We start from the raw sequence: 93,770 nt of genomic DNA on the forward strand, positions 1-93,770 counted from the left end.
GCGGCCATGGCTGACAGGGTGAGCGCGTCGGCTTCGCCTTCGCGGAGGGATGCAGCTGCCTCGAGAGACTCGGTGGCTTCTGCGGACAAGGTGATCAAGTACTCGGCTGGCAATCGGTGTTGGTGACGGCTCAGTCCGCACAGCGCGGCGATCCTGGCCGGCGAGCGATCCAGTCGGTAGGCAAGACGCAGGAGCAGGCCTGGCAGCGACTCTTCCGGCAGCGGAGCGAGACTTCGTGCCAGTGGACGGGTCGTCAATGGACCGGACCCTGCTGTCGTGCGCCAGTGGGGGTGGTGCAGTTCGGCACTTCGATTCGCAGGTCAGTTCCTTCGTCACAGGCTCGGGCGAGCTGGGCTGCGTAGGATGCCAGCCGCCGACTCAGCGTCGTGTAGGACGGCCTGCGCTGAGTCCTGCTTGCGAATAGCGCTGCCTCTTCGGTCAGTCGGCGGGGAGAGTACGAAGCGGAGCGGCGATGGGTCACCGTCGGGCTGTGAAGGTAGCTGGCCTGGTTGACCATGCACCAAACGACGGCCTCGCCGACTCGGGGGTCCCCCGTTGCCTGGCGCTGCTCAAGACCGGGTATGCCCTCGCACAATGCTTTCCAATCTGCGAGCGAAAGACACCAGTCGGCTGTGGAACGGCGGCGGTGGGCGTAGTTGACTCGGCGGTCCTGTTCATGCAGTTGATGTGCAACCAGGTCGACCGCGTCCTCAAATACAGGCCAGAGGCCAGGAGTTGTCAGCTGCTTACCCAGCACATTCATCGTCCGGCGAGCGCTATTCTGAGGGATCCCCAGAGCCTGCGCGCACGCAGGCCATGTCTGATCACAGACCAACTCGGCGAGCCTCAATGAGGCAGCCCAACGCAGATGGCGCTCCAAGAGCGTGGTCATCTTCGGCAGGCGATGCACGAGAGGCTGGAAGTACGCGTCGAACCATTCCCTTGGGAGGAGAGGAGGGATTTCGGCAGTGCTGAAACGGTAGAAATCCGGGGCGACACGCAATATGGAGCGCTTCTGGAATCCGTAGACGCGCTGTGCGGTGGCGCGCAGCAAGATAGCCGAGACGTTGCTGTCCTTGAAGAGCTTGTCGCCGATGGAGGCCGACCGGCGGTACGCCTCGCGAGCGAGGGGCTCGATACGCTCACGCAGAGGGACAAGAACCCGATCGCCGAGCGCAGTCGCGGCTGCGAGCAGAAGGGCCGAGGTTTCGGCCGTTCCGCGGGGTGCGCTACGCCGGATCTGAAGTCCGCGTTGAGACGGATTGTGCAGATAGGGCGTGGCGTACTCGTCCACGAGGTCCGCCAGCTGGGTCGCAGCGTCCGGATTTGGGCTGCGCCCGCGGTCTTTCACTGGAGGAATGACCCACTGCTTGGCAACCGGATCGAAGCTGCCGCGGCGCAATAGTCCGGAAGTGGGGATACCGACACCCACCAGAATGAGGGTGACGGACATGCTCATCACCTCCAAGAGAAGGTCCAAGACGTCCTGGTCGCTCTCGCGATGCAGTTTGAGTCGCGTGATGTCGTCGATCACGAGTGCCTTGGTGGCGTGCGCGGCGATGGCGGCGTTCACCGTCCGGATCAAGTCTTCCTGGCGCATGTTCTTGTAATCCTCGCCGTAGAAGTCGAGGATGCGCTGGCAGGTGGAGACGGGGGTTGCCTTGACCGGGCAGCGCACATACGCAACAGGAGCGAGGAGATCCCTGGTGCCGGCCATGGCCTCCGGATTCATGTACTCGTTCACCTCCAGCCATTCTTCCTCGAAGGCCGCGATCGCCGCGCAGACCGTTTCGGTCTTTCCCTGGGCGCCACCCCCGTTGACCATGACCCCGGTCCGGATTCCGGCCTTGTGGCTGTAGGCGCCGTCCTCGATCCGTGCTTTCACCAGCCACGCCACGGCATCGCCCATTGGGGTGGACTGCACTGGCAGGCTGCTGTGGGTGGCCAGACGGTGCAGGTCGTGAATTCGCCGTCGGCGGGGCGTCAACTGCAGATATTGCTCCGTGCTCAGTATGGGCGCCGGCACGAAAAGCTCGCGGGTACGGACCCACCGGTGCCAGCCCTACACCCGGGTCCGGTCGATCGGCGGCCCAGGCAGGAACGAAGTGACGGCCCGGGCGGGCGGCTTGGTGGGCTCGCTCACGGCTGGCCTCCAGGCTCAGCGGCGGATTCGTCCTCATCGTCGAGCAGGTCCATCAGGCTGCGCCCCCGCAACCGCTGGCCAAGGGTGGACGTCGCAGCCGGTTCCTCGGAGACTGCCTCCCGTCGGCGTCGGCGCTCGCCGTCGATCGCAGCCCGGCCCTGCTCGGCCCGCTCACGCCATCGCAACGTGACGACATTGTCGACCTCACCGCCTTGGCGTGGCACAAACGGTGCCACCTCGTCGGCGCAGGCAGGGGCAGGGGAGGGCTTCGGTCGGTCGGCTGCCGCCGCTGTGGCCTGGGCCTCTTCGCGGGCGTGCTCGGTTCGCTGGGCCTTGGTCATACGGGTGGGCCATTGGTCCACGGGGACATTGCTCCCGATCAAGTCCAGCAACAGGGGCAGCAGATCTTTGTCGGACTTCGGCTTCAGCCCCTGATTGCGCAGCTCGCGCATTACCTGCCGTACACGGGCGTCACTGAACGCGGGCATTCGGCCCTCGTCCGGAAGGCCCACCCAACGCAACTGATGCCATTCATGAGTGAGCGGATCTTGGAAGAAAACGAAACATGGATCACGTGGATCCCGGTGGAACACGTACTTGTTCTTCGCCGCCCCGCCCCGGCCAGACGGACGGAAACGCCACTCGTTCAGTGCCTCCCCGTCGTACCAGAGAGTTCTGATTTTTACGCCGCGTCGGCCGTGAATCATCACCCGATGAGTAGGAAGCAATTGGTAGTACAACTCTGCCGGCGGGATCTGCAGTGCAAAGCCGCCCTGGGCCATGGACGCGGCGAACAGGGTATTCGGACTGTGATCACCAGCAGGATCCCAACTGGGTGCGTAGGAACCGAACCTGCGGTTCTGCCAGATCCTGACGACCCAGGTGGCAATCAAGTGCTCCATCTCCGCCACGGTGATGCATGCGTCACTTTCCGGATCGATGCCGCGATCTGAGCTGTCGACGCCCTGGTAGCCCGGAAGAACCCGGAACAGCAGGGACTGGATCGCGCCGAAGGCTCGCTCCACCGCCTGCTTGTCGGTCGGCCGCAGCACCCGACTCGGCCGGATCGTCGCGCCGATCACCCGCTGAACCTCGATCAGGTGGTGATTCTTGTACACCGAGCCGTGGTCGGTGGTCACGGTCTCCGGGGCGAAGAACGGTAGCCCAGCGACCTTGCCATCAGTGAATTCCGCGATCACGCTGCCGGGGACCCCGGGATAGGCCCACTCCATCTCCTCGCCCCAGTCCGGGCGCATGGGCAGCGGCATCATGACGTCCCGCAAGATCATGGCGACGTCTACTGAGGTGTCCGAGACCAACGTGAGTCGGAAAGCCACGATCGAATGCGTGTATACGTCCAGAGCCAGCGTCAGATGCACTGACACCGGGTCGCCAAAGACCTGCTCACGGACTTTGACCGGGAGTACCGTCGTGTCGAGCGCCACTACTTGCCCGGGCCGACTGACCACCACGTGCCTACCTGTCGCCACCGCTTGAGCCCGTGCAGCTGAAACGGCATAGCGCTGACGGGCTCCGGTTGATCCGAACCACTCCTTCCACACGACCCGGAGGGTTTCGTAACTGGGTACCGGCTCGTCCTTCCCGAACTCCTCGCGTACGTACTGATGGATCAGCCGTTCACGGTCTTTTGCTGTCAGCTTGGAGCGGTGCAGGGTCTCGTGGCGTACCGCAAAGATCGCCTCACGTACCGCGGCTGAGATCTGACGGCCGGTCGCCTCCCGCAGCCACCGGTCGTCCGCACATCCCACCGGCCCGAAGCGGCGGCGGTCCAGATCCCAGCGGATCAGAGTGCGGTAGCTGACCTTGTCCAAGCAGTGGGCGGCGGCCAGATCCGGGTTGCGTATCGTGTCCTGCCGCAGCTCCCGCACCTTGGCATGACGGCGCTCGGTCAACGTGGTGGAGTTCGGATCGTATTGCGGCTTCGGCTCTCCGGGGAGCGCGTTCAGCGGATCACCGCTGCGAAACCCGGTCTCCACCTCCCGCAAATGGTCCACCCGCAACATCACGAGTGGCCGCTTGCTCGGCGGCAGATCGAGAACGCCCTTTGGCTGCCGCCCGCGGCTGGCGGCCGGCAGGTCCTTCCTCGTTCGTGTCGACGGCCTGATGTTCGGATGGTGCATCAACTGCCGCACCGACGTCTTCCAAGCCTCATGCTCGGGCCGGATCAGCACCACCTTTCCGACTTGGGGTTGAAATGCCTCCACTGTCCACGGCACGCCGTTCACGACGAACTCGTTTCCCGGCGAGAGGTCCCAGGCAACCGCAGCGGTCACTGTCACCAACTCCCACTCGCCAGGCGGCGAGAGAGGGATAGGCGGATCGTGCTCGCGTCGGTCAGAGGGCCAGAAATCCGCAGGCCCAATTGGCGATGCCACAACAGATGGATCGCATGAGCCCGGGCAACGGCTTCCAGGCTGCAGCGCCTTACCAGGGTCCCGAACGGCTGTGGACCGTCTTCTGCCGCCAGAAGCAGCTGCTCCTGTAGCCGCAGTGGGTCGGTCAAGGCCTTCGTCCGGCGGACAGCGTATCGATCAGGCCTACTACATGGTCGTGCCAACCAGCAACCACCGCGTAGTTCCGCCCAGCAACCAGGGCGACCTCGGCCGCAGCGGCGAACTTGACCTCGTCCTCAGGTTCTATCCGTGCTGAAGGCCGCACATCGATGAGCCACGGCGTGTCGTCGGTCAGCAGAAGATAGTCCGGGATGTGCTCGACGCTGCCGTTGACGCTCTGGAAGCGCAGACGGAACGGTTGAGTCAGCGCCTCCACAAGAGATCCTGAGAAGTCAGCTGCCAGAAGGAGGAGTTCCTCCTCGAAACTCTCGAAACCGTGGTGACGGTCGGTACTGACCAGATATCCAAGGCCGGGGCGATGCCACTGATCGGTACGCCAAGTGAAGCGGCGCACAGGAACACTTGAGAGCACGTCGACCTCGCCCAGGTTCCTGACGGTGCAACCGACGAGCGTCCGTCCGAAACGCCACGCCGTAGTCCACCGGGCAGTCCAGTCCGACGGCATGGCCAGTTGACTGACGGCGTCAGCTGAGATGGCATGCATTCGGGCGAGATCGCGCAATGTCGATGTGTCCGACCAGGGGACAGTAGCGCTCGATGCGCCAGCTGGCGAGTGATCGAGCAGCGGGGGCTGGGGAGCCACGTCTCCGCCTTACATGCCAAGAGTGCGATGGAAATTACGAAGATCATCTTAAGGGCCTCTGGATCTTCGTAACGCCGCCTCATCGCACCGGGATACCAGGGGTGCGCCTCCCACGGTCATCATGCAGCACCCTTGCTGGGCGGTCTCAGGGAGATGTCCCGAGGTGCTGAGCCCCCCACTGATCAAGTCCAGCAAAGGCTGACGGTCCAACCAGGGGGCGCGTAGGCCGGAGGTGAGTCGCCATATGGCAGTGATCTGAGCGGGGAAGAGCGGAGGCCTCCGCGACACGCTCACCCGAGCAGCGTCGTCGGCAGATAGAAGACCGCCGCCCCGTTTTCGAGGGAGTGATCCAGCGGCCCTCTGGGAAGGATGCCGACGTGACGTCGTGGTTGGGGATGGGCCATTGGAGGCAACCGGAGGAGGAAGGGGCGTCGTCGGTGCAGGCAGGGAGGCCTTCGAATCTGTACCGATGTGCCAAGAATCCTCGGCAGACAGCTCCCCATACTGCTGAAGGTGGTTGGCAAAAGTGCAGGTCAGCGTAGTGCTCCGGAGACACCTAGCGTCTGTGGTCACACCTGCAAGGGTGACGGAGATCCAGGCAGGTGACCCCGGGCTCTTCGGACCGTCCTCGGTGACCTGGCAGATGCACGGCGACCCGATGATGTGGGTCGCCGGAGTCCGCGCGCTGTACCTTCAGGCGCTGCATCCCCGGGCGGTGCGCGGCGTCATGCAGAACTCCGACTTCCGGCGCGATGCCTGGGGCCGGCTGATGCGCACCGCCAACTTCGTCGGCACCATCACCTACGGCACCACCGAGGCCGCCGAGCGGGCCGGCGCCCGCGTGCGCAAGATCCACACCATGCTGTCGGCGACCGACCCGGACACGGGGGAGCGGTACGGCGTCGACGAACCCGAACTGCTGCTGTGGGTGCACTGCGCCGAGATCGACTCCTATCTGCAGGTCGCGCGCCGCTCCGGATTCCCGCTCACCGACGCGCAGGCCGACCGCTACATCGGCGAACAGCGCGCCAGTGCCCGCCTGGTGGGCCTCGACCCCGACGCCGTACCGGCCGACCAGGAGGAGATGGCCGCCTACTTCGAGAAGGTGCGGCCCGAACTCGCCGTCGGACCCGAGGCACGCGAAGTGGACGACTTCCTGCTCCGCCCGCCGACGCACCCCCTGCTCGTCCCCGCGCGCGAGGTGCTGTGGCGGCGCGTGGCCCGACTGGCGTACGCCGCCCTGCCGCCGTACGCCCACGAGCTGTACGGCCGACCCACCCCGAAACCGGCCACCGTCACCCTGCAACTGCGTGCCACAGGCAACATGCTTCGCTGCATTCCCGCACGTCTGCGCTGGCAACTCCCGCCCAAACACATCCTGCGCGCCATGTCACGGCTCGGCCCCGGCTCCCGCCCGGCACCGTACAAACTCGGACGATAGCTCGCCATACTGGACGAGCCAGGGGTGGCCGGGACGAAAAGTTACGGGGGCGATCGCAGCAGATGGGGGACAGCAGGCTGATCCAGGGCCGGTACCGGCTGCTCGACCTGATCGGGCGGGGCGGCATGGGCGAGGTGTGGCGATCGCGCGACGAGTCGCTCGGTCGGCATGTCGCCGTCAAGTGCCTCAAGCCCCTCGGTCCGCACCACGACCAGTCCTTCACCCGCGTGCTCAGGGAACGCTTCCGCCGCGAGGCCCGCGTGGCCGCCGCCCTCCAGCACCGCGGGATCACCGTCGTGCACGACTTCGGCGAGTCCGACGGCATCCTCTACCTGGTGATGGAACTCCTGGAGGGCCGCAACCTCTCCCAGCTCCTCGAGGACAACAAGCACCACCCGCTGCCGGTCGGCGACGTCGTCGAGATCGCCGACCAGGTCGCCTCCGCCCTCGCCTACACCCACCAGCAGGGCATCGTGCACCGCGACCTGAAGCCCGCCAACATCATGCGGCTGGCCGACGGCACGGTGAAGATCTGCGACTTCGGCATCGCCCGCCTCGGCCACGACATCGGCTTCACCTCGCGCCTCACCGGCACCGGCATCGCCATGGGCACCCCGCACTACATGTCGCCGGAGCAGATCGGCGGCTCGGAGGTCGACCAGCGCAGCGACCTGTACTCGCTGGGCTGCGTCCTGTACGAGATCGCCACCGGGGTCCCGCCGTTCGACCTCGACGACGCCTGGGCGATCCTCGTCGGCCACCGCGACACCCCGCCCCGCCCGCCGCGCAGCCGGCGGGCCGAACTCCCCGAATACCTCGAGAAGATCATCCTGGACCTGCTGGCCAAGCTCCCCGAGCAGCGCCCGCACGACGCCCGCGAGTTGGGCCGCCGTATCACTGCGGGCCGGACGACACCGGTGTACGTACCGACCGTCGTGACCCCGCAGTCGGCTCTGACCCCGCAGCCGGCACTCCGACCGCCGGAGCAGGTGCCCTCCCGCGAGCCCCGTCTGCCCTCCTGGACGCGCGGCATGACCACCGGTCACAAGGCCACCGGCGCCGGTCTCGGCACCACACCACCGGACGCCGGAGCGGGCCTCACCGGCGAATGGATTCCCCGGCCCGCGGGCGGTACGAGCGAGGACCCCGTCCCCGGCCGGTCACCCGCCCCCTCCGCGGAGACCCTCGCCGCCCTCGCCGGACGGCACAACGCCGGGCTCAGCCTGGGACGCCTCGGTCGCTGGGCGGAGGCCGGCGAGGTGCACCGCGCGGTCGCCGCCGAACGCGCCCATCTGCTCGGCCCCGAGCACCCCGACACCCTCGCCAGCCGCTACGAGGTCGCCTTCACCCTCAGCCGCACCGGCCGCGCCGCCGACGCCCTGCAGGAGTACAAGTTCGTGGCCGCGGCGCGAACCCGCGCCCTGGGCGCCGACCACCCCGACACGCTCGCCGCCCGGCAGGAAATGGCGTACGTGCTGGGCCAGTTGGGCCGCCACTTCGACGCCCACCAGGTGTACACCTCCGTGCTCGCCGCCCGGGAGCGCGGCATGGGCCCCGACCACCCCGACACCCTGCGCTGTCGCCACAACCTCGCCTTCAACCTCAGCAGACTCGGCCGCCTGGAGGACTCGTACCGCATGGCCTGCGACGTGGCCGCCGCCCGCGCCCGAGTGCTCGGCCCCGAGCACCCCGACACCCTCGTCACCCGCTACGAGGTCGCCTACGCCCTGGGCCAGCTGGGCCGCTGGCCGGAGGCCCTGCAGACCTACCGCGAGGTTGCCGAGGCCCGCGCCCGGGCCCTCGGCCCCGACCACGCCGACACCCTCGCCGCACGCTACGAGGTCGGCATCAGCCTCGGCCGCCTCGGCCGCAGCGCCGAGGCCCTCACCCTCTACCGCGACCTGATCGAGGACCGCACCCGCGTCCAGGGCCCCACCCACCCCGAGACCCTGCGCGCCCGCCACGGCCTCGGCGTCAACCTCGGCCGTCTGGGCCGCTGGGAGGAGGCCCTCGCCGAGTCCCGCGACGTCTGCGCGATCCGCGAGCGGGTGCTGGGCCCCGAGCACCCCGACACCCTGGTCAGCCGCCGCGAGGTCGCCGTCGGCCTCGGCTGGCTGGGCCGCTGGTCCGACGCCCTGACCGAATACCGCCGCGTGGCCGCCGCCCGCGAACGCGTCCTGGGCCCCGACCACCCCGACACCCTCGCCAGCCGCAACGACGAGGCCCACTGCCTGGAACAGCTGGGCCGCGGAGCCGAGGCCGTGGAGCTGTACCGCCGGGTGGCGGTACTGCGCCAGCAGCGCGCATCGGGCGGGCGCTGAGGCGCGTCGGGATCTCGGGGGCGGTTGCCGACGGGCGCCTGGGCATGCCGTGGGCCTTGGTCGGCGGGGTTGCGGGTCGGTGGGTGTCGAGCGCTGTGGTGAGGGTGCCGTTCGCGGCCATGCCCGGGGCCCCGGGCGCCCCGCATGGTGGCCGGGCAACGGCGGGACAGCTCGGCCGCGGTCGCCGGGGGTCGAGCTGCATCGCTGGGTGGCGTCGGCAGCGCGCATCTCGCGGGCGGCCTTCGTCGGCCGAGTCGCGGGGCGGTGGATGAGCCGTGCACCGTGGTGTGGCTGCCCCCTGCGAACCGGTCCAAGGGCCGGCCACCGCGCGCGCCGGCCGCAACGACGTATCCCCCTTCCTGGGACAGCCCGGCCGCGCCGCCCAGGCCGTCGAGCTGTACCGCCGCGTGGCGGTGCTGTGTCGGCAGTGCGCGTCCGGTGGGTGCTGACCCCGTCGCCGTACACCCCTGGCCGTTGACGATCATCGCGTGTTACCAAGAACCATGGCTGCACACGAGGGACACCGGACATACGACGCCGTGATCGTCGGCGGGGGCCACAACGGCCTGGTCGCCGCCGCCTATCTGGCCCGGGCCGGACGGTCCGTGCTGGTACTGGAGCGGCTGGACCACACCGGAGGCGCCGCGGTCTCCACCCGGCCCTTCGCCGGCGTCGACGCACGGCTGTCGCGCTACTCCTACCTGGTCAGCCTGCTGCCGAAGAAGATCGTGCGCGATCTCGGCCTCGACTTCCGCGTCCGCGCCCGCACCATCTCCTCGTACACCCCCGTGGAACGGGACGGCCGCCCCACCGGACTTCTGGTCGGCGGCGGCGAGAAGCGCACCCGGGAGGCCTTCGCCCGGCTCACCGGCTCCGACCGCGAGTACGAGGCCTGGCAGCGCTTCTACGGCATGACCGGCCGGGTCGCCGAGCGGGTCTTCCCGACCCTCACCGAACCGCTGCCCACCCGCGACGAGCTGCGGCGCCGCATCGACGACGAGGAGGCCTGGCGCACGCTCTTCGAGGAGCCCATCGGCGCCGCGGTCGAGGACCGCTTCAGCGACGACCTCGTGCGGGGAGTCGTCCTCACCGACGCCCTCATCGGCACCTTCGCCGACGCCCACGACCCCTCACTGGCCCAGAACCGCTGCTTCCTGTACCACGTGATCGGCGGCGGCACCGGCGCCTGGGACGTCCCCGTCGGCGGCATGGGCGCCCTGACCGACGCCCTGGCCACCGCGGCCCGGAACGCGGGCGCCGTCATCGCCACCGGACACGAGGCCGTACGCATCGACACCGACGGCCGCACCGCCGAGATCACCTACCGCACGGCCGACGGGGAAGGCGTTGCAGCCGCCCGGCACGTCCTCGTGGGCGCCTCCCCGCAGGCCCTCGCCGAACTCACCGGTGACACGCCCCCGGCCCCCGCCGAGGGCGCCCAGCTCAAGGTGAACATGCTCCTCAAGCGGCTGCCGAGGCTGCGTGACAGCTCCGTCGACCCACGCGAGGCGTTCTCCGGCACCTTCCACATCGCCGAGGGCTACCAGCAACTCGCCGCCGCCCACGCCCAGGCCGCCTCCGGACAGCTCCCCGCCGCGCCGCCCTCGGAGATCTACTGCCACTCCCTCACAGACCCGACGATCCTCGGCCCCGACCTCGTCGACCAGGGCTACCAGACCCTCACCCTCTTCGGCCTGCACACACCCGCCCGGCTCTTCGCCCGCGACAACGACTCCGTACGCGAAGAACTCCTGAAGTCCACCCTCGCCGGGCTCGACGCCCACCTCGCCGAGCCCCTCGCCGACTGCCTGGCCACCGACGCCGAGGGCCGCCCCTGCATCGAGGCGAAGACCCCGCTCGACCTGGAGCGCGACCTGCGCCTGCCCGGCGGCAACATCTTCCACCGCGAACTCGCCTGGCCCTACGCCCAGGACGGCACGGGCCGCTGGGGTGTGGAGACCCGGCACGAGAACGTGCTGCTGTGCGGAGCGGGCGCGGTGCGGGGTGGGGGAGTGAGCGGGGTGCCGGGGCACAACGCCGCCATGGCGGTGTTGGAAGCGACCGGCGAGTGAACGGCTCGGCGCGGGACTTCTACGACTCGCTCGCCGCCGACTACCACCGCATCTTCCCGGACTGGGACGCGAGCATGGCCCGCCAGGCCGCGGCCCTGGACACCCTCGTCGGCCGTGAACTCGGCACCGGGCCGCGCAAGTTGCTCGACTGCGCCTGCGGCATCGGCACCCAGGCGATCGGGCTCGCACGCGCCGGCCACCAGGTCGTCGGCAGCGACCTGAGCCCCGTCGCCGCCGCGCGGGCCGCGGTCGAGGCCGCGGCCCGTGGCGCCGCCCTGCCCACCCTGGCGGCGGACATGCGCCAACTCCCTTTCGCGCCGGGCGTCTTCGACGTGGTCGTGTGCGCCGACAACTCCCTCGCCCACCTGCTGTCGGCGCCGGATGTGGCGGCTGCCCTGCGCGAGATGCGACGAGTGCTGACGGACGACGGCCTGCTCCTGCTCACACTCCGGGACTACGACGACCTCCGCCGAACCCGGCCCGCCTCCACACCGTCCCAGGTCTCGCGCGGCTCGAACGGCCGGTCGATCACTTTCCAGCTGTGGCACTGGCACGACGACGGCGAACATTACGACCAGGAGTACTTCCAACTCGTGCCGGAAAGCGGGGGTTGGGAGGTGCGGGTCCGCCGCATCACCTCCTGGGCTCTCACTCGCAGCGAGGTGACCGAAGCCGCGACAGCGGCCGGCTTCGCCGACGTCACATGGCACATGGCGGACACCAGTGGTTTCTATCAACCCGTCCTGACTGCAAGGTCGTCGGCACCGACGCCCCATTGATCAACATCAGGCGTCGGGGTCGACTTCGGGGTGGGTGAACCGCACGGGCTTGCCCAGCGACCGGGCGTAGGCGATTTCGGCTCGGGTGCTGTCTCCGATGTAGTCGCCGACTACGAGCACCTCATCAGCGAGCCGGATCTTCGCGCGGTGCAGATCGTCGAGTCGAACCTTCAGCGCCTCGGCCTCGACAGGATCGGACCAGAGTTCGTGCGGCGTTCGCGTCGGCGAGTTCCTCCTTGGGGGTGCGGATCTGCTCGTCAGGGGCGGCTGTGAACGCCGATGCCGCCGGAGACGGTGAGATTGTCGCCGGTGATGTAGCCGGCGGCGTCCGAGGCGAGGAAGGCCACGGCTTCGGCGATGTCGGCGGGAGCGCCGACGCGGCCGAGCGGGATGTCCCGGGCCCAGGTGTCGATCATTTCCTGGGAGATGCCCATCCTGCTGAAGGCAGGGGTGTTGATCAGTCCTGGGCTGACGGCGTTGACGCGGATGCGGCGGGGGGCGAGTTCGAGCGCGAGGGACCGTATGAGGGGCAACAGTGCTCCCTTGGCGGCTGTCGTGGCGGCTCCGACCCCCTCGCCGGCGCCCACGGTGATCACGACCGAGGCGCCCTCGCTGAGGAGCGGGAGCGCCTTTTGCAGTGTGAAGAAGGTGCCCTTGACGTTGATGTCGAAGAGCGCGTCGAAGGCGTCTTCGTCGGTTGACTCGATCGGGCCGGGGCGGGAGATGCCCGCGTTGAGGAAGAGCAGGTCAAGGGAGCCCAAGTGCCGGCGTGCCTGGTCCATCGCATGGTCGATGTCAGGCAGGGACCGGGCCTCGGCCCGGACGACCAGGACCTCTTCGGGAAGTTCGGCGGTGGCGACACTGCCGACGCCGGTGACCATGACGCGGTAGCCGCGAGAGTGGAGCAGTTCAGCGGTCGTCTTGCCGATGCCGCTGGTTCCGCCGGTGATCAAGGCTGCAGGTGCAGACATGATGCGTTCCTTCCTTGGCGTGCTCTGGGAGGTAGGGGTGATCGGCGAGTGGTCCGGCCCGTGGAGTGTCGGCCCGTGCCTCGGCGACCATGTTTGGCAGCGTACGCCTACTTGGCAGTGACTGCCAGACCTCGTGTGGGTGTCTGCCTGGCAGTGCTGGGCTAACCTGGTGGGATGAAGCAGGAAGCCAAGGCAACGGCGGGCGCTCCGACCACGCTGTGGGACCGGACACGGCAACTGGCCTCCCAGGAGATCCTTGAGACGTCTCTGCGCCTGTTCACCGAGCAGGGCTACGACGAGACGACCATCGCCCAGATCGCCCGAGAGGCCGGCGTTTCCCAGCGCACCCTCTTTCGCTACTTCGGCACCAAGGAAGACCTGCTCGGCGGCGACCAGAACCGGTTCGGGCAGGTCCTGACGGACACGATCAGCGAACAGCCCGCCGAAGTCGGCATCTGGGAGGCGCTGCGCGCGGGGATCGCCGCGGTGCTGTCACTGCACGACAGCCGCGAACAGGCCCTGAAGCGGTTCCGTCTCCTGCACAACACCGCCTCGCTGCGTGCCGGTTGGCTCGAAAAGCGGCTGCGGTTCCAGGAGGACCTGCTGCCGCTCGTCCAGGCGCGCATGGACGTCGCCGGCGGCAGCGCGGATGTGAGGGCCCGCGCGGTGATCGCGACGGCGTTCGCGTGCCTCGATGCCGCATCGATGACGTGGGTCGCGAACGACGGCAAGGGCGACATCATGGACCTGTACGACAAGTGCCTGGCCGCAGTGCGGGGCTGACCCCCACCACACGCCCTCCGGGAACCTCCATCCGGGGCGAAGGACCGCCCCACGGTGTCAACAAGACGCTCGCGGCTCGGGCACCGGGCGGCCGGTGCGCCGGCTGCGGCTTCCGGGAGACCGGCTCCTCCTGCCGCAGGACCGGTGCCCCAGTGTTGCCCCGGCTCGCAGCCGCGTTGGTGTGCCGCCGCCTCAGTCCTAAGGGACTGTTAGGACTTCGTTCCCGATGTTGAGTGGCCCCGCGCCGGCGTCGACTCTGTGAGCTCCCGGGCCGCAGACAAGGGAGTTCCGATGGCCACACAGAGCATGAGCGAGCGCGCGCGGAAGCCGCGTGGTGACGAACGCAGGGTCGTCAGCAACATCCTGCGCGGATCGATCGGCAACCTGATCGAGTGGTACGACTGGTACGCCTACACCGCGTTCAGCGTCTACTTCGCCGCCGTCTTCTTCCCTTCCGGCGACCAGACCGCCCAACTGCTGAACACCGCCGCGGTGTTCGCCGTCGGCTTTTTGATGCGGCCCATCGGCGGCTGGGTGCTCGGCCGCTACGCCGACCGCCATGGCCGGCGTGCGGCCCTGACCTTGTCGGTGACCCTCATGGCCGCCGGTTCGCTGATCGTCGCACTGACCCCGTCGTACGGCTCGATCGGGGCCCTCGCGCCGGTGCTGCTGGTGACCGCGCGGCTGCTGCAGGGCCTCTCGGTCGGCGGTGAGTACTCGACCTCGGCCACCTATATGTCCGAGGTGGCCTCGCCCGGCCGCCGCGGCTACTACTCCAGCTTCCAGTACGTCACCCTCATCGCCGGCCAGCTGACGGCCCTGGGCCTGCAGATCATCCTGCAGCAGGTGCTCAGCACCGCCCAACTGGAAGCCTGGGGCTGGCGGATCGCGTTCGTCGTCGGCGCCGCGGGAGCGGTCGTCGTGCTCTGGCTGCGGCGCGGCATGGACGAGTCGGAGAGCTTCGAGCGCGCCGCCGCCGGGGGTGAGGAGAAGGAGAGTGGTGGCCCGGCGCGGGGCAGCGTGCGGCTGCTGCTGTCGTACCCGCGCCAGTGCCTGACCGTCGCCGGGCTGACCATGGGCGGCACGCTGTTCTTCTACACGTACACCACGTATCTGCAGAAGTTCATGGTCAACACCAGCGGTATCGCCAAGCCGACGGCGGCCTGGATCAACTTCTTCGCGCTGCTCGTGTTCGTCGTGCTCCAGCCGGCCGTCGGTCTGCTGTCCGACCGGCTGGGGCGCCGCCCGATGCTGATCGCCTTCGGGGTGCTGGGCGCCGCCGTGGTGGTGCCCTCGCTCACCCTCCTTTCCCACACCAGCGATCCCGTGTACGCGTTCGTGCTCATGGTCGTGCCGCTGGCCGTCAGCTCGCTCTACACCTCGATCAGCGCGGTGGTGAAGGCCGAGCTGTTCCCGACCTCGATCCGGGCGCTCGGTGTCGGCCTGCCCTACGCGCTGACCGTGGCCGTGTTCGGCGGGAGCGCCGAGTACGTCGCCCTGTGGTTCAAGAACGCCGGGCACGAGAGCTGGTACTTCTACTACGTCACCGCCTGCGTTCTGATCTCGCTGCTCGTCTACATTCGGATGCGCGAGACGTCGGACGGATCGCCGCTGGACGAGGATGTCTCCCGGTCGTAGGGCCGACGGGACCAAAGGAGGTGAACCGTGCGCGTGCTGCTGGCCGAGGACGACGACGGAGTGGCCGGTGCGCTGACCGAAGTCCTTTACGAGCACGGTCACCTGCCCACCCGGGTGCGGCGCGGCGAGGAGGTCCTGGTCCGGCACCGCCAGGCCGACCTCCTGCTGCTCGACCTCGGTCTGCCCGATCTCGACGGCCTGGAGGTGCTGCGCAAGCTGCGCACCCTGAGCGGCCTTCCGGTCGTGGTCCTCACCGCGCGGGGGGACGAGCGGTCGGTGGTGCGCGGTCTGCGGCTGGGCGCCGACGACTACCTGGTCAAGCCGGTACGGCTGGCCGAACTGCTGGCCCGTATCGAGGCCGTCACCCGCCGCGCCACGACACCGGCCGTTCCGGCGCCGCGCACGGTCCGTGCCGCCGACGTCGAGGTCGACCTGGACGCGCGCCGGGTGACGGTCGGCGGCGCCGAGGTGCGGCTGACCACCAAGGAGTTCGCGGTCCTCGCCGCGCTGGCGGCCCGGCCCGGTACCGCGGTCAGCCGTCAGCAGCTGATGGACGAGGTGTGGGGGGACGCCTACCTCGCCGTGTCCCGCTCGCTCGACGTCCACCTCACCCAGCTGCGGGCCAAACTCGGCCGCCCCGAGGTGCTGACCACCATCCGGGGCTTCGGCTACCGGTTCGGCGGTTGAGCCGGCCGGGCCCTGCCATGCGTACCCGGGTACTGACCGTCGTCCTGGCCTTCGCCGTGCTCGCGGTGGCCGGCTTCGCCCTGCCGCTGCTGGGCGTGACGGCGTCCCAGCGCACCCAGCAGCTCGTCGCGGCGCGCACCGCCGATCTCGACCGCTTCGCCTCGCTGGCCGAACAGGCCGCCGAGGGCGGCGACACCGGCGTGCTGACCGCCGAGGTGACCCGCTACACGCAGCTGTACGGCGAGGCGGTGGTGGTCGTCGACGCCCGCCGCGCCCCGGTGGTGCAGACGGGCGGCATGCGTGCGGCCGACCCCGCCGTCGCCCGCCTGGTCGACGCGGCGCTGCGCAACCAGCGCGTCTCGCCCGGCGGCACGCTGCGCCCCTGGTCCCATGGCGCGCAGATGCTGGCTCGCCCGGTCGGCACGGGCACCCGGGTGTCCGGGGCCGTCGTCCTGCGCGCCTCGGTCCGGGCCGCCGCCGCCGACATCGCCCTGCGCTGGGCGCTGGTCCTCGCGGGCGCGTGCCTGTTCGCCGTGGCCTGCGTGCTGCTCGCCCGCGCCGCCACCCGGTGGGTCGTACGCCCCCTGCACCGCCTCGACCGTGCGGTCGGAGCGCTGGCGGCCGGGCTGCCGGCCGAGCACGCACGGACCGGCGGACCCCCGGAACTGCGCCAACTGGCCACCGGCTTCAACCGCATGGCCGACGCAGTGACCACGGCACTGGAACAGCAGCGCCGCCTGGTGGCCGACACCTCGCACCAGTTGCGCAATCCGCTCGCCGCACTGCGCCTGCGCATCGACTCGCTCCAGCCCCGCCTGCCCGCCTCCGCCACCCGCACCTACAGCGGAGTCACGGCCGAACTCGAACGCATGGAGCAGCTCCTCGACGACCTGCTGGCGCTCGCGAACGCCGAACACCGCGCCGGTGAACTGTCCGTCACGGACGGGCGGGGAACATGCTGCGACGCGACAGCGGTCGCTGCGGCCCAGGCCCGGCTGTGGCAACCGGTGGCCCAACAGGGCGGAGTCAGCCTGGAGTTCGCCCCCGGCCCGACCGTCCTCATGCCCTGCGCGGAGGGCGAACTCGCCCAGGTGGCCGACATCCTCCTCGACAACGCGATCAAGTACGCCGGCGACGGCGCCCGAGTCGAGACGCGCTGCTTCACCCAGGGCGCGGACGCGGTGTTCGAGGTACGCGACGACGGGCCGGGCCTGACCGACGGGGAATTCGTCCGGGCGGGCACCCGCTTCTGGCGCTCGGAGCGCCACCGTGAGGTACGCGGCAGCGGCCTCGGCCTGGCGATCGCCGGGCAACTGGTCCGCGGTCGCGGCGGACGCGTCGAGTTCGCGGCGGCCGAACCGCGCGGCCTGCTGGTCCGGGTCGTGCTCCCCAACGAGCGGAACGGGGCCACGACATGACCGCAGAGCAGGCGAACGGCATACCCGAGGCGCAGGCACACGGCCGCACCGCCCGCCGCACCGCTCTGCGGGCCGCGCTCGGCACGGCATGCACCGGATTGCTGGCAGGCGCCGCGGCAGCCGACGCACGGCACGCCGACCGTGGCGCGGAAGGTGTGGTGCGCATCGCGACCGGCGAGGCGGACGGCTTCTACGCGGCCTTCGGCCGACTGCTCGGCGGGCAGGTCACGGCGGTCTTTCCCCGGCTGTCCTGTCAGGTGATCCAGAGCGAGGGAAGTGTCGCCAACGTACGGCTGCTCGAGGCACGGCGGACCGAGGTGGCGCTGGCCCTGGCCGACATCGCGTGGGCCGCGTACGGCGGCTCCGTACCGTTCGGCCGCCGTGTCCCGCTGCGCGCGATCGGCCGGGTCTACGAGAACTACATCCAGCTCGCCGTGCGCGCCGACGCGAGCGTCCGCAGCGTCGCCGAGCTGGCGGGGCGCACCGTCTCACTGGGCGCGCCCGCATCCGGCGGTGCGGTGCTCGGCGACCGGCTGCTGCGCGCGGCGGGCCTCGTCCCGGGCACCGACGTACAGGTCCGCCACCTGCTGATGCCGCAGGCGGCACGCGCGATGCGGGACGGCGACGTCGACGCCCTGTTGGTCGCAGGTGGCGTCCCCCTGCCCGTGCTGACCCGCCTCGACACGCGCCCCGGCGTCCGCCTCCTGCCGCTGGCCCACCTGCTGTCCCGGCTGCGCACCGGTCCGGGCCGGGCCGGCTCGGGGCTGGAAGCGGTGACGGTGCCGGCGGGGGCGTACCGGGGAACGCCCGAGGTGGCCACCATCGGCGTGGCCAACCTGCTCCTGTGCCGCCCCGACCTGCCCGAGCCCATCGCCGCCGCCCTCACCCACGTACTGGTCCAGCGGGCCACGCGCCTCGTTCCCGCCACGGCGCTCGGCACCCAGTTCCTCGACGTCCGCAGCCTGATCTCCACCGGCGTGGTTCCCCTGCACCCCGGGGCCGTCGCCGCCTATCGGGAACTGCACGGTTAGCGCGTCGCGACGGGCAGCGGGAGTGCCGGCCCCGAGGGGCTGTTGATCATGAGTGTGTGAGTGAGATCTCGTTGTCCGTGAACAGCGGATCTGCCTAGTCTCCGGGGGTCCGTCCCGGGCGGCCTTCGCCGCCGGAACGCCGAGTCCTGCGACACACGTCAGCGGTCCGCCCAGGACAGCTCACCTCGCAGGCGCCGTCGAGGAAGCCCCCACCATGCGCCACTCCCTGTCTCCTGCCCGCCTGGGCACAGCCGGAGCAGCAGCCGCGCTGTTGCTCCTGCCGTTGGCCCCCCAGGCCTTCGCGGCCCCCTCCGTCACTCAGGACAGCGTGACGCCGACCACCATGACCGCGGGTGTCGCCGCGTCGGCCAAGCTGACCGTGCACTCCTCCAGCTGCTTCACGGCCAAGACCCTCGGTGTCGGCGTCCGGGACGCGGCCGGAAAGAACCTGGACTTCCCAGGGAACGCCTCGAATGTCCGGATATGCCCGAGCGGTGTGAAGTTCACCAGCGGCTCGCGCACGCTGCCTGCCGGCACCTACACGATCTTCGGCTTCTGGCAGGAGTCCGGCGGGGCCTGGCACAACCTGCCCTCGCACAAGCTGACCGTCAACAAGGCCTCGACCGCGACATCGTCCGGCAGCGGCTCGCCGGTCTCCGGCCAGTCCGTGGTCTGGTCCGACGACTTCTCGAGCAGCATCGCCTGGGGCTCGAAGTGGGTCGGCGACAACAGTTCGTCCTACGCCTACGGCGACCACAACCCGGACGACAACAAGCTCGACTGGCTGGACCAGAGCAAGGTCACCACCTCCGGCGGCGTCGCGACCTTCACCGCCCAGCCCTCCTCGCACACCCTGGAGAACGGCAAGCAGGCCTGGAACACGGGCCTGCTCACCACCGAGGGCTCCAGCGGCGGCTTCCAGGTGAAGACCGGAGACTACGCCGAGACCCGGGTCAAACTGCCTTCCGGCTCCGGCGCCTGGCCGGCCCTGTGGACCTGGAAGGACGGCAACGGCGAGATCGACTCCTTCGAGTACCATCCGGACAACCCGAACCTGCTGGAGCTGACCAACCACGTCACCTCCGGCTCCGACTACTACACCGACGCCGCGGCGGTCGCGCCCGGCCAGTGGGTCACCATCGGCACCCACTACGGCGCGAGCTCGGTGGACTGGTACGTCAACGGCAAGAAGGTCTACTCCGACGGCCACGGCGTGGGCAGCGACTTCTCCGCGTACCTGATCCTCAACCTGTCGGTGAGCGCCGGCGAGTACCACCCCGCTCCCTCCGGCTCGACGCCGCTGACCATGCAGGCGGACTACGTGAAGGTCTACCGCTGATCAGCAGTCGACGGACAGGGTGAACCCCGTACGGTCGTTGCGCGGATCGCGGTCGTCGACGCTCACCACCTGGAGGTGCCCCCCGGCCTTGGCGCCGGGGGGCACCGCCGCGTCCACCCGCACCGGAACCAGCGCGGTGGCCGTCCTCAGCCGGGCCAGACCCGGCCCGAAGGTGCAGCGCACCAGGCGGCCGCCGGCCTCGGCGCGGCAGCCCTCGGGGAAGTACGGCCCCTCGGCGGTGAAGCCCGACGGCAGCCTCACGACCACGGCGAACGGCGACGCGGTCTGCTCCGGCCCCCTGTTGGCGACGAAGGCGTGCACCACGGTACGGCCGCCGGGCGGCGCGGCCGCCGGGTCGAGCCGGACCACCTCCAGGTCGGAGTCCGAGGGCGCGGCCGTCACACCGGCCACGCACACCACCGCCACACCCACCGCGAGGGCGGTCCTCACCCTTCTGGCCATCCGGCGCCTCCCACGTTCCGTGCGCTGATCAACACTCACGGTAGCGGGGAGGCGGGGGAATCCCGGTGAGCACGCTATGGCGATGCGTGTGGGGCGAGGGGCGCCGTCAGTCGGCCGACTGACCCCATCCCGCCGCGACGATCCGCGCCGAGTCCGCCGGACGTGCCTCGTCGAACAGGACGGCGTCCGGCGTCTCGACGCGGATTCCGTCGACGTATGCACCCCGGCCGACGTAGAGCTTGTCGGTGGTGTACCGCCAGCGCAGGGTCAGCAGCGGGTGCGCCGGGAGGTCGGCTGCCATCCGGTGCCAGACGCGGCCCGACCAGCCGGTGACCGAGCCCGACGGGTGCTCCTGCGGGTTCTCGCCGTGCCGCCGGGTCGTGAAGGTGAGCGGCTGCCAGGTCGTGCCGCCGTCCGTCGTGGCCTCCAGGACGAGGATGTCCGACGCGGGTTCGGTGTCCCACCACAGGGCGGAGGCCAGTCGTGCTGTGCCGTCCGTCGTGTCGAGCGGGGGCAGTGTGAGCGTGGCGGTCGTGGCGTTCGCCATGCCCGAAAACCACGCCTTACGTCCGCGAGCCGGCCGTACGGGTACGGCGCGTGCCAGGTTGTTGCCGGCCGCTAGCCGGGGAGCGGAGCCGGAGCGCCAACTGCGCACCGGGTGGACCGAGTTGCCGAGCACGACGAGGAAGGAGTCGGTGGTCGGGTCGAGCACCAGGGAGGTGCCGGTGAAACCGGTGTGCCCGGCGGTGCGCGGGGTGGCCATGGCGCCCATGTACCAGTGCTGGTAGAGCTCGAACCCGAGGCCGTGCTCGTGGCCGGGAAACGTGGTGTTGAAGTCGGTGAACATCAGCTCCACCGACTTCGGCCGCAGGATGCGCGTCCGGCCGTAGCAGCCGCCGTTGAGCAGCGTCCGTGCGAGCACGGCCAGGTCCCAGGCGCATGAGAACACCCCGGCGTGTCCGGCGACCCCGCCGAGGCTGTAGGCGTTCTCGTCGTGCACCTCGCCCCACACGAGCCCTCGCTCCAGGCCCGACCAGGGCCCGCGTTGGTCCTCCGTGGCGGCGATCTTCGGCTTCCAGGAAGCGGGCGGGTTGTAGCGGGTGCGGTCGAGGCCGAGCGGCCCGGTGATCCCCTCGTGCAGGAGGGAGTCGAGCGTGCCGCCCGTGATCCTTTCCAGGACCAGCTGGAGCGAGATCAGATTCAGGTCGGAGTAGAGGTACTTGGTGCCGGGGGGATTGACCGGGGCTTCGTCGAGGACGAGTTGAAGTCTCGCCTCGTGGGTCGGCGCCTTGTACAGCGGGATCCAGTCACGGAATCCCGAGGTGTGGGTGAGGAGCTGCCGGATCGTGATGTCCTGCTTGCCCGCCGCACCGAACTCCGGGAGGTACGAGGCGACCCTCCCCTCCAGCTCCAGTGCGCCCCGTTCCAGTTGCTGCACCGCCAGCAGCGAGGTGAACAGCTTGGACACCGAGGCCAGGTCGAAGACGGTGTCCTCCGCCATGGGGATCTGCCGGGCAGGCGGGAACTCCACACCGGTGTCGGTCTTCTCGTCGTACGCCGCATAGCGCACCGCCATCCCGAGGGGCCGGTGCAGCGCCACGGTGCCGCCCCGCCCGGCGAGCAGCACGGCGCCCGCGTACCAGGGGTGCTTGGGGGAGGGGCCGAGGAACGCCTCGGCATCCAAGACCAGTTGACGCAGATGGGCGGGGAGCAGGCCGGCGCGTTCCGCGCTGCCGTGGCGCAGGGTGGGGTGGTGCCCGGAGGTCGTGGCCGCCGCGGCCGGTCCCGCGGGGAAGGGGGCGACGGTCAGGGCGCCGCCCAGGGCCAGGGCGGCTCGTCCGATCTGGCGCCGCGTCGGCATCCGGCGGTCGCTCGCATCTCTTTCCGCTGCGTCGTCGGTCACCCGAGAAACCCTCGTGTCGGTTGTGAATCATGTCAACAAGGCCTGCCGGTCAATAAATCTGACGGTGTATCAGAAAAGCTCTTCCGTCGGCCGGAGGACTGCGGCATCCTGCGCCCATGCAGACGGAGCTGAGCAAGAAACTGGGAGTCGAGCACGCCATTTTCGGCTTCACGCCGTTCCCCGCCGTCGCCGCGGCCATCAGCCGGGCCGGCGGGTTCGGAGTGCTCGGCGCGGTCCGCTACACCGCCCCCGACGAGCTCAAGCGCGACCTCGACTGGGTCGAGGCCCACGTCGACGGCAGGCCGTACGGCCTCGATGTCGTCATGCCCGCCAAGAAGGTGGAGGGCGTGACCGAGGCCGACGTCGAGGCGATGATCCCCGAGGGGCACCGGCAGTTCGTCAAGGACACGCTCGCCAAGTACGGCGTCCCGGAACTCGCCGAGGGCGAGGCCTCCGGATGGCGCATCACCGGGTGGATGGAGCAGGTCGCTCGGGGCCAGCTCGACGTCGCCTTCGACTACCCCATCCGGCTGCTCGCCAACGCCCTCGGATCCCCGCCCGCCGACGTGGTCGCCCGCGCCCACGAGCACAACGTGCTCGTCGCGGCCCTCGCGGGCAGTGCCCGGCACGCCGTCAAGCACCAGGAAGCCGGCATCGACATCGTCGTCGCGCAGGGCTACGAGGCCGGCGGGCACACCGGCGAGATCGCCTCCATGGTGCTCACCCCGGAGGTCGTCGACGCCGTCGATCCACTGCCCGTCCTCGCGGCCGGCGGCATCGGCAGCGGACAGCAGGTCGCCGCCGCGCTCGCCCTCGGTGCCCAGGGCGTGTGGCTGGGCTCCCTGTGGCTGACCTGCACCGAGGCCGACCTCTCCTCGCCCGCGGTGACGCGGAAACTGCTCGCCGCAGGCTCCGGCGACACCGTCCGCTCCCGCGCCCTGACCGGGAAACCCGCACGCCAGCTCCGTACCGAATGGACCGACGCGTGGGACGACCCGGCCGGACCCGGCACCCTCCCCATGCCCCTGCAGGGACTGCTGGTCGCCGAGGCCCTCACCCGCATCCAGAAGTACGAGGTCGAACCCCTGCTCGGCACCCCGGTCGGCCAGATCGTCGGCCGTATGAAGAGCGAACGCACCGTCCAGGCCGTCTTCGACGACCTCACCCGCGGCTTCGAGCAGGCCGTGGACCGCATCAACCGCATCGCCGGAAGGAGCGGCAAGTGACGAGTACGCCCCCCGCCGGGTTCTGGGCCCAGGCCGCCGCCGACCCCGACCGCACGGTCCTCGTCGCACCCGACGGCGAGCAGTGGACCGCAGGCCGCCTGCATGCCGCCGCCAACCAGCTGGTGCACGGCCTGCGCGCCGCCGGACTGGAACGCGGCGACGCCTTCGCGGTCGTCCTGCCCAACGGCATCGAGTTCTTCACCGCCTATCTGGCCGCCAGCCAGGCCGGTTTCTATCTCGTCCCGGTCAACCACCACTTCGTCGGCCCGGAGATCGGCTGGATCGTCGCCGACTCCGGCGCCAAGGTGCTCATCTCCCACGAACGGTTCGCCGGCCCCGCCCGCCACGCCGCCGACGAGGCCGGGCTGCCGGCCACCCACCGGTACGCCGTCGGCACAGTCGAGGGCTTCCGCCCGTACGCCGAACTCCTCGACGGACAGCCGGAGGCGGCGCCCTCGGACCGTGAGCTCGGCTGGGTCATGAACTACACGTCGGGCACCACCGGCCGCCCCCGCGGCATCCGCCGCCCGCTGCCCGGCAAGACCCCCGAGGAGGCCTATCTCGGCGGATTCCTCGGCATCTTCGGCATCAAGCCGTACGACGACAACGTCCACCTCGTCTGCTCACCGCTCTACCACACCGCCGTGCTCCAGTTCGCGGGCGCGTCCCTGCACATCGGCCACCGTCTGGTCCTGATGGACAAGTGGACGCCCGAGGAGATGCTGCGGCTGATCGACCGGGAGAAGTGCACCCACACCCACATGGTCCCGACCCAGTTCCACCGCCTGCTCGCGCTCCCGGAGGACGTGCGTCGCTCGTACGACGTGTCGTCCATGCGGCACGCCATCCACGGCGCCGCCCCCTGCCCCGACCATGTGAAGCGGGCGATGATCGACTGGTGGGGCCACAGCGTGGAGGAGTACTACGCGGCCAGCGAGGGCGGCGGTGCCTTCGCCACCGCCGAGGACTGGCTGAAGAAGCCCGGGACCGTCGGCAAGGCCTGGCCCATCAGCGAACTGGCCGTCTTCGACGACGAGGGGAACCGGCTGCCTGCCGGTGAACTCGGCACCGTCTACATGAAGATGAACACCGGCGGCTTCGCCTACCACAAGGACGAGGCCAAGACGAAGAAGAACCGTATCGGCGACTACTTCACCGTCGGCGACCTCGGCTACCTCGACGAGGACGGCTATCTCTTCCTCCGCGACCGCAAGATAGACATGATCATCTCTGGTGGGGTCAACATCTACCCGGCCGAGATCGAGTCGGCTCTGCTCGCCCATCCCGCCGTCGCCGACGCCGCCGTCTTCGGCATCCCGCACGACGACTGGGGCGAGGAGGTCAAGGCGGTCGTCGAACCGGCCCCGGGCCATGAGCCGGGCCCGGCCCTCGCCGCCTCGATCCTCGACCACTGCGCCGAACAACTCGCCGGCTACAAGCGGCCCAAGAGCGTCGACTTCATCACCGAAATGCCCCGCGACCCCAACGGCAAGCTCTACAAGCGACGGCTGCGGGACCCGTACTGGGAGGGGCGCACCCGCCCCGTGTGACCCCGGGAACCGCTGCCGGCGGACGGATCGAACGCGACGGGGTGCCGGAGCGTCACAGGAACGGCACCGCGTCCGTCACCGTCACCGTGAGCCCCGGGGGACCCATGCGCAGGCACACCACACGCGCCGTCAAACTGCTGTCCGCACTGGCCCTGTTGACCGTGGGAAGCGGTGCAGCCGTCGGCTGCGGCAGCGAGAAGGCCGTCGGCCACGGGGGCTCGACGGCCCGGGCGCGTGCGGTCGCCGACGCCTGGCACGGTTCCAAGGCCGCGGAGGAGTGGGCGAAGGGCTACTACCCCGTGGGCGATGCGATCCAGCTGCCCGACGGCGCCTTCCACACCGACGCCGACAAACGCGCGTACACGACCCAGAACTTCGTGCTGCGCACCACCCTCCCCGACACCCCGGAGTCCAACGGCGTGGTGAAGTGGGACGACGGCCGCTCGCTCACTCTGCCGCTGATGGGCGCACGCAGGGCCTACGACAGCCTGGCCCGCGGCTCCAACGACGGTCCGCGCCTCACCGTGACCGGCGCCAGGCTGGGCGAGACGCCCGTGGCCACCAGCCGCGGCCCGGCGACCGTCCCGGCCTGGCTGTTCACGCTCGACGGCTACGACACCCCGCTGAAGCGGGTGGCCATTGGTCCGTCGAAGCCGCCCAAGCCTCCGATCGCACCAGCGGCTGAGTCTCCCAGCGACGAACTGTGGCCACTCCAGCGGCTGGTGGGGGTGGGCGACGACGGCCGGACCCTCACCGTGCTCGCCGCGCACGGAGCCTGCGACGACGGTCCCGCAGTGAACGTCCTGGAGACGCAGGACAGTGTCGTGCTGTCCGCGTCCATCGTCGGGACCAAGGACGGCCCCTGCACAGCCCAGCTGCTGGGCACGGAGAAGACGGTGAAACTGCGTCGGCCTCTGGGCGGGCGGCTCCTCCTGGACGCGTTCACGGGCAGCCCGGTGCCGTCCGGGGCCGTGCGGTGGGGCTGATCCCACGCGGGATGCGCGGCACAGGGCCGCGCGGTCAGCGGTGCGTGCGCCTCCCGGGTGCTTGACCTGCCCCGGCCACGCGCCGAGGATCATCAGTCATGACGCAGGGACATGGCAGCACGGTTGACGGGGTGCTGCGGCGCAGCGCCCGACGCACCCCCGCACGCATCGCGGTGGAGTACGGCGACCGCAGGTGGACGTACGAGGAACTGGACGAGGCGGTCTCCCGCGCGGCGAGCGTCCTGCTCGAGCAGGGACTCGCTCCCGGCGACCGGGTCGGCGCCTACGGCCACAACTCGGACGCCTATCTGATCGGCTTCCTCGCCTGCGCCCGCGCGGGCCTGGTCCATGTGCCCGTCAACCAGAACCTGACCGGCGACGACCTTGCCTACATCGTCGGCCAGTCCGGCAGCGCGCTGGTCCTCACCGACCCCGACCTGACCGGTCGACTCGCCGACGGTGTACGGACGTTGCCCCTGCGGGATGCCGACGACTCACTGCTGGCCCGGCTCGCTTCGGCCTCCGCATACGACGGGCCCGAGCCGCGCACCGAGGACCTGGTGCAGCTGCTGTACACATCGGGTACGACGGCCCTGCCCAAGGGCGCGATGATGACGCACCGCGCCCTGGTGCACGAGTACCTGAGCGCGATCACCGCCCTCGACCTCAGCGCCGGCGACCGCCCCGTGCACTCCCTCCCGCTCTACCACTCCGCGCAGATGCACGTGTTCCTGCTGCCCTACCTCGCGGTCGGCGCCACGAACATCATCCTCGACGCGCCCGACGGGGACCGGCTGTTCGACCTCATCGAATCCGGCCGCGCGGACAGCCTGTTCGCCCCGCCCACGGTATGGATCGGCCTGTCCAACCGCCCCGACTTCACCACCCGCGACCTCGGCGGACTCCGCAAGGCGTACTACGGCGCCTCGATCATGCCGGTGCCCGTCCTGGAACGGCTGCGCCAGCGACTTCCGAAGCTCGCCTTCTACAACTGCTTCGGCCAGAGCGAGATCGGCCCCCTGGCCACCGTCCTGGCACCCGACGAGCACAAGGGCCGCATGGACTCCTGCGGCCGTCCCGTGCTCTTCGTCGACGCCCGCGTGGTCGACGAGGACGGCAAGGACGTCCCCGACGGGACACCCGGCGAAATCGTCTACCGCTCCCCGCAGTTGTGCGAGGGCTACTGGGAAAAGCCCGAGGAGACCGCCGACGCCTTCCGCGACGGCTGGTTCCACTCCGGCGATCTGGCGGTACGGGACGCCCACGGCTACTACACGATCGTCGACCGTGTGAAGGACGTCATCAACTCCGGCGGCGTACTGGTCGCTTCACGCCAGGTCGAGGACGCCCTCTACACCCACGAGTCCGTCGCCGAGGTCGCCGTGATCGGTCTGCCCGACGAACACTGGATCGAGGCGGTCACCGCGGTCGTCGTCCCGCGCGGCGAGGTGACCGAGGACCAACTGATCGCCCACGCCCGCGAGAAGCTGCCCCACTTCAAGGCACCGAAGCGGGTGGAGTTCGTCACGGAACTGCCACGCAACGCCAGTGGAAAGATCCTCAAGCGGGAGCTCAGGGACCGCTTCGCCGGCTAGCGCGACTCAGCGCGAGCGCAGGTCGACGATCCGCCGGATCTTCCCCACCGACCGCTCCAGCGACTCCGGCTCGACGATCTCCACCGCCACCGAGACGCCGATTCCGTCCTTCACGGCCGCCGTGATCGACCGCGCTGCGGCCTCCCGCACCTCGGGTCCGGCGTCGGGCCGGGCCTCCGCCCGCACGGTGAGGGCGTCCAGGCGGCCCTCCCGCGTCAGGCGCAGCTGGAAGTGCGGCGCGACACCGGGTGTGCGCAGCACGATCTCCTCGATCTGCGTCGGGAAGAGATTGACGCCCCGGAGGATCACCATGTCGTCACTGCGTCCGGTGACCTTCTCCATCCGCCGGAACACGCGTGCCGTTCCCGGCAGCAGCCGCGTCAGGTCACGTGTGCGGTACCGCACGACCGGCATCGCCTCCTTGGTCAGCGAGGTGAACACGAGCTCGCCCTCCTCGCCGTCCGGGAGCACCTCACCGGTGATCGGGTCGACGATCTCCGGGTAGAAGTGGTCCTCCCAGATGTGCAGCCCGTCCTTGGTCTCCACGCACTCCTGCGCCACCCCCGGGCCGATCACCTCGGACAGCCCGTATATGTCCACCGCGTCGATCGCGAACCGCTCCTCGATCTCCCGACGCATCTCCTCGGTCCACGGCTCGGCCCCGAAGATCCCCACGCGCAGGGAGGTGCCGCGCGGATCGACGCCCTGGCGCTCGAACTCGTCGAGGAGTGTGAGCATGTACGACGGCGTCACCATGATGATCTGCGGCTGGAGGTCCTGGATCAGCTGCACCTGGCGGGCCGTCATACCGCCGGAGGCGGGGATGACCGTACAGCCGAGCCGCTCCGCCCCGTAATGTGCGCCGAGGCCGCCGGTGAACAGCCCGTAGCCGTACGCCACATGCACCTTGTCGCCGGGCCGGCCACCCGCCGCACGGATCGAGCGGGCCACCATGTCGGCCCACAGGCAGAGGTCGGCGTCCGTGTAGCCGACGACCGTGGGGCGCCCGGTGGTGCCGCTGGAGGCGTGGATCCGGCGGATGCGGTCCTGCGGGACGGCGAACATGCCGTACGGGTAGTTCTCGCGCAGGTCCGCCTTCGTGGTGAACGGGAAGCGGGCCAGGTCGGCCAGGGACCGGCAGTCGTCCGGGCGGACGCCCGCCTTGTCGAAGGACTCCCGGTAGAAGGGCACGTGCTCGTACGCGTGCCGCAGCGAGGCCCGCAGCCGCTCCAGCTGCAGCGCCCGCAGCGCCCCGGCGTCGAGCCGTTCCCCCGCGTCCAGCAGCTCCGTCGCATCCGCCATCGGGACGTCTCCTTCGCCAACCACATCAATACGGGCGACCGATCATTCGGTCGAGCTGTTCGGGATCAGTAATTCAGGCCACGTCGGGGCAGGCAAGAGGGAGGCCCGCATTTTCTGCAGCGCCCCCACAACTGCGTTGCGCCACCGGGCCATGGGACAGCAAGATCGGCGCATGCCGACCTTCACCGCAGCCGACGGGACCAAGCTGGCCTACCACCTCCGGGGCGAGGGAGAGCCACTCGTCGTCCTGCCGGGAGGCCCGATGCAGGCCTCCTCCTACCTCGGAGACCTCGGCGGTCTCGCGGCGCACCGCCGACTGGTCCTGCTCGACCTGCGCGGCACCGGCGATTCCGCGGTGCCGACGGATCCGGCCACCTACCGCTGCGACCGGCTCGTGGACGACGTGGAGGCGCTCCGAGCCCACCTGGGCCTTGAGCAGATGGACCTGCTCGCCCATTCGGCGGGTGGCAGTCTGGCGATGCTGTACGCCGCCCGGCACCCGGAGCGGGTGGCGCGGCTGGTTCTCGTCACCTGCACCCCCTGGGCGCTCGGGAGGCGGCCCAGCGCCGAGGACCGGCTGGCCGCGGCACGGCTGAGGAGCGGTGAGCCGTGGTTCGAGGACCTGTTCCCGGCATTCGAGGCATGGCTTTCGGGGAAGGCCGACTTCGACCCGGCGTTCGCGCCCTTCTTCTACGGCCGCTGGGACGACGCGGCGGCGGAGCACGATGCCCGCGCCGAGTTCAACGACGAAGCCGCCGATGTCTACGGCTCCGACGGCGCCTACGACCCGCCGGCGACCAGCGCCGCACTCGCCCGAGTGGCCGCACCGGTCCTCGTCCTCGCCGGTGGGCTCGACGGCGGCCCGAGCCCCGAGCTGGCGCGCACCGTCGCCGATGTGTTTCCGAACGCAGAATTCACCGTCCAGCCTGGTGCGGGGCACTATCCGTGGGTGGACGACCCCGAGTGGTTCGCACGTCGGGTCGCCGGGTTTCTGGACCGGGACGCGGCCGTTTCGCCTTCGGTGGGGTAGCGGCCCGGCCCCCATGTCGCCCTGCTCGGGTTGCGGGATGCGCCGGCTGCCCTGACATTTGCGGTGGAGTGAAGAGTGCGAGGGGCCCTGTCCTCCCCCGAGAGGACAGGGCCCCGACGCGCGTCCGCTTCGATCAGCGGTGCGAGCTGGGCAGGTGCTCGTAGCAGCCGGAGCGCCAGCCGCCGTCGCCCTGGAGGTTGTCCAGGAGGCTGTCGCCGGTGTTCTTGCCGACGACACCGTCGACGTGCAGGCCGGACTTCTGCTGGAAGAGCCGCACCGCGCTGTAGGTGCCGGAGCCGAAGATCCGGTCCTCGCCGATCGTGTGGTGATGGGTCCGCCTGGCCCAGTCGTTGTAGCCGTGCTGGACGCACAGCACGGGTACGCCCGTGTCGCCACGGCTGATGTTCGGCACGTCGGGCCGCGCGGAGGCGCTGCCGACCGAGCCCAGCACCAGGCCGGCGCCGAGCGCTCCGGTGACGGTCGCGAGTGCGAGGGTCCTGCGCATGGTCATGGCTGGTTCCTTTCCGGTGAGTTGAGGGGCCGTATCGCTTCCGGTGGAATGCGAGGGCACGAAAGGACGCTCCCGGGCCGTGCCCCTCGGTGGCACCAACGACGTTGCCCGGCCGGATCCGGCAGCGGCCAGGGGAAGCGGCAGGACCGGTGGCACGCGGCACGGCCCACGCGCTGACCTGCTGGGACGCCGTGGCCCCTGACAAAACCGTGGGACGGCGGGCGGGGTCGGGATGCGGTCACAGTGGACGGGACCCGCAACACAGCCCCGGAGGAACCGCGTCCTCCCCCACGACGGCGACCGCGCACGCACGCGGGGAAGTGACATGACGCGCTGGAAGGAACTGCCCGCCGGGCTGGACGACACGGAGCGGCAACTCGTCGCACAGCTGCGGCGGTTGAAGGACCGCGCGGGCCTGAGCCTCGCCGCGCTCGCGGCAAGGACGTCGTACAGCTCCTCGTCCTGGGAGCGCTATCTCAACGGGAAGAAGCCGGTGCCGCGCGCGGCGGCCGAGGAACTCGCCGAAGTCTGCGGGGCGCCGGCGGAGCGGCTGCTGGTGCTGCACGAGGTCGCCGAGACGGCACGGGCACAACGGGCGGCGGCAGCCGGCGACGGGGCCCGCCCCCACGCCGTACGCCCCGGTCACGGCGCATCCCTCATGCGCTGCCGGCAGCCGCCGTCGCGGCCGTCCTGGCGCCGTTCGGCGCCGGATTCCTGAGCGGAGCCGCCTGGCACCGGGACGACGGCAGCGGGGCGAAGCAGAACGTCGCTTCCGGCGCCTCCGCCTTGCCCAGTGGTCACACGTACGGCTGCGACCGGGTCCGGCGTGCACACGGTGTCCTCACCGCGGGCTACTCCACCAGCCGTGATGCGCTCCTGGACCGGGGCAGCACCGGCTGGGACGTGGTGGAGGCACAGTGCCTGCTGCGACGGCACGGGTTCGACAGCGGACGGGTCGACGGCGTGTACGGGGAGAAGACCGGGCGGGCCGCGCGTGCCTTCCAGGAACGGCACGGCCTCGCGCCGGACGGCATCGTCGGCCCCGACACCTGGAAGAAACTGCGCACATGAGCCCGGAGACGGCGCAGCTGACCGGGAGCATGCGCGAGGTGCGCGCCGCGGCGGGACTGAGCCTGGCCCAGCTGGCCCGGCGCACGCCCTACAGCAAGTCCTCCTGGGCGCGCTATCTGGCGGGTACGCAGCCGGTGCCCCGCCGTGCGGTGCAGGCCCTGTGCGAGGTGGCGGGCGTACGCCCCGAACGGCTGCTGGCCCTGTGGCAGCTGGCCGACGCCCGCTGGAGCGGGCGGGCCCGGGCGACGCCCGAGCCGCCTTCCGAGCGCCGGAACCTCCGCGGCGCCCCGTACGTGTGGGGCGCGGTGGCCGGGCTGGCGGCGGCCGCGGTGGCAGCCGTCGCCGTGCTGCTGTCCGGGCCGTACGGGTCGTCATCGGCGACCACCGGGACCGCCCCGGCCTCGTTCACGCCCGGGCCCGGCTGCTCGGGCCGTACCTGCGAGGGGAAGAACCCGCTCGACATGGGATGCGGTGGCCCGCGGATGGTCAGGACCCTGGCGGCGCGCACCGCCGACGGACGCAGTGTGCAGCTGCGCGACGGCACGGCCTGCCACGCCGTCTGGGCCCGCGCCGCCCGTCTCCACCTCGGCGACCGGGTCGAACTCACCCTGCCGGGCGCACCCCCCAAGGAGATCCATGTCGACACCGAGAAGGAGCGCAACGCCTATCTGGCGACCCCGATGACGGCTCTGACACCGCCGCACGGTCCGGGCGACGCCCGCGTGTGCCTGATCCCGGCCGACGGCCGGCGCGTCTGTTTCACCGGCAGGTGAGCAGCCCGGCGTCCGGGGTCACGGCTGGCGCGGTCCGGCCGCCGCAGCGCTTCGATGCCGTCGCAGCACGACATGACCGCCGATCAGGCTCAGCGCGAGGACGGTGAGTCCGACACCGCCCGCCACCTCGAAGCCGGCCGGCCCCGTGCCGCCACCGACGCCTGCGTTCACCCCGCGCTGCGGAACCGGCGTGGAGGTCGCCGGCGCCGGGGTGAGCATGGCGGGGGTGACCGTGGCCGAGGCCGAGGGCCTGTGCGGCAGGTCCTCGCAGGCGATGCCGTCGTGGTCCGCGTCCAGGCGGAACGGATCGCTCGGATCGCGGTTGAATTCGGCCTGCGCGTCTTCCTGGGACGCGAAGTCGCGGCAGTCCACGTCGGTCTGTGCGTGTGCCACGACGGCCGTCGGGCCGGTGGTCACGAGGAAAGCCAGTGCTGCTGTGCTCAGCACGCGCGGTGCTATGTGCATGGGGGGTCCCTTTCAGGGCCGGTGATCCGCTCACCGTCACTGCGACCCTAGGGACGGCATCCAGCCCCCGGCGCGCTGTGCTGACCCATCCGAAGGACCCCCCGCCGAACCGAACCGAACCGAACCGTCGTCGGCCGGCCGGCTCAGCCGCTTTGCGGCCCGTATGCCGTCATGAAGCGGTCCCGGAACTTGTTCATGGTCCACTCCGGGGCGTTGTCCGCGGGCTTGATGCCGTCCGTCCAGCCCCAGTTCGAGACGCGGTCGAGGACCTTCGGGTCGCGGGCGACGATGGTGACCGGCACGTCCCGGTTGCTGGTGCCCCCGGTGACCGTGGGGACGGGCTGGTGGTCGCCGAGGAAGACGAGGACGGTCTTGTCGTCGCCATAGCGCTGCATCCACTGGGTCAGGCTGTCCAGGGAGTACTGGATGGCCTTGCGGTACTCGGTGCGCACGCGCTTGGCGCTCTTCCAGACCTCCGTGGGGTTCGTGCCCTCCTTCTTGATCTTGTAGAAGACCTTGCCGTTCCCCAGGTCCTTCCAGTCGATGATGTGGGCGATGGGCGACCAGGGGTTGTGGCTGGAGGCCAGGATGATCTCCGCCATGATCGGGTCGCGGTTCTTCTTGGCGTGCTCCAGCTTCTGGAAGGCCTCCAGGCTGAACTGGTCCGGCACCGGCGTCCAGCTGAAGTACGGGCCCTGGTAGCCGAGGTGCGTGGAGTCGTAGATGTGGTCGAGGCCGAAGTACTTCCCCTCGGGCCAGGCCTTGCGGACGCCCGGGACGATGCCGACCGTGCGCCAGGCGCCGGTCTTCTGGAAGTAGCTGGTGAGGGTGGCGCGGTCGCTGGTGGTCAGGGTCCGGTACCGCTGCTGGTTCTTGATCCACAACCCGGACAGGAACGTCGAGTGGGCGAGCCAGCTGCCGGCGCCCGTCACCGGCGACCTGAGCCAGCCGCTGCGCGCCGCGAAACCGGCCGCCTTGAGCCTCGCGTCACCCGCCTTGAGCGTCGCGTCGACCTCCGGTCCCATCGTCGGATCGTCGATCGCCACCCGGCCGTAGCTCTCGATGAAGGTGAACATGACGTCCTTGCCGCGCAGTCCGGTCAGCAGCTGGTCGGACGGTGTCTTGGCGTAGGCGTCGACGGCCATCTGCTTCTTGAAGACGTCGGCGTCGCCGAGGCCGTCGCGGACGTACTGCACACGGTTGGCGAGGTACTGGGCGTATCCCTTGGTGGCGACGGTGACACCGCCGAACTGCACCCCCAGGGTGAAGCAGATGATCCACACGACGCCGAGGACCAGCGTGGAGCGTACGGCGACGGGGCGGTGCCGGGCCAGCACGTTGGCCAGCCGCACCATCGCGAGCGCGCTCAATGTGAGCACGGCGACGACCAGGACGATCACCCCGACCACCGCGAGCACCTCGCCGGAGCGCCCGAAGGAGTCCTTCACCCAGTCCGCCCCGTCGCTGAGCAGCACCCAGTCGAAGACCAGGTCGAACGGCCGGGCCAGGGTCTGGCGGAAGCCCATGTCGAGGCACTTCAGAACGGCGGAAAGGCCGACGAACGCCCCCAGGACGAGGGCCGTGATCCGTCGTCCCTTCGACGGCAGTACGAGCAGGACGGCCGCGAGGAAGATCGCCTCGACGGGGAGGCGGAGGAAGGACTGGACGGTGATCCAGTCGAGGCGGTTGGGCACGAGGAGCACGACGAACACCAGGGCGGCGGCCAGGACGGTCGTGCCCACGTGGACGGCAACCGCCGTGCGGGGGTAGCGACGGCGCCGGCCGAACCAGCCGGCGGCGCCCGTCGGGCCGGGCTCGTCGGCGGTCGTGGAGGTGTCCGCTTCCTCCTCGGCGGAACCGTCGCTGGTGGAAGCCGTGTCCGGGACGGCGGCCTCGGTCGGCTCCTTCCCGTCCTCCGCGCCGCCCGTCTCCTGCGCTGCGGTGTCCACGGCCGGCTCGTCGGCTTCAGGAGCGGTCGAGGCCTCCTCGGCTCTGGTCCTGTCCGGTGCGTCCGCGTCCGTCTCCGGCAGTTGACGAGGGGGCGTGAGGTGCGACACCCGGGGGTCCTTCCGTGCGAAACCGCTGATGGCACGGCGGACCGGGCCCGTAGGGCCGAGCCGCCGACCTCGCGTACGGCCCTGCGTCACCCTCCGTTCAAACACCCGGGTCAACCGCGCGCAAAGAGTACGCCCGCCGCCCCGCCCGGCCCACAGGGGGCCCCGGCCTTCCGTCTAGCGGTCCGCCGCGACCGCGACCTCCCGGGCCCACCGGTAGTCGGCCTTGCCGCTGGGCGACCGCCGTATCGTCTCGGTGATCACCAGCTGCCGCGGGATCTTGTAGCCGGCGAGATGGGTACGGCAGTAGGACTGCACGTCCTCCAGCGAAGGCCGTGGCGCGCCCTCGCGCAGTTGCACCACCGCCGCCACGTGATTGCCCCACTTCGCGTCCGGCACCCCGGCCACCAGCGCGTCGTACACGTCGGGATGGGACTTCAGGGCCTGTTCGACCTCCTCGGGGTACACCTTCTCGCCCCCGGTGTTGATGCACTGCGAGCCACGTCCCAGGACCGTGACCACGCCCTGCTCGTCCACCGTCCCCATGTCACCGAGCAGCACCCACCGCTCGCCGTCCTTCTCGAAGAAGGTCTCGGCGGTTTTCTTCGGGTCGTTGTAGTAGCCGAGCGGGACGTGGCCGCACTGTGCGACCCGGCCCACCTCGCCCACCGCGACCGGCTCGTGGGTGGCCGGATCGACCACCTGGGTACGGGAGTTGACGCGGATACGGAAGGACTGCCCGGCCCCGGAGTCAGCGGTCGCCGTGCCGTTGAAGCCGGACTCGGAGGAGCCGTAGTTGTTGAGCAGCATCGCGTTCGGCAGCAGCTCCTGGAACTGCCGGCGCACCGTCTCGGAGAGCACCGCGCCGGACGAGGACACGCTGAACACCGACGAGCAGTCCGTGCCCTTCATCGGCCCGGCCAGGGCGTCGATCAGCGGCCGCAGCATCGCGTCGCCGACCAGGGAGATGCTGGTGACCCTCTCCTTCTCGATGGTCCGCAGCACTTCCTCGGGCACGAACTTGCGATGGATCACGACGCGTTGCCCGAAGTTGAAGCCGATCAACGAGGTGAGGGTGGAGGTGCCGTGCATCAGCGGGGGAGTGGGGAAGAAGGTGATCCCAAAGCCGCCGGCCGCGACCCGCTCGGCGAGCTCCTGCGGCTTCCTGACAGGCTCACCGGTGGGCGCGCCCCCGCCCAGACCCGAGAAGAACAGGTCCTCCTGACGCCACATCACACCCTTGGGCATCCCGGTGGTGCCGCCGGTGTAGATGATGAACTGGTCGTCGCCCGAGCGCGCCGGAAAGCCGCGCTCGGGCGACCCGGCCGCCTCGGCCTGGGCGAACGACACGGCGGAGACCCCGTCCTGCGCCCCGCCCACCCGGACCAGATGCCGCAGCTTCGGGCACTGCGGCAGCGCCGCCGCCACCCGCTCGTCGAACTCCGCGTCGAAGACCAGCGCCACCAGATCGGCGTCCCGGTACAGGTACACCAACTCGTCCTCTACGTAACGGTAGTTGACGTTGACCGGGACGATGCGCGCCTTCAGGCAGCCGAAGACCGTCTGCAGATACTCGATGCCGTTGTAGAGGTGCAGCCCGAGGTGTTCGCCGGGGCGGATCCCGGCGTCGATCAGATGGTGGCCGATACGGTTCGCCGCCTCGTCCAGCTCCTCGTACGTCAGGCGCCGCTCCGCGCCCGTGCCCGGGTGGTCGATGTACACCAGGGCCTCGCGCTCCGGCACCACGTCGACGACCGACTCGAACAGGTCGGCAAGGTTGTACTCCACCGCTCCTCCTGACCCCGGCAGCCATGACGACCAACAGTCATGACGAAGAAAGGCGCATCCGTCGGTTCGCCGGTCATCAGAGCAAAGCGGGCGACAACTGTGAAGGGTCCGCGCGAAGAAATCTGACTGCGTGTCAGAAAACCCTTGAAGTGACTCCCCGCCTACTGCAACCTGTTCTCGTTCTTTGAGAGGGGAGATGGGTGATGGGCGGGACCGAACACCTCACCGTGCAGCGCGAAGGCGCCACACTGGTGCTCACGCTCAACAGGCCGGACGCCAAGAACGCGCTCTCGCTGTCCATGCTCGTCGGTCTGTACGACGGCTGGATCGAGGCCGACGAGGACGACGCCGTCCGCTCGATCGTGCTGACCGGTGCGGGCGGCGCGTTCTGCGCCGGCATGGACCTCAAGGCCCTCGCCGGCCAGGGCATGGAGGGCGAGCACCACCGGGACCGCCTCAAGGCCGACCCGGACCTGCACTGGAAGGCGATGCTGCGCCACCACCACCCCCGCAAACCGGTGATCGCCGCCGTCGAGGGCTACTGCGTGGCGGGCGGCACGGAGATCCTCCAGGGCACCGACATCCGCGTCGCGGGCGAGTCTGCGACGTTCGGGCTCTTCGAGGTCAGGCGCGGACTGTTCCCCATCGGCGGCTCGACGGTGCGCCTGCAGCGCCAGATCCCGCGCACCCACGCCCTGGAGATGCTGCTCACCGGGCGCCCCTACACCGCCCGGGAGGCCGCCGGCATCGGCCTGATCGGCCATGTCGTGCCCGACGGCACCGCCCTCGCCAAGGCCCTGGAGATCGCCGAACAGATCAACGCCTGCGGGCCACTCGCCGTGGAGGCCGTCAAGGCGTCCGTCTACGAGACCGCCGAGATGACCGAGACGGACGGGCTCGCCTCCGAACTCAAGCGGGGGTGGCCGGTCTTCGACACGGCCGATGCCAAGGAGGGGGCGCGTGCCTTTGCGGAGAAACGGCCGCCCGTCTACAGGCGCGCGTAGTGCTGCGCCGGCTCAGGCCGGTTTGGAGACTGCGGACCGGATGTGGCTGGTCGCTCCCCCACTCTCGACTTCGCTCGAGCGGGGGGACCCCCATCGCGGCGGAGCCGCACATGTCACAGCCCCGCGCCCCTGAAGGGGCGCGTCCTGACCGTCGTTCTCTCAAGGAGGTAGGCCCGGTGACCGAAGTCCTCAAGGCTCCCCTCGCCGTCGAATTCCCCTTCACCCGATCCCTCGGGCCTGTCCAGAGCGCCTTTCTGACCGGTCTGCGCGAGCGGGTCGTCCTCGGGGTCAGGACCGGTGACGGCCGTGTCCTCGTGCCGCCCGTCGAGTACGACCCCGTCACCGCCGAGGAGATCCGCGACCTGGTCGAGGTCGCCCCCACCGGCACGGTCACCACCTGGGCCTGGAACCACGAACCCCGCCGCGGACAGCCCCTCGACACCCCCTTCGCCTGGGTCCTGGTCCGCCTCGACGGAGCCGACACGGCCCTGCTGCACGCCCTCGACGTCCCCGGACCGGACGCCGTGCGCACCGGCATGCGTGTCCGCGTCCGCTGGGCCGAAGCGCGCGAAGGCGCCATCACCGACATCGCCTGCTTCGAGCCGTACGACGGCGGACCCGCCCCGACCACCGGGCACACCGGCGAGTTCGAGGACGCGATCAGCGGCATCGTCGCCCACGCCCGCCTCGACTACACCTACTCGCCCGGCCGCGCGCAGACCGCCTACATCAACGCCCTCTCCGAGCGGCGGACCGTCGGCGAACGCTGCCCCTCCTGCCGCAAGGTCTACGTGCCGCCCAGGGGCGCCTGCCCCACCTGCGGCGTCGCCACGTCGGAACAGGTCGAGGTGGGGCCGCGCGGCACGGTCACCACCTTCTGCATCGTCAACATCAAGGCGAAGAACCTGGACATCGAAGTCCCGTACGTCTACGCCCACATCGCCCTCGACGGCGCCGGCCTCGCGCTGCACGGCCGGATCGGCGGCATCCCCTACGACCAGGTGCGCATGGGCCTGCGCGTCGAACCGGTGTGGACCGAAGGGGCCCGCTACCCCGACCACTACCGGCCCACCGGCGAGCCCGACGCGGACTACGAGACGTACAAGGAGCTGCTGTGATGCGTGACGTAGCACTGGTGGCCTTCGCCCAGACCGACCACCGCCGCACCAGCGAGGAGCTCTCCGAGGTGGAGATGCTCATGCCGGTGCTGCACGAGGTCCTCGACCAGACAGGTCTGAAGACCGCCGACATCGGCTTCACCTGCTCCGGCTCCAGCGACTACCTGGCCGGGCGCGCGTTCTCCTTCACCCTCGCCCTCGACGGCGTCGGCGCCTGGCCGCCGATCTCCGAGTCGCACGTGGAGATGGACGGCGCCTGGGCCCTGTACGAGGCGTGGACGAAACTCCTCACCGGGGACGCCGACACCGCCCTCGTGTACTCGTACGGCAAGTCCTCACCCGGCTCCGTGCGCGACGTCCTGACCCGGCAGCTCGACCCGTACTACGTGGCCCCCCTGTGGCCCGACTCCGTCGCTCTGGCCGCTCTTCAGGCGCAGGCCTTGATCGACGCCGGCGACACCGACGAACCCGCGCTCGCCGCCGTCGCCGCCCGCAGCCGTGCGGACGCCGCCGCCAACTCCCATGCCCAGCTGCGGGGTTCGGTGCCGCAAGGGGACTACCTCGTACGGCCCCTGCGTACCGGTGACTGCCCGCCCATCGGCGACGGCGCGGCCGCCGTGATCCTCGCGGCGGGGGAGCGGGCCAGGGAACTGTGCGAACGGCCCGCCTGGATCCGCGGTATCGACCACCGCATCGAAGCCCACGGCCTCGGTGTCCGCGACCTGACCGACTCGCCCTCCACCCGGCTGGCCGCCGAGAAGGCCGGCGCCTTCGAACGGCCCGTCGACACCGCCGAGTTGCACGCACCCTTCACCTCGCAGGAGGTCGTGCTGCGCAAGGCACTGCGGCTCGGCGACGACGTGCGGGTCAACCCGTCCGGCGGGGCCCTCGCCGCCAACCCGATCATGGCCGCCGGGCTCATCCGCATCGGTGAGGCCGCCGCCGGCATCCACCGGGGCGAGTCCGACCGGGCGCTCGCCCACGCCACCTCCGGGCCCTGTCTGCAACAGAACCTGGTCGCCGTACTCGAAGGGGATGCGCGATGAGCAAGGAGCCCGTGGCCGTCGTAGGCATCGGCCAGACCAAGCACGTGGCGGCGAGGCGGGACGTGTCGATCGCGGGACTCGTGCGAGAGGCGGCCCGACGTGCCCTCGACGACGCCGAGTTGACCTGGGCCGACATCGACGCCGTCGTCATCGGCAAGGCCCCCGACTTCTTCGAGGGCGTGATGATGCCCGAGCTCTACCTCGCCGACGCGCTCGGCGCGGTGGGCAAACCGATGCTGCGGGTGCACACCGCCGGATCCGTCGGCGGCTCGACTGCGCTCGTCGCCGCCAACCTGGTCGCGGCTCGCGTCCACGGCACCGTGCTGACGCTGGCCTTCGAGAAGCAGTCCGAGTCCAACGCCATGTGGGGCCTGTCCCTGCCGATCCCCTTCCAGCAGCCACTGCTCGCCGGGGCCGGCGGCTTCTTCGCCCCGCATGTGCGCGCGTACATGCGGCGCACCGGAGCGCCCGACACGGTCGGCTCGCTGGTGGCCTACAAGGACCGGCGCAACGCCCTGAAGAACCCCTACGCCCACCTCCACGAGCACGACATCACCCTGGAGAAGGTCCAGGCCTCGCCGATGCTGTGGGACCCGATCCGCTACTCCGAGACCTGCCCGTCCTCCGACGGCGCCTGCGCCATGGTGCTGACGGACCGGGCCGGCGCCGCCCGCGCGCCCCGCCCGCCCGCGTGGATGCTCGGCGGCGCCATGCGCAGCGAGCCCACCCTCTTCGCCGGCAAGGACGCCGTGTCGCCGCAGGCCGGCAAGGACTGCGCCGCCGACGTGTACCGGCAGGCGGGGATCGCCGACCCGCGCCGCGACATCGACGCCGTCGAGATGTACGTGCCGTTCTCCTGGTACGAGCCCATGTGGCTGGAGAACCTCGGCTTCGCCGAGGAGGGCGAGGGCTGGAAGCTCACCGAGGCCGGGGTGACCGAACTGGACGGGGACCTGCCCGTCAACATGTCGGGCGGCGTCCTGTCGACCAACCCCATCGGCGCCTCCGGCATGATCCGCTTTGCCGAGGCGGCGCTCCAGGTACGCGGGCAGGCCGGAGAACACCAGGTGGAAGGGGCCCGTCGGGTCCTCGGACACGCCTACGGGGGCGGATCGCAGTTCTTCTCGATGTGGCTCGTGGGGAGCGAACCCCCGGCGTCGTGAAAGACTCCGGAAAGGTCCCCCTCACGTGGCCTGTTGGCAACAGAAACCGATCGCTAGGCTGGCCGCGGACGACGAATCGGGAGGAGCACGGACGTGGCCGAGAGCACCATCCAGCAGCACCCGCTTGCGGGCTGGGACAAGCCTGAGCTGGACCTCAGCAACGCCGATTGGCACTCGAGCAGCCGTGGCCTGGGGGATGTCCAGATCGCTTTTGTCGAGGGATTCATCGCGATGCGCAACAGCGGCCGCCCGGAAAGCCCTTCCCTGATCTTCACGCCCGCGGAATGGGGCGCGTTCGTGTCGGGGGCGCGGGAAGGAGAGTTCGACCTGACCTGACCCGGCGGCCCCGCGGCTGAGCCGACGGGCCGATCCGGGGGTGTTCCACCCGTCTTTGCGGACACGCGACCTTGAGCGCCCTTCCCGGGCCGAAGCCTGAGCGAGGCTGGCCCCGGGAAGGGAAGGCCGTCTCCCGGAGATGAGGAACCATGAGCAGCACCCTGCCGGTCATCGCGGCGGTCGACGGTTCGGACGACAGCCTGCGCGCCCTGGACTGGGCCCTCGACGACGCCCGCAGACGCGGGGTGCCGCTGCGGGTGGTCCATGTGCGGCAGTACGCCGCCTGGGCCCAGCCCGACATCCTTGCCGCCGGGCCGCCGGAGCCGGGCGACGACCCGGTGCTCGACCAGGTGCGCACATATCTCAAGGGGCGGGCCGACCTGCCGGCCGTGGAGTACCACGGCCTGGAGGGGGCGCCCGGCGCCCTCCTGCCCGAACTGGGCACCGGCGCCCAGCTGTTGGTGCTCGGCTCCCGAGGGCGCGGCGGCTTCGCCAGTCTGCTGCTCGGCTCCAACGGCATGGCCGCCGCCCGGGACGCCGAGTGCCCCGTAGTGGTGGTGCCCCGTCCCGGCCGCGAGGTGCACGGCGACGTACCGGTCGAGCCCGGCCCGCGCGTGGTCGTCGGCCTGCAGGTGGACAGCCCCGACGAGGCGACCCTGGCCTTCGCCTTCACCGAGGCCGGGCTGCGCGGCGCCCGCCTCCATGTGGTCGCCGCCTACATGTGGCCCGTGCAGCCCTGGACCGTCCCCGGCGAACTCGTGCCGCCGCTGGTCGACCAGAACGCCGTCGAGAACGAGACCTGGACCCTCGCCGAGGGCTTCCTCACCCCGCACCGCTCAAGGCACCCCGACGTCCCCGTCGACACCTACGCGATGCCGGGCGACGCGGCCGGTCAGCTGGTCGCTGCCTCCAAGGACGCCGGCCTGGTCGTCGTGGGCCGCCACCGCCGCCGTCTGCTGGCGCCCGCCCGCATGATGGGCTCGGTCACCCAGGCGGTCCTGCTGCACGCGGCGGCCCCGGTGGCGGTGGTGCCGCCGGTCATGGGGGAGGAGTGAGGGCCGGTACCGGGTTGGTACCGCAGTGGCACTTGGCCGCCGGCGGTGCGCGGGTGCGGTGCAGGTAGGTGGGGGCTTGCCGCCCAGTACCCCGCGCCCCTTGAGGCGGCTGCCGTGAGCGTCGGCATGCGGCCGGCTTGCTGCCCGTAGCCGAAGCCGTCACACGCCTCGACGCCGCGGCCGCCCGCACCCCGACCGTCCCGTGCTGCACTGGCCCGCGAGCGCCGGACCCGCCGTCCACAGAAAGGCGGCCCGACGGCGCGCACGAGCTCACCGCGACCCTCGCGCAGGCCGCGATCACCTTCCTCACCCGCCCCGACCGGCAGCGGCTGCGCGCCTGCCCCGCGCCGCGCTGCGTGCGCTACTTCCTCAAGGGGCACCCGCGCCAGGAGTGGTGCGGGCGCTCCTGCGGAACCGTGCACGCGTCGCCCGCCACCACGACCGGCACAAGACCGTCCAAGGAACGCGACGGCTCAGCCGACCTGGATGTGCGTGTTCATCCCGAGCTGCTTGTGGCCAGGGACCGGACAGTACAAATCGTACGAACCCTTCTTGAGGGTGACCGTCACGTTCGCCTCCTGGCCGCCTTGGATGTTCTTTGTCTTGGCGTCCTCCACGCCGGGGCCGTCGATGGACAGAGCATGCGTGATCTTGCCCTTGTTGTCGGCGACGAAGGTGTAGGTGCCCGGTGTGAACGACGACCGGGACAGCTTCAGCCCGTACTCGGTCTCGGTGACCGTCACCCGGGTCCCCGAGGCCTTGCTCGCTCCGGAGGAGGCCGAACCGCCTCCGCCGCCTCCACCGCCCCCGCTGGAGCAGGCGGCCAGAACGAGGACGGCGGCGAAGGCCGACGCCGTGACCCCGAGTGCCGTACCCCTCGTACGGGCTTTGCGTGCCGTGAGTGCCATGTGGCTCATCCCCTTCCGGGTCTGCCCGCCACCTGTCGGGCTTGTCCTCGTCTGCCACGGGGAGACCCTCTATGGGGGATACGGACGGATGTGCCCCGGTGTTCAGGGCAGACTCCACCGCGGGGAAATCAGCTCCGGAAGCGGTTCGGCCAGTAATCCACAGACCGGGTCGCGCGACCCCCGCGAGGCGTACGCTGAGGTGCCTGTAGGTCACGGTGCGCGCTCGCTCCCCGCGCGGGCGCACCACCGTGGCAGGGGGTATGTCATGGGGCAGCGCAGCGTGCGGAGCAGCCGCACCATCTTCGAGCGCGAGAGTGAACTCGCCGCAGTGGACGAGGCGTTGGGAGAGCTCACCGGGCTGCGCAAGGACGGCGCCGAGCCGTCCGACCGCCCCCGCGGCGCACTCCTCGCCTTCGCCGGGCGTGCCGGCATCGGCAAGACCACCCTCCTCGCCGAGGTCCGCCGGCGCGCCGCCGCCCGGGGCTGCACCGTGCTGTCCGCCCGCGGCGGCGACCAGGAACAGCGTGTCGCCTTCCATGTCGCCCGCCAGCTGCTGCAGCCCCAACTGGCGGGGTCCGCGGAGACCGATCTGCGGGCCTCGCTGGGCAGTTGGTACGACATCGTCGGCCCCGCCCTCGGCCTGTGCGCCCCCACCGACGGCGCCCCGCCCGACCAGCAGGGCCTGCGCGACGGCCTCGACTGGGTGCTCACCCATCTCGCCGTGCTGCGCGCCCCGATGGTCCTCGTCCTCGACGACGCCCACTGGGCCGACCCCGAATCCCTGCGCTGGCTCGCCGCGTTCGCACCCCGCGCCGAACAGCTGCCGCTGCTGGTCGTCGTCGCCTACCGGCCCGACGAACTCCCCGACCACGCCGAGTCGTTCAAGGGATTACCAGGGCGCGCGGGCGGCCGCCCCCTCGACCTGGAGCCGCTGAGCGCCGCCGCCGTCGCCCGCCTCGTACGGGAGACGCTCGGCTCGCACGCCGACGACGCGTTCTGCCGTGAGTGCTGGGCCGTCACCGCCGGCAACCCGTTCGAGACGGTGGAGCTCGTCGCCAAGGTGCGCGACCGCGGCCTCGCCCCGACCGAGAACGGCGCCCATCTGCTGCGAGACCTCGCCGCCGCCGTCAAGGGCAGCGGCCTCGTCGCCCGCCTCGAACGCCTGGGCACCTCCACCGTGCGCTTCGCCTGGGCCTGCGCCGTCCTCGGCACCGAGATCCATCCGCTGCTCGCCGCCGCCGTCGCGGGACTCGGCCACGAGGAGGCCGCCGACGCCGCCGACGCCCTGCGCGGCGCCCGCATCCTCACCGGCGCCGAGACCCTGGAGTTCGTCCACCCCCTCATCGCCACCGCCGTCTACCGGGCCATCCCGCCCGGCGTCCGCGTCGCCCTGCACGGCCAGGCCGCCTGGTGCGTGATCAATGAGGGACAGGGACCCTCCGCCGCCGCCCGTCACCTCCTGGAGACCCACCCCGACGGCGACAACTGGGTCGTCCAGCAACTGCGCGCCGCAGCCGAGGAGACCCTCCGCGCAGGCGCCCCCGACGCCGCCCGCAGCTACCTCGCCCGTGCCCTGCGGGAACCCCCGCCCTACGAGGAGCGCGCCGTCGTGCTGTACGAACTGGGCTCGGCCTCCCTGCTCACCGAACCCGCCACCACCGTCAACCACCTGCGCGCCGCCCTCGAGGAACCCATCGCCGACGCCCATCTGCGCCAGCACATCGTCTACCGGCTCTCCCAGGTCCTCGCCCACAGCGACCGCCTCGCCGAAGCCTCCGACACCCTCGCCCGCGAGATCCGCACCACCGACGACGCCCGCGTCAAGCTGCGCATGACCGCCGAACAGTTCATGTGGGACGCCTTCCGCGCCGACGAACCCGACCACCCCTCCCGCTCCCGCCGTCTGACCAGGCTCGCCGACCGCCTCAGCGGCCGCGACCTCACCGAGCGCTACATCATCGGCCTGCGCACCTGGGACGCCGTCCTGCGCGGCGAACCCGCCCACGTCGCCCTCCGCCACGCCGAGCGCGCCCTGGCCGGCGGCCTCGGCTGGGCCGAACCCGACCGCGGTTTCGAGGTGCCCGTCCTGGTCGCGCTCGCCTTCATGTACGCCGACCGGCCCGGGCGGACCGAAGAGCTGTTCGCGACCGGGATCGCCGACTTCGAGCGCCAGGGCTGGCGCGGCGCCCACCTCTCCTTCGCCTACACACTCCTCGCCTACGTCCGCTACCGCCGCGGCCGGCTCTCCGAGGCCCAGGACTTCGTCATGGCGGGCCTGAGGCTCGCCGAGCGGGTCGGCCCCGGCACCCCCGCCCACTGGTACGCCGTGGGCATCCTCATCGAGGTCCTCCTCGCCCGCGGCCGCATCACCGAGGCCGCGCAGGTCGCCGAGGACTACTCCTTCGAGGCCCCCTTCCCGGCCGCCGTCGTCTTCCCCGACGCCCAGACCGTGCACGGCGAACTCCTGCTCGCCCGCGGCCGCACCAAGGAAGCGGCCGAGGAGCTGGCCGCCGCCGGCCGCCGTCTGGAACCGCGCGGCATGCGCAACCCCGCCTGGTGCCCCTGGCAGCTCCACCTCGCCCGTGCCGAGAGCCACGACACGCCCGAAAGGGCCGTCGCCACCTCCCTCGAAGCGCTCGCCCGCGCCCGACAGTTCGGCACCCCGTCCGCCATCGGCCAGGCCCTGCGGACGGCCGCCGAGGTCTCCTCGGGCTCGGCCCGCGTCAAATACCTGGAGGAGTCCGTCGCCCATCTGGAACGCTCCCCGGCGGCCTACGAACTCGCCTGCGCCCTCGTGGCCCTGGGCACCGAACTGCGCCGCACCGGCCGCCCCCGGGACGCCGCCGAACACCTCTACCGAGGCCTCGACGCCGCCATCCAGTGCAGCGCCGACGGCCTCGCCGAAACAGCCCGCGACGAACTGGCCGCAGCGGGCCTGCGCCCCCGCCGCCTCCACGGCACCGAGACGGACACTCTGACCTCCCGGGAGCGGGTCGTCGCGAACCTGGCAGCTCAGGGTTGCACCGAGCCGGAGATCGCACAGGAACTGCACCTGGACGAGCCGACGGTCGTGCGCCTGCTGTCCGCGGTCTACCGAAAGATGGGTACGGAGATCACCGGATTGGCGGGCGCATTGAAGCCGACCTGAAGTCACACCTCCCCGGGGGCGCGGGGCTGTATCGATTTGCGGCTCCGCCGCGTGGGGCGACCAGCCCCCGCGACCCGCAGCCGAACAACGACCTTCCGCCCCGCGACCTCCCGCCCATCGCCGAACGGCACCACGTACCATTGGCGACATGTCGTTCCTCCGCCGCCGCAGCGCCACCCCCGCCGGGCCCGACTTCGACGTACTGGCCATGGACCCGGGCGACTGGCCCGGCAATCTGGGCGCCGGCCTGCTGCCCGCCCCCGACGGCACCTGCCAGGGCGTCTTCCTGCGCTACGACCTGTTCGGCGGCCGCGGCCCCGCGATGATCATCGGCAATCTGCCCGAGGGCTCCCCGGCCCGCGAGACCGCCGAGGACGAGATCCCCTTCGAGGTGGCCCAGCTGCTGATCGCACTGGAGAACGAGGAGGAGGTGAGCGTCGTCGGCGTCGAGGACATGCCGGTCATGCAGGGCGACAACCTCCTGATCGTGCGCCGCCTCAAGCTCTCCGAGAGCCGCATCTCCTGTGTGCAGTTCGACCGCAGTGACAACGTCCTGGTGACCATCGCCGCCTGGGACCGCCCCATCACCGACGACCTGTACGCCCTGCTGAAGCCGCTCCCGGCGGAACTGTTCCAGCAGGGCTGACACCGGCTACCGGCGGGACCGCACCACCTTCACGTCCGCGGCGCGTACGAACGCCACCCGGTGTCCGAACTGGATCTCGTAGTACAGGTCCTTGCCGACCACCACCCGGTGCGAGTCGGTGGTGAAGGTGACCGCGTAGTAGTACTCGCCCGGCACCTTGTCGCCGACCACGTACTTCTGCCCCTTCGGCAGTGTGTACGGCAGCGGCGACACCGCCTGCGCGGGCACCTCGGCCGGGTAGGCCGAGGCCTCCGGGTAGGCCCGCCCGTAGACCGGCACGCTGTCCGGACCCGGCTTCGGGGTGACCACGTAACCCGACGCGTCCACCGCGGTCCGGTGCTTCTTGGGGTTCTTGAACCATGCCTTCTGGCCCAGGTACCAGATCGCCGTCCAGTCCCGGTAGTGGCCCGCCACCGCGAACTGCTGGCCGGTGGACGCCCGGGAGCCCACGTCATTGACGTCGATCGTCGAGTCGGCGTTCTTGTGCAGACCCACGTCCTTGACCAGGGCGGAGTGCTCGTCGTGATCGGAGTACAGCCGCACCTCGCTGGAGCCGTGCGCCGCGCAGGGTTCGTCCTTGGTGACGCAGCCCGTGTACTCAGGCCGGTTGGCCGCGTAGTCGGGCCGGATCGTCACCAGCCCGCCGCTCTTGCCTGCGGTCTTCCGGAAGGGGTGGCCCAGCAGCTCGAAGTAGTGCCGCCAGTCCCAGAACGGGCCGGGGTCGGTGTGCATGCCCGGGATGGTCGACGTCGTGGGGCCCGGCACATTGTCGTGGCCGAGGATGTGCTGCCGGTTCAGCGGGATGCGGTACTTCGCGGCCAGATACCGCACCAGGCGCGCCGAGGCGCGGTACATCGCCTCCGTGTACCAGGCGTCGGGCGCGGCGAGGAAACCCTCGTGCTCCAGGCCTACCGACTTGGCGTTGATGTACCAGTTGCCCGCGTGCCAGGCCACGTCCTTGGCCTTGACGTGCTGGGCGATGAGGCCGTCCGTGGAACGCAGGGTGTAGTTCCACGACACATAGGTGGGGTCCTGGACCAGCTTCAGGACCCCGTCCCAGGTGCCTTCGGTGTCATGGATGACGATGTATCTGATGCTCTGCGAGGCGGGGCGGTCGCCCAGGTCGTGGTTGCCGTAGTCGTTGTCCCCGAACTCCTCGTACGGCGCCGGGATCCACTGGCAGGACACCGACTTCGGGCATTCCGTGCCGCCCGCGGAAAGGGTGCGCAGGCCGGACTTCCGCAGTGGCGCGGTGTCGGGGGCGAGGTCCGGCTGGGCGGTCAGGACGACGTACTGTCCGGCGTCCGTCGTGCGCTGCTCGCCGGTGCGCATCACCTCGTACACGTCGTTGGCGTAGGCCGCCGCCGTCGAGGTGTCGTCCGCGCCCGAGAAACGGGCCACCGCCCCGTACCACTGCGCCGGGTCCGCGCTGAGCGGCTCTCCCAGCTCCTTCTGCTCGGCGGCCAGCAGCGCGGCACCGCCCGCCACATTGGCGGCCGGGTCCGTGCGCAGCCGCTCGGCGCTCAGCCCGGTCAGGCCGGCCGCCTTCGGCAATGTCTTGAGCCGGGGCGGGAGTTCGGAGTTCTCTGGCACCTTGGTGTCCGGGTGCAGGGCGGCGCGGGCCGTGTCCCCGCGCGCGTCCCCCGTGCCGTCGCTGTGGCGCGCGGTGCGGGCGATCGCGGTATGGGCATCGGTGAGGTGCATCGGGCCGTAACCGCCGGACACGCTCGGCGCGCCCCCGTGCGCGTCCCACCGGGACTGCAGATACGACACGCCCAGCAGCACGCTCTGCGGCACGTGGTACTCGGCGGAGGCGGCGGCGAACGCCTGCTGGAGCCGGTCCTCGGCGGGCCGGGCGTCGGACGGGGCCGCGCCGAGCAGCGGCAGCAGCAGGGTCGCGGTGGCGAGGGCGCCGGCGGTTCTGCGGGCGCGTCTGTGGCCGGGCGCGGACGTGAGGTCGGTGGCAGATCCTCTCAATGCAGCCTCCTGGGACGAACGAGCGTGGCGGGGCGTGCAGGGCCGAGCGGTGGGTCAGTGGTACCCGCTGGCCGACGATCCGTCAATCATGCCCAGAGGCAGGAGATTTCCCATGTCAACACGAGGGTGGAGGAGTTTCCCCGCGGCGGTGTGCGGGCCTGCGGGGCGTCAGTGGAGTACACCAATGGCCGCTGGCGAAGACCCTTCGGAAAGGTCTTCCGCACAGGTCCGCACATACGAAGGTCCGCGGTACGCCGTTGTCCTGGGCGCACCGCGGACCTTCGTCCCCGTCAGCGAGTGCCGACCGCCGCGCGTACGGCCCGTCGGGCCAGCTGGCAGTCGTCGTGCAGCCGCCTCAGCAGCAGCCGCTGTTCCTCGCCGGACGGCGCAGCACCCGGGTGGGCCACTCCCGGTGCCGCCGGGGTCGTGTCGTGCATCGAACGCTGCACGGCTGTTTCGTAGGTACGGATCTCGCGCGTCAGTACGAGCATCAGGTTCACCAGGAACGCATCCCGCGAGGCCGGGCCCGCCGACTGCGCGATCTGGCTGATCTGGCGGCGCGCCACCGGCGCGTCGCCGAGCACCGACCACAGCGTGGCCAGGTCGTAGCCCGGCAGGTACCAGCCCGCGTGCTCCCAGTCCACCAGCACTGGACCGGCCGGTGAGAGCAGGATGTTCGAGAGCAGTGCGTCGCCGTGGCAGAACTGGCCCATGCCCTGCCGGCCCGCCGAGTGCGCGATGCCGTGCAGCAGCTTCTGCAGGTCGCCCATGTCGCGGTCGGTGAGCAGCCCCAGCTCGTGGTAGCGGGAGATACGGGCCGCGTAGTCGAGCGGGGCGTCGAAGGTGCCCGCCGGCGGCCGCCAGGCGTTCAGCCGGCAGATCGCGCCGAGGGCCGCCCTGATGTCGGCGCGCGGCGGGGCCTCTGCCGGGTGCCGCTGCAGTGCCGCGACCCGCCCCGGCATCCGCTCGATGACCAGTGTGCAGTTGTCCGGGTCCGCCGCGATCAGTCTCGGCACCCGCACCGGCGGGCGGTGCCGGACGAACGAGCGGTATGCCGCTATTTCATGGCGGATCCGCTCGGCCCAGGCTGGGGAGTGGTCAAGTAAACACTTGGCGACGGCCGTGCTGCGCCCGGTGGTACCGACCAGGAGCACGGACCGGCCGCTGCGGCGCAGCACCTGCACCGGAGCGAACTCGGGACAGATCCGGTGCACCGACGCGATCGCCGTCCGCAACTGGGCGCCCTGGGGGCCGGACAAGTCGAGTCTCCCGCTGAGCGGTTGGGTGCCGAGCCCGGCGGGGCGCCGCGGCCTGCCCGCGCCGAGCACGGGGGCCGCCGGACGCGCGCCGGGATCGAGGTAGGGGCCGCTGCCCGCCGGGCGGGAATGCAGCGACCGGGGCGGGGCGGACACGGAGGACGATGCTGCGTACATGGGCGAAACAGATCCCTTCGTGTGCCTGCGACGACATTGCGCTACCCGGCCCGGCACCTCGGGTGCACCCTGGGGAATGCGTCCCTTGTTTCAAGAGGCGACCGGGTCGGGGTGGCGCTTTCCTACCTGACACCCGATGCCCAGTGGCACACCATCTGGCGAACCCTGGCGAACCCTGGCGAATAGTCGCCCGGCAACTTGCACCGGGCTACTGTCAACTCAGCCGAGAACCTGGGGGCTTGACGTGAGCGGACAACCCAACACCCGCCTGGCGGACCTGTTCGGCCTGGCCGGCTGGTCCAAGGGTGAACTCGCGAGGCTGGTCAACCGGCAGGCGGCGGCCATGGGCCACCCCCAGCTGTCGACCGACACCTCCCGGGTTCGGCGTTGGATCGACATGGGAGAGATCCCGCGCGATCCGGTGCCGCGGGTGCTGGCGGCTCTGTTCACCGAGCGTCTCGGCCGTGTCGTGACCATCGAGGACCTCGGTCTGGTCCGGCACGGGCGTGCGGGGAAACGGCAGGACGCCGGGAGTGTGGAACATCCCGACGGTGTGCCGTGGGCGCCCGAGCGGACCGCGGCGGTCCTCACCGAATTCACGGGAATGGACCTCATGCTCAACCGACGCGGCTTGGTGGGCGCGGGTGTCGCGCTCACCGCAGGATCCGCACTCAGCAGCGCCATGCACGACTGGCTGCACACCGATCCCACCCTCTCCGCCGACGCTCCCGACTTCGACAATCCCCTGCACGCCGACCCCGCCGGGTTCGACCGCTACGAGGCCGCTCCCATCGGGTCGCAGGAGATCGAGGAACTGGAGCGCTCGGTCGAGGTGTTCCGGGCCTGGGACGCCGCCCGCGGCGGCGGGCTGCAGCGCAAGGCAGTCGTGGGCCAGCTCAACGAGGTGGGCGGCATGCTCGCCTACCGTCATCCCGATCATCTCCAGCGACGCCTGTGGGGCGTCGCCGCCAATCTCGCCGTCCTCGCGGGCTGGATGTCGCACGACGTCGGCCTGGAACCCACGGCCCAGAAGTACTTCGTCATCGCCGCGCATGCCGCGAGAGAGGGCGGCGACCGGCCCCGCGCCGGAGAGGCACTGTCCCGTGCGGCGCGCCAGATGGTGCACCTGGGCCGGCCCGACGACGCACTGGACCTGATGAAGCTCGCCCAGTCCGGCTCCGGCGACGAGGTGCTGCCGCGCACCCGGGCGATGCTCTACACCATCGAGGCCTGGGCTCAGGCCTCCATGGGCAAGGGCCAGGCGATGCGCCGCACCCTCGGCCGTGCGGAGGACCTCTTCGTCTCCGACCGGGGCGATGTGCCGCCGCCGAGCTGGATGCAGATGTTCAAGGAGGAGGACCTGTACGGCATGCAGGCCCTGGCCTACCGCACCCTGGCCGAGCACGAACCGGGAGCGGCCGTGCACGCCCAGCACTATGCGGAGAAGGCACTGGCCCTCAGGGTCGACGGACGGCAGCGGTCGAAGATCTTCGACTTCCTGTCCATGGCCTCAGCCTGCTTCATCGCCGACGACCCCGAACAGGCCGACCGCTATGCCCGCCTCGCCCTGATGTCGATGGGATCCAACTCCTCCCACCGCACCTGGGACCGGCTGCGCCAGATGTACCGGCTCACCGCGGAGTACTCCAGCTACCCGAAGATCCACGAGCTGCGGGAGGAGATCAAACTCGCGTTGCCCAGGACGGCGAAGGGCGGCAACAGCGCACGGGCATAGGGGGCCTGTGCAGCTGTCGCTGCTTCATCTCAGCGGGGCACCCGGGCGGTTCACCTCACCTTGGCGGCGAGCAGGCACGCGTCGTTCTCGCGGTCGGCCTCGCCGTATTCCTCCACGACCATCCGTACGCAGTCCTGCGCGGTCTCTGCCTCGGCCAAGCGGGGGGCCAGGTCGAGGAGTTGGTCCGCGGTCACGGTGTCGGTACTCCCGCGCCCGGGCATCAGCCCGTCGGTGTGCAGCAGGAGCAGATCGCCCGGCTCGAGGGTCTCTTCCGCCTGCTGGTAGGAGGCCTTCGAGGTCGCACCGAGCAGGACGCCGTTCGGCGCGTGCAGCCTGCGCCCCGTCCCGTTGCGGAACAGCAGCGGGGCGGGGTGTGCTGCCTGTGCCCAGGTCAGCGTGCGGGTCTCGGGGCGGTAGCGGCAGCAGACGGCGGTGCCGAGGGCGGGTTGCACGGTGGCGTCGAGTAACTGGTTCAGCCAGGCCATCAGTTGCCCGGGTTCGGTGCCGGCCATCGCCATGCCGCGCACGGCGCCCAGCAGCGTCGCCATGCCCGAGGCGACGGCCATGCCGTGTCCGGTGAGGTCGCCGACGCCGAGCAGGGTCTGGCCGTCGGGAAGTTCCAGCGCGTCGTACCAGTCGCCGCCGATCACTGCGCTGGTCGAGGACGGCAGATGGTGTGCCGCCAGGTCCAGTGTCTCGGGCCGTTGCTGCGGGAGCCGCAGGGAGCCACGCCATGGCGGCAGCACGGCTTCCTGCAGCTCGACCGCGAGCCGGTGCTCGGTCTGCGCGCGGTGCTGGTGGCGCTGCAGCGAGTCACGGGTCTCGCTCACCACCTTCTGGCTGCGGCGCAGTTCGCTGACGTCCCGCAGTACGGCCCACATCGAGGCGGTGCTGCCGTCAGTGTCGAGCACGGGCTCGCCCATCATGTGCACCGTGCGCACCTCGTCGTCCGGGCGCACGATGCGGAACTCGCCGTCGATGGGCTTGGCGTCGACGAGGCAGTCCGTGACCATCGCCGTCAGCTTGGCGCGGTCCTCGTCCAGTACCAGGGAGGGCAGTTCGTCGAGGGTGAGTGCGGGGCCGGCGGGGTCGCGGCCCAGGATCTGGTAGAGCTCGCCGGACCAGGTCGCCTCGTCCGTCAGCAGGTTCCACTCGGCGCTGCCGACCCGGCTGAGCAGCGAGTCGCGCGGGGGAGCGGAGGGCACGGCCCGGGCGAGGTGTGCCGCGTCCGTGGCCGGGGGCACGGGCGGCGGGCCGTCCCGGAGCTGCCCCAAGTGGGTGTCGAGGTCGCTGAGTTGGTGCAGTGCCAGATCGCACAGCGCGCGCTGCCACCGCTCCTGCGGGTCCGAACCGTCGCCGCGGGCGTCCCGCCGTACGGCGTCCACGCCGCCCTTGAGTCGCCGCGTCTGCGATATCAGCGCCTCGACCGAGCCGCGTCCTGGCGGCTGGGCGGCTGGGTGATCCGCAGAGAGGTGGGACGGCATGGCGCACTCCGATGCGGGGACGGTACGACCGGGGCAGGCGGCTTGAAGGACCGTTACGACTGTTGCACAGCCCGCGACGCCCTGTAAGGGATTTGGCAACACACGATACGGTGGTGCTTCTGGCATATGCCACAGTCTTCACGGAGCGGTCGTGTGGTGCGAATGGCGTACGTCGCAGGCCGGTCAAGTCGTAGGCAGCGTACGCGATTTGAAGGGTTGTTGTGAATTTCCGATGCGCGTTCAGTCGCGCGTTCGACGCCTCTTTGTTCTAGTCCTCGCCGCGTGATGCAGGTCACACAAAATCGTAAGCGCTTCCGCGTAATGCAACCGGCTCCTGCGGGGTCGTACAAGCACACCGGAAATCCGGCCGACCTCCGACCGCAGTGGAGACGGACCATGGACCTCACCCTCGAGCAGCCCGCCCGCGGCCGTCTGATCACCGCCGACGAGCGGGAGCTCCCGGTTCCCGCCATGCTGCGCTATGCCGCCACGGACCCGCTGGCCGTGCACCTCGACTTCCCGCCCGAGGTCTCCCTGGACGGCACCGGAGTGACCTGGAGCTTCGGCCGCGCCCTGCTGGAAGAGGGACTGCGCCGTCCCGCCGGGCACGGCGACGTGCACATCTGGCCGTGCGGACAGGCCCGTACCGTGATGGAGCTGCACTCTCCCCGCGGCCTGGCCCTGCTCCAGTTCGAGACCGCGGCCCTGCGCCGGTTCCTTTTGCGCACCTATGCCGTGGTGGCGGCCGGGCAGGAGGACATCGGCGCGGCCGTCGAGGAGGGGCTGAGCTCGCTGTTCGGCAATGTCTGAGGGCCGGTGCGCGGAGCGTCAGTGCAGGGCGGCCTCGCCCGCGCGGACGGCACGCAGGGCGCGCTCGACGGTCTGCTCGTTCTCGCCCACCGGGGCCACGTAGTCGAGGACGTCGCGTGCGGCGTCCTCGCCGAGCGTGCGGGTGATGACCCAGGTGGCGAGATACTGCGAGGCCAGACAGCCGCCCGCCGTGGCGATGTTCCCTGCGGCATGGAACGGCGCGTCCAGCACGGTGACGCCGCAGGCTTCGACGAAGGGCCGGCTCGTCCTGTCCGTGCAGGCGGGCATGGAACGAAGCAGCCCGAGCCGGGCGAGCACCAGGGCGCCCGAACACTGCGCACCGATCAACTGCCGTGCGGGGTCGAGCGGCAGCCGGGAGATCAGCCGGTCGTCGGCGACCACGTCCCGCGTCTTCACCCCGCTGCCGATCAGCACGACGTCGGCTTCGGTCACGAACTCCATGGGACGCTGCCCGGTCACCTCGACGCCGTTCATGGAGGCGACCACCGGCTCGGGCGTCGTGATGAAGGCCTCCAGGCCGTCCTTCCGGCACCGGTTGATCAGCGCGGAGGCGATGAAGCTGTCCAGTTCGTTGAATCCGTCAAAGGTGACCACGGCGACCTGCATGAACATCTCCTCGAGGCACGGCACCAGGAGATCGCAGTCTCCCAGTGGTGCCGTGCCCGGGTCGCGGGCCAATCGGCGAGCGGTGGCCCGCCCGGAGGCGGGTGGGGTTCAGTAGCGCAGGATTCCCGCGATCCCATGGGCGTCGCCCAGCATCCCGTCCGGAACGAAGCGGACGTCCGCGCCCGTCTCCAGGCACTGCTCGACGATCTCGTCCACGATGTCCTCGCGGGAGTCGAGGTCGCCGCTCTCGGCCGGGATCAGATGGCCGCCGAGGACGTCGCGCACCGTCACGCGGTAGTTCTCCTCGACCGCGAGCAGCCGTACGCGGCCCTCGCGGGCGCTCTGCCAGACCTCGTCGACACCGGCGGCGAACGCCTTGCGGCCACGGGCCGCTTCGAGCTCCCGGGCCACGGCCTCGGTGCTTTTTCGTGCCTCGGCGGCGACCTGCGGCCGTACCGCCTGCCACACGGCGTCGGGAGTGCCGTGCGCGAGACCACCGTGCGGCACGTGCACCGCCTCCTTGGTGACGCTGCCCACCTCGTCCATGGCGGACAGGGCCGCCTGCTCGCCCGTGACGTACAGCGGCCGCGGCTGCTCGCGCAGGACCATGCCCATCGCGGCGTCGGCCTCCCGCAGGAAGTGGCGGGTGTCCTCGTCGCGGAAGGTGCTCGGCATGTCGCCGATGCGTTCCTGCCGTTCGGCGTCGAAGTTCACCGGGCGCCTGGTCATGGGGAATCCGCCGGTTCGGTCCTCCGTGACGCGGTCGGTGCCGCCGCTCCACAGGGTGACCCGGTCGGAGGAGACCGACAGCACCCAGAACGGCCGTTCGGCTGCTTGGGCGGAGACGAGGTTGCGGGTCAGGAAGGTGTCCGAGAGCACCACACGCTCCGGCACCGAGCGGGCGAGCGACCACACCTGGTGCTCCCCCGGAGCGGCGAAGATCACCAGGCCGTCCTCGGCATGCGTCAGGTCCACCTCCCGAAGGGCCTGGTCGAGCTGACGGACCACGTCGGAGCGCCGTTCGCGGGTCACCGCGGGGTCGGACTCCAACTGCTTCTTGGCCTCGGCCACCACATTGCGCAGCCGGACCGGATCCTGGGCGTTTTCGGGCTCCCGGCGGTGTGTGGGCGTCAGCACCGACACGGCCGGATAGGCGCGCGGGCGCCGGAGCTCGGAGAGGGTTGAGGGACTCAGGTCGTGCTCCATACCAAGCACCATAGGGCCGTTTCCCCCAAAGGGCATTAGGGGCAGCCGTACTGGGCAATCAGGGCAATTCCGGCTCCCGGTCTACCGCTGCTCGCCGTTCGGCTCGATCACCGCGATGTTGCCCTGCGCCACGGCGCACAGGGTCTGCTCCCCGGCGGCGTCGATCGTGATCAGGTCGCAGCGGGTGACGACCCGGGTGCGGCCGGCCCGCACCACCCGGCCGTGCGCGCGCAGGACCTCGCCGGTGGCGGGGCGCAGGTAGTCGATGGTGAACCCGGACGTGATCAGCCCCGCCCCCGCAACTGTGCCCGCGGCGAGCGTCAGCGTGTTGTCGGCCGCGTAGGAGAGCACCCCGCCGTGCACGAAGCCGTACTGCTGGAGCAGCTCCTCGCGGATGTCCAGCTCCAGGGTGGCCTCGCCCTTCCCGAACTCCGTCACCCGGGCGCCCAGGAGCCTGCTGAAGGGCTGCTGGGCGAGGATCTCGCGGGCCAGGTCCAGATCCATCGTCCTGCTCACTCCTTCAGTTCACTTCACTAGTGAAGTGAGGGTGGCGCGGGCCGGTCCCGTCTGTCAAGATCGGCCCATGTCCGAGCCTGATCAGCGTCTTTACTTCCTGCTGCAGCGGGCGGCGCACCAGTTGCGCACGACGGTCGACCGCCGCTGCCTGGCCGCCGCGGGCGTCACCACGGCCCAGCTCGGCGCGCTGTTCGCCGTGCAGGACCGGCCCGGGCTCACCCAGCAGGAGCTGGCCCGCATCCTCGGCCTGCGGGAATCCGCCGTCACCGCCCTCGTCGGACGGCTCACCGCTGCGGGTCTCCTGCTCAAGCAGCAGCATCTGCGTGAACACCGGGCCGTGAGGCTGGAGTTGACCGAGGCGGGCGCCGCCGCCCTGCGCGCCGCACAACCGGAGGTCGACCGCCTGAACGCGCAGCTGCGGGCGCTGCTCGGGGACGACGGGTTCGTACGGACGGCGGGGGCGCTGCAGCAGCTCGCCTCCTGGCAGAGCTGACACCTCAAGTGGCCGGGGTCTCGTCGTCCTCAGGGCCGCACGAGCTGCCGGTCGGCGGCAGGGTGCCGTAGAGCAGGAAGTCGTCGACCTTGCCCTGGACGCACTTGGAGGACGCGTAACCGGTGTGGCCCTCGCCCTTGTTGTCGAGCACCACGGCCGAGGAGCCCAGCCGTTTCGCCGTCTCCACGGTCCAGCGGTACGGCGTCGCCGGATCGCCGCGGGTGCCGACGAGCAGCATCTTCGGGGTGTGGACGTCGCGCACCCGGTCGCGGATGAAGTCGGTGCCCTTGGGGCGGCCGTAGCACATCAGCAGCTCGGTGAGACGGTAGCGGCCGAAGACCGGGGAGGCCTGTTCGTACTCGGCGCGCAACCGGCCGAGGTCCTCGACGATCCGGTCTGCGCCCGGGCGATCGGGATCGTCCGCGCAGTTGATCGCCATCAGCGCCGCCGGAAGGTTGTCGAGCGGGACGTCGTTCTCGTCGACCAGGCCGCCGCCCCCGGCCGGCTGCCGGAAGGGAAGCGCGGCCCCGCCGGACGAGAAACCCATCACCCCGCGCGCGTCGCCGTCCTCGACCAGCTCGGCGATCGCGCGCTCCAGCGACGGCCACAGGTCCTTGCTGTAGAGCGCCTGGCTGATCGCCCCCACCAGGTCCTGCCCCGTGAATTCCTGGCCGAAGTCCGTCGGCACCGGGTCCTTGTCGAGGGAGTCGACGAGATGCACGACCTGCTCACGGGCGTCTCGTGGTTCTTGGCCGAAGGGGCAGGCGATGTCCTTGGTGCACCAGGTGATGAAGTCGTCCAGGGCCGTCTGCTGTCCCTCGGCGCCCGCCACTCCCTGCTCGGACATCGGTTCGGTCAGCGTGTCCACTCCGTCGAGGACCAACCGCCCGACCTTCTTGGGGAACTGGGCCGCGTACACGGCGCCGAGCCGGGTTCCGTAGGAGAAGCCCAGGTAGTTGAGCTTCTTGTCGCCGAGCGCCGCTCGCATCACGTCCAGGTCGCGTGCGGCGTTCACCGTGCCGATGTGGGGGAGTACCGGACCCGAGTGCTTCGCGCACTGGGCGGCCGCCTCCTTCAACTGCCGCAGCACGGCCCGCGGATCGTTGCTCTGCGCGATCCCGCCGGCCGCGGCCGAGGCTTCCTCGGAGCCGTCTCCGCAGCTGACCGGTGAGGACCTGCCGACCCCGCGCGGGTCGAAGGTCACCACGTCGTAGCCGTTGGTGAGCCTCATGAAGTCGTCGCCGCCGGAGGCGAGTTGGCTGACACCCCCGGCGCCGGGGCCGCCGAAGTTCAGCAGTACCGAACCCCGCTTCTTGCCGGTCGCCCGGTAGCGGGCGAGGGCGAGGTCGAGCGTGCCGGCCTTCGGACCTGCGTAGTCGAGGGGGACGGTGACCTTGGCGCACTGAAGGTCCTTGGGCATGTCCTCGCCCTTGCACCCGGACCAGGTGATCTTCTGCCGGTAGAACCGTGACAGGTCGGGCCCGGTGCGGTCCGAGGCGGCCGTGGGCAGCCCTGCGGCGAGCAGGGCCAGGCCTACGGCTCCGGTGACGGCGAAGCGTCGGACAGCGGGCCGCGTTGACAGCTTGGCCAGCATCAATGCCTCCCGGGGCGCCCGCCGGGGACCGGGAGAACGGCGCCCTCGATCACGATAAGCGGATGCCGCAGGGCGCGCCTCCGGGCGAGCGGGACGCTACGGGATGCCTTACCCTGCGCTCCTTCGCCGCGCATTACGTCGGTTTTGCTGTCTGTGCGACATTCACGCCACTCGATGGGGTGAAAGGTGAATAAGCCATAACCTGGACGGTTTCCAGACGTTTTATCCGGTGCGGGCAAGTGCCCGCTTCTCCGGCGCGGGTATGCACCCGTGGCCATGTCTGGAAGGCAGGGAACCTATGAGAAGGGTTACCCGAAACGGTGTGATCGCCGTCGCCGCTGCCTCGGGAGCGATGGCGTTGACGGTTCCGGCGTACGCCACAGCCGCGGCGGACGGTGCGACCGCCGACTCGCCCGGCGTGACCTCGGGCAACACCGCCCAGCTCCCGGTTCACGTCCCGGCGAACGTGTGCGGGAACACCGCGAGCGTGGCGGGAGTCCTGAACCCGGCCGCGGGCAACAGCTGCAGCAACAAGGGTGCGGCCGGCAAACGTGCGGCCGGCGGCAGCGCAGCCCACGGCAGCGGTGAGGATTCGCCGGGCGCGGTATCCGGCGACACTCTCCAGCTCCCGGTCCACCTCCCGGTGAACGCCGACGGGAACACGGCGAACGTGGTCGGCGCCGAGGACGAGGCCGCCGACAACGAGGCCACGAACGATTCCGGCGCCTGCTCGTGCAGCAAGCCGGAGCCGAAGCCGAGTGTCCCGGCAAAGGTGCAGCCGAAGCCCGTGACCGTCCCGGCGAAGGTTCATCCGAAGCCTGCGGCCGTCCCGCCCAAGGCGCATCCGCGCTCGGCGCCCGCCCCGCACGCCGTCCCACGCAAGGCGCCGGCCTCCCTCGCCCACACCGGCACCGACCAGACACTGCCCGCCGCCCTGGCCAGCGCCGCACTGGTGCTGGGCGGAGCCGCCATCCGACGGCGCTTCCGTCCGGGGCCGGGGCGCTGAGCTCGCTCGGCAACGGCTCAAACCCACCGTGACGCGCCCCGCAAGATCCGCAAGGATGCTGCGGGGCGCGGTCGATCACCGCGCCCCCTTGTCCGCCGTACCCCCACGGAATGGAGCGCACGCATGACCTCCGCTGCCCTCGAAGACCTCGTCGTCACCCAGGCCGGGCCCGAGGACTGGCCGGTGATCAGCGGATGGGCCGCGGACGAGGGATGGAACCCGGGAGCGGCCGACGAAGCGGCGTTCTTCGCCCAGGACCCCGACGGCTTCTTCCTCGGCCGGATCGACGGCGAACCGGTGTCGGCGATCTCCGTCGTCAACTACGGCCCCGACTACGCCTTCCTCGGCTGCTACCTCGTCCGGCCCGACCTGCGCGGCCGCGGACACGGCCTCACCACCTGGAAGACCGCGCTGGCCCACGCGGGCAGCCGCACCATCGGTCTCGACGGGGTGGTGGCCCAGCAGGACAACTACCGCCGCTCCGGTTTCGAACTCGCCCACCGCACCATACGGTTCACCGGGACCGCTCCCGCGGCCGAGGCCCCGGCCGGCGTGCACCATGTGCAGGAGAGCGACCTCGCCGACCTCACCGCCTACGACAGCGCCTGCTACCCGGCCGACCGCCCCCGCTTCCTTGCGCACTGGCTGACCGGCACCGGACACCGTGCCCGAGTGCGCCGCACCGGCGACCGCGTCACCGGCTACGGAGTGATCCGCCCCGGCCACGACTCGCTCCGCATCGGCCCGCTCTTCGCCGACACCCCCGAGGACGCGCAGGCCCTGTTCACCGCCCTGACCGCCGAGGCGGCCGGCAGCGAGGTCGCCGTGGACGTGCCCGAGACGAACGCGGCGGGCATCGCCCTGGCCGAACGAGCAGGCTTCACCCCCTCCTTCGAGACGGCCCGCATGTACACCGGCCCGGTCCGCCCCTACGCCCAGGACCGCGTCTTCGGCGTCACGACACTGGAACTCGGCTAGGGCCCGTCCGGCGGACCAGCCCTCAGTCGTGGGGTCTGGCACGCCCTCCGTCCGGGGGCGTTTGCCGACCTGATACGCCGGACCCCCTAACGCGCCACCGCCGTCAGCAGCACCATCCCCGAGTCCCCGTAGTCCGGCAGGGTCGGGTCGGCGTCGATGTGGTGGACGGACAGGTCTCGGGTCATGGGGGTGAACACCCTGGTGACGATGTCCGGGTCCACCGGGCAGCCCGGCCAGCGCGACACCGGCCCGATGCGGTAGGTGGGCATGTTCTCCATGAAGGCGGCCACCAGGTGCCCGCCGGGGACCACGCAGCGGACGAAGGCGCGGCAGAAGTCCGTGAACTCCGCGTAGTCCTCGGTGGCGCCCTCGGCGACGAAGTGCATGGACGCCAGCTCGTACCCGGCGGGCTCCAGCTCCCTGACGTCCGCGTGGACGACGTTGACATGCGCGAGCGCCCCGGCCGGCGTGGCCGGCAGGTCGGGGTTGAGGCGTCGGCACATCGCGTGGAACGGCAGCCAGCTGGCGTCCGGACCGCACTGGATCTGGCGCTCCAGATAGGCGATGTTGCCCGCACCCGCGTCGACGGCCTCGATCCGGCGGCTCGCGGCGGCCGCGAGGATCAGGGGATACAGGTTGGGTCCGGCCCCGAACTCCACCGAGCGCTCGACGGAACCCGGCGCGAAACGGCGGTAGAACGCCGAGTGGTGGGTGATGACCGCCGCGTCGGAGGGGTGCAGGTCGCGGTAGTTCTCCGCGAGGTAGTCCGCGACCGGCCAACGGTCCCAGTCGACGTCGTCGTTGTGCGTCTTCATGGCCGTCTCAGACCTTCGCCCTCAAGGGGAACCGCGCGGCCAGCCGGGTCAGGGTGCCGTTCAGCCGCTCGATGTCCTCGTCCGAGTTCAGTGCCGTGATCTGGATCCTGAAGCCCACCCGGTCCCGCGGCACCAGCGGATAGGCGGCCAGCGTCACATAGATGCCCTCCTCCCACAGGAACGCCCCGACCGCGTCGAGGTCGTCCGCGTTGGCCAGCGGGATCTCGATGATCGGCAGGCCGTCCTTGTTCAGCGTCCTGACGTCCAGTCCGTCGAGGTGATCCAGCACCCGGGTGGTCCTGCGGTACAGCTCGGCGCGCAGGACGTCTCCGCGGCGCTCGTTGACCTCCAGCCCGGCCAGCGCCGTGGCCAGGGAGGCCGTCGGGGAGGGACCCGAGTACAGATAGGGCCCCGCGGCCGTCTTCAGCCGGTTCTTCAGCTCGGTGGGCAGGGCCAGGAAGGCGAGCAGCGACGAGTACGCCTTGGAGAAACCGGCAGCCAGGACGATCCCGTCGTAGGACTCGCCGGTGTGCCGCACCACGCCGTTGCCGCGCGAGCCGTAGGGGCACAGCTCCTGCGGGCCGCGCTCCCCGAGCACCCCGAAGCCGTGTGCGTCGTCCACGTAGAGCAGCGCACCCCTGGCGCGGCAGACCGCGGCCAGCGTGGGCAGATCGGGAACGTTGCCGGTCATGCTGTTGACGCCGTCCAGGCACACCAGCCGCGGCAGGCCCGCGGGCACCGAGGCCAGCAACGTCTCCAGTTCCTCGGGGCGTTGGGCGTGGAAGCGGTGCAGGGTGGCGCCCTGACCGCGGGCCACCACACAGCCGTCGTACACCGTCCTGTGCGCCGTCGCCTCCACGAACACATGGCCGCCCTCGGCCAGCACCGGGATGGCCGAGGCGTGGATCAGGGTCAGCGTGGGCAGCAGCAGCGTGTCCGGGGCGCCCAGCAGGTCCGCAAGCCGTGCCTCGATCTCCGGGTACAGGCGCGGGCTGCCCAGCAGCCGCGACCAGCTGGGGTGGGTGCCCCAGCGTCCCAGGGCGGGCTCCACGGACTTGATGATCTCCGGTTCCCAGTCGAAGCCGAGGTAGTTGCAGGACGCGAAGTCGACCAGCCAGTGGCCACGGCTGCGGATGTGCCGGCCCCGCACCTCGTCCAGCACCGCGTCGCTCATCGGGCTGGTCCGCCGCAGGTGCTCGAGGTCCGCCCACAGTGCCGCCCGCCGCGCCCGGGACGCGGGCCGCGCGGCAGGTACGGCGACCGTCTTGGTGGCGCCGTTGCCGGGCGCGTAGCAGCGTCCCTCGCTCTCCCGCAGCACGCGTTCGCTCTGCTGCACCGTCATCGGCTTGGCGAACAGATAGCCCTGCCCGAACCGGCAGCCCATGCCGGCCAGCAGGTCGCGCTGGGCCGCGTCCTCGATCCCCTCGGCGATCACCTGCAGGCCCAGGGTGTCGGCGATCCGCACGATGCCCTCGACGAGCGCGACCTGCTGCGCGTCGCGCGTGATGTCGTCGATGAACGTCTTGTCGATCTTCAGCGCGTCGATGGGGAAGTCCCGCAGATAGCGCAGCGAGGAGAAGCCCGTCCCGAAGTCGTCGACCGCGATGTGCACGCCCAGTTCCTTAAGGGAGCGCAGCACGGACTGGATCTGGGTGTCGCGGCGCAGCAGCACCGTCTCGGTGAGTTCCAGCTGGAGCGAACCGGGGGCCAGGCCCGGCGTGCGCAGCGCCTGGTCGACCTGGTCCAGGAAGCCCCCGTCGCGGAACTGGCGGGCGGACACGTTCACGCTGATGTACGGCGGGCTGACCGGACCGGGCAACTGCTGCAGCCCCACGATGTCGCTGACCGCGTTCTCCAGGACCCACGCCCCCAGCACCCCGATGTGGCCGGTCTCCTCGGCGAGCGAGATGAACTGCTCGGGTGTGACGGGCCGGTGCGGTGCCTTCGGCCAGCGCACCAGTGCCTCGAAGCCGACGACCTCGCCCGCGGAGATGTCCACGACCGGCTGGTAGCGCAGGGCGAACTCGTGGCCGGCCACCGCCTGGGCGAGCCGGCTCTGCAGGTCGTGCCGCTCGACCATGCGGGTGTGCAGCAGCGGCTGGAAGCGCCGCCACTGCCGCTTGCCGGCCGACTTCGCCGCATACAGTGCGAGGTCGGCGTGGCTGAGCAGCTCCTCGGCGTCCGTGCTGTCGCGGGCCGTGGCCACCCCCACGCTGGCGGACACCGTCACCGACTCCTCCGCGAGGGCGAACGGCCTGGTCAGCGTCTGGATCACCTGGGCCGCCAGCAGCTCCGCGTCCAGCGGTTCACGGGCGTCCTCCATCAGGACGGCGAACTCGTCGCCGCCCAGCCGGGCCGCAGTGTCGGTGCGCCGCAGCGTCTTGGAGAGGCGGTCGCCGACGGCGATCAGCAGGTGGTCGCCCGCCGAGTGCCCGAGCGTGTCGTTGACCTGCTTGAAGTCGTCCAGGTCGATGAAGAGCAGACAGGTCATGGACGACTCGCGGCGGCGGCGCAGCAGGGCGCGTTCGATCCGTTCGAGCAGCAGGGTGCGGTTGGGCAGGCCGGTCAGCGAGTCGTGGAAGGCCCGCTGGGTCAGCTCGTGGGCCAGTCGGCGCTGCTCGGTCACATCGCGCAGGGTGACGACGAGCCCCGCCACGGTCCGCTCGTCGCGGAAGTCGCTGCACCGCACCTCCACCTCGACGCGGCCCGCCCGGTGGCGCACCCACCAGTGGTCGTGGGTGGCCCGCGGCCCGGTTTCCCGCACGGCCGTCAGCTCCCGTGCCGCACGGTGCCGGTCCCGCGGGTCGACCAGGTCGGGCAGCGATGCGCCGACCACGTCGTTGGTGCCGAAGACGGTCGCCGCCGACGGGCTGGCGTACCGGATGGTGTTGTCGTCCTCGACGATGAGGATGACGTCCGAGGTGTTGCGCACCAGCGTGCGGAAGTACGCCTCGCTCTCCCTGCGGACGATCTCCTGGCGCAGGGCGATGCGCTCCATGGCCAGCCCCGCGTGCGAGGCCAGGATCTCCATCGAGCCCCGCGTCTCGGCGAGCGTCTCGGCCGGCCCGGCGACCAGCAGGACGCCCGGGACGTCTCCGTACGGGCGGTCGGGCGGGATCATGAGGCAGACCAGGACGGTTGCCGCCTCGTCCAGTTCGGCGCCGGTGTCCGTGGCCAGGTCGCGGGCGTGCACGATCTGCGCGTGGTGCGGGGCCAGATCGGGCGCGCCTTCGGCGGGCAGCAGCAGGGTCCGGTGGCCGACCATGGTGCCCAGGAGCCGGTCGACGGCTGACTCGCAGGACCGCGCGACCTCCTGCGGCCGGACCGCCGAGACCAGCGAGGCGGCTGCCCTGCGCAGCGCCAGTTCCCGTGTCACCGCCTTGCGGTGGGCCACCACCATCCCCGCCAGCCGCAGGATCACCAGCAGCATCAGCACACCGGAGAACGCGGCGATCACAGCCGCGTCGTGTGCCGAGCGGGTCAGCCCCTCGTACAGCAGGATTCCCGGTGCGATGAGCGTGACCAGGGTCAGCATCACCAGCCGCCGCTGCGGCGGCAGCAGGGACCCCTGCTGGGGCCGGGCGGCGGTCAGCTGCACCATGTCCGGGTGCAGTGCGGCCTGGCCCCACGCGGTGTAGAAGACGATCCAGCCCGAGTCCAGCACCGTGCCCGCCTGCCAGGTGTCGTTGAGCTGCAGCATCCCGTAGGCAATGTCGAAGCCGAGCAGCGTCACCGTCCCGACGACCAGGTACTGCACCGACCGGTTGTGCCGGTCGACCGGATTCGGTGTCAGCAGCCGTGCCAGCAGGGCCAGGACCAGGACGTCGCCGAGGGGGTAGGCGATGCTGATGGCCCGCTGCTCCCAGGTCAGCCCCTGCACCGTGGTGAGCGGCTGCACCAGGTACACCCACACGGGCAGCGCCAGACCCGCGGTGATGATCAGCGCGTCGAGCAGACTCGGCAGGTCGTGCCCCGCCCACCGGTATCGGACCAGACCGGACAGCCCGAGGGCGAAGAGGGGATACGTGCTGAGGTAGGAGGCGTCCGAGGGGGAGGGGAACGGGTTGGAGGCGTGGAAGTACTCCTCCACCACGTTGTAGTAGGTGTCGCCCGCGATGAAGGTGAGCAGTCCGGCGGCGAGCACCCACCAGGGCCAGCGGTGGGCGGGCCGGTTGACCGTGCTGCCGATGAGCACGGCGGCGGTGCCGGACAGGCCGATGACGGCCCACGCGGGCGCGCGCGCGGCGGGCACCGTCAAGTAGACGGCCGTGGTGGCGGCCACCAGCGCTATATGTGCGGCCATCAGCCGCTTTGCCGGCAGCAAGGGCAAGCGCCTCCCCCCGTTGGAGGAGACCGGGCCGTCCACCTGGTCTGGTCGTCCTGGCTTCCTAGATCGTAGGCACTGCGGCCGGACGAGTGCATCTCGGGAGGAACGGGCCACCGCCGCCGGGCGCTTCGGCGTGCCGGCGGCCGAGCGCCCGCACCTCGCCCGCAGGGCCGGGACACGGGCGGTCCGGCATCACGTCCGGCGCGACCCGGTGGAATGCCGAGGGTGTGTGCCGGCGGCGCGGGCCTTCAACTGGGGCGGCCCGGAGTGCGGTTGGCGCGACGACGCCACGGACACGATCCGCCCCGGGGGCGTGCGCCTTGTCGTACGGCCCTCGCTCCGTGATCTTCACGGAGCAGCCGGTGGACGGCCCCGGCCGGCCGGGAAGGCGTGCCGGCGGGCGAGGGCCACGGTGATGAGGGCCGCAGTGATCAGCGGCAGCGCCATCCAGGGCAGCGCCCCCGGGCCCAGCTTCTCCAGGGCCACACCGCCGGTCAGCGAACCGGCGGCGATACCCGCGTTGTACACGGTGGTCTGCAAGGAGGTGGCCACGTCCGCGTGGGCGGGACCCGAGGCGTCGACCAGCGCGGTCTGGATCAGAGTCGGCGCACCGCCGAACGCCACGCCCCACAGGGCGACCGAGGCGAGCAGCAGGGTGGGTGCGCGGGCGTACAGGGCGAGGGCGGGCATGGCGGCCGCGCACAGCGCGAGCGCGCCGAGCAGCGTGGCCCGCAGATGCCGGTCGACGACCACCCCGGTGATCCAGATCCCGGCCGGCGTGGCCGCCCCGAACACCAGCAGCACCACATCCGTACGGCCGAAACCGGCGTGCGCCGCGAACGGGGCGACGTATGTGTACATCACCTGATGCCCGAGGAGCAGCAACAGCGTGACGGACAGGACGGCTGGCAGACCCGGCAGCAGCGCCACCCGGGCGAGCGGCAGGCGCGCATCCGGCGCCTCGCCCGGAAACCCGGGCACCCGCCACCGCACCCAGCCCACCAGCAGCACCGCCAGCCCGGCCAGTACCCCGAAGGCCGTCCGCCAGCCCAGCGTCCCCGCCAGCGCGGTCCCGGCCGGCACTCCCAGCGCCAGGGCCAGTGTGATCCCGCCCAGCACGATGGCGATCGCCCGTCCCCGCCGATCGACCGGCACCATCCGGGCCGCGTACCCGACGAGCATCGCCCACAGCAGTCCACCCATGCATCCGGCGAACACCCGTGCGGCAAAGGTGAGGGCGTACGACGACGACAGCGCGACCACCGCGTTGCTCAGCGCGAACCCCAGCAGCGCGCCGACCAGCACCGGTCGCCGGGGCAGCCCCCGCAGCAGCGCGGTGAGCGGGATCGCCGCCGTGAACGAGGCGACGGCGTACCCGGTGACCAGGAATCCGACGCGCGCCTCGGAGACACCCAGCGCCGGTGCCATCCGGGGCGGCAGACCGGCCGGGAGCAGTTCGGTCAGGACGGCGGTGAAGGCGGCCGTGGACAGGGCGAGCAGCCCCGGCCACGGCAGCGAAACAGGCATGGCGGTGCCCTTGGCCATTGATGTGGTGGACATGCGACCATGCTCGGACCTTCACATCAGTGTGAAGGCAAGGGCGACCCCCGGAGGCGGCCATGAAGATCGGCGAACTCTCCCGCCGCACCGGCGTCCCCACCAGGCTGCTGCGCTACTACGAGGAGCAGCGCCTCCTCAGCCCCGACCGCACCGAGAACGGCTACCGCGACTACGGCGAGTCCGCGGTCCAGGACGTCCAGCAGATCCGCGGGCTGCTGGATTCCGGCCTGACCACGGAGATGATCCGGGCGATCCTGCCCTATCTGTCCGGCCCGGACGAGATCCTGCTGCCCGCCGAGTGCCTGACCCCCGAGACTGCCGCACTGCTCCAAACCCACCTCGACCGCATCCAGGCGCGCATCGACTGCCTGGCCCGCAACCGGGACCGGCTGAGCACGTACCTGGCAGTGGTACGGCCGCAGGGGAGCCCGTAAAACCGTTGCCGCGGCCGCCCCCGGATGCTGGAGTGAGCACATGGATCATGCCGGGGTGCTCGCCCTCTTCGACCGTGACATGCGCGAAGGCGCCCAGCCCGACGGCCCCGCCGCGCGGGTCGAGCGGGTCGGCGGTGTGGTCCGCCACGTCTCCTCGGCCCGTGGCTGGAACGGCGTCGTCTGGTCCGGCCTGGACGAGACGGACGCCGACGCGGCGATCGCCGAGCAGATCGCGTACTTCTCCGGCCTTGGCCACGAGTTCGAGTGGAAGCTGTACGGGCACGACCGGCCGGGGGATCTGGGGCAGCGGCTCAGGGCCGCAGGATTCGAGCCCGAGCCCGAGGAGACGCTGATGATCGCCGAGGTGGCCGACCTGGACCTCGACGCCGGGCCGCCCGAGGGCATCCGTCTGCTGCCGGTCACCGACGCGGCCGGCGTCGACATGGTGGCGGACGTCCACGAGAAGGCCTTCGGCACCGACGGCTCCCGCCTGCGCCATCAACTGCTGGCACAGCTCACCGGGGAGCCGGACACGGTCCTTGCCACCGTCGCCCTCGCCGGCGAGGAGCCGGTGAGTGCGGCTCGGATGGAGTTCGTGCCCGGTACCCGGTTCGCCGGCCTGTGGGGCGGCGGGACCGTAGAGGCCTGGCGCGGCCGCGGCATCTACCGTGCCCTGGTCGCCCACCGGGCCCGCGCCGCCGCGCAGCGCGGCTACCGCTACCTCCAGGTGGACGCCTCCAGCCAGAGCCGTCCCATCCTCGAACGCCTGGGCTTCGAGCCGCTGACCACGACGACGCCCTACATCTACCTGCCGTAGCCGGGGGCGCATCCACCGCGATGTCACATCCGCGGCCGCCCGATCCGTCGCACGGACATGACGACGAACCAGAAGAACCAGAGCATCCTCCTCGCCGGCGCCAGCGGCGTCCTCGGCGGTCACATCACCCGCGCCCTGACCGAGGCCGGCCACAAGGTCACCGGCCTTGGCCGGGGACCGGCGAACGGCGTCCGGGCCGACCTCATGGATCGCGACGCGCTGCTGCGCGCCGTCGACGGACAGCACTTCGACACCGTCATCCACGCCGCGACCGCCCTGCGCAAGGCGCCCATGCGCCATCGCGACATGCATGCCACCGACGCGCTGCGCATCGCCGGCACCGCCCACCTCGTGGAGGCCGCGCAGGCCACCGGTGCCTCCCGCTTCGTGAGCGAGTCGATGGTCTTCGGCTACGGCTACGGGGACTTCGGCGAGCACGTGATCACCGAGGACGACCCCTTCGGCCCGCGCGGCACCACGCCGGAACTGGAACGGCACGTCGAGGGCATGCGCATCAAGGAACAACTCACCTTCGAGGCCGCCGGACTGGCGGGCATCTCGCTGCGCTTCGGCCTTTTCTACGGCCCCGGCGGCACCGACGCCATCCTGCCCATGCTGCGCAAGCGGCAGCTGCCCGCCCCCGCCGACCACGGCCGGGTCCTGCCGTGGATCGAACTCACCGACGCGGCACGCGCGGTGGCCGCCGCCGTCGAACACGGCCGCCCCGGCCAGGCCTACAACATCACGGACCGCACCCCGCTCGGGTTCCGGGCCCATGTCCTGTCCGTGGCGGAGCAGTTCGGCCTGCCCAGGCCGATGACCGTGCCGCTGTGGTTCACCAGGCCGATGTCGTACGCCCATACGATGTTCCTGACCAGCATGCGCGTGTCCGCGGCGAAGGCGGAGCAGGAACTGGGCTGGACGCCCCGCTACCCGTCCAGCCGCGAAGGGCTTGCCGCGCTGGCGGCCCGACGGTGATCCGAACTGGGGCCGTTCGGCCCCTTGGCCAGGGCCGAACGGCCCCGCCTCACGGGCAACTGCGGCTGGAAACCTCTGGAGAGGAAACAGCCGCCCCGGGGGACAGCCTCCCGATGTGCCCGACTCTCCCGCTGAGGGTGCACGGTCGAGGCGGCAGGCCCGCCGATCGCCGAGGGGAGCCGCATCGGCGGGCCTGACTCCGGGCCCTTACGCCTCCCGCGACGCTGCTTGGCCGGGGAGAGTGCGGAACGCACGATCCGGCTGCTCCCCGTAAGCCGGCGGGCAGCACGGCTCGCACCCGGGCGAGGCGCGCGACGCCCTCGCCCGGGCTCGAAACGGCCGGTGTGTCACCGCGGTTGTCGGGTCAGCGGTGCGCCCTCGAGCGGTCCAGCGCGGCGACGCCGAGCGCGGCGAGGCCGATCTGGATGAGCCACTCGATCCAGTCGATGCCCTTGGTGTCGGCCACGTCGAAGGCATTGGCGATCGCCGATCCGATCAGTGCGGCCACGATGCCCACGAGGATCGTCAGCAGGATGCCGATGCGCTGCCGCCCCGGGACGACCAGCCGGCCGAGCACACCGATGACGATGCCGATCACGATGGCACTGATGATGCCTGAGATCTCCATCTCCGCCCCTCTTTGTCAAGGCCCCCGCACTATCCGGATGCCCGCTGTCGCGGGGGACAGTCCGTTCCGCTTCAACCACGGGTCAACGCCGGGTCAATCTCCGTCCGTCGGCCCCGGTGACGCCTGTTCAGCTCCACTCCTGCCATGTACCGTTCAAGCGATTGGCCGCACGCCAGGCGTACGGCCGAATTTCTACGCGCGCAGATGCGCTGTGTCTACGCGCGTAGGTCCGGCCCCGCACCGCCCGCTCCTTCCCCAACCCCACACGGAGGTACGCCGGATGCTCGCACTCACCAGATCGCGCCGAAGACTCACCACTGCCCTGGCCGCGTTCGGCCTGCTCACCGCCGCCGCGGCGGCCCAGGCCACCGTCATCGCCACGCCCGCCCACGCGGCCACCACGCACCGCGTCCTGTTCGACGACGGGCACGCCGAAGAGGCCGGCAACGCCGACTGGATCATCTCCACCAGCAAGCCCGACCCGCTGGGTGAGGACTCGTCCCCGTCCTCGGAGACCGACTGGACGGGCGCACTGTCCTCGTGGGGCGTGGCCCTGCAGAAGACCGGCAGCTACAGCCTCAAGTCCGCCACCAGTGCCCTCACCTACGGCGGCTCGTCCGCCACCGACCTGTCGAACTTCGACACCCTCGTCCTGCCGGAGCCCAACACCCTCTTCACCACCGCCGAGAAGACGGCGATCATGACCTTCGTCAAGAACGGCGGCGGACTGTTCATGATCTCCGATCACACCGGGGCGGACCGCAACAACGACGGTGAGGACGCGGTCGAGATCCTCAACGACCTGATGACCAACAACAGCGTCGACTCGACCGACCCGTTCGGCTTCTCCATCGACTCGCTGAACATCAGCTCCGACCACCCGGCCGCCATCAGCGACAGCAGCGACCCCGTGCTGCACGGCTCCTTCGGCACCGTCACCAAGAGCCTCATCGCCAACGGCACCACCGCCACCCTCAAGCCCTCGGACAACTCCTCCGTCAAGGGCCTGCTGTACCGCACCGGTTATTCCGGCAACACCGGCGCCTTCTTCCTCACCAGCACCTTCGGCAGCGGGCGGGTCGCCTTCTGGGGCGACAGCTCGCCGATCGACGACGGCACCGGCCAGTCGGGCAACACCCTCTACGACGGCTGGAACGACTCCAGCGCCACCAACGCCCCCCTCGCCCTCAACGCCACCGCCTGGCTCGCCGGGGCCGGCAGCAGCGGGGGCGGCGGCGGTGGCTCCGGCACCTGCACCGCCGCCCAGCTCCTCGGCAACAACGGCTTCGAATCGGGCAACACCACCTGGAGCGCCTCCAGCGGCGTCATCACCAACTCCAGCAGCGAGTCGGCCCGTACGGGCTCCTACTACGCCTGGCTGGACGGCTACGGCACCGCCACCACCGACACGCTCTCCCAGTCGGTGACCATCCCGTCCGGCTGCACCACCGCCGCGCTCAGTTTCTATCTGCACGTCGACACGGCGGAGACCAGCACCAGCACGGCGTACGACACGCTCAAGGTCCAGGTGCTCAACAGCTCCGGGACCGTGCTGGGAACCCTGGCGACGTATTCGAACCTCAACGCCGCCAGTGGCTACACCCAGCGCAGCTTCAGCCTGGCGAGCTACGCGGGCCAGACCGTCACCCTCAAGTTCACCGGCACCGAGGGCTCCACGCTGCAGACCTCCTTCGTCATCGACGACACGGCGCTCAACGTCAACTGAAGCCCCTGGGGCCCGGCGTCCGCGCCGGGCCCCGCACGGTCATGCGGCCGGGACCGTCCGCTCCGGGGTGTTCCATCCGGACACCCGCACCCGCGGCGCCGATCCGTGCAGATCCGCCGTGCGGTAGGTGGCGGTCAACGTGACCGTCTCTCCCGGCCACAGGCCCACCTCGTTGTCCGACCACTCGACGGGCAGCACCGGCTTTCCCTGCGCGTCGACGAGATGGACGTCGGTGAACAGGGCCGGCGTCTTCCCGCTGCCGGTGTTGCGCAGGGTCACGGTCGTCGTCGCGGTCGCGCCCGACGTATCCGTCGAGGCCGTCGCCGCCACCGGTATCTGGGGCATGGCACCGAGACCCGTGAGATCGGCGTAGCTCGTCGTCGGCGTGTAGTACCAGTCGGTGCGGGCCCAGTCGAGGGTGTCGGGCCTGGAGGACAGCCAGTACACGTTGCGGCTGATCTCCCTGCCGGAGGAGTCGCTCAGCGTCAGACGCACCAGATAGGTGGTCGCCAACCCGGGCACGGACGCCGGCAGGGTGAGTGCGGTGCTGTGCGCGCCGTCCCCGCCCACCTTCACTCCGGTGACGGTCCTGTCGTACTTCTGCGTCCCGTCGGGGTCGAACAGCGTGGCCCGGACGGTGAGCCCCGAGGCGGCCGAGTGCCGGTTGTCGACGACCACCACCGAGCGATCGTCGTAGGAGTACTGCACGTGCAGCGGCTCGTTCGCCTTCTTGGCGCCGAAGTAGGCGCCGCCCTGGTCGAGGTAACGGTCCATCAGCTGCCAGTGCAGCGAGGTCCAGCCGCTGTTGAACATCCAGTACACGACTCCGGTCGACGGTTTCGACGAGTCGGTGGCATTGCGCCCGTACGCCTCGAACTGGGCGCGGACGTTCTCGTACTGGGCGAGCTGCGCCTTGCGGACGTAGTCGGTCAGGCTTTTCGGGGCGCCGTAGCGGCCGGTGAGGGCGTCGTCGTAGAGCTTGAGGGTGCCGAAGGTCGACGACGGGGAGCGGTGGTACTGCTTGGCGTTCGGGTTCTTCCAGAGGGTGTCGAGTTCGGCCGGGGTCATCATGCGGCGCAGGGTGTCGAGGGTGGGGATGTCGGGGCCCGCGCTGGTCTCGGAGTTGAAGCCGGTGGCGCCGCCCTCGCGTTTGGCGTACCAGTAGTTCGGCGGGATCCAGTCATAGGGGCCCGTCATCTTCAGGCCTGAACTGCCCAGCTGGGGCGAGGACTTGTCGGAGGCGGCGGCGACCACCGGGACCGGCCAGTCGTCGGCCTTCAGGGCGTCGAGGTAGTTCTTCTCGATCGTCGCGTCGGGGGCGAAGTCGCTGCCGACGAGGAAGGAGATCACGCTCGGGTGGTCGCGCAGCCGGGCGGCTTCGGCGGCCATCGACGCCTTGGCGACCGGGTAGTCCGCGGCGGTCCACTTCTCGCCGGACTCGCTGCCGTTGACCTGGCCCTCCCACTTGTCGCAGCACTCCCAGCCGGGCAGCGTGAGGATGCCGTAGCGGTCGGCGAGGTCGAAGAACTCGTCCGGTTCCAGGTGGCCTTCGAGACGGATGGTGTTCAGGCCGAGATCGAGGGCGTACTTCAGCCGGTCCTCGACATACGTACGGTCCCAGCGCAGGAACTCGTCCGGCGACCAGCCGCCGCCCTTGATCAGCAGTCTGCGGCCGTTGACGCGGTACTGGCGGGCGCCGTCGGAGTTCAGCGGTGCCTGCACATCGCGGATGCCGAAGGTCTGCTGCGCGGTGTCGGAGACGGTGCCGGAGACGGACGCGGTGAGCTTCAGGTCGTAGAGGGGCTGTCCGCCCATGCCGGCCGGCCACCACACCTTCGGCGAGGTCAGGTGCAGGCCGGGGACGTCAGAGGGGGTGAAGCTGACGGTCCTCGTCTCGTGCGCGGCCAGCGTGAGGGTCTTCTCGAAGGCCGTCGTGCCGATGCTGCCTAAGACCGTGGTGGTCACCGGTTCGCCGGAGTCGTTGCGGGCCTGCGCCTTCACGGTCAGGTCGGCCGAGGCGAGCGAGGGCACGTCCAGTCTGGTGACCACGTGCGCGTCGCGCAGGGCGACCGGGCCACCGCGGCGGACGAGGACATCGCGGACGATGCCCATGTTCTCGTCGGGCGGCGGCTGGAGCCAGTCGATCCAGCCCATGGTCAGGTTCTTGTCCGGGTCGTTGGGCCGGATGCGGAAGGCGACGGTGTTCGTGCCGGAGCGGACGAGTGACGTGACGTCCAGTTCGTGGTGGGTGTAGGCGCCGGTGACGTCCTGCGCCGTGGCGACCTGGTGGCCGTTGACGTAGACGTCGGCCGCCGAGATCACTCCGCTGAGGTCGAGGGAGGTGCGCCCGGAGGTGTCGGCGACCGTGAAGTCCGAGCGGTACCACCAGGGGACCTGGAAGTCGGCCTTGGGGATCTTCTGCTGGTTGGTCGAGTAGAACGGGTCCGCGTACACGCCGTTCGCGAGCAGGGCTGCGAGGACGGTGGAGCGGGGGCCCGCCGGGTACCAGCCGGTGGCCGGGTAGCCGGGGGAGGAGATGTCGGCCGGCGGGTCGGAGACCTTGGCCGTCGACTGGATCGTGTAGCCCGTCAACGCGGTCGCGCTGCCCGGCGCGGCGGACACGCGGGTGACCCGGTCCGGCGGGGCGGCTTGTCGGGCGTGGGGTCCGGCCCAGGCGCTGGTCGTCAGGGAACCCAACAGACCGAGGACTACGGCGGCCGTGGCGAGACGGTGTCTGTTCACGGAGTGTCCAGCCCCTTCGTAAAGTTAGGAAACTTTACTAACTCGGGTCACGCTAGGGGCGCCGAGCGGACCCTGTCAATGACCGCGGCCCGGGGCCGAGTGGGTCAGGACCCGGCCGACCGGCGCTCGAACACCACGTCCCGAGCCGTCCCGAGCGCCGTGGCCACCGCGCCCAGCAGCACCGCGTCCTCGCCGAGCCGGCTGGGCGCGACCTTGGGCCGCAGCGGGGTGAGCGACCGCAGGTGCTCGCGCACCGGGTACAGCAGCAGGTCCACGCTGTGGCCCACCCCGCCGCCCAGGACCACGAGATCCGGGTCGAGCACGGCCGCGGCCGCCGCCACGGTGTGCGCGATCCGCTCGCCCTCCAGCTGAACCGCCTTGACCGCGGCGTCGTTTCCCTGCCGGGCTGCGTCGAACACCGCCTTCGCGGTGAGCTGTCCGCTCATGCCGAAGCGGCGTGCCGCCTCGACCACGGCCACCCCCGAGACCGCGTCCTCCAGCCGCTCCGGCTTCTGCTGCCCCGGCCAGGGCAGGAACCCGATCTCCCCGGCCAGCCCGTGCGCCCCCGTGAACAGCCGTCCCTCGCTGACCACGCCCATCCCGAGACCGGTGCCGATCAGGATGTACGCGAACAGCCGGCTGCCCGCGCCGACGCCGTAGGTGTACTCGCCGAGCGCCGCCAGATTGGCGTCGTTGTGCACCTCCAGCGGAACGCCCAGCTCCTCGCGCATGCGGTCGAAGAGCCCGGCGCGTCCCCAGCCCGGCAGGTGCATCGCATAGCGCACCCGGCGCTGTCGCTCGTCGTACACGCCCGGCGTGCCCACCACGGCGTGCACCACCTCCTGGGCGGCCACGCCCGAGCCGCCGACCACCTGACGGGCGGTCGCCACCACCAGGTCCGCCATGGCGCCCGAGCTGCGCGCCCGGTTGCGCACGTCGGAGCGCGCGACGACGGTGCCGTCCAGGTCGGCGACGGCGACCCGCAGCCAGCTGCGGCCGACGTCGATGCCGAGGGCGTAACCCGCCGCCGGGTCCGGGGCGTACAGCACGGCGGTGCGGCCGCGCTCCGGTGCGAGGGTGCCGACCTCGTGCACCAGCCCGGCCGCCTCCAGTGCGGCCAGCGCGCTGGAGACGGTTGGCTTGGACAGTCCGGTTTCCCGGGCCAGTTGGGCGCGTGAGGCGGCGCCGCCGCCGCGCAGCCGGTCGAGCAGCAACCGCTCGTTGGTGCTGCGCAGCCGCCGGCGGTTCCAGGGCTGGTCCTGCTGGTCTACGGCGTCACTGGCGGGCATCGCACCATTCTCACGTATGCGCGGGGCCGTCCGATGGAGCCTCTTGACGCATCAAGTAAGGCTCCTTAACTTTATCGGCCAACGGCCTCGCCGGGCGAGCCAGGCCGGCCAAGGTCGGCCAATGCAGCCCAGCGCCCGGTGCTTCAGGAGTCCTCATGTCCGGTAGTCCGCCACCCGCCGGTGGTTTCGTCCGTCGTGTCGGCCTGTTCCAGGCCACCGCCATCAACATGAGTCAGATGTGCGGCATCGGGCCGTTCGTCACGATCCCGCTCATGGTCGCCGCGTTCGGCGGCCCGCAAGCCGTGATCGGCTTCATCGCCGGTGCGCTGCTCGCGCTCGCCGACGGGCTGGTGTGGGCCGAGCTGGGCGCGGCGATGCCCGGCTCCGGCGGGAGCTACGTCTATCTCCGCCAGGCCTTCCAGTACCGCACGGGCCGGCTGATGCCGTTCCTGTTCGTCTGGACGGCGATGCTGTTCATCCCGCTGATCATGTCGACCGGCGTGGTGGGCTTCGTCCAGTACCTCGGGTATCTCGCGCCCCACCTCGGACAGACCTCCGGCGACCTGATCGGCCTCGGCATCATCGCCCTGGTCGTGATTCTGCTGTGGCGCGGCATCGAGCACATCGCCCGGATCACCGCCGTGATGTGGGCCGTCATGATCATCTCGGTGGTGCTGGTCATCCTGGCCGCCGCCACGGACTTCAGCGCGCACCTCGCCTTCACCTACCCGGCGCACGCCTTCGACCTGGGCAGCAACCACTTCTGGCTCGGCTTCGCCGGCGGCCTGACCATCGGCATCTACGACTACCTCGGCTACAACACCACGGCCTACATGGGCGCCGAGATCAAGGACCCCGGCCGCACCCTGCCGCGCTCGATCATCTTCTCCATCCTCGGCATCATGGCGATCTACCTCCTGCTGCAGATCGGCACGCTCGGGGTGATCGACTGGCACCGCATGACCAACCCGGACGACATCGCGTCCACATCGGTGGCCTCGGCGGTCCTGGAGAAGACCTGGGGCAAGGGCGCGGCGGACACGGTCACCGTCCTCATCCTGATCACGGCGTTCGCCTCGGTCTTCACCGGGCTGCTGGGCGGCTCGCGGGTGCCGTACGACGCGGCCCGCGAGCGCGTCTTCTTCCGCCCCTACGCGAAGCTCCACCCCAAACACCGCTTCCCGATGCTGGGCCTGGCGACCATGGGCGTGATCACGGCCGTGGGCTTCCTGATCGGCCGGCACACGGACCTGGCGACCCTGATCCAGCTGCTGACGACGGTGATGGTGATCGTCCAGGCGCTGGCCCAGATCGTCGCACTGACGGTGCTGCGCAGGCGCCAGCCGGCCCTGCCCCGGCCGTACCGCATGTGGCTCTACCCGGTGCCGAGCATCGTCGCGTTCGCCGGCTGGTGTGTGATCTACGGGTACGCGGACAAGAACTCGCCGGGCCGCCATCCCATCGAGTGGTCGCTGGCCTGGCTGGCTCTGGGCTGCGTCGCGTATGTGCTCTGGGCGCGCTTCGAGAAGGTGTGGCCCTTCGGTCCGAAGGAGATCGCGGAGGAGTACCTCGCGGCCTCGGCGGTGGTGGACGCGGAGCCCGCGGGCGCGTAACGAATCCGCGGGCCAGTCGGGGTTGGTCGCGCAGTTCCCCGCGCCCCTTGAGGGGCGCGGGGTCGCGCCAGAAGTTCCGTGGGGCGCGTCATCGGCTCCGTCGTCCTTGACATGCAGGTAATTGCCTGCATAATGTTGAGTGTGCGATCAGGTGAGGACTCCGGGATGGACAAGGTCTTCAAGGCGCTGGCCGACGAGACCCGCAGGCGGCTGCTGGACCGGCTGCACGAGCAGAACGGGCAGACGCTCGGCGAACTGTGCGAGCGCATCGCGATGACCCGTCAGTCGGTGACCCAGCACTTGGGCGTCCTGGAGGACGCCAACCTGGTCGGCACGGTGCGGCGGGGGAGGGAGAAGCTGCACTACCTCAACCCGGTCCCGCTCCACGAGATCCAGGAGCGGTGGATCGACAAGTTCGAGCGCCCGCGCCTGAGCGCGCTGAGCGACGTCAAACGACGAGCCGAGGAAGCCACCATGACCGACAAGCCCAGTTACGTCTACGTCACCTACATCCGCAGCACACCCGAGAAGGTCTGGGAGGCGCTCACCGACGCGGACCTGACCGCCGCCTACTGGGGCCACCGCAACGAATCGGACTGGCGGCGGGGCTCACGCTGGGAGCACGTTCGCACGGACGGCTCCGGCATCGCCGACGCCGTCGGCACCGTCGTGGAGAGCGAACGCCCGACCCGCCTGGTCACCACCTGGGTCGACCCCCAGAACGAGGGGCAGGAGGACACGTACTCCCGGGTGACCTTCGAGATCACGCCGCACGAGGACATCGTCCGACTCACCGTCACCCACGAGGACCTCTGGGACGAGGGCGCGCTGTCCGACGTCTCCCGCGGCTGGCCGGCGGTGCTGTCGAACCTCAAGTCGCTGCTGGAGACCGGCAGTCCGCTGCCGCAGCAGCCGTGGTCCGTGCCCGGCCACTGAGCGAGGCGGGACGCGGGAGGGCCGGTCCGCACCGAGCGCGGACCGGCCGTCATGCCGTCCTTTCCGGTCCTTCCTACGGCCTGGGGGCGCTCCTCGCCGCCGTGCCGGCGCACATCAGCCCCAGGACCACGGCGAGGGCACCGATGATGATGTTGTTGAGGGCGACACCGGTGTCCGGGCTGGTACCGACGACCCAGGGTGCGATGATCATCCAGATGCCCATCGCGCAGAACGCCCAGCTGAGGCCGTACATGCGCTCGGGGGCCCGGGTGAACCCGAGGGCCAGCAGGCCGATCGCGATGCCGACGACGAGATTGTGCGTGACCAGCGGGGGCTGGCTCGTCGTGTAGTGGAGTATCCACGGGGATACGGCGCAGTACAGACCGAGCAGGAACACCGGTCCGTCCAAGAGCGTCACATCGCGACCGCCAAGCATGCGGGCATAGCGTTCCCGCATTTCGGAAACATCAGGGTGGGTGGTGATGTCCCCCCTGCTGGTGGGCGAGACGTTGGCCATGACTCGTCTCCTTTGACTCGCAGGCCTGACCGCGTCTGGTGCGGTATGCGGGTAAGCGCCGCGTAAGGGCCATTCTGCTCTTATTTCATCTTTATGTGTAGTGGTCGGCGGGTTGCTCGAGGCGGACGGGCGCCCGCGGGGCATGCTCCCGGCTCCCGTACATGTCTGCGCAGATCGCGGGCATGCGGACCATAGAGACGTTGTAACCGCATCTCGCAACTGGAGGTGGCTGCCGCTATGGGCGCGAAGGTGTTGGAGCGGTTTCCTGCGGGAGCTCCGCGCGGATCGTGGCCGGCGGAGGAGTACGCGGCGCGCTGCCGCGCCGAGGGCAGGCCCGCGACGGTGATCATGGACCTCAAGTCGGACGCGTTCCTCGTCGTGGTGCCGACCGACGAGGACTGACCCGGCACGCGCTCACGTCAGGGAGCCGCCCAACTCGCGCGCCCTGCGCACGAACACCTCGTAGAGGTCCTGGGCCGCCCGGGGCGCGGAAACGGCGCGGCGGCGCTGCAGCATCAGCAGAACCTCGGTGGAGTCGTCCGAGATCGGACGGTAGGTGATCGAGCCCTGCCGCTCCAGCGGGTCGCCGATCACACTGAAGTCCGGCAGGAGTGTGGCCCCCAGTCCCTCGGCCACCATCAGCTTGCCCATTTCGGCGCCGTCGGTGGAGAAGGAGAAGTCGGGGGAGCGGCCCCGGAGCAGCCGGTGGGCGTAACGGTGCATGACATAGCCGGACCGCATCGCGATCACCCGCTCCGGACCGTTCAGGACATCGTCCACCGTGACGGCGGACAAGGTGGCGAGCGGACTGTCCGGGCGCAGACACAACACCGGGCGCCCGCGCAGCAGTTCGGTGCTCTCGAAGTCGGCGGGCAGATCGTCGCCGTCCAGGTGGTTCACCAAGCCGAGGTCGAAACCGCCCTCCAGCAGAGCCCGGTGGATCTCGGACTGCTGCGCGCCCACCACCTCCACCTGCGTCATCGGATGGGCCGCGCGGAAGGCCTGTACGGCCGGGATGAGCAGGGGGACCGTGGCGGCGTTCACCGTGCCGACGCGGACCATACGGCTGGTCCTGTGCTGTTCTCCCGCCGCGCCGCGCAGCCGGTCCACCGCGTCCAGCACATCGATGATGTGCGGCAGCAGCTCCCGGCCCTCCGCGCTCATCGTCGCCCCGGACCGCTTGCGCTCCAGCAGGTCGACTCCCAGTTCGCGTTCCAGATTGCGCACCGTCTCGCTCAGCGCCGGCTGGGAAAGGCGCAGTTCCTCCGCGGCCCGGCGCAGTGAACCGAGCCGGGTCACGGCCGCGATGTATTCCAGTTGTTCCGTCCGCACGCCCAGCAGAATGCGGCCCGTTCCACCCCGCGTTCAAGGGTTTCCCTGTCACACGTTCGTGAAATTCAATGGTCCGGGATGCGAGACCGGTCGGGTTTGCCTTGACGGTCCGCGGCGCCGACTGCCACGATCGACGACATGAAGATGCGACTGGACCTCACGCGGCGACGCCATGTCGACCTCGCGCGCGTCTCCAGCGCCTCCTGTTGCGCCGCGGCCTGATCAACCCCCTGAATCCGCCGCCCTTTTCCGTCTTCTCCGCCTGAATTCGCCGCGCCCTTGCACGGCTTGAATTCGGCGTGCCCGGAAACATTCCGCAACAGGAGTCACGCATGCCTGCCGCGCCCGTCAAATTCGCCTACTGGGTCCCCAACGTCAGCGGGGGACTCGTCACCAGCAAGATCGAGCAGCGCACCGACTGGGGATACGAGTACAACCGCGAACTCGCCGTCCTCGCCGAGAACAACGGCTTCGACTACGCGCTCAGCCAGGTCCGCTACATGGCCAGCTACGGCGCCGAGTACCAGCACGAGTCGACCAGCTTCAGCCTCGCCCTGCTCCTCGCCACCCAGCGCCTGAAGGTCATCGCCGCCGTCCATCCCGGCCTGTGGCACCCCGGCGTCCTCGCCAAGCTGGGCGCCACCGCCGACCATCTCTCGAACGGCCGCTTCGCCGTCAACGTCGTATCGGGCTGGTTCAAGGGCGAGTTCACCGCCCTCGGCGAGCCGTGGCTGGAGCACGACGAGCGCTACCGCCGCTCCGAGGAGTTCATCCGCGCCCTGCGTCAGATCTGGACCGAGGACCACACCGACCTCTCCGGTGACTTCTACCGGCTGCGCGACTTCTCCCTCAAGCCCAAGCCCCTCAACACCGCCGAGCGGCCGCACCCGGAGATCTTCCAGGGCGGCAACTCCACCGCGGCCCGCGCGATGGCAGGCCGGGTCTCCGACTGGTACTTCTCCAACGGCAAGGACTTCGACGGGGTCACCGAGCAGATCAACGACGTACGCAAGGCGGCTGCCGAAGTCGGCCGCAAGGCACCGAAGTTCGGCCTCAACGGCTTTCTCATCGCCCGTGACACGGAGGCCGAGGCCCGTGACACGCTCCGCGAGATCGTCGCCAAGGCGGACACCGAGGCCGTCGAGGGCTTCGGCGCCGCGGTGAAGCAGGCGGGACAGTCCACCGCCGACAAGAAGGGCATGTGGCAGGACTCCTCCTTCGAGGACCTGGTGCAGTACAACGACGGCTTCCGTACGGGGCTCATCGGCACTCCCGAGCAGATCGCGGAGCGCATTGTCGCCTACAAGCAGCTCGGCGTGGACCTCCTGCTGCTCGGCTTCCTGCACTACCACGAGGAGGTCGAGTACTTCGGGAAGCGTGTGCTGCCGCTCGTGCGTGAACTGGAGGCCCAACTGCCGGACGCGGAGCCCGAGTCCGTCCACGTGCACGCCTGACCGGCCCCCACCGCGAGAAGAGGTCATCAGCATGAGCACTGCCACGCCCACCGACTGGACCACCCTCCCCGCCCCCCGGACCGCGCAGGACTGGATCGCCCGCGCCGCCGAGGTCGCCGCCGTCCTCGCCACCGACGCCGCCGAGCGCGACCGCGCCGGAGCAACCCCGTATGCCGAGGTCCAGCTCCTGAAGGACGCCGGCCTCGTCACCCTGCTCGGCCCCACCGAGCACGGCGGCGCGGGCCAGGACTGGCCCACCGCCTACCGCGTCGTCCGCGAGGTCGCCAAGGCCGACGGTTCCATCGGCCAGCTCCTCGGCTACCACTACCTGTGGTTCTGGGCCGCCCGTCTGGTCGGCACCCGCGCACAGTGGGAGCAGGTGGAGGCCGAGGCCAGCCGCGGCCGCTGGTTCTTCGGGGGAGCCGTCAACCCCCGCGACAAGGACGTCATCGTCACCGAGGACGGCGACGACCTCGTCTTCACCGGCCGCAAGTCCTTCTCCACCGGCAGCAAGGTCTCCGACGTCACCGTCCTCGAAGGCGTCCTGGAAGGCACGGACAACCACGTCTTCGCCATCGTGCCCTCCGACAGCGAGGGCCTGACCTTCCACGACGACTGGGACAACATCGGCCAGCGGCTCACCGAGAGCGGCGGCGTCACCCTCGACGGCGTGCGCACCCCCTGGTCCTCCGCGGCCGGCTACGTCGACAAGCAGTTCCAGCCGCGCACGTACAACACGCTCAACGTCCCCACCATCCAGCTGGTCTTCGTCAACTTCTACCTGGGCATCGCGGGCGGCGCGCTGGAGACGGCGGCCACCTACACCCGCACCAAGTCCCGGTCCTGGCTGCACGGCGGCCACGAGCGCGCGGTCGACGAACCGTACGTCATCGACACCTACGGCGACCTCACCGCGAAGCTGTGGGCCGCCGAGGCCCTCGCCGACACCGTCGCCGCCGAGGGGCAGAAGCTGCACGACGATCCGGACGCCGTCACGGAGCAGACCCGTGGCGACTTCGAGGTGCGGGTGGCCGCCGTCAAGGCACGCGCCACCGACGTCGCGCTGGAGATCTCGAACCGCATCTTCGAGGTCACCGGCGCCCGCTCCACCGCCACCTCCGAAGGCCTCGACCGGTTCTGGCGCAACGTCCGCACCCACACCCTGCACGACCCCGTCGCCTACAAGCGGCGCGAGGTCGGCCGCTGGGTCCTCGAAGGCGAACTGCCCGAACCCACCTGGTACTCCTGACCGCTTCCCCGAGGGCGCCCGCCGTGTGCGGGCGCCCCGCCTCCTCGCCTGAGGACGCCTTCCCAGCGCATCCCGGCGCATCCCCGAAAGAGGACCCATGGCCACCGTCCTGTCCGTCTCCGGCAGCCCCTCCGCCTCCTCCCGCACCAACCGCCTGCTGCGTCACCTGGACAAGAGGCTGATCGCACAGGGCCACGAAGTGATCCCGCTCGACGTGCGCACCATCCCCGCCGAGGCCCTGCTCGGCGCGGACTTCAAGCACCCCGCCATCGTCGCGGCCACCGAACTGTTCGCGCAGGCCGACGGTGTCGTCGTCGGCACCCCCGTCTACAAGGCGTCGTACTCCGGGGTCCTCAAGGCGCTCCTCGACCTGCTCCCGCAGTACGCACTGACCGGCAAGACCGTGCTGCCGCTGGCCACCGGCGGCTCGACCGCCCACGTCCTGGCCATCGACTACGCGCTGCGCCCGGTCCTGTCCTCCATGGGCGCCGGCCACATCGTGCAGGGCTGGTTCACCCTCGACAAGGACATCACCGTGCACGAGGACGGCTCGCTGAGCGTCGCCCCGGCCGCCACCGAGGCCCTCGCCCAGGTCGTCGACCAGTTCTCCACGGCCCTGGGCCGCGTCCCGCTCCTGGCCGCGGCGAGCTGAGCGCCATGTCCGCCCATGTCATCGCCGACGACGCGGAGGCCCTCGCCGTGGCGGCCGCCCTGGCCGAGGAGTTCCGCGCCGGCGCCTCCGCCCGGGACGCCGAACGCCGGCTTCCGCGCGAGGAGCTGGACCGGCTGTCCGCCTCCGGGCTGCTCGCGGTCACCGTCCCCGCCGAGCACGGCGGCGCGGACGTCACCGCAGCGACCCTCGCCGAGATCTTCCGGCTGCTCGCCTCGGCCGACGGCAGCCTCGCCCAGATCCCGCAGAGCCACTTCGCCTATGTCAATGTGATCCGCCGTCAGGGCACCGAGGAGCAGCGGAAGTTCTTCTTCGCCGAGCTCCTCGCCGGCCGCCGCTTCGGCAACGCCCAGTCCGAGGCGGGCACCAGGCACGTCCAGGACATCCGCACCCGGCTGGCACCGCAGCCGGACGGCTCCTACCTCCTCACCGGCGTCAAGCACTACTCCACCGGCGCCCTCTTCGCCGACTGGATCCCGGTGCTGGCCCGGGCCGAGGAGGACAAGCTCCATGTCGCTTACGTCCCGCGCGACGCCTCCGGCGTCACGGTCGTCGACGACTGGGACGGCCTGGGGCAGCGGACGACCGCCAGCGGCACCGTCCGCCTCGAACGCGTCCCGGTGCCGGGGGACCGCGTGCTGCCGCACCACCTCACCTTCGAGGGCCCGCAACTCCACGGCGCAGTCGCCCAGTTGCTGCACGCCGCGATCGACGCGGGCATCGCCGCGGGCGCGCTCGCCGAGGCCGCCGAGTTCGTACGGACGAAGAGCCGGCCGTGGTTCGAGAGCGGGGTCGACACGGCCGCCGAGGACCCGCTGCTGATCCAGCGCTTCGGCGAACTCGCCCTGCAGGTACGGGCGTCCGAGGCGCTCCTGCGTGAGGCCGCCCGCACGGTGGACGCGGCAGGCGCCGATCTCACCGACGACACGGCGGCCGAGGCATCCATCGCGGTCGCCGCGGCCAAGGTGCAGGCCGCGCAGACGGCCGTCGACACGGCGAGCGCACTGTTCGAGGTCTCCGGCACCCGCTCCGCCCTCAACTCCCTCAACCTGCACCGCCACTGGCGCGACGCCCGCACCCACACCCTGCACGACCCCACCCGCTGGAAGATCCAGCACATCGGCCGGTACGTCCTCAACGGCACGCGGCCGCCCCGCCACGGCCTTCTCTAGCGATATCAGCGACACCTCTGATCGGAGACCCCACGTGTCCCTCACCTTCCACTGGTTCCTGCCCACCAACGGCGACAGCCGGCACGTCGTCGGCGGCGGCCACGGCACCCCCGCCACCGTCTCCGGCAGGGACCGGCCCCCGACGGTGGCCTACCTGAGCCAGATCGCCCGTGCCGCCGAGGACCTGGGCTTCGTGGGGGCGCTCACCCCGACCGGCGCCTGGTGCGAGGACGCGTGGCTGACCACCGCGATGGTCAGCCAGAACACCGAGCGCCTGAAGTTCCTGGTCGCCTTCCGCCCCGGCTTCGTCTCACCGACGCTGGCCGCGCAGATGGCGTCCACCTTCCAGCGGCAGTCCGGCGGACGGCTCCTGCTCAACGTCGTCACCGGTGGCGAGAGCCACGAGCAGCGGGCCTACGGCGACTTCCTGGACAAGGACGACCGCTACCGCCGTACCGGCGAATTCCTGGAGATCGTACGGGGGCTGTGGGAGGGCAAGACCGTCGACCTGCACGGCGAGCACCTCCAGGTCGCGGACGCGAAGCTGGCCCGGGTGCCCGACCCGGTCCCCGAGGTCTACTTCGGCGGGTCCTCACCCATCGCCGGAGAGATCGCCGCCAAGTACGTCGACACCTACCTCACCTGGGGCGAGCCGCCGGCCCAGGTCGCCGAGAAGATCGCCTGGATCCGGGGGCTCGCCGCCAAGGAGGGCCGCACGCTGCGCTTCGGCATCCGGCTGCACGTCATCACCCGCGACACCTCCGAGCAGGCGTGGGCGGAGGCCAACCGGCTCCTCGACGGCTTCGACCCGCAGACCGTGCAGTCCGTCCAGGCGGGCCTCGCCCGCAGCGAGTCCGAGGGCCAGCAGCGGATGCTCGCCCTGCACGGCGGCGGCAACCGCGACGGCCTGGAGATCCACCCCAACCTCTGGGCCGGCATCGGCCTGGTGCGGGGCGGCGCGGGCACCGCCCTGGTCGGCAGCCACGAGGAGGTCGCCGAGCGGATCAAGGAGTACCACGCCCTCGGCATCGACGAATTCGTGCTCTCCGGATATCCGCACCTGGAGGAGGCGTACTGGTTCGGGGAGGGAGTACTGCCGCGGCTTGCCGCGGAGGGTTTGTGGCGGCACCCTTTCCGTACCGAGTTCGCTTCCAAGGTACAGGTGCCTTTCGGGAGTTGAGTGAATATTCAATTGGTCGTGATTCAACCGGTTTTGGGTTTTCTCGCGTCGAATTCTCGCCGATCCGTCATTAGTATGGATGGATGAACAGCACACCGGAGTTCTACGTGGTAAGGGAGGGTGACACGCTCTCCAAAATCGCGGCCAAGTTCCATGTGTCCCTGGCCCAGATCGAGAAGTGGAACCCCCAGATCAAGAATCCGAACGTCATTCATGTGGGCCAGAAGGTCCGTGTGGTGGCGCCGAGTCAGGAGCCGGTCAGCGAGGACGAGCCCTTCCCGGGCAAGGACTTCTTCCAGCCGTCCGTGAGCAGCCCGATCATCGAGGTCATGGGCTGGCGCCTCATCGAGGAGGGCTGTTCGGCGTATCCCGACGATGAGCCCGACGTCCAGTGGAGCGAGGAGGACCGCGAGTCGTACGCCAAGTGGCAGCGCAAACTCGGATTCGGCGGCAGCGATGCCGACGGAATGCCAGGGCCGCAGTCGTGGGCGAGACTCCATGTGCCCGCCCTGACTCGCTAGCCTGGCGGGGCGTCAAAGGAGCTCGTCATGGCCACCTCTGCGGCGGCACGGGGAAGTCCCCGGGCCCGTGAGCGTCGACGGATCGAGGCCGGGCCACGTCCCCGGCCGCCGCGGTCGCCTTGGCGGGCCCGGGCCAAAACCCGTCTCGCCTATCTCGAGGTGCAGCTGAAATGCGAGGAGGCGAAACCGTCCTCCGGCGACCGCGATGCCCTGCTACAGGGAATGAAAAGCCACCTCGACAAAGCCTGCGCGGCGGCGGAGGAGACGTTCGGTTGGCGGCGGTTGTGGTCGGGGTCGACCGCCCAGGAAGGCGTCTGGTCGAATCTGCGCAGCGCCGACGTGCTGCTGATGCGGCTCGTGTCCGACCAGGAGGCAGCGGGTCGCGCCAGTGAGGTCATGGCGCTGGTCAAGCGCCACCTGGGCAAGGACGATCCCCAGCGCGTCAGACTTGCCCAGCGGATCCGCCCCATCGTCTCCGGGGAGTTGGTGCCGACCGACCGGGAACTGCTGGCCCGGGCGCTGGACAGCGCGTACGCCACCCTCGACTCCGAACTGGCCCGGGTCCGGAGCCTGCGCAACATCCTCTGGACCGCCACGTTCGTCGTCCTTCTCGGGGTCGCGGGCCTCGCCGTGTACGGCTGGTTCTATCCCAAGTCGCTCAGTCTGTGCTTCGCGCCCAAGCTCGGCCCCGGCGGCGGGAACGGCATCGACATCGTCTGCCCGAGCAAAGACTTCCACGGTGTGCCGGAAGGCACCGTCCCCAGCGATCTCGCCGAGAGGAAGGACATCCTCACCGTCGAGGTGGCCGGGCTGGCCGGCGCGGCCTTCACCGTCATCGCGTCCCTGCGCCACATCCGGGGCACCAGCGCGCCCTACATGCTGCCCTTGGCCTCCGCGGTGCTGAAGTTCCCCACCGGCGCCCTGTCCGCCTTCCTCGGGGTTCTGCTGATCAGGGGCGCCTTCGTTCCTGGGCTCAGTGACCTGGACAGCCGGGCGCAGGTCCTCGCCTGGGCAGCCGTCTTCGGCGCCGCGCAGCACCTGGTGACCCGACTGGTCGACGACCGCGCGCAGATGACGCTGTCGGAGGTGGGCAAACCCACCGACTCGGTGGTCGACCCGGAGAACGCCGCCGTCATGGAAGCCGCCGGGGACGGGGTCAGTGAGCGGAGCGAAACAGGCCAGGGCTCGGAAGCGCCGGAACAACCCGCCCCGCAACCCATGCGGTGAAGGGGGGCGGCCTGCCTCACTCGGTCAGCGAGTCGAGGTGTGCCGCCCGCGATTCCTGCGTCTGCCCCTGCACCAGCAGAAACAACCCCTCCCGTGCCAGGCGTTGGGCCCGGTGCGTCAGCAGCATCGAGCGGCCACCTCCGCTCACCACTGCGGCCGTGGTGGCCGCCTGCATCACCTCATAGGCCTGCGTCCTGAGTGCGAGGCGTTCAGCGGCGTGCTCGTGGGGTGCCGCGCCGTCGACCAGGGCGTAGGCCTGCTCGCGCACCTCGGCGAGGCGGGCGCGCAGGGGAGCCGCCGTCTCCTCGTCCAGGAGCAGGAGGGCCGCCTGCGTGATGCCGAAGACCGCCGGGCCGGCGTTGAGCGTCCTGAACCGGTCCGTCGAGGACCATCGCTCGCGCGGACTGCGCAGCACCACGCTCTCCTCGGGCAGCCGCAGGCCCTCCAGCTCCAGCGAGACCGTACGGGCGGCGGTGAGCGCCGCCAGCTGCATCGGTTCCGAGGCGCGCAGCCCCGGCTGGTCGTGGGCGTCGGCGAACGCGAACACGATCTCGGCCGAGTCGGTCACGCCCGCGAGCAGCATCACATCGTTCAGGCCCCAGCCGGTGTACCAGGGCACGGTGCCGTCGAACCGCCAGCCGTTCCGCTCCGGCGTGGCCCGCACGGGCACCCGGGGGAAGGCGCGGACATGGGCGTACGCGATCCCGGCCAGCAGTTCGCCGGACGCAAGCGGGCCCAACAGCCGCTCCCGCACCGGGAGTTCGGACCTCGCCAGCAGGCGCACCGGCGTGTGGTGCTGGGTCTGCACGAACCAGGTCGAGCAGCACGCCCCTGCCAGGATCTCCTGGACCTCCCGCGCCACCGAGTCGGGGGCACCCGCGCCGCCGTACTCCCGCGGTGCGCTCACCCCCAGCAGCCCGGACCGTCGGACGGCCTCGATGTGGCTCGCCGGCACCCCCTCCTGGTCGACATGCGCCGCGTTCGGGGCGAGCAGGTCGTCGGCGAGGGCGCGGGCGGTGGCAACGAGGGGGTGCGGTGCGGCGGTCATGTGGAAGATTCTCCCGAGGTCGTCGTGCGCGGTGTCGATCCGGGGGTGAGCCGTTCGTGTAGGAGGTGAGAGAACGACACGACGCCAAGGAGGACGTCATGCAGTACTACCTGCTCAGCGTGATCACCCCCACCGACGGAACGCCGCCCGGGCCCGAGGCCATGGCGGAGATCGTCCGCAAGCTGGACACCTTCCACGCGGAACTGCGCGAGGCCGGCGCCTGGGTCTTCGCCGGCGGGCTGCACGGCCCCGAGACGGCCACCGTGCTGCGGCCCCGTGACGGCGACGTCCTGATCACCGACGGGCCGTACGCCGAGGGCAAGGAGTACCTGGGAGGCATCTGTCTGATCAAGGCCCCCGACCTGGACGCGGCCCTGGAATGGGGCAGGAAGGCGACCTGGGCGACCACCCTGCCCATCGAGGTGCGCCCCTTCATGCACCAGGCCGAGGAGTGATGTCTGCTCCCGTCGACGTCGAGGCCGTCTTCCGCGCGGAGTACGGCCGTGCCGTCGCCGTCCTCGTCCGCTTCCTCGGTGACATCGACCTCGCCGAGGAAGCGGTGCAGGACGCCTTCACGACGGCCGTGCGGCGCTGGCCGGAGACCGGTGTGCCGCCGAGCCCGGCCGGCTGGATCATCACCACCGCGCGCAACCGTGCGATCGACCGGCTGCGCCGCGAGTCCTCCCGCGAGGCGCGCCACGCCGAGGCGGCCCTGCTGCACACCCCCGACGCACCGGCCGAGGAGGGCCCCGTGCGCGACGACCGGCTCCGCCTGATCTTCACCTGCTGCCATCCGGCGCTCGCCCCCCAGGCGCAGGTCGCCCTGACCCTGCGCCTGCTCGGTGGCCTCACCACACCGCAGATCGCACGTGCCTTCCTGGTGCCGGAGCCGACGATGGCCCAACGCCTCGTCCGCGCCAAGGCCAAGATCCGCAACGCCCGCATCCCCTACCGCGTGCCCCGCGACGCCGATCTGCCGGACCGCCTGAAGGGCGTCCTGGCCGTGGTCTACCTGATCTTCAACGAGGGGTATGGCAGCAGTCCCGACCTGTGTGCGGAGGCCGTACGCCTCGGCCGCCTCCTGTCCGAGCTGATGCCGGACGAGCCCGAGGTGACCGGCCTGCTCGCGCTGATGCTCCTCGTCGACTCCCGCCGCCCTGCCAGGCTGGACGCGGACGGCGTGCTGGTAGCGCTGCCGGAGCAGGACCGCAGCCGCTGGGACCGGGAGCTGATCGCCGAAGGACAGTCACTGGTGCGCCGCTGCCTGCGCCGCAACCAGCCGGGGCCGTACCAGATCCAGGCCGCCATCCAGGCCGTGCACAGCGACGCGCCCACCGCCGATGCCACCGACTGGGGCCAGATCCGACAGCTGTACGACCAGCTTCTGGCCATCGCGCCGAGCCCTGTCGTGGCCCTGAACCGGGCCGTCGCCCTGGCCGAGACCGAGGGGCCCCGTCAAGCCCTGGAGGTCGTCGACACGCTGGACCTAGAGGGCTACCACGTCTTCCATGCCGTCCGCGCCGACCTGCTGCGCCGCCTGGGGCGCGACACCGAGGCGGCAGCGGCGTACGAGGCGGCCATCGCGCACGCGCAGAGCACGGCGGAACGCGCCTATCTCGAACGGCGGCGGCAGGAACTCGGCGGTGTATGACGGGCTCGACCGCGTGTGACGGCCCCTTGCGCAAAGTAGTCCTCCGGCGCCGGGATTTATTTTGGTGTATGAAAGGTTGCCATATACATCTGACCCTGACCGTTCCAGCAGCGAGGCATCGTGAACCACTCCACTCCCGAGCAGCCCGCCGACGTCGTGGCCCGGCTGCGCGCCACCTTCCGTACCGGCCGCACCAAGCCCGTCGAGTGGCGCACCGCCCAGCTGCGCCGCCTGCGCGAGATGCTCACCGAGAACGGACCCGACCTGGCCGACGCCCTCCATGCCGACCTCGGCAAGAGCTCCACCGAGGCCCACCGCACCGAGATCGACTTCACGGTCCGCGAGATCGACCACACCCTCGACCACCTCGCCGACTGGCTGCGCCCGGAAGCCGCCCCGGTCCCGGCCCACCTCGGCGCGGACGCGCGTGCCTGGACGCAGTACGACCCGCTCGGCGTCGTCCTCGTCATCGCCCCCTGGAACTACCCGGCCCAGCTCCTGCTCGCCCCGCTGGTCGGCGCCCTCGCCGCGGGCAACGCGGTGGTCGCCAAGCCGAGCGAACTGGCCCCCGCCACCTCCGCCGCGCTCACCCGTCTGCTGCCCGCCTACCTCGACACCGACGCCGTCGCCGTCGTCGAGGGCGGCATCCCGGAGACCACGGCTCTGCTGGCCGAGCGTTTCGACCACATCTTCTACACCGGCAACGGCACGGTCGGCCGCATCGTCATGCGCGCCGCCGCCGAGCACCTCACTCCGGTCACCCTCGAACTCGGCGGCAAGTCCCCGGCGTTCGTCGACCGCGACACCGACCTCGACGTCGTCGCCGACCGGCTGGCCCGCGGCAAGTTCCTCAACGCCGGACAGACCTGCGTCGCGCCCGACTACGTCCTGACCGACCCGGAGACGGCCGCCGCGCTGGAGCCCGTGCTGACCCGCGCCGTCGAGGCCCTGTACGGCACCGACCCCTCGGCCTCCGGCGAGTACGGCCGGATCGTCAATGAACGGCACTTCGACCGGCTCGCCGGCCTGCTCGACTCGGGCCGCGTCGTCGTCGGCGGCGGCAGCGACCGTACGACGAAGTACATCGCGCCGACCGTCCTGGCCGACGTCGACCCCAAGTCGCCCGTCATGCAGGAAGAAATCTTCGGGCCGATCCTGCCGATCGTCACCGTGCCGGACCTGGACACAGCGATCGAGTTCATCAACGACCGCGACAAGCCCCTCGCCCTGTACGTGTTCTCCGAGTCCGAGGAGACCCGAGGCCGGATCGCCGCCGAGACGTCCTCAGGCGGCCTTGGCCACGGTCTGCCGCTGGCCCATCTCACCGTCTCCGACCTGCCGTTCGGCGGAGTGGGCGAGAGCGGTATGGGCAGCTACCACGGCCGCTACTCGATCGAGACCTTCAGCCACCGCAAGGCGGTGCTGCAGAAGCCGCTCAGCTGAATGCGGCGAGGAGGACGCCCGGCCGTGCGGCGCGGCCGGGCGTTTTTCCGCAGCACAATATTGCCCGCTGCTTATATAAGTGGCGGCTGATACAGTGTCCGCATGCACGCCTTCGATGTGCTCGGGGACCCGGTGCGCCGGCGGATCCTGGAGCTGCTGGCCGGTGGGGAGATGAGCTCGGGAGCGCTCTGCGAGGTCATCGGGGAGGAGTTCGGGATCTCGCAGCCCGGAGTGTCACAGCATCTGAAGGTGCTGCGGGAGAACGGTTTCGCGACCGTCCGCCCCGAAGGAACCCGGCGGCTGTACGCGGTCAATGCCGAGCCCTTGCAGGACATAGACGCCTGGCTCGATCGCTTCCGCCGCTTCTGGACCCCGCATCTGGACGCCCTGGCCACCGAGCTGGCGCGCGGCAAACGCGCGCGCCGGCTCCGGGATGCCGACGAAACCCCGAGGAGCACCCATGACCGACGTGACCCATGACATCAGCGACGTGCGCCGGCAGGTCGGCCGTCGCACCTTCAAAGCGGGCGAGGCGCGGGTGGTGACCGTGACCCGCACCTACGACGCCTCGCTCGACGATGTGTGGGACGCCTGTACGAACCCCGAGCGCATCCCCCGCTGGCTCCTGCCCGTGACGGGAGACCTGCGCCTGGGAGGCCGCTATCAGCTCGAGGGCAACGCGGGCGGTGTGATCGAGCGCTGCGACCCGCCCAAGAGCTTCTCCGCGACCTGGGAGTACGGCGGCGAGGTCAGCTGGATCGAGCTCCACCTGACGTCCGAGGAGGGCGGCACACGCTTCCAGCTGGAGCACATCGCCCATGTCGACGACACGAAGTGGGCGGAGTTCGGCCCGGGCGCGGTCGGCGTGGGATGGGACCTGATGGTCCGGGGGCTCTCCCTGCACCTCGGGAGCGGTGGAGCGGCCGTCGACCCGAAGAAGTTCATGGCCTGGATGGGCTCGGACGAGGGCCGTCACTTCATGACGTCCAGCAGTGAAGCCTGGTACACGGCGAACGTCGCAGGCGGCGAGGACGAGAAAACGGCACGTGAGGCCGCGGACCGGACCACGGCGGCCTACACGGGAGCGGGCGAGGGCGGCGACCAGGGCGAAGGGGGCGCGAGCTGACCGCCTCTCCTGTCGACCGTTGCCCTCGACTTCGTACACGTATCCGCAAAGTCCCCGCGTCGGGGCGGCGCGCCTGTGCGAAACTCCCCCGTTGACGCTCTCCCTCCTGAAGGTGGGAGGTTCTTACGGCTCGCGCCGTGAGACTTCCTGCTTCGTCGCCGACTGCCCGCCCGGAGTTCTCCGTTGAGGTCTTACACCAGCTCCACAGGCCGACACCGCCCGTCCGGCGGCCAGCAGGTTGCGTGCGGCGTTCACGTCCCGGTCGTGGGTCGTGCCGCACTCGCACGTCCAGGTGCGCACGTGCAGCGGCATCTTGTCGGCCAAGGTGCCGCAGACGGAGCACAACTTGGAGGAGGGGAAGAAGCGGTCCACCGCGATCACTTCCCGCCCGTACCAGGCGGCCTTGTACTCCAGAAGGCTGCGGAACTGCGCCCATGCCGCGTCACTGATGGCGCGGGCGAGTTTCCGGTTCTTGACCATGTTGCGCACGGTCAGGTCCTCGATCACGATCGTTTG

80 protein-coding genes and 2 pseudogenes (1 of these 82 only partly in view) are annotated in these 93,770 nt (G+C 70.7%); 51 read left to right on the plus strand and 31 right to left on the minus strand.

Annotated elements, in window-relative coordinates; translation table 11 throughout:
- From ABT254_RS29870 to ABT254_RS29885, 4 genes and pseudogenes are all read right to left on the minus strand, one after another.
- Positions 1 to 257: pseudogene (locus tag ABT254_RS29870) on the minus strand (TniQ family protein) (its annotated part extends 199 nt beyond the left edge of the window); the annotation flags it as partial.
- Complete coding sequence (locus ABT254_RS29875) at positions 254 to 1,909, minus strand: AAA family ATPase (protein WP_351476572.1); 1,656 nt, start codon at positions 1,907 to 1,909, stop codon at positions 254 to 256. The pseudogene ABT254_RS29870 and the gene ABT254_RS29875, both read right to left, overlap by 4 nt.
- Positions 1,910 to 2,139: 230 nt before the next feature.
- Positions 2,140 to 4,443, minus strand: a complete 2,304-nt coding sequence (locus ABT254_RS29880) for a transposase (RefSeq protein ID WP_351476575.1) — start codon at positions 4,441 to 4,443, stop codon at positions 2,140 to 2,142.
- A gap of 220 nt (positions 4,444 to 4,663) precedes the next feature.
- Positions 4,664 to 5,239 (minus strand): hypothetical protein, encoded by a 576-nt coding sequence (locus ABT254_RS29885; RefSeq protein WP_351476578.1) that lies wholly within the window; start codon positions 5,237 to 5,239, stop codon positions 4,664 to 4,666.
- Positions 5,240 to 5,963: 724 nt separating this feature from the next.
- Here ABT254_RS29885 and ABT254_RS29890 point away from each other — a divergent pair.
- From ABT254_RS29890 to ABT254_RS29905, 4 genes are all read left to right on the plus strand, one after another.
- Positions 5,964 to 6,761: an oxygenase MpaB family protein gene (locus ABT254_RS29890; RefSeq protein WP_351476789.1), complete on the plus strand. Its 798-nt coding sequence runs from the start codon at positions 5,964 to 5,966 to the stop codon at positions 6,759 to 6,761.
- A gap of 62 nt (positions 6,762 to 6,823) precedes the next feature.
- Positions 6,824 to 9,082: a serine/threonine-protein kinase gene (locus ABT254_RS29895; protein WP_351476581.1), complete on the plus strand. Its 2,259-nt coding sequence runs from the start codon at positions 6,824 to 6,826 to the stop codon at positions 9,080 to 9,082.
- Between the two features lie 503 nt (positions 9,083 to 9,585).
- The gene (locus ABT254_RS29900) at positions 9,586 to 11,154 is read left to right on the plus strand and encodes a phytoene desaturase family protein (protein ID WP_351476584.1); all 1,569 of its coding nucleotides are present in this window, start codon (positions 9,586 to 9,588) and stop codon (positions 11,152 to 11,154) included.
- Positions 11,151 to 11,933 carry a class I SAM-dependent methyltransferase gene (locus tag ABT254_RS29905; RefSeq protein WP_351476586.1) on the plus strand — a complete coding sequence of 261 codons (783 nt, stop codon included), beginning with the start codon at positions 11,151 to 11,153 and terminating at the stop codon, positions 11,931 to 11,933. Before ABT254_RS29900 ends, ABT254_RS29905 begins: the two co-directional genes overlap by 4 nt.
- A 6-nt stretch (positions 11,934 to 11,939) precedes the next feature.
- On the opposite strand, the pseudogene ABT254_RS29910 reads toward ABT254_RS29905, so the two are convergent.
- Positions 11,940 to 12,152 (minus strand): annotated as a pseudogene (locus tag ABT254_RS29910) (hypothetical protein); the annotation flags it as partial.
- A gap of 38 nt (positions 12,153 to 12,190) precedes the next feature.
- Complete coding sequence (locus ABT254_RS29915) at positions 12,191 to 12,904, minus strand: SDR family NAD(P)-dependent oxidoreductase (protein ID WP_351476588.1); 714 nt, start codon at positions 12,902 to 12,904, stop codon at positions 12,191 to 12,193.
- 174 nt (positions 12,905 to 13,078) lie between these two features.
- On the opposite strand from ABT254_RS29915, the gene ABT254_RS29920 reads away from it, so the two are divergent.
- From ABT254_RS29920 to ABT254_RS29945, 6 genes are all read left to right on the plus strand, one after another.
- Positions 13,079 to 13,687, plus strand: coding sequence for a TetR/AcrR family transcriptional regulator (locus ABT254_RS29920; RefSeq protein ID WP_351476590.1), 609 nt, complete (start codon positions 13,079 to 13,081; stop codon positions 13,685 to 13,687).
- A 291-nt stretch (positions 13,688 to 13,978) separates the two neighbouring features.
- Entirely contained in the window at positions 13,979 to 15,325 is a 1,347-nt protein-coding gene (locus ABT254_RS29925; protein ID WP_351476593.1) for an MFS transporter, read from the plus strand.
- A 27-nt stretch (positions 15,326 to 15,352) separates the two neighbouring features.
- The gene (locus tag ABT254_RS29930) at positions 15,353 to 16,012 is read left to right on the plus strand and encodes a response regulator transcription factor (RefSeq protein WP_351476596.1); all 660 of its coding nucleotides are present in this window, start codon (positions 15,353 to 15,355) and stop codon (positions 16,010 to 16,012) included.
- Positions 16,013 to 16,029: 17 nt separating this feature from the next.
- Entirely contained in the window at positions 16,030 to 17,430 is a 1,401-nt protein-coding gene (locus ABT254_RS29935; RefSeq protein WP_351476598.1) for a sensor histidine kinase, read from the plus strand.
- Positions 17,427 to 18,461, plus strand: coding sequence for a TAXI family TRAP transporter solute-binding subunit (locus tag ABT254_RS29940; protein WP_351476601.1), 1,035 nt, complete (start codon positions 17,427 to 17,429; stop codon positions 18,459 to 18,461). Before ABT254_RS29935 ends, ABT254_RS29940 begins: the two co-directional genes overlap by 4 nt.
- A 214-nt stretch (positions 18,462 to 18,675) precedes the next feature.
- A complete protein-coding gene (locus ABT254_RS29945) occupies positions 18,676 to 19,800 on the plus strand; it encodes a glycoside hydrolase family 16 protein (protein WP_351476604.1) in 1,125 nt (374 codons plus the stop codon).
- Here ABT254_RS29945 and ABT254_RS29950 read toward each other — a convergent pair whose 3' ends face one another.
- Positions 19,801 to 20,262: a hypothetical protein gene (locus tag ABT254_RS29950; protein WP_351476607.1), complete on the minus strand. Its 462-nt coding sequence runs from the start codon at positions 20,260 to 20,262 to the stop codon at positions 19,801 to 19,803. It lies immediately after the preceding gene.
- Between the two features lie 106 nt (positions 20,263 to 20,368).
- The gene (locus tag ABT254_RS29955) at positions 20,369 to 22,123 is read right to left on the minus strand and encodes a serine hydrolase domain-containing protein (RefSeq protein WP_351476792.1); all 1,755 of its coding nucleotides are present in this window, start codon (positions 22,121 to 22,123) and stop codon (positions 20,369 to 20,371) included.
- Between the two features lie 158 nt (positions 22,124 to 22,281).
- On the opposite strand from ABT254_RS29955, the gene ABT254_RS29960 reads away from it, so the two are divergent.
- The 4 genes from ABT254_RS29960 to ABT254_RS29975 all read left to right on the plus strand — a co-directional run bounded on the left by ABT254_RS29960 (position 22,282) and on the right by ABT254_RS29975 (position 27,522).
- Positions 22,282 to 23,391 carry an NAD(P)H-dependent flavin oxidoreductase gene (locus ABT254_RS29960; protein WP_351476609.1) on the plus strand — a complete coding sequence of 370 codons (1,110 nt, stop codon included), beginning with the start codon at positions 22,282 to 22,284 and terminating at the stop codon, positions 23,389 to 23,391.
- Positions 23,388 to 24,941, plus strand: coding sequence for an acyl-CoA synthetase (locus tag ABT254_RS29965; protein WP_351476612.1), 1,554 nt, complete (start codon positions 23,388 to 23,390; stop codon positions 24,939 to 24,941). Before ABT254_RS29960 ends, ABT254_RS29965 begins: the two co-directional genes overlap by 4 nt.
- Before the next feature lie 104 nt (positions 24,942 to 25,045).
- On the plus strand, positions 25,046 to 25,927 hold the full coding sequence (locus tag ABT254_RS29970; RefSeq protein ID WP_351476615.1) for a hypothetical protein: 882 nt from the start codon (positions 25,046 to 25,048) through the stop codon (positions 25,925 to 25,927).
- 98 nt (positions 25,928 to 26,025) lie between these two features.
- Positions 26,026 to 27,522 (plus strand): acyl-CoA synthetase, encoded by a 1,497-nt coding sequence (locus ABT254_RS29975; protein ID WP_351476618.1) that lies wholly within the window; start codon positions 26,026 to 26,028, stop codon positions 27,520 to 27,522.
- A 6-nt stretch (positions 27,523 to 27,528) separates the two neighbouring features.
- Here the strand turns inward: ABT254_RS29975 and paaK are convergent, their stop codons facing one another.
- Positions 27,529 to 28,824, minus strand: coding sequence for a phenylacetate--CoA ligase PaaK (paaK, locus tag ABT254_RS29980; protein ID WP_351476621.1), 1,296 nt, complete (start codon positions 28,822 to 28,824; stop codon positions 27,529 to 27,531).
- A 172-nt stretch (positions 28,825 to 28,996) separates the two neighbouring features.
- Between paaK and ABT254_RS29985 the strand changes: the two genes are divergently transcribed.
- Positions 28,997 to 29,854 carry an alpha/beta fold hydrolase gene (locus ABT254_RS29985; RefSeq protein WP_351476624.1) on the plus strand — a complete coding sequence of 286 codons (858 nt, stop codon included), beginning with the start codon at positions 28,997 to 28,999 and terminating at the stop codon, positions 29,852 to 29,854.
- Between the two features lie 133 nt (positions 29,855 to 29,987).
- On the opposite strand, the gene ABT254_RS29990 is transcribed toward ABT254_RS29985, so the two are convergent.
- Positions 29,988 to 30,365, minus strand: a complete 378-nt coding sequence (locus tag ABT254_RS29990; protein WP_351476627.1) for a peptidoglycan-binding domain-containing protein — start codon at positions 30,363 to 30,365, stop codon at positions 29,988 to 29,990.
- A 325-nt stretch (positions 30,366 to 30,690) separates the two neighbouring features.
- On the opposite strand from ABT254_RS29990, the gene ABT254_RS29995 reads away from it, so the two are divergent.
- The 3 genes from ABT254_RS29995 to ABT254_RS30005 all read left to right on the plus strand — a co-directional run bounded on the left by ABT254_RS29995 (position 30,691) and on the right by ABT254_RS30005 (position 32,209).
- Entirely contained in the window at positions 30,691 to 31,083 is a 393-nt protein-coding gene (locus ABT254_RS29995; RefSeq protein WP_351476630.1) for a helix-turn-helix domain-containing protein, read from the plus strand.
- A 68-nt stretch (positions 31,084 to 31,151) separates the two neighbouring features.
- On the plus strand, positions 31,152 to 31,436 hold the full coding sequence (locus ABT254_RS30000; protein ID WP_351476634.1) for a peptidoglycan-binding domain-containing protein: 285 nt from the start codon (positions 31,152 to 31,154) through the stop codon (positions 31,434 to 31,436).
- The gene (locus ABT254_RS30005) at positions 31,433 to 32,209 is read left to right on the plus strand and encodes a helix-turn-helix domain-containing protein (protein ID WP_351476637.1); all 777 of its coding nucleotides are present in this window, start codon (positions 31,433 to 31,435) and stop codon (positions 32,207 to 32,209) included. Before ABT254_RS30000 ends, ABT254_RS30005 begins: the two co-directional genes overlap by 4 nt.
- An 18-nt stretch (positions 32,210 to 32,227) precedes the next feature.
- Here ABT254_RS30005 and ABT254_RS30010 read toward each other — a convergent pair whose 3' ends face one another.
- From ABT254_RS30010 to ABT254_RS30020, 3 genes are all read right to left on the minus strand, one after another.
- Positions 32,228 to 32,674: an excalibur calcium-binding domain-containing protein gene (locus tag ABT254_RS30010; RefSeq protein ID WP_351476640.1), complete on the minus strand. Its 447-nt coding sequence runs from the start codon at positions 32,672 to 32,674 to the stop codon at positions 32,228 to 32,230.
- A 143-nt stretch (positions 32,675 to 32,817) separates the two neighbouring features.
- Positions 32,818 to 34,731, minus strand: coding sequence for an alkaline phosphatase family protein (locus tag ABT254_RS30015; RefSeq protein WP_351476643.1), 1,914 nt, complete (start codon positions 34,729 to 34,731; stop codon positions 32,818 to 32,820).
- A 174-nt stretch (positions 34,732 to 34,905) separates the two neighbouring features.
- The gene (locus ABT254_RS30020; RefSeq protein ID WP_351476646.1) at positions 34,906 to 36,516 is read right to left on the minus strand and encodes an acyl-CoA synthetase; all 1,611 of its coding nucleotides are present in this window, start codon (positions 36,514 to 36,516) and stop codon (positions 34,906 to 34,908) included.
- A gap of 203 nt (positions 36,517 to 36,719) precedes the next feature.
- On the opposite strand from ABT254_RS30020, the gene ABT254_RS30025 reads away from it, so the two are divergent.
- The 6 genes from ABT254_RS30025 (at position 36,720) to ABT254_RS30050 (ending at position 42,238) form a co-directional block, all read left to right on the plus strand.
- Positions 36,720 to 37,520, plus strand: coding sequence for a crotonase/enoyl-CoA hydratase family protein (locus tag ABT254_RS30025; protein ID WP_351476649.1), 801 nt, complete (start codon positions 36,720 to 36,722; stop codon positions 37,518 to 37,520).
- 176 nt (positions 37,521 to 37,696) lie between these two features.
- A complete protein-coding gene (locus ABT254_RS30030; protein WP_351476652.1) occupies positions 37,697 to 38,638 on the plus strand; it encodes a Zn-ribbon domain-containing OB-fold protein in 942 nt (313 codons plus the stop codon).
- Positions 38,638 to 39,684, plus strand: a complete 1,047-nt coding sequence (locus ABT254_RS30035; RefSeq protein WP_351476655.1) for a thiolase family protein — start codon at positions 38,638 to 38,640, stop codon at positions 39,682 to 39,684. The genes ABT254_RS30030 and ABT254_RS30035 overlap by 1 nt, the downstream gene beginning before the upstream one ends.
- Positions 39,681 to 40,847 (plus strand): thiolase family protein, encoded by a 1,167-nt coding sequence (locus ABT254_RS30040; protein ID WP_351476658.1) that lies wholly within the window; start codon positions 39,681 to 39,683, stop codon positions 40,845 to 40,847. The genes ABT254_RS30035 and ABT254_RS30040 overlap by 4 nt, the downstream gene beginning before the upstream one ends.
- A gap of 93 nt (positions 40,848 to 40,940) precedes the next feature.
- Complete coding sequence (locus tag ABT254_RS30045; RefSeq protein WP_151478766.1) at positions 40,941 to 41,183, plus strand: DUF397 domain-containing protein; 243 nt, start codon at positions 40,941 to 40,943, stop codon at positions 41,181 to 41,183.
- A 149-nt stretch (positions 41,184 to 41,332) separates the two neighbouring features.
- Positions 41,333 to 42,238, plus strand: a complete 906-nt coding sequence (locus tag ABT254_RS30050) for a universal stress protein (RefSeq protein WP_351476661.1) — start codon at positions 41,333 to 41,335, stop codon at positions 42,236 to 42,238.
- Positions 42,239 to 42,711: 473 nt separating this feature from the next.
- On the opposite strand, the gene ABT254_RS30055 is transcribed toward ABT254_RS30050, so the two are convergent.
- A complete protein-coding gene (locus ABT254_RS30055; protein ID WP_351476663.1) occupies positions 42,712 to 43,146 on the minus strand; it encodes a plastocyanin/azurin family copper-binding protein in 435 nt (144 codons plus the stop codon).
- Between the two features lie 265 nt (positions 43,147 to 43,411).
- On the opposite strand from ABT254_RS30055, the gene ABT254_RS30060 reads away from it, so the two are divergent.
- The gene (locus tag ABT254_RS30060) at positions 43,412 to 46,294 is read left to right on the plus strand and encodes a helix-turn-helix transcriptional regulator (protein WP_351476666.1); all 2,883 of its coding nucleotides are present in this window, start codon (positions 43,412 to 43,414) and stop codon (positions 46,292 to 46,294) included.
- Between the two features lie 148 nt (positions 46,295 to 46,442).
- Positions 46,443 to 46,940 carry a hypothetical protein gene (locus tag ABT254_RS30065; RefSeq protein ID WP_351476669.1) on the plus strand — a complete coding sequence of 166 codons (498 nt, stop codon included), beginning with the start codon at positions 46,443 to 46,445 and terminating at the stop codon, positions 46,938 to 46,940.
- A gap of 6 nt (positions 46,941 to 46,946) precedes the next feature.
- On the opposite strand, the gene ABT254_RS30070 is transcribed toward ABT254_RS30065, so the two are convergent.
- Together ABT254_RS30070 and ABT254_RS30075 are read right to left on the minus strand one after the other, a co-directional pair.
- Positions 46,947 to 48,917, minus strand: a complete 1,971-nt coding sequence (locus ABT254_RS30070; protein WP_351476671.1) for an N-acetylmuramoyl-L-alanine amidase — start codon at positions 48,915 to 48,917, stop codon at positions 46,947 to 46,949.
- A gap of 290 nt (positions 48,918 to 49,207) precedes the next feature.
- A complete protein-coding gene (locus ABT254_RS30075) occupies positions 49,208 to 50,350 on the minus strand; it encodes an aminoglycoside phosphotransferase family protein (RefSeq protein WP_351476674.1) in 1,143 nt (380 codons plus the stop codon).
- A gap of 244 nt (positions 50,351 to 50,594) precedes the next feature.
- Here ABT254_RS30075 and ABT254_RS30080 point away from each other — a divergent pair, with 244 nt between their 5' ends.
- Entirely contained in the window at positions 50,595 to 52,085 is a 1,491-nt protein-coding gene (locus ABT254_RS30080) for a DNA-binding protein NsdB (RefSeq protein ID WP_351476676.1), read from the plus strand.
- Between the two features lie 50 nt (positions 52,086 to 52,135).
- On the opposite strand, the gene ABT254_RS30085 is transcribed toward ABT254_RS30080, so the two are convergent.
- Positions 52,136 to 53,569 carry a PP2C family protein-serine/threonine phosphatase gene (locus ABT254_RS30085; protein WP_351476679.1) on the minus strand — a complete coding sequence of 478 codons (1,434 nt, stop codon included), beginning with the start codon at positions 53,567 to 53,569 and terminating at the stop codon, positions 52,136 to 52,138.
- Between the two features lie 396 nt (positions 53,570 to 53,965).
- Between ABT254_RS30085 and ABT254_RS30090 the strand changes: the two genes are divergently transcribed.
- Entirely contained in the window at positions 53,966 to 54,379 is a 414-nt protein-coding gene (locus ABT254_RS30090; RefSeq protein WP_351476682.1) for an SsgA family sporulation/cell division regulator, read from the plus strand.
- An 18-nt stretch (positions 54,380 to 54,397) separates the two neighbouring features.
- Here the strand turns inward: ABT254_RS30090 and ABT254_RS30095 are convergent, their stop codons facing one another.
- The 3 genes from ABT254_RS30095 to ABT254_RS30105 form a co-directional block, all read right to left on the minus strand.
- Positions 54,398 to 55,006 carry a DJ-1/PfpI family protein gene (locus ABT254_RS30095; protein ID WP_351476685.1) on the minus strand — a complete coding sequence of 203 codons (609 nt, stop codon included), beginning with the start codon at positions 55,004 to 55,006 and terminating at the stop codon, positions 54,398 to 54,400.
- A gap of 108 nt (positions 55,007 to 55,114) precedes the next feature.
- A complete protein-coding gene (locus tag ABT254_RS30100; RefSeq protein ID WP_351476688.1) occupies positions 55,115 to 56,212 on the minus strand; it encodes a baeRF3 domain-containing protein in 1,098 nt (365 codons plus the stop codon).
- A gap of 81 nt (positions 56,213 to 56,293) precedes the next feature.
- Positions 56,294 to 56,716, minus strand: a complete 423-nt coding sequence (locus ABT254_RS30105; RefSeq protein ID WP_351476691.1) for a PaaI family thioesterase — start codon at positions 56,714 to 56,716, stop codon at positions 56,294 to 56,296.
- Positions 56,717 to 56,795: 79 nt separating this feature from the next.
- Between ABT254_RS30105 and ABT254_RS30110 the strand changes: the two genes are divergently transcribed.
- Complete coding sequence (locus ABT254_RS30110) at positions 56,796 to 57,221, plus strand: MarR family winged helix-turn-helix transcriptional regulator (RefSeq protein WP_351476694.1); 426 nt, start codon at positions 56,796 to 56,798, stop codon at positions 57,219 to 57,221.
- 4 nt (positions 57,222 to 57,225) lie between these two features.
- On the opposite strand, the gene ABT254_RS30115 is transcribed toward ABT254_RS30110, so the two are convergent.
- Positions 57,226 to 58,815, minus strand: coding sequence for an alpha/beta fold hydrolase (locus ABT254_RS30115; RefSeq protein WP_351476697.1), 1,590 nt, complete (start codon positions 58,813 to 58,815; stop codon positions 57,226 to 57,228).
- 322 nt (positions 58,816 to 59,137) lie between these two features.
- On the opposite strand from ABT254_RS30115, the gene ABT254_RS30120 reads away from it, so the two are divergent.
- Both ABT254_RS30120 and ABT254_RS30125 read left to right on the plus strand, forming a co-directional pair.
- Entirely contained in the window at positions 59,138 to 59,821 is a 684-nt protein-coding gene (locus ABT254_RS30120) for a chaplin family protein (protein ID WP_351476700.1), read from the plus strand.
- A gap of 123 nt (positions 59,822 to 59,944) precedes the next feature.
- A complete protein-coding gene (locus ABT254_RS30125; RefSeq protein WP_351476703.1) occupies positions 59,945 to 60,799 on the plus strand; it encodes a GNAT family N-acetyltransferase in 855 nt (284 codons plus the stop codon).
- An 86-nt stretch (positions 60,800 to 60,885) separates the two neighbouring features.
- Here the strand turns inward: ABT254_RS30125 and ABT254_RS30130 are convergent, their stop codons facing one another.
- The 3 genes from ABT254_RS30130 to ABT254_RS30140 all read right to left on the minus strand — a co-directional run bounded on the left by ABT254_RS30130 (position 60,886) and on the right by ABT254_RS30140 (position 67,501).
- Positions 60,886 to 61,614, minus strand: a complete 729-nt coding sequence (locus tag ABT254_RS30130; protein WP_351476706.1) for a class I SAM-dependent methyltransferase — start codon at positions 61,612 to 61,614, stop codon at positions 60,886 to 60,888.
- Positions 61,615 to 61,621: 7 nt separating this feature from the next.
- On the minus strand, positions 61,622 to 65,917 hold the full coding sequence (locus ABT254_RS30135) for an aminotransferase class I/II-fold pyridoxal phosphate-dependent enzyme (protein ID WP_351476708.1): 4,296 nt from the start codon (positions 65,915 to 65,917) through the stop codon (positions 61,622 to 61,624).
- Between the two features lie 372 nt (positions 65,918 to 66,289).
- Complete coding sequence (locus tag ABT254_RS30140) at positions 66,290 to 67,501, minus strand: MFS transporter (RefSeq protein ID WP_351476711.1); 1,212 nt, start codon at positions 67,499 to 67,501, stop codon at positions 66,290 to 66,292.
- A gap of 59 nt (positions 67,502 to 67,560) precedes the next feature.
- Here ABT254_RS30140 and ABT254_RS30145 point away from each other — a divergent pair, with 59 nt between their 5' ends.
- From ABT254_RS30145 to ABT254_RS30155, 3 genes are read left to right on the plus strand one after another with little or no spacing between them, the layout of a single operon-like run.
- The gene (locus ABT254_RS30145; protein ID WP_351476714.1) at positions 67,561 to 67,935 is read left to right on the plus strand and encodes a MerR family transcriptional regulator; all 375 of its coding nucleotides are present in this window, start codon (positions 67,561 to 67,563) and stop codon (positions 67,933 to 67,935) included.
- A gap of 40 nt (positions 67,936 to 67,975) precedes the next feature.
- On the plus strand, positions 67,976 to 68,752 hold the full coding sequence (locus tag ABT254_RS30150; RefSeq protein WP_351476717.1) for a GNAT family N-acetyltransferase: 777 nt from the start codon (positions 67,976 to 67,978) through the stop codon (positions 68,750 to 68,752).
- 57 nt (positions 68,753 to 68,809) lie between these two features.
- On the plus strand, positions 68,810 to 69,730 hold the full coding sequence (locus tag ABT254_RS30155) for an NAD-dependent epimerase/dehydratase family protein (RefSeq protein WP_351476720.1): 921 nt from the start codon (positions 68,810 to 68,812) through the stop codon (positions 69,728 to 69,730).
- Positions 69,731 to 70,094: 364 nt separating this feature from the next.
- Here the strand turns inward: ABT254_RS30155 and ABT254_RS30160 are convergent, their stop codons facing one another.
- Positions 70,095 to 70,358 carry a GlsB/YeaQ/YmgE family stress response membrane protein gene (locus ABT254_RS30160; protein ID WP_351476723.1) on the minus strand — a complete coding sequence of 88 codons (264 nt, stop codon included), beginning with the start codon at positions 70,356 to 70,358 and terminating at the stop codon, positions 70,095 to 70,097.
- 280 nt (positions 70,359 to 70,638) lie between these two features.
- On the opposite strand from ABT254_RS30160, the gene ABT254_RS30165 reads away from it, so the two are divergent.
- On the plus strand, positions 70,639 to 72,084 hold the full coding sequence (locus ABT254_RS30165) for a hydrolase (protein WP_351476726.1): 1,446 nt from the start codon (positions 70,639 to 70,641) through the stop codon (positions 72,082 to 72,084).
- Between the two features lie 39 nt (positions 72,085 to 72,123).
- Here ABT254_RS30165 and ABT254_RS30170 read toward each other — a convergent pair whose 3' ends face one another.
- Together ABT254_RS30170 and ABT254_RS30175 are read right to left on the minus strand one after the other, a co-directional pair.
- Positions 72,124 to 74,826 carry a glycoside hydrolase family 2 protein gene (locus tag ABT254_RS30170; protein ID WP_351476729.1) on the minus strand — a complete coding sequence of 901 codons (2,703 nt, stop codon included), beginning with the start codon at positions 74,824 to 74,826 and terminating at the stop codon, positions 72,124 to 72,126.
- 104 nt (positions 74,827 to 74,930) lie between these two features.
- Positions 74,931 to 76,115 (minus strand): ROK family protein, encoded by a 1,185-nt coding sequence (locus ABT254_RS30175; RefSeq protein WP_351476732.1) that lies wholly within the window; start codon positions 76,113 to 76,115, stop codon positions 74,931 to 74,933.
- Positions 76,116 to 76,270: 155 nt separating this feature from the next.
- On the opposite strand from ABT254_RS30175, the gene ABT254_RS30180 reads away from it, so the two are divergent.
- Positions 76,271 to 77,728: an APC family permease gene (locus tag ABT254_RS30180; protein ID WP_351476733.1), complete on the plus strand. Its 1,458-nt coding sequence runs from the start codon at positions 76,271 to 76,273 to the stop codon at positions 77,726 to 77,728.
- A gap of 165 nt (positions 77,729 to 77,893) precedes the next feature.
- Positions 77,894 to 78,664, plus strand: coding sequence for an ArsR/SmtB family transcription factor (locus ABT254_RS30185; RefSeq protein ID WP_351476736.1), 771 nt, complete (start codon positions 77,894 to 77,896; stop codon positions 78,662 to 78,664).
- 73 nt (positions 78,665 to 78,737) lie between these two features.
- Here the strand turns inward: ABT254_RS30185 and ABT254_RS30190 are convergent, their stop codons facing one another.
- Complete coding sequence (locus ABT254_RS30190; RefSeq protein ID WP_351476739.1) at positions 78,738 to 79,181, minus strand: SPW repeat protein; 444 nt, start codon at positions 79,179 to 79,181, stop codon at positions 78,738 to 78,740.
- A gap of 237 nt (positions 79,182 to 79,418) precedes the next feature.
- Here ABT254_RS30190 and ABT254_RS30195 point away from each other — a divergent pair, with 237 nt between their 5' ends.
- Positions 79,419 to 79,583, plus strand: a complete 165-nt coding sequence (locus tag ABT254_RS30195) for a DUF8839 family protein (RefSeq protein WP_351476742.1) — start codon at positions 79,419 to 79,421, stop codon at positions 79,581 to 79,583.
- Between the two features lie 12 nt (positions 79,584 to 79,595).
- Here ABT254_RS30195 and ABT254_RS30200 read toward each other — a convergent pair whose 3' ends face one another.
- Positions 79,596 to 80,513 (minus strand): LysR family transcriptional regulator, encoded by a 918-nt coding sequence (locus tag ABT254_RS30200; RefSeq protein ID WP_351476745.1) that lies wholly within the window; start codon positions 80,511 to 80,513, stop codon positions 79,596 to 79,598.
- Between the two features lie 144 nt (positions 80,514 to 80,657).
- On the opposite strand from ABT254_RS30200, the gene ABT254_RS30205 reads away from it, so the two are divergent.
- The 8 genes from ABT254_RS30205 to ABT254_RS30240 all read left to right on the plus strand — a co-directional run bounded on the left by ABT254_RS30205 (position 80,658) and on the right by ABT254_RS30240 (position 87,986).
- Positions 80,658 to 80,735, plus strand: a complete 78-nt coding sequence (locus ABT254_RS30205) for a putative leader peptide (protein WP_350786652.1) — start codon at positions 80,658 to 80,660, stop codon at positions 80,733 to 80,735.
- 110 nt (positions 80,736 to 80,845) lie between these two features.
- Positions 80,846 to 81,967, plus strand: coding sequence for a dimethylsulfone monooxygenase SfnG (gene sfnG, locus ABT254_RS30210; RefSeq protein WP_351476747.1), 1,122 nt, complete (start codon positions 80,846 to 80,848; stop codon positions 81,965 to 81,967).
- A gap of 31 nt (positions 81,968 to 81,998) precedes the next feature.
- Positions 81,999 to 83,216 (plus strand): acyl-CoA dehydrogenase family protein, encoded by a 1,218-nt coding sequence (locus ABT254_RS30215; RefSeq protein ID WP_351476750.1) that lies wholly within the window; start codon positions 81,999 to 82,001, stop codon positions 83,214 to 83,216.
- A gap of 97 nt (positions 83,217 to 83,313) precedes the next feature.
- Positions 83,314 to 83,868, plus strand: a complete 555-nt coding sequence (gene ssuE / locus ABT254_RS30220) for an NADPH-dependent FMN reductase (protein WP_351476753.1) — start codon at positions 83,314 to 83,316, stop codon at positions 83,866 to 83,868.
- Between the two features lie 5 nt (positions 83,869 to 83,873).
- Complete coding sequence (locus ABT254_RS30225) at positions 83,874 to 85,058, plus strand: SfnB family sulfur acquisition oxidoreductase (RefSeq protein WP_351476756.1); 1,185 nt, start codon at positions 83,874 to 83,876, stop codon at positions 85,056 to 85,058.
- A 34-nt stretch (positions 85,059 to 85,092) separates the two neighbouring features.
- Positions 85,093 to 86,238, plus strand: a complete 1,146-nt coding sequence (locus ABT254_RS30230; protein ID WP_351476759.1) for an LLM class flavin-dependent oxidoreductase — start codon at positions 85,093 to 85,095, stop codon at positions 86,236 to 86,238.
- Positions 86,239 to 86,321: 83 nt separating this feature from the next.
- Positions 86,322 to 86,759 carry a peptidoglycan-binding protein gene (locus tag ABT254_RS30235; protein WP_351476762.1) on the plus strand — a complete coding sequence of 146 codons (438 nt, stop codon included), beginning with the start codon at positions 86,322 to 86,324 and terminating at the stop codon, positions 86,757 to 86,759.
- 222 nt (positions 86,760 to 86,981) lie between these two features.
- On the plus strand, positions 86,982 to 87,986 hold the full coding sequence (locus tag ABT254_RS30240) for a hypothetical protein (RefSeq protein WP_351476765.1): 1,005 nt from the start codon (positions 86,982 to 86,984) through the stop codon (positions 87,984 to 87,986).
- 16 nt (positions 87,987 to 88,002) lie between these two features.
- On the opposite strand, the gene ABT254_RS30245 is transcribed toward ABT254_RS30240, so the two are convergent.
- The gene (locus ABT254_RS30245) at positions 88,003 to 89,034 is read right to left on the minus strand and encodes an acyl-CoA dehydrogenase family protein (RefSeq protein ID WP_351476768.1); all 1,032 of its coding nucleotides are present in this window, start codon (positions 89,032 to 89,034) and stop codon (positions 88,003 to 88,005) included.
- Between the two features lie 98 nt (positions 89,035 to 89,132).
- On the opposite strand from ABT254_RS30245, the gene ABT254_RS30250 reads away from it, so the two are divergent.
- From ABT254_RS30250 to ABT254_RS30270, 5 genes are all read left to right on the plus strand, one after another.
- Positions 89,133 to 89,489: a YciI family protein gene (locus tag ABT254_RS30250; RefSeq protein WP_351476795.1), complete on the plus strand. Its 357-nt coding sequence runs from the start codon at positions 89,133 to 89,135 to the stop codon at positions 89,487 to 89,489.
- Positions 89,489 to 90,685 (plus strand): RNA polymerase sigma factor, encoded by a 1,197-nt coding sequence (locus ABT254_RS30255; protein WP_351476771.1) that lies wholly within the window; start codon positions 89,489 to 89,491, stop codon positions 90,683 to 90,685. Before ABT254_RS30250 ends, ABT254_RS30255 begins: the two co-directional genes overlap by 1 nt.
- A 120-nt stretch (positions 90,686 to 90,805) precedes the next feature.
- Positions 90,806 to 92,128: an aldehyde dehydrogenase family protein gene (locus tag ABT254_RS30260; RefSeq protein ID WP_351476774.1), complete on the plus strand. Its 1,323-nt coding sequence runs from the start codon at positions 90,806 to 90,808 to the stop codon at positions 92,126 to 92,128.
- A 102-nt stretch (positions 92,129 to 92,230) separates the two neighbouring features.
- The gene (locus ABT254_RS30265; protein ID WP_351476777.1) at positions 92,231 to 92,608 is read left to right on the plus strand and encodes an ArsR/SmtB family transcription factor; all 378 of its coding nucleotides are present in this window, start codon (positions 92,231 to 92,233) and stop codon (positions 92,606 to 92,608) included.
- A complete protein-coding gene (locus ABT254_RS30270) occupies positions 92,589 to 93,254 on the plus strand; it encodes an SRPBCC family protein (protein WP_351476779.1) in 666 nt (221 codons plus the stop codon). The genes ABT254_RS30265 and ABT254_RS30270 overlap by 20 nt, the downstream gene beginning before the upstream one ends.
- A 123-nt stretch (positions 93,255 to 93,377) precedes the next feature.
- Here ABT254_RS30270 and ABT254_RS30275 read toward each other — a convergent pair.
- The coding region (locus tag ABT254_RS30275) for an RNA-guided endonuclease TnpB family protein (protein WP_351476782.1) at positions 93,378 to 93,770 on the minus strand (393 nt) is incomplete at its 5' end.

This window comes from Streptomyces sp. NPDC001137 (assembly GCF_040298885.1).
Taxonomy (GTDB): domain Bacteria; phylum Actinomycetota; class Actinomycetes; order Streptomycetales; family Streptomycetaceae; genus Streptomyces.

Coding starts and splice junctions, on each gene's coding strand:
- ABT254_RS29955 (WP_351476792.1), bottom strand. CDS start 22,123: ATGCCGACGCGGCGCCAGATCGGACGAGCCGCCCTGGCCCTGGGCGGC.
- ABT254_RS29895 (WP_351476581.1), top strand. CDS start 6,824: ATGGGGGACAGCAGGCTGATCCAGGGCCGGTACCGGCTGCTCGACCTG.
- sfnG (WP_351476747.1), top strand. CDS start 80,846: ATGCCTGCCGCGCCCGTCAAATTCGCCTACTGGGTCCCCAACGTCAGC.
- ABT254_RS30165 (WP_351476726.1), top strand. CDS start 70,639: ATGCTCGCACTCACCAGATCGCGCCGAAGACTCACCACTGCCCTGGCC.
- ABT254_RS30010 (WP_351476640.1), bottom strand. CDS start 32,674: ATGCACATAGCACCGCGCGTGCTGAGCACAGCAGCACTGGCTTTCCTC.
- ABT254_RS29990 (WP_351476627.1), bottom strand. CDS start 30,365: ATGACCATGCGCAGGACCCTCGCACTCGCGACCGTCACCGGAGCGCTC.
- ABT254_RS30090 (WP_351476682.1), top strand. CDS start 53,966: ATGGACCTCACCCTCGAGCAGCCCGCCCGCGGCCGTCTGATCACCGCC.
- ABT254_RS30240 (WP_351476765.1), top strand. CDS start 86,982: ATGAAAAGCCACCTCGACAAAGCCTGCGCGGCGGCGGAGGAGACGTTC.
- ABT254_RS30180 (WP_351476733.1), top strand. CDS start 76,271: ATGTCCGGTAGTCCGCCACCCGCCGGTGGTTTCGTCCGTCGTGTCGGC.
- ABT254_RS30160 (WP_351476723.1), bottom strand. CDS start 70,358: ATGGAGATCTCAGGCATCATCAGTGCCATCGTGATCGGCATCGTCATC.
- ABT254_RS29925 (WP_351476593.1), top strand. CDS start 13,979: ATGGCCACACAGAGCATGAGCGAGCGCGCGCGGAAGCCGCGTGGTGAC.
- ABT254_RS29970 (WP_351476615.1), top strand. CDS start 25,046: ATGCGCAGGCACACCACACGCGCCGTCAAACTGCTGTCCGCACTGGCC.
- paaK (WP_351476621.1), bottom strand. CDS start 28,824: ATGGCGGATGCGACGGAGCTGCTGGACGCGGGGGAACGGCTCGACGCC.
- ABT254_RS30060 (WP_351476666.1), top strand. CDS start 43,412: ATGGGGCAGCGCAGCGTGCGGAGCAGCCGCACCATCTTCGAGCGCGAG.
- ABT254_RS29975 (WP_351476618.1), top strand. CDS start 26,026: ATGACGCAGGGACATGGCAGCACGGTTGACGGGGTGCTGCGGCGCAGC.
- ABT254_RS30225 (WP_351476756.1), top strand. CDS start 83,874: ATGTCCGCCCATGTCATCGCCGACGACGCGGAGGCCCTCGCCGTGGCG.
- ABT254_RS30115 (WP_351476697.1), bottom strand. CDS start 58,815: ATGCTGGCCAAGCTGTCAACGCGGCCCGCTGTCCGACGCTTCGCCGTC.
- ABT254_RS29915 (WP_351476588.1), bottom strand. CDS start 12,904: ATGTCTGCACCTGCAGCCTTGATCACCGGCGGAACCAGCGGCATCGGC.
- ABT254_RS30095 (WP_351476685.1), bottom strand. CDS start 55,006: ATGCAGGTCGCCGTGGTCACCTTTGACGGATTCAACGAACTGGACAGC.
- ABT254_RS29985 (WP_351476624.1), top strand. CDS start 28,997: ATGCCGACCTTCACCGCAGCCGACGGGACCAAGCTGGCCTACCACCTC.
- ABT254_RS30265 (WP_351476777.1), top strand. CDS start 92,231: ATGCACGCCTTCGATGTGCTCGGGGACCCGGTGCGCCGGCGGATCCTG.
- ABT254_RS29875 (WP_351476572.1), bottom strand. CDS start 1,909: ATGGGCGATGCCGTGGCGTGGCTGGTGAAAGCACGGATCGAGGACGGC.
- ABT254_RS29935 (WP_351476598.1), top strand. CDS start 16,030: ATGCGTACCCGGGTACTGACCGTCGTCCTGGCCTTCGCCGTGCTCGCG.
- ABT254_RS30140 (WP_351476711.1), bottom strand. CDS start 67,501: ATGTCCACCACATCAATGGCCAAGGGCACCGCCATGCCTGTTTCGCTG.
- ABT254_RS30065 (WP_351476669.1), top strand. CDS start 46,443: ATGTCGTTCCTCCGCCGCCGCAGCGCCACCCCCGCCGGGCCCGACTTC.
- ABT254_RS30255 (WP_351476771.1), top strand. CDS start 89,489: ATGTCTGCTCCCGTCGACGTCGAGGCCGTCTTCCGCGCGGAGTACGGC.
- ABT254_RS30190 (WP_351476739.1), bottom strand. CDS start 79,181: ATGGCCAACGTCTCGCCCACCAGCAGGGGGGACATCACCACCCACCCT.
- ssuE (WP_351476753.1), top strand. CDS start 83,314: ATGGCCACCGTCCTGTCCGTCTCCGGCAGCCCCTCCGCCTCCTCCCGC.
- ABT254_RS30270 (WP_351476779.1), top strand. CDS start 92,589: ATGACCGACGTGACCCATGACATCAGCGACGTGCGCCGGCAGGTCGGC.
- ABT254_RS30245 (WP_351476768.1), bottom strand. CDS start 89,034: ATGACCGCCGCACCGCACCCCCTCGTTGCCACCGCCCGCGCCCTCGCC.
- ABT254_RS29940 (WP_351476601.1), top strand. CDS start 17,427: ATGACCGCAGAGCAGGCGAACGGCATACCCGAGGCGCAGGCACACGGC.
- ABT254_RS30040 (WP_351476658.1), top strand. CDS start 39,681: ATGAGCAAGGAGCCCGTGGCCGTCGTAGGCATCGGCCAGACCAAGCAC.
- ABT254_RS29945 (WP_351476604.1), top strand. CDS start 18,676: ATGCGCCACTCCCTGTCTCCTGCCCGCCTGGGCACAGCCGGAGCAGCA.
- ABT254_RS29900 (WP_351476584.1), top strand. CDS start 9,586: ATGGCTGCACACGAGGGACACCGGACATACGACGCCGTGATCGTCGGC.
- ABT254_RS30075 (WP_351476674.1), bottom strand. CDS start 50,350: ATGTACGCAGCATCGTCCTCCGTGTCCGCCCCGCCCCGGTCGCTGCAT.
- ABT254_RS29960 (WP_351476609.1), top strand. CDS start 22,282: ATGCAGACGGAGCTGAGCAAGAAACTGGGAGTCGAGCACGCCATTTTC.
- ABT254_RS30110 (WP_351476694.1), top strand. CDS start 56,796: ATGTCCGAGCCTGATCAGCGTCTTTACTTCCTGCTGCAGCGGGCGGCG.
- ABT254_RS30125 (WP_351476703.1), top strand. CDS start 59,945: ATGACCTCCGCTGCCCTCGAAGACCTCGTCGTCACCCAGGCCGGGCCC.
- ABT254_RS30185 (WP_351476736.1), top strand. CDS start 77,894: ATGGACAAGGTCTTCAAGGCGCTGGCCGACGAGACCCGCAGGCGGCTG.
- ABT254_RS30215 (WP_351476750.1), top strand. CDS start 81,999: ATGAGCACTGCCACGCCCACCGACTGGACCACCCTCCCCGCCCCCCGG.
- ABT254_RS30025 (WP_351476649.1), top strand. CDS start 36,720: ATGGGCGGGACCGAACACCTCACCGTGCAGCGCGAAGGCGCCACACTG.
- ABT254_RS30175 (WP_351476732.1), bottom strand. CDS start 76,115: ATGCCCGCCAGTGACGCCGTAGACCAGCAGGACCAGCCCTGGAACCGC.
- ABT254_RS29890 (WP_351476789.1), top strand. CDS start 5,964: ATGCACGGCGACCCGATGATGTGGGTCGCCGGAGTCCGCGCGCTGTAC.
- ABT254_RS30205 (WP_350786652.1), top strand. CDS start 80,658: ATGCGACTGGACCTCACGCGGCGACGCCATGTCGACCTCGCGCGCGTC.
- ABT254_RS30100 (WP_351476688.1), bottom strand. CDS start 56,212: ATGGAGCACGACCTGAGTCCCTCAACCCTCTCCGAGCTCCGGCGCCCG.
- ABT254_RS29995 (WP_351476630.1), top strand. CDS start 30,691: ATGACGCGCTGGAAGGAACTGCCCGCCGGGCTGGACGACACGGAGCGG.
- ABT254_RS30005 (WP_351476637.1), top strand. CDS start 31,433: ATGAGCCCGGAGACGGCGCAGCTGACCGGGAGCATGCGCGAGGTGCGC.
- ABT254_RS29950 (WP_351476607.1), bottom strand. CDS start 20,262: ATGGCCAGAAGGGTGAGGACCGCCCTCGCGGTGGGTGTGGCGGTGGTG.
- ABT254_RS30055 (WP_351476663.1), bottom strand. CDS start 43,146: ATGGCACTCACGGCACGCAAAGCCCGTACGAGGGGTACGGCACTCGGG.
- ABT254_RS30085 (WP_351476679.1), bottom strand. CDS start 53,569: ATGCCGTCCCACCTCTCTGCGGATCACCCAGCCGCCCAGCCGCCAGGA.
- ABT254_RS30150 (WP_351476717.1), top strand. CDS start 67,976: ATGGATCATGCCGGGGTGCTCGCCCTCTTCGACCGTGACATGCGCGAA.
- ABT254_RS30105 (WP_351476691.1), bottom strand. CDS start 56,716: ATGGATCTGGACCTGGCCCGCGAGATCCTCGCCCAGCAGCCCTTCAGC.
- ABT254_RS30130 (WP_351476706.1), bottom strand. CDS start 61,614: ATGAAGACGCACAACGACGACGTCGACTGGGACCGTTGGCCGGTCGCG.
- ABT254_RS30135 (WP_351476708.1), bottom strand. CDS start 65,917: ATGGCCGCACATATAGCGCTGGTGGCCGCCACCACGGCCGTCTACTTG.
- ABT254_RS30145 (WP_351476714.1), top strand. CDS start 67,561: ATGAAGATCGGCGAACTCTCCCGCCGCACCGGCGTCCCCACCAGGCTG.
- ABT254_RS30195 (WP_351476742.1), top strand. CDS start 79,419: ATGGGCGCGAAGGTGTTGGAGCGGTTTCCTGCGGGAGCTCCGCGCGGA.
- ABT254_RS30050 (WP_351476661.1), top strand. CDS start 41,333: ATGAGCAGCACCCTGCCGGTCATCGCGGCGGTCGACGGTTCGGACGAC.
- ABT254_RS29920 (WP_351476590.1), top strand. CDS start 13,079: ATGAAGCAGGAAGCCAAGGCAACGGCGGGCGCTCCGACCACGCTGTGG.
- ABT254_RS30155 (WP_351476720.1), top strand. CDS start 68,810: ATGACGACGAACCAGAAGAACCAGAGCATCCTCCTCGCCGGCGCCAGC.
- ABT254_RS30250 (WP_351476795.1), top strand. CDS start 89,133: ATGCAGTACTACCTGCTCAGCGTGATCACCCCCACCGACGGAACGCCG.
- ABT254_RS30035 (WP_351476655.1), top strand. CDS start 38,638: ATGCGTGACGTAGCACTGGTGGCCTTCGCCCAGACCGACCACCGCCGC.
- ABT254_RS30235 (WP_351476762.1), top strand. CDS start 86,322: ATGAACAGCACACCGGAGTTCTACGTGGTAAGGGAGGGTGACACGCTC.